The organism is Streptomyces sp. NPDC044033, assembly GCF_056434425.1.
In genome coordinates, this window is sequence record NZ_JBWKFF010000004.1 from 113,962 (window position 1) to 225,175 (window position 111,214).

Here is a 111,214-nt window from a genome sequence, read left to right on the forward strand (position 1 = left end):
GCCGCGCGTCCGGAGGGCGGCATGACGACGACGATGACCGAGACCGCGCCGCACACCGCCCCGGACCCGCACCGTTCGCCGGTGCGCGGGGTCACCTGGCTGGTACTGCGCCAGCACCGGCTCACCCTGTGGATCTCGGCGGTCCTCTTCCTCGCGCTCGTCATCGAGCTGGTGTGGCTGCGCACCGCGATGACGGACTACGTACGTACGACCATGAAGCACTGCGCCGGGGCCGACACGGACTGCGTCACGGACGCCCTGAGGTTCCAGACGCAGTACGGCGATCTGCTGTACGCGACCGGGCGGTTCATCGGGTTCCTGCCGCTGCTGTTCGGCCTGTTCGTGGCCGGGCCGGTGGTCGCCCGCGAGCTGGAGAGCGGCACGTACCAGCTGGCCTGGACGCAGTCCGTCTCCCCGATGCGCTGGTTCGCGGCCAAGCTGGCGCTGCCGGCCGTGGCCGCGGTGACCGGCGTCACGGCGCTGAGCGCGCTGCACACCTGGGCCTGGTGGCCGGTCCAGGACCTGCTCCCCGGCCAGCGCTGGTACCAGGGCTTCGACACGCTCGGCATCGTGCCCGTCGCGTACGCGCTGCTCGGCATCGCCGTCGGCGCGGTGGCGGGGCTGCTGATCCGGCGCACGCTCGTCTCGATGGCCGTGACACTGGTCGTCTTCACGGCGCTGACCTGGGCCGTCGGGGCGCTGCGCCCGCACCTGGCGGGGTCCCTCACGAAGGTCGGCAAGGACCTCCCGACCCTGAACAGCATGGACTGGGGGTGGCGGCACGGCTACGTCACCGCGAGCGGCGGCCACCTGCCGGAGGAGACGTGTCCGGGCCGCTCGGCCGTATGGGACCAGTGCCTCGCCGATCACCACGTGATCGGCGAGTTCCGCGACTACCACCCCTTCTCGCAGTTCTGGTCGCTCCAGTGGACGCAGGCGGCGCTGATCGCCGTACTCGCCGCGCTGACCGCCTGGTTCGCGGTGCGCTGGATGCGGCGCGGCCGCCGCTGACACGGGCTCCGGGGGCGACGCTTCCCGCGGCGGCGTCGACGCCGCGGGGTAGCGTCCCGATTTCCTAAGCGCCATGTGCGCGTTACCGGCGATTCAATTGCGGTTGCGAGCATCGCTGGATGCACCCCGCTGTGCCCGATCCCCCCGACCGCCGGCTCCGCGCCGCCCATGAGCCGCTTTCCGACGCGCCCGCGGTAGCGCTCGCGCGGAACAATGGCCACATGCCGCATTCTCCTGAGGAGCGTTCGTCGGGCCCCCGTAAGGGCGCTCGGACCCAGGCGCCGGCCGACCCGCCCCCGCAGCCGTCGGTCGGCTCCATAGCGGCACACCGCCCGCACGCCGTGGGCGCGCCCGTCGTCCGGGAGCTGGACCCCGACCTGGACGCGGACCCCGACGCGTACGACGGGTACGACGAGGGCACAGCCCGGGAGGCGGACGGCGGGGAACTGCCGCACGGCCGGTTCCTGGACCGGGAGCGCAGTTGGCTCGCGTTCAACGAACGCGTGCTGGAACTCGCCGAGGACCCGGCGACGCCGCTCCTCGAACGGGCGAACTTCCTGGCCATTTTCGCCAGCAACCTCGACGAGTTCTTCATGGTCCGGGTCGCGGGTCTCAAGCGGCGCATAGCGACCGGTGTGGCGACCCGCTCGGCCTCCGGGCTCCAGCCCCGCGAGGTGCTGGAGCTGATCTGGACCCGGTCGCGGGAGCTCATGGCCCGGCACGCGGCCTGCTACCAGCAGGACGTCGCCCCCGAACTGGCCGAGCGGGGCATCCACCTGATCCGCTGGCCCGAGCTGACGGAGAAGGAGCAGAGCCGCCTCTGCACGCTCTTCCGGCAGCAGATCTTCCCCGTGCTCATCCCGCTGGCCGTGGACCCCGCGCACCCCTTCCCGTACATCTCGGGGCTCTCGCTCAACCTCGCCGTCGTCGTACGGAACCCGGTCAGCGGACACGACCACTTCGCACGTGTGAAGGTTCCGCCGCTGCTGCACCGCTTCCTGGAGGCTTCGCCGCAGCGGTACGTACCGCTTGAGGACGTCATCGCGGCCCACCTCGAAGACCTCTTCCCCGGCATGGAGGTGCTCGCGCACCACATGTTCCGGGTCACCCGCAACGAGGACCTGGAGGTCGAGGAGGACGACGCCGAGAACCTCCTCCAGGCGCTGGAGAAGGAGCTGATGCGGCGCCGCTTCGGGCCGCCGGTGCGCCTGGAGGTCGAGGAGTCCATCGACCCGTACGTGCTCGACCTGCTGGTCCGCGAGCTCAAGGTCTCCGACGCCGAGGTCTACCCGCTGCCCGGCCCGCTGGATCTGACCGGGCTGTTCGGGATCGCCTCGCTGGACCGGCCGGAGCTGAAGTACCCGAAGTTCGTGGCGGGCACCCACCGGGACCTCGCCGAGGTGGAGTCCGCGTCCGCGCCCGACATCTTCGCCGCGCTGCGGGAGCGGGACGTGCTGCTGCACCACCCGTACGACTCCTTCTCGACCTCGGTCCAGGCGTTCCTGGAGCAGGCGGCGGCCGACCCGGCCGTGCTGGCCATCAAGCAGACGCTGTACCGGACCTCGGGCGACTCGCCGATCGTGGACGCGCTGATCGACGCCGCCGAGTCGGGCAAGCAGGTCCTGGTCCTGGTGGAGATCAAGGCGCGCTTCGACGAGCAGGCCAACATCAAGTGGGCGCGGAAGCTGGAGGAGTCGGGCTGCCACGTCGTCTACGGGCTGGTGGGGCTCAAGACGCACTGCAAGCTCTCCCTCGTGGTGCGCCAGGAGGGCGACACGCTGCGCCGCTACTCCCATGTGGGGACCGGCAATTACCACCCGAAGACGGCGCGGCGCTACGAGGACCTCGGCCTGCTGACCGCCGACGCGCAGGTGGGCGCGGACCTCTCGGACCTCTTCAACCGGCTGTCCGGGTACTCCCTGCGCGAGGACTACCGGCGGCTGCTGGTCGCCCCCAGGTCGCTGCGCGACGGCCTGCTCTCGCGGATCGCCAAGGAGGTCGCGGGCCACCGCGCCGGGCGGCCCGCGTACATCCGCATCAAGGTCAACTCGATGGTGGACGAGGCCGTCATCGACGCGCTGTACCGGGCCGCCGGGGCCGGGGTGCCGGTCGATGTGTGGGTGCGCGGCATCTGCGCGCTGCGGCCGGGCGTGGCGGGGCTGAGCGAGAACATCCGGGTGCGCAGCGTGCTGGGCCGCTTCCTCGAACACTCCCGGATCTTCGCCTTCGGGAACGGAGGCGAGCCCGAGGTCTGGATCGGCAGCGCCGACATGATGCACCGCAACCTCGACCGGCGCATCGAGGTACTGGTACAGGTCACCGACCCGGCCCACCGCGCCGCGCTGAACCGGCTGCTGGAGTCGGGCCTGTCCGACACCACGGCCTCCTGGCACCTCGGTGCGGACGGTGGCTGGACGCGGCACGCCACGGACGGGGACGGCGGGCCGTTGCGGAACGTGCAGGAGATGCTCATAGACGCCCGGAGGCGCCGGCGTGGCTCATCAGCGACCCCATGACGTGCGGACTTCGGCCAGGCCGGTCGCTTCGGCCGCTTCGAGCGCTTCGAGCGCTTCGGCCGAAGTCCCGGCGCCGGGCCGTGCGGACCGCCACGAAGACAGCCTCAGGGGGGAGGACACCATGATGAACCACGCAGTCGGGACGGCGGGCGCTGCTCCGGCCACTGCTTCGACCACTGCTCCGGCCACCGCTTCGGCCACCACTTCGACCACCGGGGGAGGGCCCGCTGCCGCCGGACCGTCCGAACCGACCGCGGCCGACGTGCTCTCCCGCTACCTCAACGCGCGGGCGGCGGACTTCCTGCGCAGCCTGCGGCTGCACTCGGAGAGCGGTGCCGACGCGGACGACGCCGTCGAGGCCGCGCGGCTGCTGCGCCGCTCCGCGCGGCGGATCAGCGGGGCGCTGTACGTCTACCGTCCGCTGACGGACACCGTCTGGGCGGACCAACTCCGTTCGGAACTCGCCTGGTTGACGGGAACGCTGGCGCGCGAGCACGCGTACGCGGCGCGGCTGGCGCGGCTGCGCGGTGCCCTGCACCGCCTCTCCGGGGCGGCCGGGCGGCCGCAACCGGCGGATGAGCGGGACCGGGCCCGCGCGGCGGAGCGGGACGGCGAACGGCCGACGAGCGCGCTGACGGTGGGCGCGGCGCGCGCGGGGGCCCTGCTGGAGCGGCAGTTGACGCTGGCACGGACCCGCGCCCACTCGGCGGCGCTCCAGTCGCTGGGGTCCTCGCGGTTCCACGCGGTCGCCGACGCGGTCGCCGTGCTCGCCTCCGAGGCGCCGCTGGACCCCGCCGCCGAGGACCTCCTGGCCCACCAGGCGCTGCCGAGGCTGGCCGAGCACGCGCACCAGCGGCTCATCGAGGCCGTGCAGGCGCTGCCGCTGGGCCTGGCCGGGCACCCGTACAACGCCGAGGCGCTCGTCCACGGCCTGGCCGCCACCGCGGCGGCCGACGCGCCGCCCGCCGCGGAGCGCCAGGACGCGCCCTGGCACCACGTGCGGCAGCTCGTACGGCTGCGCCGGTACGCCCAAGAGGTCCTGGACGTACCGGGTTTCGCGGAGGGCGAGGGGGAACCCGGCTTCGCGGTGCGGCTGCTGGGCGCGAGCCAGGCGCTGGACCGGCACCGGGACGCCGCCGAGGCCGCCGCCGCTGCCGCCTCCGCCGCCCGTACGCCCCGTATCGCCCCCGCCACCGCGTACGCTCTCGGCGTGCTCCACGCCGATCAACGGCACGAGGTGGAGGCGGCGAGGTTCTCCTTCGGGCGGATCTGGCAGCGGCTGGCGGTGACACCGGCGAGGACGGCGCCCTGACGCCGATGGGCGCCGTACGTCCGTAGAAGACGAGCGATGGGCGGAGCGACGGGATGACGATGGTGGACGGGACGGTCCGCGCGGCGGGCTGCGTACTGTGGCGGCGCGGTCCGGTCGACGGACAGCTGGAGATCGCGCTCGTACATCGGCCCAAATATGACGACTGGTCGCACCCCAAGGGCAAGCTGAAGCGCGGCGAGGACGCCCTGAGCGGCGCGAAGCGCGAGGTGCTGGAGGAGACCGGTATGGAGTGCGAGCCGGGTGCGGTCCTGCCCACCGCGCATTACATGGCGAGCGGGCGGCCCAAGGAGGTCCGGTACTGGGCGGCGGAGGCGACGCGGGGCTCTTTCGAGCTCAACCGCGAGGTGGACCGGCTGCTGTGGCTGCCACCCGCTGCCGCCCGGGCCCGCCTGACGCAGGACCGCGACCGACCGCTGGTCGACGCGCTGCTTCGCGTCCTTCCTGCCGACGTAGGGGGCGATGATGGAAGCACAGGAAGGAAGCAGATGGAACGGTCGAACACGGGTCGGTTTGGACGACTGGGTAGCCGCTGAACTGGAAAATGCCCCAGTGCCGACCCCAGAACAGAGCGGAACCCTGACGGCCCTCTTGTTGTGCCGCAGCGTGGCACGTACGTGCAGGACCGGACGACTGGCAACGCCAGCCGCACAGAGGCAGTTGAGTAAGATCAGTCAGTTGGGCAGGAGCTACGCGCAGAGCCAATCTTCCCGCCGGCCAGTTGAGTAGGATCAGTAGGGTGGCTTGGGCCGGCGTGGCAGGCCGTACAACGCAATATGGGTGTTCCTCGCGGTTCGGGAGACAGAAATCCCCGTCCGCATGCCTCGGGGGAAACACACGAACGGGGCGGTCTTTACCTGACAGGACGTACAGGGTTGTCAGGTGTGTCCAGCCAAAGCCTTTGGCCAGCCTTTGTGACGGTGAGCCCATACCGAGTGATCACCGGCATGCCAGCTCCGTGCCACCAATTCACTACGTGTGCCAGCTCGTCGACGAGGCGTCTAGCTCCCCACTGCTTGACCACGGAGTCTGGCCACACGGCAGCCCACGCGGAGCCGTCACGGGTATAGGCGTATGTCGCACTCTTGCCGAACTCAATCAAGATGTCCGGCACGAGATGCTGGAGCGCGAATTGTCCATCCGTGCTATGGATGAAGGATAGGTCCAAGCTCCGGTGGCCTTTGGCGCCCTTACTCCATGTGTCTTTCAGCATCTCATCCAGATTGGGCCCGGATGTGCCACGCTGGCTGCGGACGGCCATGTATGAGGCAGTGCCGACGATCATTCCCGATGCGGCCCCGTGGCCATCCACCCTCAGACGCACCAGGGCTGATGACCCATACGGGGTGAGGATCACGGCGTCGGGAACGGATTGCTCCACCCATGCGTACGGCACTTGTCGCACGGATGCAGTGGAGATGATCCGGTCGTATGGCGCTGCTTCCGGATATCCGTTTTCACCGTCTGCGCAGGCGACCATTGGGGAATATCCCGTTTGGCTCAGCGTGATCCGTGCTTGATCAGTGAGATCCGGGGCGATCTCCACTGTCACTACGCCGTCCGGTCCGACGCACTCACAAAGCAGCGCCGCATTGTAGCCAGTGCCGGTACCGATTTCTAGTACGCGGTGGCCTGGCTGCAAATTGAGTAGCGCCAGCTTTTTGACTACGATGCCGGCCGCGGAGAGTGATGATGTGAATCGTCCCTGCGCTGATTCGGTGGGCGCGGTTTGCCCATCGTTCATCTGTGTGATGACTGCGGTGTGCGCGTCGTACACTGCGCGATTCCATGAATCTGGTGAGTTGTTCCGGCTCACCAGCGGGAAACGGCCGGTAGCGTCCCTTTCCGGTAGCCAGAATCGATCGGGCGCGAATGCCTCGCGAGGAACGTTGTCGAATGCGTCGCGCAGTCGGCTATTACCGGCGAAATATCCGAGCCTGGTGATCTCTCGGGCGCAATCGCGTTTCACATACTGATGTGTCGTCACCGCTCACCTCCTCTGTCTCTACTTGGGGCGACTCTGGGGGTCTCCGTCGGACGCATTCGGGTCAGCCGGGTCGGTGGCTTTGTCTCGGTCCTGTTCCGAATCGTATTCGCGGTCGTCGGTTCCTTCGGGCTCTTCTTTGCCTGGGCTCATGCTGTTCCTCCTTGTGACCGTTGTTTGGTGCCTCTCCCGCGGCCTCATCCTGTCCGGGCTGCTTGAACACCAGGAGCACGCCGCGCTCTCCCTTTGCTGCCATCAGCTGAGAGAGATTGGCCCTTGCGATGCTCCGGCTCATCGCCTGGCCTCCTTCGAGCCAACGGCAACGACTTTGGCCAGCGACTCCACCAACGGGGGCGACGCGGCCCCCAGCTCGACGAGCGGGCCCCTGCCACGCAAGCCGGGCAGAGCAAGGCCGGCACCGAAAAGAGACCGGCGAAGTGAGGTTGCAGCGTCGGACGCCTGGCCCACGTAGTCATCGCTGGGAGCGGTACGCAACGGAGGAGGCCCAAAAGGCTTCCAGCAGCCGGACGGCCGTGTCATGACCGATCGGGTCAACGGCGACGTACGCGCGGCCACCTATAGGGGCAGCCCCCTGCATCGGCAGGTAGAACCCGAGAGCCATGAAGGACAGGTGCAGCTCTTCAGCCAGCTCGTGGCCGATGGCTCGGGCATCAGAGCAGGTGTCTAGGTTGATGATGACCATCAGTAACCCCGTCGACTCGACGTTGCGTCTGCAGGTTCGTGACTGGCCGCCTCTGGTGGGGCGGCCCTTCTCCATACAGTCAACGCTCAACAGATCAGGGGAACTTGCACAACGCTTGCACAGCCAAGTCAGGGGGTACACGGTGGCCCTGACTGCCAGCGCGAGAGCATCTTGTGAGGAAGACTGAACCTATGGGCACTGCACCACTTGCACCAGGCGCCAACCTCGCGGCCGTGCGGAAGGCGCATGGATTCAAGCAAGAGCAGCTTGCGCGGAAGGCGTCGGTCTCCGTGTCTCTGCTCAGCAAAATCGAGATCGGAGACCGCACTCTCACGCCGGAAGTGGCTGCACTGATGGCAGATGCCATGGGCGTTTCCATGGCTGAGGTGCTAGGGACTGCCCCTGTCGAGATCGACAAGGAAGCCGAATTGGTGGCCCTTCGGTCGGCGATCCGGGACTACGACCTACCGGAGAGCCGCGAGGCCACCGAAAGGACAGTCGCGCGTGATCTCGCGATGGCTAGTCTCCACAGAGACAATGTCGACATTGACAGGTTGATCCCTGCTCTCCCCGGCTACGTGCGAAACGCTACAGCGCACGCCTTCGAAGCCAATACGGCACAGAGTTGGGCATGCCTCGCTGATGTGTATAGCACCGTCTATTGGCTGGCAGCTCGGCACCGGTGGATGGATATGGCGGAACTCGCTGTGACTCGTCAGCGATGGGCCGTTGAGCAGAAGGAAAACCCGCTGGCAGCGGCAATCGCCGCTCGTGATCGCGCGGGTGTCTACCTGAATGCTGGATCTTTGGAGAAGGGGTTGACGATCGTCGATCGCGCGATTGCCATGGCCCAGACAAGCTTGAGCGGTCAGCAACGGGCCTTCGCTGTCGGTGTGCTGAACCTGCGAGGGATGACCATCGCGGGCAGGATGGATGACAAGATCGAGGCCCAGAAGGAGGCCGGCCGGCACATCAGGTCTGCTCGGCGGGCAGCCGATGAATTCAGGGGCGATGAGAACGCGCATAACATGATTTTCGGACCCGGCAACACCGTAACTCATGTTCTCGCCACGCAAGTTGACCTAGGACAGCCTCAGGAAGCTGTCAGAGTCGCTGAAGATCTTGATATGGCATTGGAGAACTTGCCGCCTACCCGCATCGCACCCAGCCGTATCAACTTGGCGCGTGCACAACTCGACCTGGGCAACCGAGACGGAGCCCTGGACAACCTGACGACCGCATGGAGAGCAGCGCCCCAGATGGCTCGTATTCACCCAATGGGGCAGGAGGTCTTCCGAGTCCTCACCTCGCTCCATAAGAGAAGCAATGCCCGTTTGATTGCTCTTTCCAAGCTCTCTGGTGTCGATCTCTAACGCGTGACTGCGCGGGCTGTCACTCGCCCGTGGCACGGCGACTGGTCGCACCCCAAGGGCAAGCTGAAGCGCGGCGAGGACGCCTTGAGCGGCGCGAAGCGCGAGGTGCTGGAGGAGACCGGTATGGAGTGCGAGCCGGGTGCGGTCCTGCCCACCGCGCATTACATGGCGAGCGGGCGGCCCAAGGAGGTCCGGTACTGGGCGGCGGAGGCGACGCGGGGCTCTTTCGAGCTCAACCGCGAGGTGGACCGGCTGCTGTGGCTGCCACCCGCTGCCGCCCGTGCCCGCCTGACGCAGGACCGCGACCGGCCGCTGGTCGACGCGCTGCTGGCGGCGCTGCACCTGACGTGACGCGGCCTCACCTGACCTGATCCGGTGTTCGGCTGGGGCTGCCGGTGACCCTTCCCGTACCGCCGTGCGGGAGCGGTCCTCCGGTCCGCGTGCCGTCAGCCCTTCGCGGCCGAGCGTGCCCTGATGGCGAGGGCGGCCAGGGCCATCATCAGCGCGCCGAAGACGGCAGCGCAGGCGTACACCGTGAAGCCCGCGTCGGCGTTGCCCGCGGCGAGGAGCTCGCCGCCGACCCACGGGCCGAAGACGGCGCCGAAGCGGCCCATGCCGGAGACCCAGCCGAGGGCGGTGGGGCGGTCCTCGTCGCTGTGGTGGGTGCCCACCGTCGCGTAGACCATGGCCTGGGCGGAGAAGAGCAGCAGGCCCGCGAAGAAGACCACCGCGTACAGGACGCCGACCGGCATCCTGACGCCCATGAGGTAGACGAAGACCGCGGTCAGGACGAACCAGACGATGACGACGTTGCGCGGGCCGATCCTGTCGGCCGTGCGGCCTGCGATGAGCATGCCGCAGATGCCGCCGACGTTCAGGAACGTCGAGAACAGGAGCGAGTCACCGGTGTCGTAGCCGAGATCGACCATGATCTTCGGCAGCCACTGGCCGACCCCGTAGACCAGGAGCAGGCCGGCGAAGGACGTCAGCCAGAAGCACAGGGTGGTGTTCCACTGGCCGCCCCGGAAGAGGTTCTTCAGCGCGTCCTGCTTGTCCGTGCCGTTCTCCTTCGCCTTGGGCAGCTCGGTGCCGAAGTCGGCGGCGAGCGTCTCGGCCTCGGCTCGGCGGCCACGGGTGAGCAGGTTGGCCGGCGACTCGGGCAGCGCCTTGAGGGCGACCGGCAGCAGGACCAGGGCCGGGATCGCGGAGGCGATGAAGGCCGAGCGCCAGCCGAAGTCCTCGACGAGCCACAGCGCGAGGAGCGGGGCCAGGGCGCCACCGGTCTGGTGCGCGGTCATGATGATGCCGGTGGCGAGGGCGCGGCGGCCTCGGGAGGTGAACTCCATGCCGTACGAGATGGCGATCGGCAGCAGCGCGCCGAGTCCAAAGCCGCACACGAGGCGGAAGAAGCCGAACTGGCCGGAGGTCTGGGACCAGCCGGTGCCCAGCGTGGCGAGGGTGAAGAGGGCGACGCTGGCGAAGACGGTGTTGCGGCGGCCGATCCAGTTCGACGCCATACCGGACAGGATCGTGCCGATCAGCATGCCGAAGGTGGAGTAGCTGCCGATGGTGCCCGCGGTGGCGGCGGTGAGCCCGAGGCTTTTGCCGCCGAGCATCTTGGGGAGCACGGAGCCGTAGATGAACGTGTCGATGCCGTCGAGGAGGACGAGTCCCCAGCACAGGGCGATGACGGCGGTACGGCTTCTGCGGGCCGGTATCCCGCTTGCCTGGGCGGGCGAGGAGGTGGCGGAGGAGGACGTCATTGTTCCCTCTCGTGCGGGACATCAGGGCGGGGACCCTCGGTCTGGCGTAGACGCTAGAAAGCCGCCGACCCTTCGTCAACACTTTTGTTAACAATCTCGGAAAACATTTCGGCCCCGGTGTCACGCCGTTCTCGCGGACTCCTCGCGCGGCGCTCTCCGGGGCCGAAAGATGCAGGTCGGACCAGCCAGATCCCTGTCGGACCAGTCAGACCCGAGCGGGAGGCGTGCCGTGGGTATGGAACGACTCGATGGTCCGCAGACCCCAGGCCTGGCCCTTCGCGCGCTCCTCCTCGGTCCAGGTGACCAGCGGCCAGTCGGGGGCGAGCACGAGGCGGCTGAGCGGGTTGCAGAGCTCGATGCGGTTGCCGCCGGGCTCGTAGACGTACAGGAAGAACGTCTGCTGGATGGCGTGCTTGTGCGGGCCCGTCTCGATGAAGACGCCGGTGTCGATGGCGAGGTCGGCGGCGCGCAGGATGTCCTCGCGGGTGTCGGTCGCGAAGGCGATGTGGTGCAGGCGGCCCTCGCTGCCGGTCCAGTCCTCGGTGTAGACGACGTCGTACGACTTGTCGGTGAAGGTGAGCCAACGGGCGCCGATCCTGCCGGAGTCGAGCCGGATCTGCTCGGTGGGGCGGGCGCCCAGGACGTGCTGCTGGAACTCGGCGCTGGCCAGTACGTCGGCGGCCAGGAAGTTGATGTGGTCCAGGCGCCGCACCCCCACCCCCCTGTTGGGCTTGGCCTGCGGCTGGTTCTTCAGGGCGGGCCGGAGTCCGCCGGGGGCCGTGTAGTGCTCGCTCTCCCAGTACAGGGCGTGTTCGTGGCCGTCGGGGTCGGTGGTGACGTACAGCTTGCCGAGGCCGGGTTCGTCCTCGGCCCAGTGGCCGGTGCCGCCCGCGTCCTCGATGGCCCGCACGCGGCGCCGGAGCGCCTCCTCGCTGGAGACGCGCAGGGCGAGCCGGCCCGGGCCGGGCTGGTCACGGGCGGTGAGGACCAGGCTGTGGTGCTCGTAGTCGTCGAAGGTGCGCAGATATACGGTGTCGCCGCGCTGCCCGTTGACCGTCAGGCCGAGGAAATCGGTGCAGAAGGCCACGGAGGCGTCCAGGTCCGGGGTGAACAGCTGGGCGTGGCCGATGTGGGCGATGTCGCCGAGGGGCGGGGTCATCCTTGGCCTCCTGTGGTGGGTGCGGTCAGTGGCGCGGTCTCGGGTGGCCGGGGGAAGACGGCGCCGTCGAAGATCTTGCGGGCCGTGCGGACCACGGCGGTGCGGCGGGCGCGGGGCGGGCCGTCGGCGGAGGGGGCGGTGGCCGTGAGGCCGCTTTCGATGTCGGTGAATCCTGTGGGGTGCTCGATGCGCAGCCGCTCGCCCTGCTCCGGGAGCGCCGCGATGCCGTGCGCGACGCTTCCCTCGATGCGCAGCCCCGCGGCCACGCTCGCCGCGCCGAGTACGCCGATCGAGGTGTGGCAGCGGACCGGGATGAAGGTGCGCGTGGTGACCGCGCCGCCGTGGCGGGGCGGGGCAAGCAGGGTGAGCTTGGGCACGGGCGCCGCCGAGACGTCGCCGAGGCCCATCAGCTCCGCCGCCGCGAGCCGAATCTCCCGCAGCCGTTCGGCGAGCGCGCCGTTCGCCTCCAGGTCCGCCGGCTCCTCGTAGCCGGTGACCCCGAGGTGCTCGGCGGGGATCAGGACCGTCGGCATGCCGTTGTCGACGCAGGTGACCTCGGTGCCGACGACCCTGTCGCGCACGCTGCCCGTGGGCAGCAACTCGCCGCTGCCCGGCGCGAATTCGATGACTGCGGCGGCCGCTCTTCCGGGTACGCCGGAGATCTCCGTCCCGCCCGCGTATTCGACGTGCCCGCCCGGTGTCGGGAACGTCGCCGTGGCGAGTTCGCCGGAGTTCACCATGCGGATGCGTACGGACGTCTCACCGTCGCCGGGGGCGACCAGGCCGCGTTCGACGGAGAACGGGCCGACTCCGGCGAGCAGGTTGCCGCAGTTCTGACGTTCCGACACCTCGGCTGTCTCAACGCCCACTTGGAGGAAGAGGTAGTCGACGTCGGCCTCGGGGCCGGCGGACGCGGACACCACGGCTACCTTGCTCGTCAGCGGGTGCGCCCCGCCGAGTCCGTCGATCTGGCGCGGGTCCGGGCTGCCCATGATGCGCAGCAACAGGCCGTCGCGGGCGCCTGGTTCGGCGGGCAGGTCTTCGGCCAGGAAGTACGCGCCCTTGGACGTGCCGCCGCGCATCAGCATGCAGCGCACCCCCGCGGGCCCGGTCATGAACCGCCCTCCGCGTACGCCGTGTACCCCTCGTACTCCTCGTACGTCCGGTACTCGACGCCGAGCCGCTGGAGCGTGTCCCTCAGCCCGTAGCGGTCCAGGCCGAGCTGGCCCTCCAGGAAGGCGGCGCGGGCTCCGGCCTCCTTCTGTTCGCGGGCCTTGGACGCCTCGGCGGTCCGCCGGGCGTGCCGGCGTTCGACGACCACGACGCCGTCGTCGTCGGCGACGATCACGTCGCCGGGGCGGATCACCTGGCCGCCGATCGCGACGGGTACGTTGACGCTGCCGCCGGTCGCCTTGACCGTCCCCTGCGGGCTGACAGCGGCGGCCCAGGCGGGGAAGCCCATCGCCCGCAGTTCGGCGGTGTCCCGGATGCCGGTGTCCATGACGACGCCGCGCACGCCGCGCCGCGCGAGGGCCGTGGCGAACAGCTCACCGAACAGGCCGTCCGTGCAGGGTGAAGTGGTGGTGACGACGAGGATGTCGCCCTCGCCGCACTGCTCGACCGCCGCGTGGATCATGAGGTTGTCGCCGGGCCAGGACAGCACCGTGACGGCGGTGCCCGCGACGCGTACGCCCTGCTGGACCGGGCGCAGATGCGTGCCGAGGAAGCCGGTACGGCCCATCGCCTCGCTGACGGTGGCCGTGCCGTAGCCGGCGAGCGCCTCGACGTCCTTGGCCTCGGCTTTGGGCGGACCGGTGACGATGACGCCGGGCATCAGGCGGGCTCCTTGGCTTTGGGCGGGCCGGTGACGATGACGCCGGGCATCAGGCGAGCTCCTTCGCGATCTGCGGGTACGGGCGCATGTATGCCTCGGCCATGGTCTTGTGGGCCAGGCCCAGGTTCGGGCCGGCGTTCCGCTTGAGCTGCACCCCTCGGCGTACGGCGAGATCCGTGTAGTAGTCCCACAGGTGCTGCTGCGCGCCCAGGCACTCCATGGCCTTGCGCTTGGTCTCCCACACCTCGGTGATGTCGAGCAGCACCTCGGGCTTGAAGCCGCTCATCTCGGGCTGGTGCGGCTCGAAGTAGAAGACGGGCGGGGCGCCGATGATCTCGCCCTCGCCGGGGTACCCGATGGCCTGCGCGAGGACACGGGCCTCCAAGGCCATGCGGTTGGCGGCGGGGTGGTCGCCGTTGTACGGGTCCGCGACCGGGTGCGTGAGCACGGCATCGGGCTGGGTGGCGCGGTAGACCGCGACGAGCTGATCGGTCAGCTCGGCGGTGGCCACCAGGGGATAGTCGCCGGCGTCGTAGAAGCGGACCTCGGCGCCGAGCGCGGCGGCGGCGCGCTCGGCCTCGTCGCGGCGTATCTCCTTGATCTCGTCGAGCTTCCTGCCCTCGCGCCATGCCTTGGCGGACTCGCCGCGCTCGCCGAAGGTCAGGCACGCGATGGTGACCTTCTCGCCGCGGGCGGCGGCCAGGGCGATGGCGCCGCCCGCCCGCCACACGAAGTCCCCGGCATGCGCGGTGACGACGAGGGTCGATCGTGGCGGGTCGGTGGCGGGTACGCCGTTGCCGTGGGTCATGCTGCGTCTCCTTGGTGACAGGTGTGCCCCTGCCCCAGGAGCGCGTCAGTCGGCGCGCAGGGCGTCGAGCACGCTGCTGAGGTGGGCGCGAACGGCCGCCTCGGCCGTTCGCGGATCTCTGGCGCGGATCGCTTCGATCACCGCCAGATGCTCACTCAGGGACTGCTGCGGACGCCCGGGGCGCAGTGCCAACTGGAAGCGATGGCGCACCAGTTGGGCGTTGAGCCGTTCCAGGAGGCCGACGGCCGTGTGCTGGCCGGAGATGTCCCGGATCAGGGCGTGCAGATCGTGGTTGAGCTCGGAGTAGGTGACCGGGTCGCCGTCGGCGACCGCCTTGGCCATGGCTTCGCCGATGTTCGTCAGTTCGTCGAGCTGGGCGTCGGTGGCGACCTCCGCCGCCTTGGCCGCGCACAGCCCTTCGAGCACCATCCGGCACTCCGTGATCTCCACGGCCTCCGCGACGGTGACCACGCGCACTCGTGATCCGCGGTTGCGAATCCGCTCGACCAGACCTTCGGAGGTGATCTCCAGCAGCGCGGCGCGCATGCTGGCACGCGTGACGCCGTACTGCTCGGCGAGCTCGTTCTCCATCAGTCGCTGCGCCGGTGCCATCTCGCCCTGCGTGATCGCCTTCCGCAACCGCTCCAGCGCGTACTGCTTGGCCTGCTCTCCGGAGCCTGGATGGGCTTCCTTCGGCATCTGCCCTCCCTGAGTGAGTGCCTGTCGACGCTAAATCTAGGCGAACAGAATTGTCAACGATTTTGTTAGCACTTCATGGGCGCAGGGCTCCCGTTCGTGGTGGTGGCGCTTAGGGGGGAGGTGGCCGAGGCCGGCGCGGGCCAGGCGGTGCCCGAACGCAACAAGGCCCTGCTTCCCCCGGAGTCCGGGGGAAGCAGGGCTTGGCGGTGTCAGTGCATGAGTCGGAGAGCGGTGACGACGAGAACGTCGGGGGCGGGGGAGACGTAGTACACGACGAAGACGCCGCCTACGGTGACCTCGCGATAGTCGCGATCCCCCTTGATCGCGGCGGATCCGTGCCCGTACGGATCAGCGCCCAGGGTCTTGGTCATCGCCCGTTCGAACGCTGCGCGGAACTCCGGCCGCATCGCGCGGCGGGCGGCTTCGGCCGGGTCCGCGTACTGGATCCGGTAACGGCTCACGCCGCCCCGGGGCGAGAGTTGTCCTGCGAGGTGCAGCCGGAGAAGTCCCCGAACTTCAGGCGGGCGACGATGGCGTCGTCTTCTTCTTCGGCCTCGGCCGGCAGGGCCCATCGGGCGAGCACGCGGTGCAGGTCCTGGGCCGGGGTCCGGCTGATCTCTGCGTCGTACGCTTCGGCGTCGGCTGTGCCCAGCGTGGCGCGGATGCCCTCGATGGTCGCCGGGATCTCCACCGGTTTCCCTCCGACGTGTGTGGTCCACGTCGCTGCCGCGATGTCGCTCATACTCACCCTCCCTGGTCCTGCTGTCACCGTACGCCGCCGTCTCGGCCTCTGCGGGCAGTTGCGGCCGAGGCCGGGATGCCGGCGGGCTTCTGCGGACGATGTGTGAACGCGAAGGCGGCGGACTCCTGCCCGCCCGCGATGTGGGCAACGGCGCTCGCCCGCCCCGCGACGACGGCGTGCCGTCGAGTGCATGCGAGAAGCGGCCAATCCGGGGCGCGAGGTGCGGTTTTGGCGGTACTGTGACCGGGTCATCACGCTCCGTGCGTACGTACGGAGCGGCCCCCAGCGGTGCTCTAACACCAGTCTGAGGGCCTTCACCGCGAGTGGAAACCAGGTCCACCAGGATGCTCCGGCATGTTATCGCGCCCATCGGGCGCTATGTGAAGGCGTCGCATGACGTCGTCCGTCATTGTCGTCTGAACAGTGACGCCAAGATCCTCCTCATCTACGTGCAGGGACTGCCCGAGTCCGAGACGGCCAAGCCGCTCGGTGAGCATGCGGCGCGGGTCGGGATCACGGGGCGGGCGTTCCAGAAGGCCAAGCGGCTGCTTGTCGAGGGCGGCTACTTCCACGACTGGCGGTGGCAGGGCGAGCGCGGGCGCTGGGTGACGGAACAGGTTTTCTCCAACATCGTCCTGAGCGGTGAGGAGGCGGTCCGGGTGCGGGACGGGGTCCCGCCGAGTGTGCAGTCTCCGACGGTCGGTGGGCCGACCGGTCGGAGGGCCGGTGGTTATCTCCGTAAGAAGAAGAACGAGGAGAAGAACTCCTCCCACCCGCCCACCGTCGTTCCGGCCGAAGAGCCGGGCGTGCAGGACCGTCCGGACGGGCCGCACACCCCCCTCGATCCCGCCGCATCACTGCGACAAGCGGTCCTCGAACCCCACCTCGCCGAGGCCGAGAGAGTCCTGCTGTCACTCCGCCACGCCGACCGCCGCCTACGCCTCGGCGTGTCGGAGGCCCGGGAGCTCGCCGGCGCAGCCGCTGAGTGGTTTCTGCGCGGGGCGCGGTCCGGGGAGCTGCGGGAGGCGCTGACGACCGGGCTGCCGCCCGAAGGGGTGCGGTACGCACCGGGCTTCGTACGCCGCCGCCTCGCCGACAAGCTGCCGGAGGCACGGAGCTTCCCCGAGCAGCAGCGGCGTTCCCGCACCGCCCAACCCCCCTCGCAGCCCGCCCCCTTCACAACCTGCCAAGGGCCCGGCAGCGAACACGTCTTCCGGCCCGTAGCCGACGAGACACACTGCGGCCCGTGCCGACAGGAGCGAGCCGAGGCGGCGTATTCCGCCGCCCGCGCCGAACCGATCTGACGACCGGCTTTCGCGGCGATGCAGATCGCATCGCATCGCATCGCGAGGAACGCACTCGGAACGCACTCGGAGGCCCGAACGAGTTCGTCGAAGGCGGGTTCGGGCGAAACCCCGGAGCCGGTTTGGCAGGGGCAGGTGCCGGCCTGGCAGGGGCAGGTGCCGGCGCTCAACGCGGGCTGCGTCGGCTCCGGTAGGCCGCGACGCTGGCCCGATGTGCGCAGGTTCGGGTGCAGTACTGCTTCGAGCCGTTGCGCGAGAGGTCCACGAAAGTGGCCCGGCAGGTCGGCCCGGCACATGCGCCGAGACGAGCGGGGCCGAGCGTGGCGATCACGGAGGCCAGTGCGCTGAGCGTGGTCGCGGCAAGGTGCGCCGCGCGGCGGTCGGTGTCGGAGGTGACCTCGGTCCACCAGCGGTCGCCCTCGTGGCGCAGTACCGGGGTGGCGCGGCTGCGGCGCAGACCGTCGTTGATCAGAGCCGTAGCTTCGTCCGCGTCCGCGTTCGCCCGTTCGAGCACCTCACGGACCGTCTTGCGCAACGCGCGGACTTCCGCCAGGTCGGCGCGGGCGAGATGCCGATGACCGGTTCCTTGGTTCGCGGCCGAACTCAGAGGCGCGGCCTCGGGATGGTCGTCGAGGAAGTCCCGGAGCTGCTCCACGGTCTCCAGCGCGTCCTCTCCCTTGATCGGCCTCAAGGTGTTGGCCAGGTCGACGGCCATCTGGACCACCCATGGGCTGTAATACGCATCCGGCATTTGACGTGTCTCCTCCCTGTCCCATAACGTTACACTCAAAGGAGCTTTGGCATGTCACAACATACCTGGCAGGGGACGACGTCGCAGACAAGCGCGTCTGGACGGGCCCCGGCACCGGAACGGACCGACACCCCGGACGGGCGTCGGCTGGGGCTGACTTTGGGGATGTTGGTGCTGCCGATGTACGTGGCACTGGGAGCGCCGTCGGTGGCCCTGCCGGCCATCGGCCGCGCACTCGCGGTGCCATTCGGGGCCACCGCGTGGATTCTCGCCGCGTGGTCGCTGACCTCCGCGCTCGCGATGCCGGTCGCGGGTCGGCTGCTGGCCCGCTGGAGCCCCTTCCAGGTCCTCGTCACCGGGGTCGTGACGCTCGCCGCGGGCTCCGCGCTCGCCGGAGCCGGGCCGACACTGTCCGTCGTGATCGTCGGCCGACTGATCGGCGGCGCCGGGGCGGGCGCGACCGTGATCGCCGTCTTCGCCGCGGCCACCGCCCTTCCCGGGCGGCAACGGATCCGCGCCCTGGGGATCGTCGCGGCCGCCAGCGCGACGGCGTCCGGGTGCGGGACGCTGTTGGGCGGGGCGGTGACCGTATGGCTCGGGTGGCGTGCCGTGCTCGCGATCCCGGTCCTCGCGCTGCCCCTCCTGCTGGTCGCATGGCCGAGCAGGCGCGCGCTGACGCGTAGCGGTAGCGGTAGCGGCGGCGGCGAGCGAAACGGCTCGACCGGGCGACTCGATATCGTCGGCGCGGCCGTGCTGTCGGTACTCGCCGGCTCCTTGATCACGTTGCTACAGGCACACTCGGTCGGCCTGCCCGCTCCGGTCACGCTCGTCGTGGCCGCCGCCGGGGTGCTCGCCGCCGTGGGACTGTGGTGGCGCGTGCGCAGCACGCCCGACGGGTTCGTGCCCCGGCGGGTGATCGCGTCCCGCGGCTTCCTGGCGGCCGGGCTCATCGGCGGGACCGTCTTCGCCGGCTACTACGGGGTGCTGTTCCGCGCCCCGTCCCTGATCGAGCAGGCCACGGGCGGTGGCCCGCTGGAAGCCGGCGTGTTCTTGGTCCCGGCCGCCGTCTGCTCGGTGCTGGCCGGGCGGCTGGTCGGCACCTTGACCGACCGGTTCGCCGGCTGGCAGGTGACGGCCGGGCTCGCGGCACTCACCGTCGTCGGCGTGCTCGTGGTCGCGATCTTCACCGGGCCGATCCCGGTCGTCGTCGGCATGGCGTTGACCGTGTGCGGATTCGCCGGCGCCCAAGCCGTACTGGTGAGCCTCGCGCCGGACCTGGTCGCCGCGGACGACCGCGACACCGCACAGGGCCTGCTCAACTTCATGAACGCCCTGGGTGGCGGGATCGGCCCGGCCGCGGTCGCGGGCCTGTCCGGCATCGTGCCGGCGCCGGTGGCCCTCGCCGCGCTCGCGGCACTCCCCCTGGCCGGACTCGTCCTCAGCCTGACCCGGCGCCCTGCCGCCGACCGGCTCCCTGCCGCCGACCGCCGCCCCGAACCCGAAGCCACGCGTGGGAGCCCGCGATGACGGTCCACCCGCATCTGATCCGATAACGCCTTGACCAGTAAGGAGCCTTGCCATGTCAGCCGAGCCATTCGAGGTCAGCATCACCGAAGCCGAGATCGCGGACCTGCGTGAACGATTGCGGCGGACACGGTGGCCCGAGCGCGAGCCGGTGGACGACTGGTCACAGGGTCTGCCGCTGGCGTATGCGCAAGAGCTTTGCCGCAGCTGGGCCGAGGACTACGACTTCGGGTTCGCCGAGCGGCTGAACGCCTTCCCGCAGTACCGCGACACGATCGACGGGCAGGGCATCCACTTCCTGCACGTCCGCTCGCCGGAGCCGGACGCGTTCCCGCTCGTGCTCACGCACGGGTGGCCGGGTTCGGTGCTCGAATTCCTGGAGGTCCTCGGCCCGCTGACCGACCCGCGCGCGCACGGCGGTGACCCGGCGGACGCGTTCCACGTGGTCGCGCCGTCGTTGCCCGGGTACGGCTGGAGTGACAAGCCGTCGACGACCGGCTGGGGCATCACTCGCACCGCGCGCGCCTGGGACACGTTGATGGTCTCGCTGGGTTACGAACGGTACGGCGCGCAGGGCGGCGACTGGGGTTCGGCGGTGTCCGGCGCGCTGGGCGAGGTGGCGCCCGAGCGGGTCGCCGGCGTGCACCTGAATCTGGGATCCGTGGCGGCGGGCACGTTCGGCGACCCGACGCCTGCGGAGTTGGCGAATCGCGAGGCCGAGAAGGAGATGCAGCGCACCGGCCGGGGGTACTCGGCGATCCAGGCGACCCGGCCGCAGACCCTCGGCTACGGCCTCACCGACTCCCCGGCAGGCCAGGCCGCCTGGATCGCCGAGAAGTTCTGGGCGTGGACGGACAACGACGGCCATCCCGAGGACGCGTTGTCGCGGCAGACGATCCTCGACGAGATCTCGGTCTACTGGTTCACCGCGTCGGCCACGTCGTCGGCGCGCCTGTACTGGGAGAGCTTCGCCAACTTCCGGGACAAGGTGACCGCGCCATCCGGACTGTCGGTCTACCCGCGCGACATAACCCGCCCGTCGCGACGGGAGGCCGAGCTGCGGTTCACGGACCTGCGCTGGTTCGAGGAGCTGCCGCAGGGTGGGCACTTCGCCGCGCTGGAGCAGCCGGAGTCGCTGGTCGAGCAGGTACGCGGGTTCTTCCGCCTGTTCCGCTGACGGTCCGTGCCACCTCCTGGGAAGCCCGCGCCCAGGGGGTGGTCCTGTCCGCCCCCCGGTTACCGGCACATCACGTTGCGGGGCGGTGCACTGGGCGAACGTTGTGTCATTTGCTCAGCGGCCGTGTCATGTGGATGGCACTTATGACATCCACATGAGACAGCGCAGGCCAGAGGCCGTAATCCTCGCTCGTCCGGGGGAGACGACGCGGGCGGGAGCGCATGGTGGGCCGCTCCCGCCGGTGACGAAGACCGCTGTCACAGTGAAGACCGCTGTCACAGTTGGGAAGCGCCGCCGTCCACGGCGAGTTCGGCGCCGGTGGTGAAGGTGGCGTCGAAGGCGAGGAAGGCGACTGCCTTGGCGATCTCGTCGGGGGTGCCCACGCGCAGCATGGGGATGACCGCGGCCATCTGTGCCTTCGTCTGTTCCGCCGCTTCCAGGGGCATCGACTTGTTCAGGATCCCGGAGTCGATCGGGCCGGGGCTGACCGCGTTGACGCGGATCTTCCGCGGCAGCAGCTCGCGGGCCAGGCTGCGGGTCATCGAGCGCAGCGCCGCCTTGCTCGCCGCGTATGCGCTGAGCTCGGGAAGGCCCAGCACATTCACGACCGAGGTGGTGAACACCACGCCACTGCCCTCGGCCAGCAGCGGGGCGAGTTTCTGCACCGTGAAGTACGGGCCCTTGGTGTTGATCGTCAGCAACTCGTCGAAGAGCTCCTCGCTTGTCGCCTCGAACGGTGCGAATCCGTTCACACCGGCGTTGGCGAACAGGGCATCGACCGTGCCGAACTCGGCTTTCACGCGGTCGGCCAGCGCGTCGATGTCGGGCAACGACGACGCGTCGCTGCGTACCGCGATCGTGTTGTCGCCGAGCTGGTCGCGGGCGGCATCCAGTGCGGCCTGCTGACGCCCGGTGATGAGCACTCGTGCCCCTTCGCCCACGAGGAGCCGTGCGGTGGCCAGGCCCAACCCGCTGCTGCCTCCTGTGATCACGACGTTCTTGCCCTCGTACTTGCCCACGGTGGACATCCTCTGTTTCAGGAATCGGCTTGCGGATCGTGTCCTTCCGAGGCGGCCTCGGAAGGACAGCATTGAGTCAACAGCCGTCTGCGGCAGGGCGTCCAAGACCTGTTTCGCGCTCCGTCATGCAGGATCGGTATCACGAGTAGGGTGTCCGCATGTCCGATGGAGTTTTGCCCGCTCCGGCGCTCGATCCCGGCCTTGACCTCGACTTGAGGCTGGTGCGGTACTTCACGGTCGTCGCCGAGCATCTGCACTTCGCCCGGGCGGCGGCGGCGCTGCACGTGGCCCAGCCCTCCCTGAGCCGTCAGATCAAGCGGCTGGAGGACGCCCTCGGCGTGCGTCTGCTGGAGCGCACCACCCAGGGCAGCGCTCTCACCGCGGCAGGCGCGGCCTTCCTGCCCCAGGCGCAGGAACTCCTGCACTCCGCCCAGCAGGCGGTGCGGGCCGCACGCGCCGCGGCGCCACCGCGCACGATCACCATCGGGTACGTCGAGGACCTCGTCATCACTCCCGCGGTGCGGGACCTGCGCCGCGGTCATCCTGACGCCCACGTCCGCACCCGTCATCTGGACTGGAACGAAACCCGCGCCCTTCCCGACGGCCGGGTCGACGTGCTTGTCGCCCGCGCGCCGCTCCCCATCCCGGACGATGACCTGAGTGTGACCGCCCTCTATGACGAACCCCGGGTACTCCTCGTGCCCGCATCCCACCGCCTCGCGGCCAAGGAGTCGGTCAGGCAGGACGACTTCGCCGACGAACCCCTGCTGACCTGTGCCGGCATGGCCGCGGTCTGGAGCGGGTTCTGGCGGCTCGACCCCCGGTCGGACGGCAACCCGGCACCACTCGGTCCGCTGCTCGTGGACACCTTCGAGGACAAGCTCGAAGTCGTCGCGGACGGGCGCGCCATCGCCGTCGTGCCTGCGTATGACCGGCGCTACACACTCCGGGACGATGTCGTCGCCATCACCGTCGACGACATCGAACCCTGTCAGGTGGTCGTCGCCAGCCGGGCAGACGACCGCAGCCCGCTCGTAGCCCACTTCCGGGAATCCTCGCGCCGGTTCCTCGAACCCCGGTATGAGGAAATCACCCCCGTGGCGTAAGCGCCTCCCACCGCACCGTGAGCTCCCCCTGCCGCCAGCGGCGCGGCCCGTCCGTCAGGGGCCAGGCGGTCGCGAGGGAGGCGGCCGAGCGGATCCAGCGCTGTCGCGCGCCCAGTGCGGCGTACGGGGCGGCGGACGCCCAGGCGCGGTCGAAATCGCGGAGGAAGGCGTGCACCGGCTCGCCCGGCACGTTGCGGTGGATGAGCGCCTTCGGGAGTCGTTCCGCCAGGTCGGAGGGGCGGTCGAGGGAGGCCAGGCGGGTCGCGAAGGTCACCGTGCGCGGGCCCTCGGGGCCGAGCGCGACCCACACATGGCGGCGGCCGATCTCGTCGCAGGTGCCTTCCACGAGCAGCCCGTCCGGGGCGAGCCGCGCGCACAGCCGCGCCCATACGGCGGCGACCTCAGCCTCGTCGTACTGCCGCAGCACGTTCGCCGCCCGGATCAGGACCGGCCGCCGGCCGCCCGGCAGCGGCACCTCGAAGCCGCCGTGCGCGAAGGTCAGCCCGGCCCTTTCTTGCGGCAGCGCCGCCGCGACGCGCGCCGGATCGATCTCGACGCCGACGACCTCGGCCCCCGCCCGTACGGTCCGCAGCCGGGCCAGCAGCTCGACGGCGGTCCAGGGGGCGGCCCCGTACCCGAGGTCCACCGCGACGGGGTCGGAGCTGCGGAGCAGCGCGGCGGCGTGCGTGGCGGCGATCCAGCGGTCCATGCGGCGCAGCCGGTTCGGGTTGGTCGTGCCACGGGTCGCCGAGCCCACGGGCCGGGTCGGCGCGGGCTGGCGGGCGGGCGGGGCGGGCATGGTGACGAGCCTATGCGGTGCGCCTCCGGGGCCTCCCTGGAGTGTGCCTCCGGGGCCTCGCCGGAGTGTGCCTCCGGGGCCTTGCCGCAACGCGGAGGCGGCCACCCGGGTGGCCAGCGTCACGTTTTGGCAAAACGGAAATTGGAGCTCGTACCTCCGGTGTTGCAAGGCTGACAGCTGTAGCCCGCCTACGCAGGAGGAGCACGTACGGTGAGCCAGTACGTACCGCGGCTCGGCACGCTCCGAGGCCGCACCCACGGCCCGCTCGCCGGGCCGTCGCGGCTGCGCCGCACCCCTCGGCGACCCCGGCGCGTCGCCATGCTGAGCGTTCACACCTCCCCGCTGCACCAGCCCGGCACGGGCGACGCGGGCGGCATGAACGTCTACATCGTCGAACTGGCCAAGCGCCTCGCCGCGATCAACATCGAGGTCGAGATCTTCACCCGCGCCACCACCGCGTCCCTCCCGCCCACGGTCGAACTGGCCCCCGGCGTCCTGGTGCGGCACGTCGACGCGGGCCCGTACGAGGGGCTCGCCAAGGAGGAGCTGCCCGCCCAGCTCTGCGCCTTCACGCACGGCGTGATGCAGGCGTGGGCCGGGCACCGCCCCGGTTACTACGACCTCGTGCACTCCCACTACTGGCTGTCCGGCCACGTCGGCTGGCTGGCCGCCGAGCGCTGGGGCGCGCCGCTGGTGCACGCCATGCACACCATGGCCAAGGTCAAGAACGCCGCGCTGGCCGCCGGTGACACGCCCGAGCCCGCGGCGCGCGTCATCGGCGAGACGCAGATCGTACGGGCCGCCGACCGGCTCATCGCCAACACCGCCGACGAGGCCGAGGAGCTGGTACGGCACTACGAGGCCGACCCCGGCGAGGTCGCCGTCGTGCACCCGGGCGTCAATCTGGAGCGGTTCCGCCCGACGGGCCCCGACGTGAGCGCGAGCCGCGCCGCCGCCCGCGCCCGCCTGGGGCTGCCGCAGGACGCGCTCATACCGCTGTTCGCGGGCCGTATCCAGCCGCTCAAGGCCCCGGACATCCTGCTGCGGGCGGTCGGCGTGCTGCTCGACGAGGACCCCGAGCTGCGCTCGCGCATCGTCGTGCCGGTCGTCGGCGGGCCCAGCGGCAGCGGCCTCGCCAAGCCGGAGGGGCTGCACAAGCTGGCGGCCCGGCTCGGCGTCGCGGACGTCGTGCAGTTCCGGCCGCCGGTCGGCCAGGACCAGCTCGCCGACTGGTACCGGGCGGCGTCGGTCCTGGTCATGCCCTCCTACAGCGAGTCCTTCGGCCTGGTGGCCGCCGAGGCGCAGGCGTGCGGCACGCCGGTCGTCGCGGCGGCGGTGGGCGGGCTCCCCGTGGCCGTACGGGACGGGGCGAGCGGCTTCCTCATCGACGGCCACGACCCCGCCGACTACGCACGGGCCCTGCGCCGCTTCGCCGAGGCCCCGGAACTGGCCGACCGGATGGGGGAGCGGGCCGCCCGGCACGCGCAGTCCTTCGGCTGGGACACCGCGGCCTCGGCGACGGCCGAGGTCTACACCGCCGCGATGCAGGTGCGGCGGCGTCGCCTACGCTCGGCACATGGCTGACATGGCTGACGCGCGGCAGGTCATCGAGGGGACTCTGAAGGACGCCGAACTGGAGTGGGAGTCCCCGTCCAGCGGCACGTACGTGGTGAAGCTCCCCGGCACCCGGAAGCTCTCCACGACCTGCTCCCTGGTGGTGGGCCGGCACTCCCTCTCCGTCAACGCCTTCGTCGTCCGCCACCCGGACGAGAACCAGGAAGCGGTCCACCGCTGGCTCCTGGAGCGCAACACCCGCCTCTACGGCGTGAGTTACGCGATCGACCACCTCGGCGACATCTACCTGGCCGGCCGCCTGCCGCTGGCCGCGGTCACCCCCGAGGAGATCGACCGCATCCTCGGCACCGTCCTGGAGAACGCCGACGGCTCCTTCAACACCCTCCTGGAAATGGGCTTCGCGACGGCGATCCGCAAGGAGTACGCGTGGCGCACGTCGCGCGGCGAGTCGACCAGGAACCTGGACGCGTTCACGAATCTGACCGGGGAGGGTTCCGGGGAGAGGCGCGGGAGCGGAGCTTGATGCCGGTGCCCGCCCCGTCCGTACGCGCCTTCTGCGCCGACGACTGGAGGACGTGCAAGGCGAGCAGCAAGACCCCGATGTCGTCCAGGTAGACGGGATCGGGGAGGAGGTCGACCGGGGAGATCGTGTAGAGCAGGGCGCCCCAGTAGGCGGCCTTGTGTTCAAGTGGAACGCCCGCTTCCTTGAGGATTTTGCGCGCACGGATCAGCCGGGCCGTGAGGAAGACGGCCGCCGCGAATGCCGCTACGGCCGCCAGTCCGGCCAGTACGAGAACAGTCTTCAACTCCATGCTTTAGCTGCCCTCCTGGCGTAGGGGCGGAACCGGTCGGCCTCCGGTCGGGCCGTGGGCCGGGTTCCCTCTTCCGCGTGGGGCAGTCGCCGACACGCCTGGCGCGGTGCTGTTGTACCAAACGCGGCGGCGGTGACCGCCGAAGCCACGCGCGCCGTACCCGTGCACACCCCCTTCCGCCCGCCGCAGCCGCGTGGCATTCTCACATCCGTCGCTCACCTGAACAGCGTTCACATCCATGGAAGGCGGCCTCATGGACCTCACCCGGAGAAACCTCCTCGCCTGCGCCATCGCCACGGCGGCCGGTGCCACAGCCCTCGCAGCGCCCGCCGTTCCGGCGGCGGCTGCCCCGGCCGCCACCCCCGGCCCGCAAGGCCGAAGGCTGTGGCGGGAGTTCACGCGGAACCCCTACGCCCACCCGAACATCCCCTACATCGGCCGCGCCGGCCACTACGGCGGCTCCCGCGACTTCCCCCGCCCTCATGGCCGCGCCGTCAACGTCCTCCACTACGGCGCGAAGCGCGACGGCTCCGCCGACTCCGCGCCCGCCATCAACCGCGCCATCGAGGCCGCCGGACGCCGCGGCGGCGGCACCGTCACCGTGCCCCCGGGCACGTACCGCATCGACGACATCATCCGCATCGGCTACGACAACGTCGTCCTGCGCGGCGCCGGCTCCGCCCGCACCACCCTGCACGCCACCCGCAGCCTCACCGAACTCGTCGGCCCGTACGGCAGCCGCTACGGCGGCGACAAGTCCGGCTGGTCCTGGGCCGGCGGCCTCATCTGGATCTGCCCGCGCGAGCGCTGGCGCTCCCTCACCGACGCGATCGAGGCCGAGGACTGGCCGTTCGAGGGCTGGACCGGCAACAAGCGTGACGAGTTCCGCACCCTCACTGCCATCGGCGCCCCGGCCCGCCAAGGCGACTGGACGGTCACTGTCGCCGACCCGTCGCGGCTGAACCGCGGCGACCGCGTCCTGCTGCGCCTCACCGACGACGACGGCCACACCCTGCTCCAGCACATGGCGGGCGACGTCGAGGGCGCGCGCGGCTACAAGTGGTCCGACAAGACCAAGCTCACCTCGTACGTGCCCTACGAGTGGCCGTGCCGCGTCACCGCCGTGCGCGGCCGGCGCGTCACCCTCGACCGACCGCTGCCGCTGGACGTACGCCCCGCGTGGCAGCCCGAACTCACCACCCTGATCCGGCCGGTGACCGGCTCCGGCGTCGAGGGGCTGACCCTCGACGTCATCGAGACGCCGCAGGCCAAGCACCTGCTGGACAAGGGGTACAACGGCGTCGCCCTCCAGTGCGCGTGGGACTGCCGCGTCGACGACGTGCACGTCAACAACGTCGACAACGGCTTCCTGCTCGTCGCCGCCAAGGCGTGCACCCTGCGCCGCACCCGCGTCTCCGGGCGCGGCAGCCACCACCCGTACTGCTGCCGTGAGGGCTCGCACGACAACCTCGTCGAGGAGTTCGCGATCGACGACCGCACGGTCCCGGCCCCGCCCGGCACGCAGCTGCACGGCATCAACGTCGAGGGGCTCTCCAGCTACAACGTCTGGTCGCGCGGCCGGATGGAGATGGGGACCTTCGACACCCACCGCGGGCTGCCGTTCGCCAATGTGCGCACCGACATCACCGTGGACAACACCGGCTCGCACGGCGGCGACGCGAGCGCCGGGCCGCTGTACGGGGCGCGGTTCACGCACTGGAACGTACGGGTCGTCAACGGGCGGGCGGGGTGCGTGAAGATCGACGGCATCGCGCCGTACAGCGCGACGGCCGGCATCAGCGAGGTCAGGGAGTTCGGCCAGGTGGACGTACCGGACTTCAAGGGGCCGCTGCACGCGCGCGTCGAGTCGTACGGCCACCCGGAGTCCGTACGGCCGCGGAATCTGTACGAGGCCCAGCGGGCGCTCTGAAGCCCCTCACACCACCTGGTCCGCCGGGGCGTTGCGCTCCGGCGGACCGGACACCGCCTCGGGCGCGGCCCCCTGCTCCTCTGGCAGGCTCCGCGTCAGGACCCAGTACCCGAGCGCCGCCACCGTGCCCACGGCCGCGCAACCGCCCCACAGTCAGGCGGCCCCGTACGCGTCGATCACCCGGCCGCCGATGAGCGGCGCGGCCAGCGACCCGACCGACCAGGACAGGGAGTACACGCCCTGGTAGCGCCCGCGCCCGTGCGTGGGGGAGAGCCGTACCACCAGCCCCATCTGGGCGGGCGCGTTGACGACCTCGGCGAGCGTCCATACGGCCACGGTCAGCGCGTACAGCCCGAGCGAACCGGCGAAGGCCCGTCAGCCCGGAGCCGTACCCCGCGAGGAGCGCCGAGGCGACCAGCAGCCTTCTGGGATCGCGGTGTTCGATGAGCCGCGAGACCGGGATCTGGAGCACCACGATGAGCACGCCGTTGACGCCGATCGCGAGGCCGAAGTCCGCGCTGGAGAAGCCGTCCGCGCCCATCGCCACCGGCAGGGCCACGGAGCCCTGCTGGAAGATCAGCCCGATCAGGACCGAGAGCCCGACGAGGCCCATGAAGCGGCCGTCGCGGAACACCGTGCCGAGGTTCACCGACGGCGCGGCGGCCTCCCAGGCCGCCACCGGGGCCTCCCCGGCCGCCACCGGGGCCTGCTCGGGGCGGGACTCCGGCAGCTTGACGAAGACGAGGATCGCGCACGCCATCGTCATCACCGCCTCGATGAGGAGACCGGCGCGGTCCTCAGTGGGGGATGCCCTCGATGATGCCGCGGGCGCCTTGGCGCAGCAGCTCGGCGCAGACGCGTGAGCCGAGTACGGCGGGGTCGTTCAGCGACTCGCCCCAGAAGTGGGCGTGAACGAATTTGCTCCCGTCGCGGGAGAACACCATGCCGCGTAGGGAGAGTTGTCCGTCGGGGTCTGTGGTGCAGTACCCGGCGATCGGGCTGTTGCAGTGTCCGCGCAGTCCGTGCAGCATGACCCGCTCGGCGGTGATCTCTTTCATGGTGCGTTCGTGGTTGAGCTGCTGGAGCAGGTAGGCGACGGCGTCGTCGTCTTTGCGGCATTCGAGGCCGAGTGCTCCGGCTCCGACCGCGGGTAGTACCTGGTCGACGGTGAAGACCTGTCGGCCCCGGTCGGTGATGCCGAGGCGGGCGAGGCCGGCGTGCGCGAGGATCATCGCGTCGGGCTTGGTGTCGATCCTGCGTTTGCCGTCGAGTTTCTCGACCCGGGTGCCGACCGCTCCGCGTACCCGAATGATGCTGAGGTCGGGGCGTACGCGGTTGATCTGTGCCTTGCGGCGCACGGCGGAGGTTGCGACGGCGGCGCCGGCGGGCAGGTCGTCGAGTGTCTGCGCGTCGGACCCTTCGGGGAAGAGCAGTACGTCGCGTACTTCCTCGCGGGGGAGGTAGGCGGCGAAGATCAGGCCGCGGGGCATGGGTACGTCGCCGGGGACGTCCTTGATGCAGTGCACGGCCATGTCGACCTGCCCGCGCTGCAACATAGTGTCGATCTCCTTGACAAACAGGCCCTTCCCGCCGAGCCGCGCGAGGTCGCCTTGCCATTTGTCGGCTTCGGTCGTCACGGACACGACTTCGATGCCGAGGCCGGGTTCGATCTTGCGGAGCAGGCCGGAGACCTGATCGACCTGGGCGAGGGCCATGGGCGAGCTGCGGGTGCCGATGCGCAGCGTTCGGCCTGGGAAGTCGTTCATACCGCCCCTTCGTGTCGGGTCTCACGGTAGACCGGGCTGCCGGGGGTCTGGAGCGGTCCCACGATGCGCGCGGCTATCGCTGGATGCAGCATCGCTTTCGCCTCGGCGCGAGTGGTCCAGCGCCACGCGTCGAGTTCGTCGTGCTGCAACGTGATGCGGTCCGTGTCGGACGCGGTGAGCACCGGGCCGGCGAACAGGATCGCTATGCGGTCGCGGCGGCCGGGGCGGGTGGCTTGCAGCCACTCGACCGCGAACAGGTCGTCTTCCCTCACATCGAGGTCGAGGCCGAGTTCTTCCCGTACCTCTCGCCGAACGGCGTCGAGCGGAGACTCGTTCCGCTCGACGATGCCGCCGGGGAAGTGCCACGGGGCGGCGGCGTCACCCTTATTGGGGTGGACGATGAGCAGGCCGTCATCCGGGTTGGTGATGAGCACGGTGGCGGTGACGGGGTGGCCGGGGGCCGGTGGTGACATGGCTCATCCTTCCGGGGCCCCGCCCCGGCCGTCTCCGCTTCACGGGGCGTGCGACCGGGGCGGGCGTTCTATCCGGTGTGTTTGTCGCTCGGGTGTGTGCCTAGGTGTACTGACTCGTCAGGCGGGGCGGCCGCATGGTGAATGGCAGCGGCGTTGCCGGTGGCGCCGACGAGGTCGTCGACCTCGGGCTCTTCGGCTTCTTCGTCTGGGCTGGGTGCCACGATCTCTCTCGGGTGCCGGGCCCGCCCCGCGACGGGATAACGGTTTCTGGTCGAGGCGGGACGGGCTGTCGCGGTTGCGTGGGTGTCTTCTCCTTTAGGCCCGCCTCCTTGAGTTGCCGGGTGGGGCAACCCCTCTGCGCCGGGCCGTCTGAGTGCACCGACGGAGACGGGAGCCTAGGGGTGGTGGCCCGTGGCGATCACGTACAGCAGCCCGGCGGCAGATGAGACGGCGACCAGGGCCGGCCCCCCGAGCAGGCGCGCCTTCATGCGGCACCACCTCCGGCCGGCAGCGCGGGGCGGGGCGGGATCACAACACCGGGGATCACCAAGCCCGCAGCGGGCGGCGGCTCCAGCGTCACGTAGTCGGCAACAGTCCGGTGGTAGCGGGTGTGCCCGGTCGCCTGGGTGTGGCGTCGCATCCACTCCTCGATCCAGTCCGGGCCGCCGGCGCGGATGGTCTCCCCGCAGTCCCTCTCGTCCCCCGTGACGCAGGTGGCGCCGTACTCCGGATGCGCGGTGGGGTCCTGCTCGAATGTCCACGCCATGTACCGGAAAGTGCGTCTCACTTCCGTCTCCTCATGGTCAGTTCAGCGTCGGGGCCGAGGACCACCCGCAGCAGGGCACTGTTGTCGGGCGCCTCTCCGGCCTCTTCAACGTCCTTGACTCGCAGGGCGAACCGCATCAGCCGCGCTTCGTACCCCCGCGGCTCGGCACGGCGATAGAGGGAGGTCACGGCCGCGTGAGCTTGGCGCCGGTGAGGCGCGATGGCGCGCACAGGCAGAGAGAACTGGCCGTACAGACTCCACCAGTTCTCAACGGCGCGGGAGGCGCGCTGGAGCCGCCTCACTGTCCGCCCCCGGCGTCGGGGCCGCTGACGTCGTTGGCGCGCAGCCGTACGGACGTGTCCGGCCTGCCCTTGCCGGCGCGGTGCACCGCGCAGTCGCAGGGCGGGAACGCGATGGGGCCCGGCGGTAGGTCTACTCCCTCCGCCTGAGTGCTCAGCGGATCGCTTGTCGCGGCCGACGACTTGAGGACAACGAGCGTCCCGTTGATACCCCGTGCGGCCATCAGTCGGGACAGTGCCACCCGCGCCCGGCTCCTCATGAGAACAGCCACTTCAGTCGGCCCAACTCGGTCCGCACGCGCGCGAGAGCGTGGTGATCCCGCCGGCACTCGCTCTCGGCCGGGAAGCCTGGCGGAGCCATGCCCCACGCGCCGCCTGCACGGAGGACTGTTTCGACCACGGCGGCGTGGTCGCTCGGGGGAAGTGCGAATGTCCGATTAGACGGGCGCGAGTTCATGTGCGGCACTCCTCATGTCCCTTGCCGTGTAGGTCACATGGCGGGCTGGGTGTGCTCACAATGCTCCCGTGTGGGAGCGTCGTGCAAGCTTTCACGCGGTAGATTTTCAATAGGTTGACGTGCATTGCAGGCGATACCTGATGGTGCTTTCATTCAGGACGTGGAAGCCTTTCACTGTGGTTGGAAGGGGTACGTGTGGTCGAGTCGGACGGTCCATCTGGATCAACGGTCCCAAGGCGGCAACTGGGCCGAATCCTGGGTGACTTGCGCGAACGCGCAGGACTCAGGGTGAACGCGGCGGCCAAGCTATTGGAACGCTCGCCTACGACGATGTGGCGCGTGGAACAGGGCAAGGTGTCTTCCCGTGCTGTCGAGGTCAAAGCAATGTGCGAGCTGTATGGGGCGTCAGCGACTCTGACGGAGGCCCTGGTTGGACTCGCGCACGAAACGAAGGCGAAAGGATGGTGGCACGCGTATGGGGATGTTCTCCCCGAAGGCTTTGACCTCTACATCGGACTAGAAGAGGCAGCCACACGCCTTGACTGGTACGAACCGGAGTTGATCCCTGGGTTGCTTCAGACCGACGAGTACGCACGCACAATCATCACGGAAGACAACCCCGACGAAGATGCTGGCGAGGTCGAGCAGCGGGTTCAGCTTCGCATCAAGCGGCAGACACTCCTGACCCGAGTGACTCAACCACCAACGCTGAACGTAGTACTCAACGAAGCTGTGGTGAGGCGCCCTATCGGCGGGGACAATGTCATGGCGGGGCAGCTTCGCCACCTGGCGAAGGTGGGATGTCTACCCACCGTGACGATCAAGGTCGTACCCTTCGCGACGGGATTGCACCGAGGGGTCATGGCGGGACAGTTCCAGATTCTCCGCTTCCCGCTCACCGGCAACGGCACCGAAACGGAGCCTCCGACCGTCTACTCGGATGGCTACACGGGGGACCTCTACTTGGACAAGCCCAAAGAAGTAGAGCGTTATGACCACGCGTTCCACGACATCTGGGCCAAGGCAATGCCCGAAGAGGCGTCACAGCGCCTGATTCTCGAAACGGCAGGACACTATGAAAAAGGCTGACCTGAAGTGCGCAACGTGGCAGAAGTCCAGCTACAGCAACGGGCAATCAAGCTGCGTCGAGTGGTCACCTGCTACGGCGGCAAATGCTGGAGCCGTCCCTATCCGTGACAGCAAGAACCCGAACGGCCCCGTCCTCGCTGTCTCCCCCGCCGCGTGGTCCGCGTTCGTCGCGTTCGCGGCCCGTAGCGAAGTCTGATTCGTCGCAAACGCAAGAAACCCCCGCACCGGCACGTAGCCGGTGCGGGGGCGTGGTGGTGTCAGTGGGCGGTAGCCAGCTCACAGGGCGCTGCTGCGCAACCTCCGCAACTTCGACGAGGCCGGGGTCGGCGACCTCGCCGCCGCCCAGGTGGCGGCGAAGCTCGCCGACGAGGACGCGGTGGGACCGTGACAGCAGTGGAAGAGTCCCGCGGATCGGTTGGGGGGCCGTCCCCGCATACGCGGGGAGCACCCTTATTTGCAGCTAGCGGCGGGGCTTTTGCCGGGACCACCCCCGCATGCGCGGGGAGCACGGTACGGGCCATCCCCCCGGTTCCCCCTGATGGGACCACCCCCGCATGCGCGGGGAGCACTCATGTGTGCCCGCTCCAGAGCACGCATGATCGGGACCACCCCCGTATGCGCGGGGAGCACACCGAATACTGCGACGGAACATGCGTGACGGCAGGACCACCCCCGTATGCGCGGGGAGCACCCTCCGTGACCTGCGATGTTATGCGGGTCGGCAGCGGTTTTTACCCACTTCCGCAAGTGCCGGCATACGGGGTAAATGGGTAGATAGCCGCGTCTTGCTTGTGAGGGAACGCAGGGGTTCAGTATGTCTGCTCTCCCCACGACAGGCACCCGGCCCAGGGCTACCGCTGGAACAGGGCGACGATGTCCGCCAACATCGCCTGCACCGCGGGCCGGGACGCGCTGGCGGCCATGCCGACGAGCAGCGCGTCGCCCGCGATGGCGACCGGATGCTGGACGAAGGCGAGCACCGCCTCCAGGACGGCGGTCGAGGACTGGGCGGCGAGCATCGTCGGCCGCCGCCCGTGCCGGTCGGTCAGCACGCCCGCGCCGATCGAGGCGACGGCGCCGCCGAGCCCGTAGAGGGCCGCGACGAGCCCGGCACGAACGACGCCGAGTAGCCGCGCTCGATCGTCAGATAGCGGGCCATGAACGTCGCGACGAACGCCCCGAGGCGGCTCACGAGAGTGGACGTCCACAGCCACCAGAAGGCCCGGGGCATCCCGGACACGCTCTCCCGCACCGCGCGTCTCAAGCCGTTCGCCGTCACGGTGCGTCCCCCCGGGGCATCAGCCGGTTGTAAGTGGCTCATCTGCTTCCCGCGACTTACAAAGCGCGAGGTCGGGGCGCCAATGGATTGACGATGCCCGTCAATCGGGCGGGCGCGGGACCGGGGCGCCGGGTCGATTACGCTCAGGGGCATGGCCGACGCACCGTACAAGCTGATCCTCCTCCGCCACGGCGAGAGCGAGTGGAACGCGAAGAACCTGTTCACCGGCTGGGTGGACGTCAACCTGAACGAGAAGGGCGAGAAGGAGGCGGTCCGCGGCGGTGAGCTGCTCAAGGACGCCGGTCTGCTCCCCGATGTGGTCCACACCTCGCTCCAGAAGCGCGCCATTCGCACCGCGCAGCTGGCGCTGGAGGCCGCCGACCGCCACTGGATCCCCGTCCACCGCTCCTGGCGGCTGAACGAGCGCCACTACGGCGCGCTCCAGGGCAAGGACAAGGCGCAGACCCTCGCCGAGTTCGGCGAGGAGCAGTTCATGCTCTGGCGCCGCTCGTACGACACGCCGCCGCCCGCCCTGGAGGACGGCACCGAGTTCTCGCAGAGCGACGACCCGCGCTACGCCTCGATCCCCAGCGAGCTGCGCCCGCGCACCGAGTGCCTCAAGGACGTCGTCGTCCGCATGCTGCCGTACTGGTACGACGGCATCCTCCCGGACCTGCTCGCCGGCCGCACGGTCCTGGTCGCCGCTCACGGCAACAGCCTCCGCGGCCTGGTCAAGCACCTCGACGGCATCTCCGACGAGGAGATCTCCGGCCTGAACATCCCCACCGGCATCCCGCTCGCCTACGAGCTCGACGCCGACTTCCGCCCCCTCAAGCGCGGCGGCACGTACCTCGACCCGGAGGCCGCGAAGGCCGCCATCGAGGCCGTGAAGAACCAGGGCAAGAAGAAGTAGCCGCAGGACACGGATAAGCGGTAAGGCAGTAGCAATAAGCCCCCTACCCGCGGTTTTCCCGCGAGTGGGGGGCTTGATGCTGCCTTGGGGCCATCTCTCGACCGTCAGGCGCGCCGATGCCGGCGGCGGCGGATGCGGATGTCGAGAGCGATCAGCAGCGCCACGGGTGCAGCGATCTTGGATGGGGCGTGCGTCCAGAGGGCGAGTCCCCGTCGGCCGAGCCGATGAGCGTCATGGGCGGGTCACGGGGGCGGATGTCGACGGTGATGCCTGTCCGTTGGGTCATGAAGCCTTCAACTGGGTTCGTTTTCCTGGTCGGATTTCGGATGTGGGCATGGAATCGGATTCCGTCTCTGGCCGGGCGGTATTCGCATGTCGGTGAGACTTTCTCAGGGCTGCCAAGCGAACAAGCAGGCAGGTGAAATGGGGGTGTGGAGCAATGCGCCCTGTGCTTCTGTGCTTACATGTGCACAACTCTCGGGAATCCTGGAAGGTGTGCTTTCCCGTCCATTTGCGTGGACAATTGGATTCGTGGGGTGTGCAGGTCAGTGACCTGTTGGTCGCTACGGTGTCCCAGAGCGCCGCTTCGGGCAGCGATAGCTAACGCCCGGTGCGGCGGCGTCGCTAGCGAGGTTCTTTCCTTCCTTCCATGGAAGGAAGGCTCCGGCCTTCGTGCAGCGTCTACCCATTTTCAGGAATTCCTCTAGGGATTTTCAATGGCTGAGGTTACTGGTTGCGCGGTGCTGCACTGACGGACATTGCTGCCTCCTGATGCGTCTAGGATCCGCTGTCGTGAAGAATTCAAACGCTGGGCCTGTGGCAGGAGTGATCTTGTCCAAAGGTCGTACCCGGGTGTGGGTGGAGCGGGATGTGCTGCGCTGGAAGCGGGGGCGTACGACTGTCACCGTGTCCGGAGAGCAGATCCGCAAAGTCGAGGTCGTGGGGCAGTCGCTGACCGTGGGCCTCTTTGAGGGTGCGCAGATTGGCACCGGCATGACCATCCGGGACCGCAATGCGGAGGCGGTTGCCGCGCTCGGCGCGGAGATTGAAGCGATCATGCGCGACGTGGGGCCATCGGGAAGCCGGAGCCCGGTGCGTCGGCAGTCGGTGCGTGTATGGCCCCTGCGCGTGATGGCTGGCCTGTATGTTCGGGTCTTGTCGGGCAGCCCTTGGTGGCGACGAGCCCTCTGGTACCTGGTCCTGGGGTTGCCTCTGGCTGTGTGGCTGCCGGTGGAGCCCCGGCCCCTGGGGATCTTCGCCTGGATGTTGCTGCCGCTGAGCGTCGGCTTGCTTCGCCTATGGGTGTGCATGGCCGAGTTGGATACACGGTGGGTGATGTGGCGCCGAGGCATAACCGTGCGCGCGAGGTTCGAGTTCGACCGGGACAGCGACAGCGAAGGCGTCAGCTATATCGTCCGCTTCCACACCCTCGACGGCCGGCAGGTCACGGCGCGCCCGGCGCTGCGAGGGCGCCGGGACGAGATCCGGTATGACCCGCAGGAGCCCTCGCGTGTGATGGCTCCGACCCGCGTGGCTTGGTTGGGAGTCGCTCTGGGCGCGTTCGCGCTGACGGGCCTTTGGGGCGTCGTGTGCGGGATCCCGGCGGTTCTCTGGCTGACCCAACTGCTGGCACTGCCTTTCTAGGGCTCTTCCCAAACTCAAGGCGCAGCGCTGTCCCCACTGACGCGCAGGGCTTCTCGCATGCGGGCCCGGAGCGCAGTGAGGGCGTCATCTCACCTCGGCGCGCTGATGGTCGAGCCCGAAGAAGCCGCAGCCCGGCTGTTCGCCCAGGCTGGCGCCCGAACCAGCCGCGAACGGCCGCAGTTTCCCAAGGTGAGGGTTCCGGCGTCGGTAGCGTGGCTGGGGCTGGTGAGGGGAGGCACGCGGGTCTGGTCGGTCGGCGAACCCGCCGTCGCTGACTCCCGTCAGCAGCTGAGGTTCAGACGGGTTACATCGAAGGCGCCAGGGGCGCCGAGGGTTGCTTCGTGCCACCGTGACTTCCGCCCGCGCTGCAGGACGGAGGCCGGTCTCCCGGCGGCTACCTGCCCGACTTCCAATCCGTGTCGAGGATGGCGGCATGCACCGCGGCGACGATCGTCGCGATGACGAGGACGCCCCCCACCCAGTTCTTCGGATTGCCGAGCACCGCCTCCAGGATCAGAGTGCCGTAGATGACCGCCGCGTAGACCACGGGCACAGCCATGCTGACGACGCGCTTTTTGGCCGCGATGAAGAACAGTGGCGGTGCCAGAAGGCCGAACGACACCACGACCACGACGATCCAGATCACCTTGTGCTGAGTTTTCGCGTACATGCGGGCCTGGATGGGCGCGTTGAGGTGTGAACTGCTCACGATGCCCCCCTCACTTCAATCAGGCACTCCAGTGTGACCTGCGCCACTTCATAGCGGAAGTGGTGGGGACCGCGGAACGCGCATGTGGGGCCCCGGCCGGACGGCCGGGGCCCCACATGGTGGTACGGGCTGTACGTGACTCAGCCGCAGCCGCCGCCGCACTGGCACGGGCTGCCCGACTGGCAGCCGCATGAGCAGCCGGGGCCGCACTGGCAGCCGCTGAGCGTGGGTGGCGACGTCGGATCGCTGGTTACGTTGCCTATCGGACAAGGAGAGTCGACCATGTAGTACCTCCTCGGAGGTGGTCCGCTGCCTGTCTTCAGTCAATGCCCGCATCGGCGGGCGCGTGAACGGCGCGCGGAAGCACATTTCCGCACGGGGCCCGTTCCGGCAGGTCGGCCGTGCCGAGGGAGTCAGGGCGCTTCTATGGTCCCGGTGCCTCCTGCCGTGTTCGCCTGCGCCGCCAGCTCGTCCGCGTGCTCGCCGGTGACCAGGTAGACCACGCGCTTGGCCACCGATACCGCGTGGTCCGCGAACCGCTCGTAATAGCGGCCCAGCAGCGTCACGTCGACGGCCGTCTCGATGCCGTGCTTCCAGCGGTCGTCCATCAGGTGCTGGAAGAGCGCGCGGTGCAGCAGGTCCATCGCGTCGTCGTCCTGCTCCAGCTGGAGCGCCAGATCGACGTCCTTGGTGATGATGACCTCGGCCGCCTTGGCCATCAGCCGCTGCGCGAGCTGGCCCATCTCCAGGATGGTGGCGTGCAGATCGCGCGGCACCGCCCGGTCCGGGAAGCGGAGCCGGGCGAGCTTGGCGACATGCTGCGCCAGGTCGCCCGAGCGCTCCAGATCGGCGCTCATGCGCAGCGAGGTGACGACGATCCGCAGGTCGGTGGCGACCGGCTGCTGGCGGGCCAGGAGCGCGATGGCCCGCGCCTCCAGGTCCCGCTGGAGGTCGTCGACCTTCTCGTCCGCCGCGATGACGGTCTCGGCGAGCTTGAGGTCCGCGTCGAGGATCGCCGTGGTGGCGCGCCCGATCGCGGAGCCGACGAGCCGGGCCATCTCGACGAGGCCCTCGCCGATCGAATCCAGCTCCTCGTGGTACGCGTCCCGCATTCCGTGACCTTCTTCCTCATTCGCCGGATCATCAGAATTCATAAGAACTCATCAGATTCCATCGGCTGTGCATCGGATGTGCATCGGCTTCCAACGGCCGTCCGCGCCGGACGGAGCCCGGCGGAGGCGGTGGCGGTTCCCGGGAGCGCTGTGGCCCCACGCTCCCACGTTCGAGCCGCAACGCGTCCGGATCCGGCCCCCGGAGTGAACCGGCACTGTCGTGAAGGTGAACTCTGGGAGACGAGTGTTCGAGGCGGCACCCGTTTGGCTGTGGACCTGTCGTACGCCCCGCATAACCTGGAGCCATGAACGTGGACGCGGCCGTCGCCGCAGCGGCAGCGATCGCCGGTCTCTGCACCGGTGTGATCGCCATGCTGGCGTTCCGCTGGAGCGAACGCGACCAGGCCCGCCCGACCCGCAGCTCCCTGCATACGGACGCGGTCCTGCCGCCCGGCGTGGACACGGTGCTCTCCGTGCTGCGCTCCTCGGCAGTGGTGCTCGACGAGGGCGACGCCGTGGTCAAGGCCAGCTCCGCGGCGTACGCCCTCGGACTGGTGCGCGGCGGGAAGCTGGCCGTGGAGCCCATGCTCCAGATGGCCCGCGACACCCGCCGCGACGGCGAGATACGCCAGGTCGAACTGGACCTGCCCCGGCGCGGTACGGGCCGGGGCGACGCCCTCGCGGTGTCGGCCAGAGTGGCTCCGCTGGGCTCCCGGCTGGTGCTGCTGCTCGTCGAGGACCTCACCGAGGCCCGCCGCATAGAGGCCGTGCGCCGGGACTTCGTCGCCAACGTCAGCCATGAGCTCAAGACCCCCGTCGGCGCGCTCTCCCTGCTCTCGGAGGCCGTCATGGACGCCTCCGACGACCCGGAGGCCGTCGAGCGATTCGCCGGGCGCATGCAGATCGAGGCGACCCGGCTCACCAACCTGGTCCAGGAGCTCATCGACCTCTCGCGGGTGCAGAACGACGACCCGCTGGAGGACGCCGAGCCGGTCCGGGTCGACGAGCTGGTCGCGGAGGCCATCGACCGCTGCCGCCACCAGGCCGGCACCAAACAGATCACCATGGCCGCGGGCGGCACCGCCGACCTGCACGTCTGGGGCAACCGCGGCCAGCTCGCCGCCGCCCTCGGCAACCTCGTGGAGAACGGGGTCAACTACAGTCCGGCCCGTACGCGCGTGGGCATCGCCGCCCGCCGCATCGCCGCACCCGGCGGCGCGCTGATCGAGATAGCCGTCACCGACCAGGGGATCGGCATCTCCGAGAAGGACCGCGAGCGCGTCTTCGAGCGGTTCTACCGAGTGGACCCGGCGCGCTCGCGCGCCACCGGCGGGACCGGCCTCGGCCTCGCCATCGTCAAGCACGTGGCCGCCTCGCACGGCGGGGAGGTCACGGTGTGGAGCTCCGAAGGCCAGGGCTCCACCTTTACCCTGCGGCTCCCGGAAGCGGGCACCGCCCGCGGCGGGGGCCGCTCATCGAACGCGCGGACCGAGCCGACCGGCCGGTCCGGGGGCGGCCTCGACGACGAGGACCGCCCGTACGAGACCTTCACCCCTGAACATCTGCCTGCCCCGGAGGTCCTTCCGTGACCCGAGTGCTCGTTGTCGAGGACGAGGAATCGTTCAGCGACGCGTTGTCGTACATGCTCCGAAAGGAGGGTTTCGAGGTCGCCATCGCGGCCACCGGACCCGATGGGCTGGACGAGTTCGAACGCAACGGCGCCGACCTGGTGCTGCTCGACCTGATGCTGCCGGGGCTGCCCGGTACGGAGGTGTGCCGACAGCTGCGCGGCCGTTCCAACGTCCCGGTCATCATGGTGACCGCCAAGGACAGCGAGATCGACAAGGTCGTCGGGCTGGAAATAGGAGCCGACGACTATGTGACCAAGCCCTTCTCCTCGCGCGAGCTGGTCGCCCGCATCCGGGCCGTCCTGCGGCGGCGCGGCGAACCGGAAGAGGTCACTCCGGCCGCCCTGGAGGCCGGCCCCGTACGGATGGACGTCGACCGCCACGTCGTCACCGTCTCCGGCGGCAAGGTGGATCTGCCGCTCAAGGAGTTCGACCTGCTGGAGATGCTGCTCCGCAACGCGGGCCGGGTGCTGACCCGTATGCAGCTCATCGACCGGGTGTGGGGGGCCGACTACGTCGGCGACACCAAGACCCTGGACGTGCATGTGAAGCGGCTGCGCGCCAAGATCGAGCCCGACCCGGGCGCGCCGCGCTACCTGGTGACCGTGCGCGGCCTGGGCTACAAGTTCGAGCCGTAGGCCGGGCCCGTGGACCGATGGGCCCGTAAGGGCCTGTGAGCGCTCGTGAGCGCTCACGACGCCGACCGCCCGCCGGCCCCCTCTCGGGGCGGCGGGCGGCGGCGTTGCGGGCCCTTCACGGGGCCGTCGTTCAGTGCCCGGCGTGCTGCTGCCCGGTGTCGTCGCCCTGGGCGTTCTCCTGGCCGTGGCCGCCGGGGGTCGCGCCGTTCGTCGGGGTGTTCCCGGGCTTCCCGCCGGGCTTGCCCGCGGGGCTGCCGGTCGGGGTGCCGCCCGGCTTCGTCAGGCCCGTCTGGGTCGGCGAGGGCGCCTCGCTGGGCCCCCACTTCTGGAAGTAGCTCGTCGCCGGGACGATGAACGCGCCCACGCGGACGTCGCCCGTCGAGCTGAAGTCGAAGACGAGCTGCTGCTGCTCCCCGTCCCGGAGGCCCTCCCGGCCGCTCGGCAGCACCGCGGAGGCGTTGCCCTCGCCGCCGAGGAGTACGGAGCCGTGCGCGGGCACGACGAGCGGGCCGCCGCCCTTGGCGGGGGAGAGCTTCACGGGCTGGCTCTTGCCGGTCAGCGTGATGCCCTGCAGCGTCTGGTCCTCGCGGCTGTTGTTGAAGAGGTGGCCGGTGATGACGGCCGGGCCCTTGGTGTCCTGGTCCGGCTGGGTGATCACGTTCACGTTCTGGACCTTGATGTCGCCGACCGTGACGGCGGCGTTGTCCGGCTTGACCTCAAGGGTCTGGGGGCTCGTACCCGCCGCGCACGCGGAGAGCGGTGCGATCGAGAGCACGAGGGCGGTGGCGGCGAGGGCACCGCGTCGAAGGCTGCTGCTCACGGCGGCGGCATCTCCTAGACGAGCTACGGCGGCCGAACGGTCTGCCCGGTCGCGGATGGACGGCGTGGACGGCGGTACACGGGTGTAAAGCCGCCCTAAGGGTGTGTCAGCGGCCTCAGGTTACCGAGCCGCCGGACGGCCGCCGCACCCGACCCGCCCCCATGGTCGACAGGCCGTCAGTGAAGCGGCGCCTCGGGACCGCTTCCGGGGACTGAGCGGCCCCGCCCGACCACCCTTCCGGTCCTGCGCCCCATGTCTTTCGCCTGTCCCGCGTGTCCCGCCCCGCGGTCTCCCGCGACCCGCTTCTCCCACGACCCGTTCCGCGGTCCCGCGGAATTGGCGCGCGCGGCGGGCGGGGCGGATTATCGGTAAGGAACGGTAAGGAATGCGTGGAGCTTCCGCGACGCATCCGGGAAGGTCCCCGAATTGATCAACGGGGTGATCGCGTTCTTGTGATCAATTAGCGAATCCGGTGGCGCCGAACCCGGAGAGGGCCCGAACGGAGTAGCGGAAGTCCACCACACGGACTCCGGCAAACCGGGACGTAGACCCTCCCTGAAGGCACCCCAAGCGGGTGTAACGTACTCGTTTCTCCCTGCCCGGACAGCCGCTCCCACCTGCGAATACCTGCTTCCGCACCCCTGTCGCAGCACGTTCCGGTCGTTGTTGTCAAGCCCTGAGATATGCCCTGACCTGCGAAAACGCCATTCAGAACCGCCTGTTCCCGTGTTAGACTGGATAGCCACGGAAGGGGTACCTGTCACATGACGTTCAAGGTTGGCGACACCGTGGTCTATCCCCATCACGGGGCCGCGCTGATCGAGGCCATCGAAACTCGCCAGATCAAAGGCGTGGACAAGACCTACTTGGTGCTGAAGGTCGCCCAGGGTGACCTCACGGTTCGCGTACCAGCGGACAATGCGGAGTTCGTCGGTGTGCGCGATGTGGTCGGCCAGGACGGGCTCGACCGGGTCTTCGAGGTGCTCCGCGCACCGTATGCGGAGGAGCCGACGAACTGGTCCCGCCGCTACAAGGCAAACCTGGAGAAGCTCGCCTCAGGCGACGTGATCAAGGTCGCCGAGGTCGTCCGCGACCTGTGGCGTCGTGAGCGCGAGCGCGGACTCTCCGCAGGTGAGAAGCGGATGCTCGCCAAGGCCCGCCAGATCCTGGTGAGCGAGCTCGCCCTCGCGGAGAACACCAACGAAGACAAGGCCGAGGCCCTGCTCGACGAGGTCCTCGCGTCCTGACGCCACGCTTGTCGCACAGCTCGACGTAAGGCAAGTGCTCTTCAGAGGCAGTGGTGCCGCGGTGCCCGCGTGACTGACGGAAGTCAATCGCCGGGCGCTGCGGCATCTCTGCGCTCGGTGCACCACGCCCGCCGTACTTGGCGTGCCGGGCCCGGGCGGCTGACACGACCAGCCGTCACGGAAGGGGCTGATCGGGGCTTCGCGCCCGGCACGCTGTGGCCATACCCAACTCGGCCGAGGAAGCAAACCTGAACGCCAACGCGAAGTCAGACCGCGCTCCGCAGACCACCCCCGAGAGCGCTCCCGGCACCACCACCGCCCGTCCGCCTGTACGTACCGCCGCGGTCATCCCGGCGGCCGGGCGCGGCGTCCGCCTCGGCCCGGGCACCCCCAAGGCGCTCCGCGCCTTGAACGGCACACCCATGCTGATCCACGCCGTACGGGCGATGGCCGCCTCCCGCGCCGTCTCCCTCGTCGTCGTGGTCGCCCCCGCCGACGGGGCCGCCGCGGTGCGCAACCTCCTCGACGAGTACCCGCTCGCGGACCGCACCGACGTGCTCGTCGTCCCCGGCGGCGACACCCGCCAGGAGTCCGTACGGCTCGGCCTCGCGGCGCTTCCCGCGGACATCACCGCCGTCCTCGTCCACGACGCGGCCCGCCCACTCGTCCCCGTCGACACGGTGGACGCCGTCGCCGCGGCCGTACGGGCCGGGGCCCCCGCGGTCGTGCCCGCCCTGCCGGTCACGGACACCGTCAAACAGGTCGACCCGCGCCCGGCGGGCGAGCCCGAGCCGGTCGTCGGCACGCCCGAGCGGGCCCGGCTGCGCGCCGTGCAGACCCCGCAGGGCTTCGACCGCGCCACGCTCGCCGAGGCGCACGAGAACGTCGCCCTGGAGGGCGACGGCGCCACGGACGACGCCGGAATGGTCGAGCGGCTCGGCGTCCCGGTCGTGCTCGTGCCCGGCCACGAGGAGGCGTTCAAGGTGACCCGGCCGCTGGATCTGATCCTGGCCGAGGCCGTACTCGCACGCAGGAGGGCCAACGATGGCTTCTGACGCCGGCCCGTCCGCCCGCCCGCCGCTGCCGCTGGTCGGCATCGGCACCGATGTGCACGCCTTCGAGGAGGGCCGCGAGCTGTGGTGCGCGGGCCTGCTCTGGGAGGACGCGACGCACGGCCTCGCGGGCCACTCCGACGGCGACGTCGCCGCGCACGCCGCGTGCGACGCGCTGTTCTCCGCCGCCGGCGTCGGCGACCTCGGCGCCCACTTCGGCACGGACCGGCCCGAGTGGTCCGGCGCCGCGGGCACCGTCCTGCTGGCCGAGGCCGCGCGGATCGTACGGGCCGCCGGGTTCGAGATCGGCAATGTCGCGATCCAGGTGATCGGCGTACGGCCGAAGATCGGCAAGCGGCGCGACGAGGCCCAGAAGGCGCTGTCGGCGGCGGCCGGCGCGCCCGTCTCGGTGTCCGGGACGACGTCGGACGGGCTGGGCCTCACGGGGCGGGCGGAGGGCCTCGCGGCCGTCGCGACCGCGCTCCTCGTCAGGGTCTGAGCCCCGGCACGGCCCCGGGCGCGCCCGCTCGGGGCCCGGCCGCAAGGCGGCCTCGGGGCGGCCGTACGGGTGGCGGACGGAGCGTGGGGCGCGTGATCGTACGGGTCACTCCGGGAGAGGACCGTAGCCCCCCGAACCGGCGCGCCCGCGCGCTAACCGGCTCGGATCTCCGTGATCGCCCGCTGCATCCCGCGCTTGAGCAGGCGGGCCAGCGGGCGCTCCACCAGGCGGTGCACCAGCCACGCGAGCCCCAGCATCCCCACGACCAGCGCCGGCAGCAGCACATAGTGCGGCACATGGCCCGCGGCGTGCTCGATGACCACCCAGCCGATGCGCTCGTGGATGAGGTAGAGCGGGTAGGTCAGCACGCCCGCCGTGGACAGCCAGCGCCAGTTGACGCGCCGCGTCCAGCCCAGCGCCACGGCCGCCATCAGCAGGAAGAACAGCGCGAGGATCGCCACGGTCGGCCAGCTCGGGACGTGGTGCCCCATGTGCTCCTCGGCCCGCGCGTGCGCTTGGAGCAGGTAGTGCTGACCGATCAGGAAGCAGCCGCCGACGATGACCCACAGCAGCAGGTTCGGGCGGAAGCGGTGCATCAGGTAGAAGGCGATGCCCGCGATGAAGTACCAGCAGTCCTCCGGCAGCAGCATCTGGTTGAGCAGGCTGTTGTCGACGGCCTTGGCGACGATCGCCGCGATCGCCCACAGCACGCAGAACGAGACGGCCCGCTTGTACGTCAGCCCGCGCCAGGCGACGATCGCGAAGAGCAGGTAGAACCGCATCTCAATCCACAGCGTCCAGTACACGCCGTCGACCGGCGTCACCCCGAGGGGGTCCTGGAACATCGTCAGGTTGACGGCCGCGTTCCCCCACGAAGGGGCTTCGTTCACCACCGGCCATACGAAGACGACGAGCGAGACGAGGGCCACCGCGAACCAGTACGCGGGGTAGAGCCGGGTGATCCGTGAGAGGGCGAACTGCCCGAGGCTCTTCCCCCAGCAGCTCATGCAGATGACGAAGCCGCTGATGAGGAAGAAGAGCTCGACCCCCAGCCAGCCGTAGGAGGCCGGCAGATAAGCGGTGGGGAAGAGCGTTTTCGAGGATCTGGGCCAAGCGCCGCTGTCGAACGCGATGTAGTGGTACGCGACCACCATCAGCGCCGCGAACAGTCTCAGTCCGTCGAGGGCGGCCAGTCGTCTGCCGCGCTGCCCACCAGGTGCGACCGGTGCGACCGGTGCGGTGGCCGGTACCTCCTGCTGTACGGGCAGTGTGGAGTGCAACGCTCCTCCTGGTTCCTGCTCCTGGTTTCCCCGGAGCCCCACCGGGAAGGCGAGGCGTGCCGGGGAAGCTACCACGGATGATTCCCATATAGGTGCAAAACGCAAATAGAGGGCAAAGTGGATGGCGGGTGATGCACTGCCGCGCGCCCACTACCCTTATTGCGTGAGCATTCGCCTGTACGACACCAGCGCCCGGCAGATCCGTGATTTCATCCCGCTCGCGCCGGGCTGTGTCTCGATCTACCTCTGTGGCGCGACCGTCCAGGCCGCACCGCACATCGGGCACATTCGATCCGGACTCAACTTCGACATCATGCGCCGCTGGTTCGCCTATCGCGGCTACGACGTGACGTTCGTGCGCAATGTCACCGACATCGACGACAAGATCATCAAGAAGGCGGCCGAGAGCGGCGAACCCTGGTGGGCCATCGGGTACCGCAATGAGTGCGCTTTCAACACCGCGTACGACACGCTCGGCTGCCTCCGGCCCACCTACGAGCCGCGCGCCACGGGGCACATCCCCGAGATGATCGAGATGATGCGCGGCCTCATCGAGCGCGGCCACGCCTACGCCGCCGACGGCAACGTCTACTTCGACGTGCGCTCGTACCCCGACTACCTCGCCCTCTCCAACCAGGACCTCGACGACCTGCGCCAGCCCACGGGCGAGGGCGAGACCGGCAAGCGCGACCCCCGCGACTTCGCCATGTGGAAGGCCGTCAAGCCCGGCGAGCCCAGCTGGGACACCCCCTGGGGGCGCGGCCGGCCCGGCTGGCACCTGGAGTGCTCCGCCATGGCCCACAAGTACCTGGGCGAGGCGTTCGACATCCACGGCGGCGGCATCGACCTGATCTTCCCGCACCATGAGAACGAGATCGCCCAGGCCAAGGGGTACGGCGACACCTTCGCCGGATACTGGGCCCATAACGGCTGGGTCACCATGGGCGGCGAGAAGATGTCCAAATCGCTCGACAATTCGGTGCTCGTCGCCGACATGGTCAAGCGCTGGCGCCCCATCGTGCTCCGCTACTACCTCGGCACCCCGCACTACCGCTCGATGATCGAGTACAGCGAGGAGGCGCTGCGCGAGGCCGAGTCCGCGTTCGCGCGGATCGAGGGCTTCGTGCAGCGGGTCTGCGAGAAGGCCGGCAAGACCGTCGAGCCCGCCGACGAGGTTCCGCTCGCCTTCGCCGAGGCGATGGACGACGACCTCGGCGTGCCGCAGGCGCTCGCGATCGTGCACACCACCGTCCGCCAGGGGAACTCCGCGCTGACCGCCGACGACAAGGAGACGGCGGTCGCCCGCCTCGCCGAGGTACGGGCCATGCTCCGGGTGCTGGGCCTCGACCCGCTCGAAGAGCACTGGTCCGGCGGCCACAGCGGCCGCGGCGAGGACCTGCACGGCGTGGTGGACTCGCTGGTCAGGCTCGTACTGGAGCAGCGGCAGGCGGCCCGCGCCCGCAAGGACTACGGCACGGCCGACGCGATCCGAGACCAGCTCCAGCAGTCCGGTCTCGCGATCGAGGACACGCCGTCCGGCCCGCGCTGGTCGCTCTCCTGAGCGACACTTTTCGTACGTACGTTTTCCGAGCCGTCCCGGGCGGCTCACAGCAGTGAAGAGACAGGTGACCCATGGCCGGGAACAGCCAACGCAGAAACCGCCGCACGTCCAACAAGAAGGGCATGCAGGTCGGCAGTGGCGGCAACCGGCGCAAGGCCCTCCAAGGCAAGGGCCCCACTCCGCCCGCCTCCGACCGCAAGGGCCACAAGAAGAACCGCGTCGCCACCGCCAAGGCGCGGCACGAGGCCAAGCGCCCCGCGCCCCGCCGCGGCGGTCCCAAGGGCACCAACGAACTCGTCGTCGGCCGCAACCCGGTCGCCGAGGCGCTCCGCGAGGGCGTGCCCGCCAACACCCTCTACGTCCAGCAGTACATCGACAGCGACGAGCGCGTGCGCGAGGCCATCCAGCTCGCCACCGAGCGCGGCATGAACCTCATGGAGGCGCCCCGCCCCGAGCTCGACCGCATGACGAACGGCCTCAACCACCAGGGCGTCGTCCTCCAGGTGCCGCCGTACGACTACGCGCACCCGGACGACCTCACCGCCGCGGCCTTCGACGCCGGCGAGGACCCCCTCATCGTCGTCCTCGACGGCATCACCGACCCCCGCAACCTCGGTGCGATCGTCCGCTCCGTCTCCGCCTTCGGCGGTCACGGCGTCGTCGTCCCCGAGCGCCGCGCGGCCGGCATGTCCGCCGGAGCCTGGAAGACCTCGGCGGGCACCGCCGCCCGTACGCCCGTGGCGCGCGCCGCCAATATGACGCGCGTACTGGAGGCGTACCAGAAGGCCGGGCTCACGGTCGTCGGCCTCGCGGGCGAGGGCGACACCGAACTCGGCGACGTCCGGGCGTTCGACGGCCCCGTCGTGATCGTCATCGGCAGCGAGGGCAAGGGCCTGTCCCGGCTCGTCGGCGAGACCTGTGATCTGCGCGTCCGCATCCCCATGCCGGGCGGCGCGGAGTCCCTCAACGCGGGCGTCGCCGCGGGCGTCGTGCTCTACGAGGCGGCCAGGCAGCGCGCCTGACCCGCGGCGAGCCGCCTCGTCCGGTCCCGCCCCGCTTCGGGGCGGGGCGCCGGGCGGGGCCGTGGTCCTGCCCCGGCCTTGACGGGTCTCGGACAGTTCGGCACGGTCAAGCAGTGTCCTAAACACCCGTCACTCGGTTAGATGAGTGTGGACACCAGAACACCCCGCCCCACGGGGGGAAGCTCGCCGGGATACGACGACCAGCCCGCGCTGAGCACGGTGAAGGTCCCGAGCGACCCGGCGCAAGTCATCGTCAACCACGTGAGCTTCCGCGTACGGCTCGCCCGACCCCCGCGCGTCGCCCGGCAGTTCGCCGGCCTCGCCGACACGGCGAAGATCCCCGTCGCCGCCGGCCCGGCCCGCCGCCGTGCCCCCGTCGTGTGGAGCGGACGGACCGCGCCCGGCGACCCCGCCGCCACCGAACTCCTGCAAGCCGTACGCCACTCCGGCCTGGCGACCGCCGTCGAGCCCGCCCTCGGCAAGGTCCCCGCGGACGCCGGCTCGACCCAGGTGCTGCCCCGCGTCCGCGTCGACGACGGGCCGCCCACCCGGAACACGGTCGTCGGCCCGCGCGGCCCCGTCGAGCACCCCGCCGCCGCCGACCCCCCGACCGAACTCCTGCACGGCGTACGGCCCGCCCGGGGCGCGTACGACGAAGATCCATACGGCCCCGACGAGTTCGACGACGAGGCGACCGCGCGCCCGCAGCGCGCGGGCGACAACGTACGGCACGCCTACTACCCCGGGCGCCGCATGAACCTCGGCGTCGTCCTGCTCCCCCTGCGCGTCTTCCTCGGCTTCATCTCCATCTACGCCGGCATGGGCAAGCTCTGCGACCCCGTCTACTTCGACGGGGGCCGCCGCGGCTCCATGGTCACCTGGCTCACCTCCCTGCACCCCTGGGCCGTCGCCTCCCCGCTGCGCGACTTCGCCCTCGCCCACCCCGTCGGCGCCGGCCTCACCGTCGCGTTCCTCCAGGTGACCGTCGGCGTCCTCACCGTCCTCGGCCTCTGGCAGCGGCTCGCGGCCTCCTTCGGCGCCCTGCTCTCCGCGGCCCTGCTGCTGACCGTCAGCTGGCGGACCGTACCCGCCTACGACGCGCCCGACATCATCTACCTCGCCGCCTGGAGCCCGCTGATCATCGCGGGCGCCCCCGTCTACTCCATCGACGGCCGCCTCGCCGGCGAAGCCTGGCGCAGGCTCGGCCCGCGCTCCGAACTCTGGGACCTCCGCAAGCGCGTACTGCGCCGCGGCGGGACCCTGGCCGCCTTCGTCACGGGCGTCACCCTGCTGGTCGGATCGCTGCTCGGGGGCGCCGTGCGCTCCTCCGACACCACCGACGTCCCCGGCCCCAGCGACCCGCCCGCCAACCACCTGCCCGGCTCGCCGCTCCCGCAGCACCCCGGCAAGCACACCCGCCCCGGCACGCACGGTCCCAGCGCGGGCGCCGGAAGCGGCAAGCCGACCGCGCCCGGCGCCAAGCGCCACACCAAGCCGGCCCCGGCCGTCTCCAAGGCGCCGGGCGCGGTCCACGAGCCCGGCCGTACCGGCGGCCCCGGGCAGCAGCCCAGCCAGACCCAGGGCGGCGTCCAGCCCGCCCCCCGCACCCCGAACCGGCCCGCGGCGCCCGCCGCGCCCCCGCACACCTCCTCCGGCTCGCCCGCGGGCGGCGGCGGTAGCAGCAGCGGTGGCGGCTCGGGCGGCACCTCGGGCGGCAACACGGCCCCCAAGTCCCCCGGGTCCACCTCCGGAAGCCACACAGGCTCTCTGGGCGGCCTGCTGGGCTGACGGCGACCCTCGACCACGGACAGCGGCGCCCCACTCCTTGAGTGGGGCGCCGCGGCGTTTCTGGGGGCCCGGGGGCCTGCCTCTACGGGCCCGCTTCAACGAGCCTGCCTCTACGGGCTCGCCTCAACGGGCCCGCGTCAATCGCGCTGCGTCAACGGGACCGCGTCAATGGGACTGCGTGCCCAGCTCCTTGGCGGCCTCCGTCAGGTCCTTCGCCGTGTCGATGGCCCGCCAGTACGCGCCGTTGGGCAGCGGAAACCCCGCCAGCCGCCGCTGCCGCGCCAGCCGGGGGAACGTCGTGCGCTCATGGTCGCCCCGCTCGGGCAGCAGCGAAGCGAAGTCCGCCGCGAAGACATAGACACCCGCGTTGATCAGATACGGGGAGGGCGGCGACTCGATGAAGTCCATCACGTGACCGAACTCGTCGGTCTCCACGGCCCCCCAGGGAATCCGGGGCCGGGCCAGGGCCAGGGTGGCCGTCGCGTCACGCTCGGCGTGGAAGGCGGCCATCTCGCGCAGCGAGAAGCGGGTCCAGATGTCGCCGTTGGTGGCGTACCAGGGGCGGTCGGGGTGCGGCAGGGAAGCGGCCGCGTACTTCAGGCCGCCGCCGCGCCCCAGCGGCTCCGTCTCGACGACGGTCCGCACCCGCAGCGGCAGATCGGCGGAGGCCAGCCACTCCTGAAGGACCTCGGCGAGGTGGCCGCAGGAGACCACGGCGTCCGTGACGCCCTCGGCGGCCAGCCAGGCGAGCTGATGGCCGATGATCGGGGTCCCGGTGCCGGGGATCTCGACCATCGGCTTGGGGCGGTCGTCGGTGTACGGGCGCAGTCGCGAGCCCTGGCCTCCGGCCAGGACGACGGCTTGTACGGGGTACGGGTGCGTGCCTGTCATGGTCCGCACCATATGGGGCGGTGCGGCTGCGCCGTGCGGTGCGGTCGGGTGCGGCTCTCAGTTGGCGTGGATGACGCCGGTGGCGAAGGACGTGTCGCACACGGGCCGGGAGTAGACGTGCGCCTGCCGTACGGAGCCGTACTTCGCGACGGCGGCCCGGCCGAGCGCCCGGGCGATCTCCACGCAGTGGCGGGCCAGCGAGGGGCGCTGCTCGGTCGCCTCCTGGAGGTGGGTGAGCGCGACGCCCGGGTCCTTCTCCTGAAGCTCGGTCAGCAGCCGGTCGCGCAGCACCTCGTGCGCGGCGCGGGTCTTCGGCTGGGAGGAGGACGCGGTCCCGGAGGAGGCGGCGAGGATCTGCGAGTCGGAGGGCGCCGACCACGGCACGCGGGTGACCGCGAGCGTCCCGGAGAGGACGAGGACGACCGGGAGGACGAGGGCGAGAGTTCTGCCGATGCGGCGGGCTGCGTGGTTCATGGGTGACTTCCTCGCGTGGTGAGCTGGACGCTGCATGCGGCAGATCGTAGCGAGGAGTGATGATTTGGCGACATTTAGTCACTCGGTCGAGCGAAGGAGTGGCGCGCAAGTGCGGTTCTCGCGTTGACGCGCAGGGGTGGAAACGGGCGTTATGTGCGGGTATTTACCGAGCGTGCCCCAAACATGCGCCGACGCCGTGCCTCCGGGGTGCGGAGACACGGCGTCGGCCGGATGAGCGCGTCGGGTCTGACAGAGGTTCAGCCGGCGGGCCAGCCAGCGGGCCAGGCAGAGGTTCAGTCGGCGGGCCAGCCAGTGGTTCAGGCGGCCGGTGCTTCAGGCGCCCGATCAGTCGGTGAGGCGCTCGCCGGTGGAGGTCGCGAAGACGTGCAGCTCGCCCGGGCGCGGCACGACGTGCAGCACCGCGCCCTTCTCGGGCACCCGCCGTCCGTTGACGCGGACCACGAGGTCCTTCTTCTCCTCGTTGCCGACCGCGGCGGTGCCGTAGACGTATCCGTCGGCGCCGAGTTCCTCGACGACGTTCACGGTGACGGGGAGCCCGGCCGGGGCGTCCTCGGTCTCCTTCGACAGGGACTTGGCCGCGCCTTCGGCGCCGGCCTCGCCGCTCACCAGGTCGAAGTGCTCGGGCCGCACGCCCACCGTGACCGTGCTGTCGCCCCTGTCGGCGGCGGCGGACAGCGCCTGGCGGGAGACCGGGACCACGCTGTTGCCGAACTTCACGCCGCCGTCGGTGATCGGCACCTCGACGAGGTTCATGGCGGGGGAGCCGATGAAGCCCGCGACGAAGAGGTTGTTCGGACGGTCGTACATATTGCGCGGCGTGTCCACCTGCTGGAGGAGACCGTCCTTGAGCACGGCGACCCGGTCGCCCATGGTCATGGCCTCGACCTGGTCGTGCGTGACGTACACGGTGGTGATGCCCAGGCGGCGCTGGAGGCCGGCGATCTGGGTGCGGGTCTGCACACGGAGCTTCGCGTCGAGGTTCGACAGCGGCTCGTCCATGAGGAAGACCTGCGGCTCGCGCACGATCGCGCGGCCCATCGCGACGCGCTGCCGCTGGCCGCCGGAGAGCGCCTTGGGCTTGCGGCCCAGGTACTCGGTGAGGTCGAGGATCTTCGCGGCGTCCTCGACCTTCTGCCGGATCTCGCTCTTGTTGACGCCCGCGATCTTGAGCGCGAAGCCCATGTTGTCGGCGACCGTCATGTGCGGGTAGAGCGCGTAGTTCTGGAACACCATGGCGATGTCCCGGTCCTTCGGCGGCAGATGCGTGACGTCACGGTCGCCGATCCGGATGGTTCCGCCGTTGACGTCCTCAAGCCCCGCGAGCATCCGCAGCGACGTGGACTTCCCGCAGCCGGACGGACCGACGAGGACGAGGAACTCGCCGTCCTCGATGCCGATGTCGAGCTGGTCGACGGCGGGCTTCTCGGTCCCCGGGTAGACCCGGGTGGCCTTGTCGTACGTGACCGTAGCCATGGTGATGTGGTCCCTTCACCGGCAGGAACGTGCCGGACGATCCGAGTAAAAGGAGTGGTCCAGTCCAATTGGCCGGACTTCACGTGACGCTACCCGCAGGCCATCCGCTTGTCAGTAGATGAACGGTCACGAAATTCTTCCGGCAGGCCGCTGACCTTGGCGTGGCTGGGCGAACGGGCCCTGTGTAGAGTGGAGCCGCTTTCGCGTACGGGCTGCCGTACGCGATGCCGCCTTAGCTCAGTTGGCAGAGCTCCTGTCTTGTAAACAGGTGGTCGTCGGTTCGATTCCGACAGGCGGCCCACCGAACGCGCGTCACAGCGTGGATGACGGCCCTCCGCGGAGATCGCGGGGGGCCGTCGCCGTTCCTCCGCCGCCTCTCGTCCGTCTCGCGTCGGCGAGGGCCGCGGCCCGCCGCGGCCGCCGGTCTACGCTGCCCCCATGACCTCATCCTCCGCGGCGTCGACGCCTCCCGCCCCCATGACCTCCGAGGACTACGCGGCCCGTATGGAGCGGGCTTCCCGGACCGCGGCCGATGCCGGGCTCGCCGGGCTGGTGGTGACGCCGGGCCCCGATCTGAGCTGGCTCTGCGGATACCGGCCGACCGCCGAGACCGAGCGGCTCACGGCGCTGCTGCTGGTACCGGGGCGCGAGCCGCTGATGCTGGTGCCGACGCTGGAGCGGCCCGACGCGGAGCTCGCGGCGGGGGCCGGTGCGGTGCGGATCAGCGGATGGACGGACGGGGAGGACCCGTACCGGGCCGTGGGCGGGCTGCTCGGGGAGGTCCAGGGGCGCTACGGCGTCTCGGACAACGCCTGGGCGCTGCATCTGCTGGGGCTCCAGCGGACGTTCCCGGGTTCGGGGTACTCGGCGTTCACCGAGGTGCTGCCGATGCTCCGGGCGGTCAAGGACGCGCACGAGGTGGAGCGGCTCGCGGCGGCGGGCGCGGCGGCGGACGCCACGTTCGAGGAGATCGCCCAGGTGCGGTTCGCGGGGCGGCGGGAGAGCGAGATCGCCGCGGAGCTCGCCGCGTCGCTGCTGCGCAACGGGCACAGCCAGGTGGACTTCACGGTCGTCGGCTCGGGCCCGAACGGCGCCAACCCGCACCATGAGGCGGGCGATCGGGTCATCGAGGAGGGCGACATGGTCGTACTCGACTTCGGTGGCCTGAAGGACGGATACGGCTCGGACACGACCCGTACGGTCCACGTCGGCGAGCCGACCGCCGAGGAGCGCAAGGTGCACGACACCGTGCGGCGGGCGCAGCAGGCCGGGTTCGAGGCGGTACGGCCGGGGGTGGCCTGCCAGGAGATCGACCGGGTGGCGCGGCAGGTGATCAAGGAAGCGGGGTACGGGGAGTACTTCATCCACCGGACCGGGCACGGCATCGGCGTGACCACGCACGAGCCGCCGTACATGGTCGAGGGCGAGCATCTGCCGCTGGTGCCGGGGATGTGTTTCTCGATCGAGCCGGGGATCTATCTGCCGGGCCGGTTCGGGGTGCGCGTCGAGGACATCGTGGTGTGCACGGAGTCGGGCGGCCGGCGGCTGAACAACACGGCGCGGGAGCTTCGGGTGGTGGCCTGACGGCCGCGCGACACCGAGCCCGCACTGTGTGACACCGGCCCCGGCTCCGCACTGTGTGACACCGGCCCCGGCTCCGCACTGTGTGACACCGGCCCCGGCTCCGCACCGCGCGACACCGGCCCCGGCCCCGCACCGCGCGACACCGGCCCCGGCCTCGCACCGCGGGCGGGCGCCGGGGCCTGCCGGTTACGGAGTGGAGGCTTCCGGCGCCGCGGGGCTGTCCTCGCCCGCGTCGTTCTTGGGCGCTCCGGCCGTCACCATGGTCCCCGCGACCACGGCGGCGAGGAGCATGATCCCCGCGCCCCAGCCGATGGCGATGGTGAAGCCGTGGACCACGCCGTCCTTGATCACGGCCCCCTTGACGGCCGGGGTCGGCGCCCCGCCCGTACGCGCCGCGGCCTCCTTGAGGTGGGTGGCGATGTACGTGGTGGAGGCGGAGGTGGCGATGGTGTTGAGGAGGGCGGTGCCGATGGAACCGCCCACCTGCTGGGCGGTGTTGACGGTCGCCGAGGTGACGCCGGAGTCCTGGGGGGCGACGCCGCTGGTGGCGGTGGCCATGACGGGCATGAAGATCAGGCCCATGCCGAGGCCGACGAGGAGTTCGGCGGGCAGGACGTGGGAGACGTAGGCGGGTTCGGCGGTCAGGAAGGTCAGCAGGAAGAGGCCGACCGCGGCCAGTACGGCGCCGGGGGCCATCAGGACGCGCGGCGGCAGGTGGTGCAGCAGCCGGGCGGAGACCTGGGTGGAGCCGATGATGATGGCGACCGTCATGGGGAGGAACGCCATGCCGGTCTTGACGGGCGAGTAGCCGAGCACGACCTGTAGGTAGTAGGTCATGAACAGGAACATCCCGAACATCGCGATGACGGCGAGCCCCATGGTCAGGAAGGCGCCGGCGCGGTTGCGGTCACGGACGATGTGCAGCGGCAGCAGGGGGCTCGGCGCGCGCGACTGCCACCAGGTGAAGACGGCGAGCAGCGCGGCGCCGCCGGCCAGCAGGCCGAGTACGAGCGCGTCGTTCCAGCCGCGGGGTTCGGCCTCGCTGCATCCGTAGACGATGGCGACGAGGCCGCCGCAGCCGAGGATCGCGCCGGGGACGTCGAGGCGTACGTTGCCGTGGCCGGGGCGGTCGTGGAGCAGGGTGGCCGCGCCGAGGAAGGCGGCGAGGGCGATGGGGATGTTGACGTACAGGCACCAGCGCCAGTCGAGGTACTCGGTGAGCAGTCCGCCCGCGATCAGCCCGATCGCGGAGCCGCCGCCCGCGATGGCGCCGTAGATGCCGAACGCCTTGCTGCGCTCCTTGACGTCCGTGAAGGTCGTGGTGAGCAGGGAGAGGGCGGAGGGGGCCAGTACGGCCCCGAAGGCGCCCTGCAGGGCGCGGGCGAGGAACAGCATGCCCTGGCTGGACGCCGCGCCGCCGAGCGCGGAGGCGGCGGCGAACCCGATGAGCCCGATCATGAAGGTGCGCTTGCGGCCGACGAGGTCCGCGACGCGCCCGCCGAGGAGCAGCAGGCCGCCGAAGGCGAGGGTGTAGGCGGTGATCACCCACTGCCGGTTGCCGTCGGACATGTTCAGGTCGCGCTGCGCGGAGGGGAGCGCGATGTTCACGATGGTGGCGTCGAGCACCACCATGAGCTGCGCCAGTGCGATGATCACCAGCCCCCACCAGCGGCGGGGGTCGGGTTGCGGGCTGCTGTCCGGGGTGGCGGATATGTGGCTCTGGGTCATCGGGAGACCTGCTTTCGCGGCCGCTCGCGTTCATGGGGCCTGCCGCGCGCCGTGGGGTCGGGCGGACCGACCGGTGCCTGTGCGCGTACCCGCGGCCGCGTACCGACGCCGCGTACGTATGGCTTCCGTACCCGCCGTCCGCACGCGTCGCGTACGCACGTACCGACGCGCTCGTTCAGCGTAGGCGCTCCGACGGCGGGGCGCGCTCCGGACGGGCGGGGTCCGGGCGGCGGGCGGTGGCACGGGCCGCGCCGGGGCGTTGTCAGTGCCGTGTGCCACCGTAAGGGCGGGAGGCGATGCCATGACGACGCGAGGCAGGAAGAGTGCGGAGGCCGGGCGGCGGCCGGTGCGGGTTCCGGAGGTGCGGTTGCCTCCGTTGCGGCCGTTCGAGGAGGGGGAGCTGGAGTCCGAGGGCGACTACGACGGGGTTGCTTTCACGGACCTGGATCTCGTGGGGCAGGAGGGCCGCGGGGCGCGGTTCATGGACTGCCGGATGACGCGCTGTGCGCTGGACGAGACGCGGCTGGCCCGGGCGCGGTTCGTGGACTGCGTGCTGGAGGGCGTACGGGGGGTGGGCACGGACCTGGCGCAGGCGTCGCTGCGGGATGTGGAGCTCGTGGACGCGCGGCTGGGCGGCTCGCAGTTGCACGGGGCGGTGCTGGAGCGGGTGCTGGTGCGCGGCGGGAAGATCGACTATCTGAATCTGCGCAAGGCGACGCTCAAGGATGTGACGTTCCAGGGGTGCGTGCTGTCCGAGGCGGACTTCGGGGGCGCGCGGCTGGAGCGGGTGGTGTTCAGGGATTGTGTGGTGCGCCGGGTCGATCTCACGGCGGTGCGGATGACGGACGTCGACCTGCGGGAGGTGACCGAGCTGGATATCGCGCGCGGCGTCGACCAGCTGGCGGGCGCGGTCATCAGCCCGGCCCAGCTCTTCGACCTGGCCCCGGCGTTCGCGGCGCAGATCGGGGTGCGGGTGGAGTAGGGGGCCGTCCCCGTATGGCCGTCCCCGTACGGCAGGGGCTCGGTACGACAGGGGCCGCGATCGCCAGGGGTCCCGTACGGCCGGGGGCTCGGTACGGCAGGGGTCCCGTACGGCCGGGGGTTCAGGTCCGCGGGAAGCGGCTTTGGAGGTCCCATATGACGGGGTTGTCGCCGAGGCCCTCGTGCATGTCGGTGAGGTCGGCGATCAGGTCGTGCAGGAAGTCGCGGGCCTCGCGGCGCAGCGCGCGGTGGTTGAAGCTGAGCGGTGGCTCGTCCGCGGGCACCCAGTCGGCGGTGACCTCCACCCAGCCGAAGCGCCGTTCGAAGAGCATCCGGTCCGCGGACTCCGTGAAGTCCAGCTCGGCGTAGTACGGCGTCGCGGAGCGGTTGCCGCGTGGGTCGCGGTCGAGCTGTTCCAGGATGTCGCACAGGGCCCAGGCGAAGTCGAGCACGGGGACCCAGCCCCAGGCGGTCGAGAGCTCCCGGTCGGTCTTGGCGTCGGCGAGGTACACGTCTCCGCAGAACAGGTCGTGGCGCAGCGCCCGTACGTCCGCCGTCCGGTAGTCCAGATGGGACGGGTCGGGGAAGCGCGAGGAGAGCGAGTAGCCGAGGTCGATCACGCCCCGATGGTGTCACGGCCGGGGACCGGCCGCGGGCCGCGCCCCCGCCCGTCGGGGCGGGCGGGGACGCGGCTGCGTACGGGTGGTGCGGGAGGCGCGGGGGGAGTGCTGGATGTGCGGGATGTGCTGGGTGGTGCCGGACCGCTAGTTGACGGTGATGCCGGACCAGGCCGCTCCGACGGCCTTGTATTCGGCGCTCGACGCCCCGTACAGGTCACTCGCCGCCTTCAAGGTGCCCGCACGGGCCGCCTTGTAGTTGGTGGTGGAGGTGAAGTACGTGGTCAGGGCCTTGTACCAGATCTTCTCGGCCTTGGCCCGGCCGATGCCGGTGAGCTTGGAGCCGTTCGAGGTGGGGCTGTCGTAGTGGACGCCGTTGATGTCCTTCGGGCCGGAGCCCTCCGAGATCAGGTAGAACCAGTGGTTGGCCGGGCCCGACGAGTAGTGGACGTCGATGCCGCCGAGGCCGGAGTACCAGGCGTCCTTGGACCGCCCGTCCTTGCTGGGCTTGTCCATGTAGCGCAGCGGGGTGCCGTTCCCGTTGATGTTGATCTTCTCGCCGATGAGGTAGTCGCCGGGGTCGGAGGCGTTGTTGGCGTAGAACTCCGCGGCGGTGCCGAAGATGTCGGAGGTGGCCTCGTTGAGGCCGCCGGACTCGCCGCTGTAGTTGAGGCGGGCCGTGGCGGCGGTGACGCCGTGGCTCATCTCGTGGGCGGCCACGTCGAGCGCGGTGAGCGGGTGGGTGTTGCCGGATCCGTCGCCGTACGTCATGCAGAAGCAGCTGTCCTGCCAGAAGGCGTTGACGTAGTTGCTGCCGTAGTGGGCGCGGGAGTAGGCGCCCTTGCCGTCGTTGCGGATGCCGTTGCGGCCGTGCACGTTCTTGTAGTAGTCCCAGGTCACGGCCGCGCCGTAGTGGGCGTCTACGCCGGCGGTCTGGCGGCCGCCGCCCCAGACGTCGTCGGCGTCGGTGAAGAGGGTGCCGGTGCCGGAGGTGCCCTGGTTGAGGTCGTACGTCTTGTGGCCGCCGCGCGCGCCGTCGGTGAGCTGGTAGGTCGACCCGCTCTTCGTCGTCGTGAGGTTGACCTTGCCGCTGTACGTGCTGGTGCCGGTGCCGGTCTCGACGGCCTCGTTCTGGAAGAGCTTCGCGCCGGTCGCCGCGTCGGTGATGACGTGCAGCTCGCTGGGGGTGCCGTCCGGCTGGACGCCGGTGACGACGGTCTCGTACGCGAGGACGGGCTTGCCGCTCGCGGCCCAGATGACCTTGCGCGGCGCGGCGTTGGCGGCCGTCTTGGCGTTCTTCTTGGCGGTCGACGCCGCGAGCGCGCTCTTCTTGGCGGCGGCCGGGGCGAGCCGGGCGTCCGTGCCGGCCACGGCGATCGCGGCTTCGGTCGCCTTGGTGACGGTGCGCGTGCCGCTCTTCGTCACGTGTACGACCAGGTCCCCGCCGAGCACGGGGAGTCCGGCGTACGTACGCTCGTACCGGGTGTGCACCGTGCCGTCCGCGTCCTTGACGACGTCCCGGGCGATGAGCTTCTCCTTGGCCCCGAGGCCGATCTTCCCGGCCGTGGCGGCGGCCCCGTCCGCGGCGTCGCGCAGCGCGGACGACCGCTGGGAAGCGGAGAGTTGAACCGCTGTCGCGCCCGACTCACGGTCGGGCTGCGCGGAGGCCGAACCGGCCTGGACGCCGACGGCGACCATCGCGGCGGAGGCGATCAGCGCGGCGGCGCGCAGCGTGTTCTTGCGGGGGGTGGACGTGATCCGTCTCAACTCGGTCTCCTTGCGCGGACCGCTGGTTCGCGGCCCATCGATGGGCCGGGCAGCCGAGGGTGGGGTGCCCGGTAGTGCAGGAGTGAACCGATGAGAGAGTGCCAGGAGCCGAAGCTCTTTGACAGGGGCGCAACAAGGATTTGATCCCGCGTTCTTCGACAGGCGGGGGAATTCGCTCCGGTTTGCGGCGAGACATGCCGGGATCGCGGGGCGGGGGAGCGCGGGGGGCGTGCATACGGGCGGGAGGAGGAGCGGGTGGGGCGGGTGAGATCTGTGCGGTTCGGCGTACGGGCGCGCTCCGCGGGAGCCGGCCCCGCGAAGCTCCGGCCTCCCCCGGGCGAACGCCGGGGCCTCATCGCCGCCCGGCCCTGCCCGGCGGCCCGACGGCGGGCCGGGCGGCGCGCTTCAGCGGTGCGGTTCACCGGCACGGCTCAGGGGAGTGGCCGCAGCCGCTGACGCCGGACACCTGCGCCTGCCCATGGGCCCGACGACATCACGCGCCCGCGCTCGTGGTCTCCGACCGCTCGCCACTGCGGCTTCCCTGATGCACATCAGGGCAGTGTGCCGATCACCGGCCTGGGTAACCGAGTGCGCCTGCTGCCCGGCCACGAAAGCCCTCATCCGTGGCCCGGCTTCCGGGGATGCCGCTGCGGCGGCGTCCGCCGGCCGCCTGGCCTGTGCCGAGTGCTGGAGGTCCACGGCTTGGAGGCTCATGCCTCGGAGAGTCGTGCAGTAGGCCAGATGGTTCTTGGCGGCGCCGGCCAACTCCAGGGCTTTGAGGCAGTAGCGCTGCGCGAGCCCCGAGATATCCCTCGTCGACGGCGCGTCTTGTGCCGGATCCTCGCACTCACGGCAGCGATCTGGCACAACGACAAGACCGGGCAGCCGGTCAAACGATCACTGACGGCCTACGATCACTGACCGCAACGACACCCCTTGGACTCATTTGGACTCATTCAAATAGGGCTTGTTGCGAGAGTGAATCCTGGTCGCCGAGTCCACCTCGTGCCGGTTCACAGGGCGATCACGATTTTGCCGTGAACGTGCCTCTCGGCCTGCGTCGTCACGGCTTCTCGGATCTGCTCGACCGGGAAGGTCGCCGCGATCGGAACCGTGATCTCGCCGGCATGGATCGCGTCGGCGATCCGTTCCAGGGTGCCCGGACCCGCGTCGAGGGCGCCCGCCTTGCGGACACCGGGCGGCGGGGCGGGGCCGTCGGCTACGACGGAGATCCGCTCGGGTGCCACGCCGAGCTTGAGGGCGGTCTCGGCCGCCTCCCTTCCGAACAGGTCGGTTGCGGCGGTGATCCCCTCGGGTGCCAGGGCCCGCACCCGGTCCGCCAGGCCAGGGCCGTACGCCACGGGTTCGGCGCCGAGCCCGCGCAGGAATCCGAAAGTGCGCTCGGAGGCGGTGCCGAGCACCCGGGCACCCGTAAGCTTCGCCAACTGCACGGCGAAGATGCCCACGCCACCCGCCGCTCCACCGATCAGGACGGTGTCCCCGGCGCGGAGTCCGATCGCGGCGAGCGCGGCGGAGGCCGTCAGGCCGGACACCGGAAGCGTGGCCGCCACCTCGTCGCCGATGCCATCCGGGGTGGGCCACAGGTCCGCGGCGGGTGTCTTGACCAGCACGAAATCGGCGACGGACCGGCCAATCGCCGCCCCGAACACCCGGTTGCCGGCCGCGAAGCCGGTGGCTTCGGCGCCCACTTCGTCCACCACTCCGGCGAAGTCGCTGCCGAACCCGGCCGGCAATTGGATGCCGAACCGCGCCGCCATGTCGGGCTGGGTGGTGATCTGCCAATCCATCGGATTCAGCCCGGCGGCCGTGACCCGGACGCGAACCTCGTCCGGTGCGGCGTGCGGCTCGGCTATCTCCTGCAGTTCGAGTACTTCGGGGCCGCCGAATCGCCGGTAGCGGACAGCTTTACTCATCGGTGATCTCTCCTGGCCAGTGATGGGACTTGGTCTCATCGACCGTACACCACTGATGAGACCATGTCCCGTACACTGTTTCCATGGCTCGCTGGCAACCCGACGCACCAGGACGACTCGCCGCCGCTGCCCTCGACCTCTTCGAGGAACAGGGCTACGAGAGCACGACCGTGATCGAGATCGCGGAGCACGCCGGGCTCACCAAGAGCACGTTCTTCCGGTACTTCCCGGACAAGCGCGAGGTGCTTTTCGGCGGGGGCACGGTGGCCGGTCTGCTCGTCGAAGGGATCGCCTCGGCGCCGCCGGAGTCCGGGCCGCTCGGCTCGGTGGCGGAGGCCCTCGATGCGCTCGGCCGGACGTTCTTCACCGCCGACCGCCGCGAGTTCAGCGGTCGGCGCCAGGCCGTTCTGAACGCCAATACGGAACTGCGCGAACGTGAAGCCCTGAAGAGGATCGACCTCACCGCCTCGATGGTCGAGGCCCTCAATCGCCGCGGAGTCCCGAGTCTGAGCGCGCGTGTGGCCGCGCAACTGGGCACGCTCGCCTGGGAGATCGCCTACGACCAGTGGATCGGCACCGACAACAGAGAGGGCTTCGGCCCGCTGGCACGGCAGGCGCTCGCCGACGTACGCGCGGCCGGAGTCGTGCACTAGGGTCTGTCGCGAAAGTGCTGGTCACAGCCACTCGTTGAGGGCTGCGACCAGCACTGTTGCCTCGTAACGCACGGCCGGCTTGTCGTATCTCGTGGCTACCGCGCGGTGGTGTTTCAGTCGGTTGATCCCGCACTCCACCGCGTGGCGTTCCTTGTGGTCCTCCTTGTCGAAGGTCGGTGGTCGGCCGCCTCGGAAGCCGAGCTTCTTGCGGTTGCGGACCTGATCGGCCTTCTCCGGGATGGTGCGTTCGATCCTGCGTCTGCGCCCGAGTCCATGGTCGTCCGGCTCGGTGTCGATCCCTCCGGGAGGTCCGCGCTGGAGATCCCTTTTTTACGCGCGCCGGCGGCATGCTGATGGGCCCGGCAGACGGTCGGGTCGACGCTCACATCCCAGGTGACAGGGACCTGCGCATCGGCCTGGACCTGCGGTTGCTCCAGGATCCGCTCCCAGGTCCCATCGCGCTGCCATCTGCGGAACAGGTCGTAGATCCGGTCCTACGGTGACGCCTCGTCCGCCTCTCCTACGGTGACGCCTCGTCCGCCTCGCGGGGCACGCCGTCGCCGCTGTCCTGTTCCGGCCGGGCGCCAGCACTGGCGATCGGACGTCGGGGGAAGGCATGGCGGCGGGCGCCGGCGATGATGAACCACGCCGCGGCCGCGGGCACCGCGGCGAGTAGCGGCAAGGACGCCACTCCCAGACGGTCCAGTACCTGCCCGCCCGCGATGGAACCGCCGCCGATACTGAAGTTGACGCCGATGACGTACAGCGCGGACACCGCGGCCTGGGCCTGCGGTGCGGCCGTGAGCGCGGCGGACTGCAAGAGGGTGGGCAGACCCGCGAAGAGCAGGCCCCATACGGTGATCAGGACGAGACTCACGGACGTGGCCCTGCCTGTGGCGGCCAACGCCGCGAAGACCAGTGCCATCGCGCCGGCGAAGAGCAGGGTCGCGCCGCGGGGACGGCGATCGACCAGTACGCCGGTGGTCCACACTCCGACAACTCCCGCGAGTCCGAAGGCGAGCAGCGCCGGGCCTGCCGCTGCCGAGCTGACGCCGATGTGCCGCAAGTAGGGCGAGATGTAGGAGTAGAGGATGAAGTGGCCGAGCATGACCAAGGTCGTGGCGACGGTGACGGTGAGCACGCCCGGGAGTTTGAAGGCGGCCAGGGCCGTGACCCGCGTCGCCGGGGGGCCGGACGCCTCAGGCAGCAGGAGTGGCGCGGCGACGAGGGCGAGTGCGGCCACCGCGGCGAGCAGGACGAAGGCGCTGCGCCAGCCCAGTGCGGTGCCGACCGTGGTTCCCAGCGGCACGCCGAAGGCCAGCGCGGCGGAGTTGCTCGCGAAGACGACGGCGACGGCGCGGCCCGCCCGCTCCGGGGGGACGAGGCGGGTGGCGTAGACGGGTAGGACCGACCAGAGGACCCCGTGCGTCGAAGCGGCGATCAGACGGGCGACGACAGCCACAGCGTAGGAAGGGGCCGCGGCGAGCAGCAGATTGCTCAGCACGAACACGGCCATGATGACGAGGAGCAGACGCCGCTGCGGCCAGTGCGCGGTTCGGGCCGTGATCGGCAGCGTCACCACCATGATGACGAAGGCGTACAGGGCCACCAGCAGGCCGGCCCGCGACTCCGAGACGCCGAGGCCACCGCTCACCTGGGGCAGCAACCCCATGGGCAGCGTCTCCGTCGTGATCGACATGAAGCCGGCCAGGAACAGCACGGCCAGGGCGGCACGCCCGGACCGGAGAGATGACGTGGTTTTGGCAAGGTTGTTCACGGCTGGGACGGTAAACTTTCACACCGATGTCAAGGTCAAGACGACGGAGAACAGGATGCGGTTTGAAGATCAGTGAGCTGTCTCAGCACACCGGGATCAGCAGCCGCTCGCTGCGCTATTACGAGCAGCTGGGCCTGCTTCATCCCCGTCGCCTCCCCAACGGCTACCGGGATTACTCCGAGGAGTCCCTCGTATGCGCCGAGCGGGTTCGCGACCTGCTCAGGTCCGGCCTCGGCACCGAGGCCATCAAGGACATCGGCTGCTGTTTCACCGGGGCGGGGGAGTCGCTGCGGGCGAAGGCGGACACGGAACTCGCCGCCAGTCTGACCCGCGAGCTGGAGAACATTCAGAGCAGGATCGACATCCTCACCAGGCACCGCGACGCCATTCAGGCCCACTTGGCTGAAGCACGTCTCGCGGCGGATTGAGCCCGCACTCGCCCGACCGGCATGCCCGACGGCACCAGTCGAGAGGGGACTAGAGTTCACTATGCGTTCCCATGCCTCGAATGACCCATCCCGTGAAGGCGCTGCGGCGTCTCCAAGGGCCGTCTCGCCGCGCGGGGGCAGGCCGGCGCACAGCCTCGAATCGACCTCCGAGTCGGGCCCCGAGCGGAACCCCGATTCGAACCCCGTGTCGCTGTCGATCAGTGAACTCGCTCACCGGTGCCAAGTGAGCACGCGGTCACTGCGGTACTACGAGGAGCAAGGTCTCCTGCTCCCGTCGCGCAACGCCGTGGGGCACCGCAGGTACCAGGCCAAAGACGCCGACTGTGTCGGGTTCATCCAGCGTCTGTACGGCGTGGGCCTGCCGAGCGACCTGATCCGTACGGTGGTCCAGGAGTGGAGACTCCCCGACTCCGCGCCCCGGGTCGAGGCTCTGCTGCGTACGCGGCACGCCGAACTCTCACGTGAAGCGGAAGAACTGCACGCCAAGTTGACCGGCCTGGAAGCCGTACTGAACGCGGTGACCGACAACCGCTGACTTGCCCTTCACACCAGTGTGAACGTCTACCTTCCTGGCGAAAGCCCCGACGGGACCCGCAGGAAAGGCAGACAGATGAGCAGCTACATGCTGGCGCAGCTCCAGCTCAAGTACGGCTTCGCGAATCTGGCGCGTTACGAAGCCGCCATGGTGACCATCCGCGAACTCTTCGAATCGCAGGGCATCTCGCTGGTCGCGGGCACGGTGACGCAGGTCGGGCCGCTGTACGAGGCATTCAACCTGTGGGAGATCGAGGACCAGGGCCACCTGGAGCGCGCACTCGGCGCCATGACGCTCGGCGATCCCCGCGCCCTGGAGGCCATGGGCGAGTTGGACGCCACGGTGGAACACGAGCAGACGCGCTTTCTCGGATCACTCGCGTTCGCAAGGGGCCCGAACTCCGCGTGAGGCTTCCGTGCGGCGGAAGCGACCGAGCAGCCGCCCCGACCGCTCAGGAACACGCACGCGGTCAGCGGGTGGTCACCGTGACGATGCCGCCGTCGGTCTTGCCCGGCCGGCCCAGCCGTCGAACATGGTTCAGTCAACACGCCTGGGACAGTACGAGGGCACAGCGGAAAGGGGGGCGGACCCCAATGGGCCCGCCCCCCTTTGACCTGCACGTTCACCGTGCCGGCAACGTCAGACGTTGACGCCGAAGTCCTTCGCGATGCCCGTCAGGCCCGAGGCGTAACCCTGGCCCACGGCGCGGAACTTCCACTCCGCGCCGTTGCGGTACAGCTCGCCGAAGACCATGGCGGTCTCGGTGGCCGCGTCCTCGCTGAGGTCGTAGCGGGCGATCTCCGCCTCGCCCGCCTGGTTGACGATGCGGATGTAGGCGTTGCGGACCTGGCCGAAGTTCTGGCTGCGGCTCTCGGCGTCGTAGATCGAGACCGGGAAGACGATCTTGTCGATGTCGGCGGGCAGCGCGGCCAGGTTGACCTTGATCTGCTCGTCGTCGCCCTCGCCCTGGCCGGTGGTGTTGTCACCGGTGTGCTCGATGGACTGGTCCGGGGTGACCTTGTTGTTGAAGAAGACGAAGTGCTGGTCCGAGTAGACCTGGCCGCTGGTGTTCACGGCGATGGCGCTCGCGTCCAGGTCGAAGTCCGTGCCGGTGGTGGTGCGGACGTCCCAGCCGAGACCGACCGTGACGGCCGTCAGGCCCGGGGCCTCCTTGGTGAGGGAGACGTTGCCGCCCTTGGACAGGCTTACAGCCATGGGAGATGTCCCTTTCTGGTCGAGACGCGGGGCTTCGTACTGCGGACGAAGCTACCGTCACCCTCGATAACGCGAAGGAGGGACCGCAGGGTTCCAGCTCCCTTTACTTTCTTTACTCATCCCTGACGGCCGGTCGCCGATCGGGTCGTGCAAAACGAGGTGACGGCGGCGCCCGGGCGCGGGATCATGGGTGACATGTCCGGGCCTCACATCATTCGCGGTTCCGTCTCCCTGCCGGAGGCGGAGCTCATGTGGCGTTTCTCCCGGTCCTCCGGGCCCGGCGGGCAGCACGTCAACACCAGCGACAGCCAGGTCGACCTCCGCTTCGACCTCGCCAGGACGGAGGCGCTGCCCGAGGTGTGGAAGGAGCGCGCCCTGGAGCGGCTCGCCGGCCGCCTTGTGGGCGGCGTCGTGTCCGTACGGGCCTCCGAGCACCGTTCGCAGTGGCGCAACCGGGAGACGGCGTTGGTGCGGATGGCCGCGCTGCTCGCGGAGGCGACCGCTCCGCCGCCCCGGCCCCGTAAGACGCGGAAGACACCGCGCGGCGTCAACGAACGCCGCCTGCGCAACAAGAAGGCGCGCAGCGACACCAAGCGGGGGCGCTCCGGCCGCGATTGGGGCTGAGGGCGGCCGGGCTGTTCGGGCCCCCGCCGGGCCGTCCGGAACCGAGCCCGGCCGAGCCCAGCGCGGCCAGGCCAAGTCAGTCCGGTTCAGTCAAGCCAAGCCAAGTCCAGCCACGTCAGGCCGGGTCACGTCAGTCCAACTTCCCGTACTTGCCCCGGAAGTACAGCAGCGGGCCGCCCTCCGCGCTCGGGTTGGCGGCCGTCAGTACGCGGCCGATCACCAGCGTGTGGTCCCCGGCGGTGACGCGCTGCTCGGTGCGGCACTCCAGTACGGACAGCGCCCCGCCCACCAGCGGCGCCCCGCTCTCCTTGCCGCGCTCGTAGGGGATGTCCTCGAAGAGCAGCCGGTCGCTGACGCGCCCCTTCATCGCGAACCGCCCCGCTATGTGCCGCTGGCTCTGCGAGAGCAGGGACACGGCCCACAGGGGGTGGCGCTCCAGGAGATCGTCCATCCGGGACTCGTTGCGAACGCTCACCATCACCAGCGGCGGGTCCAGGGACACGGACATGAACGCGGTCGCCGTCATGCCGACGTCCTCGCCGCGCGGACCGTCCTCGGGATCATGGGCGGTCACCAGGACCACGCCGGCGGCCAATCGCGCCAGCGCGGCCCGGAACTCGTCATTGCTCACCCCGTCAGCATGGGGGATGTCGGCGTCGGCGCGTAGGAAGGGAGTCGTCTGCAACACGTTCCGCACGCTAGCCGCCCCTCGCTCTGCGTCACATCGGGCTACGGGACCAGGCGGGTCCTAGGGCCGACGGCCGACCGGCCGCCCGGGTGGGGTGGCCTCGGATTTGCGTTTAGGAAGCATAGTGAGGCGGCCGGTCGCCACCCCCGCAAGCCGAACACTCGCTGTGACATGAGTCACAGCAGCCAGTAATTGTTGACCCTGTGTACCGAGTGGTCAGCTCGCTGTGATTCAGTGGCCGTGGTAATCGGACGACAAGAATTCTGGAGTTGCTGTCGAGGTCTCGGGGGAGTGCACGGTATGGAGACCGAGTCGGAGCCGTACGTCCGCCTTGCGACCCTGAGGCAACTGCATCGAGTCGTCGCGGATCTGAACACCGCGCGCAGCCTCGCGGACACGCTGCAGACCGTCGCGGAAGGCATCATCAAGGGCCTCGGGTACGAGCTGGCGGCCGTCAATGTGGTGCGGCCCGACGGTGACCTCGTGGTGGCCGCCGTGGCGGGCAGCGCCAGCGCCGAGGCCCTCATGGCGGGCCGGGTGGGCTCCCGGGCCTCCTGGGAGCGCCGGCTGGGCATGGGCGAGGGCTGGGGAGACCTGCGCTTCGTGCCCTACGCCGAGGGCTGGGTGCTCGATGACGACGACGTCCCGCAGTGGCACACCGGCGGACCCGACCCCCGCTTCCCCGACGAGTGGCACCCCATGGACCGGCTCTTCGCCCCGATGTACGCGGCGGACACGGCCGGCGGGGAACTGCTGGGGGTCATCTCGGTGGACAAGCCCCGTAACGGGCGCCGCCCCGGCGCCTGGGGGCGCGAAGCGCTACAGATGTACACCTTTCAGGCCGGGATTGCGATCAGTAACGCTCGGCTGCGTGCAAACATGCAACGTGCACTCGTCCGGCTGGAGCGCGAGGGCCAGGCGCTGCGGGCCAGCGAGGAGAGTTTCCGGCAGGCGTTCGAGTTCGCGCCCAGCGGCATGGCCATCGCGGAGCTCGGCGGCGACCAGCACGGCCGCCTCGTGCGCGCCAACGACGCCCTCTGCCGCCTCCTCGGCCGGCCCGCCTCCGCGATGCGCCGCTGCTCCTTCTCCGACCTCGTCCACCGCGAGGACATCGGCACCCTGCTGCGCACCGCCGCCGAGGGCGGCCGCGCCGAGCTGCGGCTGGCCCGCCGCGACGGCACGTACCTGTGGGTCTCGCTGCGCAACTCCGTGGTCGCCGACGCCGCCGACGGCCCCCGGTTCCTCCTCACCCACGTCGAGGACATCGAGGAGCGCAAACGCCACGAGCTGCAGCTCGCCCACCGCGCCAGCCACGACTCGCTCACCGGCCTGCCCAACAGCGCCGAGCTGCGCGCCCGCCTCGCCAGCCGGCTCTGCGCCCGGCCCCCCGGCAGCGACGGGCACGCGGCCGCAGCCCTGGCCGACGGGGTCCTCGCGGGCTTCGCCGAGGTGGAGGGCGCCGCGTACGGGCACGACTTCGGCGCCGACGCCTACGCCGCGGGCAGCGGCCTGGAGACGGTGCTCGCCGCCGGGTTCGACCACCATGTGCACACGGTGGCCCCCGACGAGGGCGGGGACGACGACGGCTGCAAGGGCCTGGCCGTCCTCTTCTGCGACCTCGACGGCTTCAAGTCCATCAACGACCGGTTCGGCCACCACACCGGCGACGCGGTCCTCATCGAGGTCGCCCACCGGCTGACCAACGGGGTGCGCGACGGCGACACGGTGGCCCGGCTCGGCGGCGATGAGTTCGTCGTCCTCGCGGACGGGCTCGGCCGCGCGGACGCCCAGGACCTGGCCGTACGGCTGCGCAACGCCATCGTTCCGCCCATCAGGGTGGACGGCCGGGCGGTCCGCGTCGGCGCCAGCTTCGGCATCGGATGGGCGGGCTGCGGGATGTCCGCGGAGGAGGTTCTGCACTCCGCCGACCAGCGGATGTACGTGGAGAAGCGTTCTCGCGCCAAGGCCGGCCGGCGGGCCGGGTGAGGCGCGCGGCACCGCGCCGGCTACTCCGTACGGGGTAGGCTGCGCCGGGGCGGCGCCTGCCGCCGACCGCGAATCGATCAAGAATTCCGGCCATCCGGATCGCGTAAGCCCGCTTCAGGCCGCCCCGGCCCGGACAGAGCGGCCCGGGCGCGTACGTGATGGGCCGGTGGGTACAGCACGTAGGGAGTGACAGGGGATGACGGCCGGTAACAACGGCGCGGACGACAAGCCGGAGAACGACGACCCGTTCGCCTATCTGTACCGCTCGGAGGGCGGCGAGGCCGCCGATGGCGGGACCGCGCAGCAGCCCGGCGTCCCCCGTACGTCGTACAACCAGGTCCGCCCCGTCGGCTCCCGGCAGTACGGGCAGCAGCAGGGCGGCACGTACGGCCAGGGCGTGCCGAACCAGCAGGGTTACGGACAGCAGCAGGGCCACGGCCAGCAGGGTTACGGACAGCAGGGTTACGGGCAACAGCAACAGGGCTACGGCCAGCAGCAGCCCAACGCCGCGTACGCCGCCCCCGAGACATTCCCCGGTGGCGCGCCCCGGCACCCCGGCGGCCCCGGCCAGGACGGCGGTCAGGGCGGCGGCCGCCCCAACCGGCGCGGCCTGCTCATCGGCGCCATCGCGGTGGTCGTGGTGGTCATCGCCGGCATCAGCATCGCCATGATCAACAACAGTCAGGGCGAGAAGAAGGACGACTCCGCGTCCGACTCGACGCCCTCCGACGCCCCCAGCGACAAGCCCAGCAATTCGCCCACCCCCTCCAAGGAGCCCGGCAAGCTGCCCAAGGAGGACGCGGGGAGCCTGCGCGTCGACGGCGGCGCCACCACGTCCAAGGACGTGAAGGGGGCGCGCTCCGCCGACGGCACGTACGTGGGGGGCCTGGACAAGCCCGGCGCGGGCGTCACCTGGGACTTCGACATCGAGAAGGCCGGCGACTACACCCTTTTCGTGAACTACGGGGTGCCGGGCAAGGACGCCGACTCCACGCTCACGATCAACGGCGAGGTCCGCGGCCAGCCGCTGAACATGGGGAACTTCACCCCCGCCAAGGAAGGCGAGTGGGACAAGGGCTGGACGCGCACGTTCGCCTGGACCGACCTGAAAAAGGGCAAGAACTCCATAAAGATCTCGTGCGAGCAGGGCAACAAGTGCGGGTTCAACATCGACCAGGTCTGGTTGAAGGCCGGTCACGTCAAGGGGTAGGCCGCCGGAGCCGGGCGGCGTGGAACCGGGTGGCTTGGAGCCGGGCGGCTTGGTGGAGCCGGGCGGAGCCCAGCCCCGGCGCGTCACCCGGCGGCCGTGACGACCTGCAGGAAGCGCGCCGCCGTCTCCGCCATCGCCGCCCGCGCGGCGGCCAGGTACGTACGCGGGTCGACGGTCTCGGGACGGGCCCGCAGGAAGTCCCGTACGGCGCCGGTGAACGCGGCGTTGAGGGCCGTATCGACGTCGATCTTCACCATGCCGGACGCGACGGCCCGCCGGAGCTCCTCGTCCGGCACCCCGGACGACCCGTGCAGGACGAGCGGCACGGGCACCGCCGCCCGGCCGATGGCGGCTGTGCGGCGGATCATTCCCCGCCGGGCCCCGTGGGGAACCGCCCTTGAGCGCCGGTCAGGGCCTGTGTCGTGTCCTCCCGGGCCGGATCAGCGCGCGTGCCGGGCGCCGCGTGCTCGGCCAGGGGTATGGCGCGGGCTCTCAGACGGGTACGCCGGTGGCGCGGGCCACCTCGACCCGGGGGAGGAGGTCCTCGTACGTCGGGCGGTCGAACTCGCCCGCCACGGGGGCCCGTACGGTCGCGGCCGACAGCGCCACCGCGCGCGCCAGCCGGTCCGGCCAGGGGAGGTTCTCGCTCCAGGCGGAGAGGAGGCCCGCGACGGCCGAGTCGCCCGCGCCCGTCGGATTGCCCGCGACCTGCTGCGGAGGGGCGGCGCGCCAGGTGCCGTCGGGAGTGACGGCGAGCAGGCCCTCCGGGCCGAGGGAGGCGACGACGGCTTGGGCGCCGCGGCGGCGGGCGTCCCCGGCGGCGCGCAGCGGCTCGGCGGAGCCGGTGAGTTCGGCGAGTTCGGCGGCGTTGGGTTTGATCAGGTCGGGGCGGGCGGCGATGCCGCGGCGCAGGGCTTCGCCGCTGGTGTCGAGGAGCACGGGGACGCCCGCCGCGCGCGCCTCCCGCACGAGGTCCGCGTACGAGCCGACGGGCACCCCCGGGGGGAGGCTCCCGCACAGGGCGACGGCGGAGGCGTCGCGCAGGAGCGTCGCGTACGTGTCGGTGAAGGCGGCCCACTCGGCGGATGTGACGGTGGGGCCGGCCTCGTTCAGCTGGGTGGTGTCGCCGGTCGAGGCGTCCACGACGCCGACGGTGCGGCGGGTGGTCCCGGCTATGGGGACGAGGGCGTCCGTGAGGGTGCCTGGGACGGCCGCCGGCCCGGCTGCCGGGCTGTCCGGCCGGGTTGCGGGGCCGGGGCCCGTACGGCCGCCGGCGCCGGCCGCCTCCGTGTGGTCGCGGAGACCGGCGCGCAGCGCCTCGCCCGTGATGCCGCCCACGAACCCCGTGACGACCGTGTCGTGGCCCAGGGCGGCCAGTACGCGCGCGACGTTGAGGCCCTTGCCACCGGGGCGCTCGATGACGTCGGTGACGCGATGGGAGGCGTGCGGGCGTAGCCGGGGCACCCCGTAGGTGATGTCGAGGGCGGCGTTGAGCGTGACGGTGAGGATCACATGGACCACCCTTGGGGAACGTGTGTGGTGTGCCATCGTGATCATGCCAAACAGACGGCGGTCGGCCCAGACGCAGGGGCCGACCGCCGTCGTTCGCAGCGATGTCGCGGGCGCTTCCGCGGTGGCTCCGCGGCGGTGCCGCAGCCGCGAGGAGGCCACCCGCTCGGGTGGTTTGGGGGATCAACCCCCGCTAACAGTGGCGGGCTTGACGATCCATTCGCCGTGCCGCATGACGCCCACCATGTCGTACGCGGCGTCGAGCACGACCAGGTCCGCGTCCTTGCCGGGTTCCAGCGAACCGACGCGGTCGGCCACGCCCAGCAACCGCGCGGGGTTGGCCGACAGGGCCCGAACGACGTCCTCGACCGGCAGCTTGTCGACGGTCAGCGCCCGCTTGAAGGCCGTGTCGAGGGTGAGGGTCGATCCCGCGATGGCACCGGCCGTGGGGCCGTCGGCGATGCGCGCGACGCTGTCCTTGACGTCGACCCGCATGGGGCCGAGATGGTACTGGCCGTCCGACATGCCGGCCGCGCCCATCGCGTCCGTGATGAACGCTACGCGCGCCGCGCCCGCGCGCGCGAACGCCAATTCCAGGATCGAGGGGTGCAGATGGGTGCCGTCGTTGATCAGCTCGACGGTGATCCGCTCGTCCTCCAGGAGGGCCGGGATGGGGCCGGGCGCGCGGTGCAGGAGCGAGGGCATCGCGTTGAAGAGGTGGGTGGCCACGGTCGCGCCCGCCTCGATGGCCTCCTGCGTGGCGTCGTAGTCGGAGTCGGTGTGGCCGACGGCCGCGATGACACCCGCCTCGGCGAGCAGCCGCACGGAGTCGAGACCGCCGGGCAGTTCGGGGGCCAGCGTCATCATCTTCGCCGCGCCGCGCGCCGCTTCGACGAGCTTGCGGACGTCCGCGGGGTCCGGGTCGCGCAGCAGCTCCGGCTGGTGCGCGCCGCAGCGGTGCGAGGAGATGAACGGGCCCTCGAAGTGGATGCCCGCCAGGTCGCCCTGCTCCGTCAGCTCGGACAGGACGGCCGCCTGCCGGGCGAGGTCGTCGAGGTCGCCGGTGACGGTGGAGGCGACGGTCGTGGTGGTGCCGTGCGCGCGGTGCGTACGGATCGTCGTGAGCGCCTCTTCGGCGGTGCCGCCGGAGAACGAGGCCCCGCCGCCGCCGTGCACGTGCATGTCGACGAAGCCGGGAACGATCCAGTGCCCGGCGAGGTCCAGCGCCGCCTCCGCGCCCCGCCGGCTCCCCTCGCCTTCCTGAGCCGTGCCGGCGTCGATGACGCGCCGGCCCTCGACCGTGACGCGGCCGTTCTCGACGACGCCGGTCGGCAGCACCACTCGGGCGCCCGAGAGAACCGTTCGTTCGACCATCAGGCCGTAACCTCCGTGGATTTCGTGGCGAGCAGATCCCAGGCGAGCAGCCCCGCGCCGAGGCAGCCGGCGGTGTCCCCGAGGGCCGCCGGGACGATGCGGGGGACCTTGTGGAACGTGGCACGGCCGGCGACGGCCGCGCGCAGCGGTGTGAACAAGGTTTCCCCCGCTTCGGCGAGCCCGCCACCGATGATGAGCGTGCGGGGGTCGAGCAGGGTGAGGCCGATGAGGAGGCCGTCGGCGAGGGCGCCGATCGCCTCGTGCCAGACGCCCTGGGCGCGCGGGTCGTCGGAGTCGACGGCCTTCGCACAGTCCGCGGCGTCGGCCTCCGGGTCGCCGCTGGCGGCGGCCCAGGCGCGGCTGACGGCGGAGGCGGAGGCCATGGTCTCCAAGCAGCCGCGCTGTCCGCAGCTGCACTCCGGGCCGCCGGGGCGCACCACGATGTGCCCGATCTCGCCGGCGTACCCGTGGGCGCCCGCCTCGATCCGGCCGTCGATGCCGATGGCGCCCGCGATGCCGGTGCCGAGCGGGATGAACAGGAACCGGTCCGCGCCGTTGCCCGCGCCGATCCGGCCCTCGGCGAGACCGCCGGTCCGTACGTCGTGGCCGAGGGCGACCGGCAGCCCGTCCAGCCGCTCGCTGAGCAGCTGCCGCATGGGGATGTCGCGCCAGCCGAGGTTGGCGGCGTACACGGCGACGCCGTTCACGTCGTCCACGATGCCGGGGACGGCCACTCCGGCGGCTTCCGCCGGTTCGCCGAACAGCGTGCGGCCCTTGTCGCGGAGTTCGGCGGCGAAGTCGAGTATCTCGCCGACGATGGCCTGTGGCCCGCGCTCGCGGCCGGTGGGTCGTCTGGCCTCGTACAGAAGCGCGTTGTCCGCCCCGATGAGGGCGGCTTTCATCCCGGTGCCGCCCACATCGAGCGCGATGACGTGTCTCACGGGGACAGTCTCGCGCGTTATACCGCGAAAGGTCTAGTCCACTTCGGGGCGTGGCGTCGCGTACGGGAGCTGAACGGACCGTTTCGGACGGCGGAACGTGCGCCGGGCGCGCCCCGCCGGTGCCCGGCGCACGGCGCGCGGTTCGTCGGCGTGGCGGATCTCACGGCCGGGTGGGGGTGGGGTGGGGCGCCCCGCAGGTCGGGCCCCGGCGCGAGGCCCCGGCTCGTACGGGCGTCAGGCCGGCAAGGCTCGTACGGGCGCCACCCGGCCCCTGCCCGTACGTACGCCCGGCCCCTGCCCGTACGCGCGTCACCCCGGCAAGATGACGCTCCGCGTCAAGTTGCGCGGCCGGTCCGGGTCGTAGCCCTTCGACTCCGCGACGGCCACGGCCAGCCGCTGGACGCGGATCAGATCCGCCATCGGGTCCAGCGAGCCCACCGCGCAGGAGTCCGCGAGCAGCGTCCCCCCGACGCGGTCGACGTCACCGGCCAGCCCCGGCGGCAACTCGCCGAAGGCCCACGCGACCCGCCCCGGCCCGGTGATGGCGATCGGGCCGTGCCGGTACTCCATCGCCGGGTACGACTCCGTCCACGCGCCCGCCGCCTCGCGCATCTTCAGACCGGCCTCCTGGGCCAGCCCGTATGTCCAGCCCCGCCCCAGGAACGTCCACTGCTCCGCGCCGAGCGCGGCCTCCGGCAGCGGCTGGGTGACCGCCAGCTCGGCGTCCACGGCCGCCTCCGCCACCGTCTTCACCCCGGCGGGCAGCTCGCCGTGCGCCTCCAGACCGGCCCGCAGAAAGGCCAGGGCCGTCGTCGCGAAGCGCGTCTGCACGACGGACTCCTCGTCGGCGAAGCCGAGCACCGCCACTGCGTCGGCCGCGTCCATCACGGGCGTCGTCGGGTCGGCGGTCAGCGCCAGCGTGGCCGTGGCGCGGCCGTTCACGTCCCGGAGCAGGTCCAGCACCTCCGTCGTCGTCCCGGACCGGGTGATCGCCACGATCCGGTCGTACGCGCGGCCGACGGGGAACTCCGACGCGGCGAAGGCGTCCGTCTCGCCCTGCCCGGCGGCCTCGCGCAGGGCCGCGTACGACTGGGCCATGAACCACGACGTACCGCAGCCGGTCACCGCCACCCGCTCGCCGGGCAGCGGCAGTCCGGTCGCCGCGCCCGCGGCCTCGGCGGCGCGCCGCCAGCAGCTGGGCTGGGTGGCTGTCTCGGCTGCGGTACGGGAGGACGACTCCATGCGCTGCTGCTCCTCGCGAGGCGACGGGGTGGCGGGCGTTACGGGGGTGGCGGGGGTGATGGCAGTGACGGGCTGACGGGGTGACAGGGTGAGGCGGAAGACGAGATCGGCGGTGTGTGCGCGTACCGCGCCGGTTCCGTGGATAGCAGCCCTGAGCTGCGTGAGGGAAGGGCGATACCGAAGCGAGATCAGGTGTGGAGTAGACCTTAGACTGGCGCGCGGGGCAGACTCGCAGCCGTGGCCGGCCTGAGAAGCCAGGTGGTTTTCGCGGCGAGGAGCCCGGGTTGCGCAGGTTTTCCCGGGGACATATGCGATCAGTACCGGTCCATCAATACCGATCAATCCGCAAGGTGGGGAAGCAGCTGTGCAGCGGCGGCGGTTTTTGAGTCTGACGGCGGCCGGGGCCGCGACGACGGCAATGGCGTCCACGCTGGCAGCGTGCGGCAGTGAAAGTTCTGGTTCGGGCAACGTGACGCTGAAGCTGGTCGCGGCCGACTACGGCGACAAACCCGCCAACAGCTCGAAGAAGTACTGGGACAAGGTGGCCCGCGCCTTCGAGGCGAAGAACTCGGACATCAAGATCGATGTGACCGTGCTGGCCTGGACCGAGGTCGACAAGCAGCTCGCCCACATGGTGAAGGACGGTCAGGCCCCGGATATCGCGCAGATCGGCGCGTACGCCGAGTACGCCTCGGCCGGCAAGCTCTACAGCGCGGACCAGCTGCTGTCGATCCCCACGCAGTCCGACTTCATATCGACGATATCCGCGGCGGGCGACCTGAACCGGGTCCAGTACGGGCTGCCGTTCGTCTCCAGCACCCGGCTGCTCTTCTACAACGAGGACCTCTTCTCGAAGGCCGGCATCACCAAGGCCCCCGAGAGCTGGGACGACATCCAGTCCGCCGGGCACAAGCTCAAGGCCGCGGGCGTGAAGATCCCCTTCGGGCTGCCGTTCGGCCCCGAGGAGCCGCAGGCCGAGACCATGATGTGGATGCTCAGCGGGGGCGGCGGCTACACCGACCGCACCGGCGCGTACACGATCGACTCGCCCGAGAACGTCAAGGCGTTCGAGTGGCTGCGCGACGAACTCGTCGGCAAGGGGCTGGCCGGGCCCGGCGACCCCAGCCGCACCAACCGGCAGCAGGTCTTCGACGCGTTCACCCGCGGCGACGTCGGCATGCTCAACGGCCACCCCACGCTCATGCAGCAGGCCGCCGCGCAGGACATCAAGTACCGGATGGCGCCGCTGCCCGGCGCCGAGGGCAAGGCCGAGGCGACGATGGGCGTCGCGGACTGGATGATGGGCTTCAAGACGCACGGCCGCCGCGAACAGATCGGCCGCTTCCTCGACTTCGTCTACCACAAGGACAACGTCCTGTCGTTCACCGGCCAGTACGACCTGCTGCCGGTGACCACGTCCGCGTCCGAGGCGATGCACGGCGACGAGGCGAAGAAGAAGCTGTGGCCGTTCCTCGACCAGCTCCAGTCCGCCGAGTTCTACCCGGCGGACAAGACCTCGTGGGCGCGGGTCACCAAGGTGCTGAAGGAGAAGATCGGCTCGACGGTGAAGAAGGGCGGCGACCCGGCGTCGCTGCTCGGGGAGCTCCAGCGCGAGGCCGAGGCCACGGACAACGCGGACGGCTAGGGTGGGTGAGGTGAGCCCGCACGAGGAGCCCGAGGCGTTTTCCGAGGAGCCGGGGGAGGCGGGGGAGCCGGAGGAGGCCCTTCCGGTGCCTCCGGAGCTATCAGCGCCTCCGGAGCTTCCGGATCGCGACCTGGCCGTTCTCGCCGTGGAACGACGCTCCTGGGCCGGCCCCGGTGCCAAGGAGCGCGCGATCCGGGAACAGCTCGGCATCACGCCGACCCGCTATTACCAGCTCCTGAACGCCCTGCTCGACGACGAGCGCGCGCTCGCCCACGACCCGGTCACCGTCAACCGCCTGCGCCGCGTCAGAGAGGCCCGCCGCGTCCGCCGCTAGGCCGGCCGCGGCGCGTGTCCGGTACGTACCGTACGGGCGACCCGCACGCCGAATCCGGCCGCCGGCGCCTGGCGGCCACGGCCGGGCCCGCCGGATCCATCTTCAGCGGCCGCTATCCGATGGTGGCTGCCCACCCGCCGCGTGACAGGTGGCAGACGCCATCAGGATCGATGCGGACGCGGCAGCCGTACAGGCCCACGCCGCCTTCCATGTTGAGCATGTGCCGGATGCGCTCCAACTCGCTCCATAGGCGGCGGGGGCCGCTCTGGTGCACGGTGGGCGGGTCGGTCCAATGCCCCTCGGCGCGGGCCCATGAGCCGTCTTCGTGGAACAGCCACGCTGTCCGGTCCTGGGCACGCGTCTCGAAGTGGCATTCGATGCCCGGTACGGCCAGGGTGAGGCGCGTCTTGACCTCCCATGCCTGTTCGACGTCGAGCACCGGATACCTCCCGGTGGTGACCTCTTCCCCTTCCTGGTCTCTTGCGTGCGGGAACCGGTCCATGAGGCGGGGCGGGTAGTCGTGCCCGTGCCTGACTCCCATGAATCCCGCCCAGTCACGTTCGACCCTGCCGACGGCGCCCCCGTCCGAGGTCTTGCCCGCGCCGATGATCAGGGAGGTTCCGGCGATGGTGGTGACCAGCCGGCCGCCGGGGCGGAGGGCGGTCAGCCACGATGCCGGGATGCGGGGGACAGACACCATGGACACGATGCGGTCATAGGCGCCCGGCAAAGTGCCGGTAGCGTCCACGGTGACCACTCGGGGCCGGTGGCCGGTCTGGTCGAGCCGTGCGCGGGCCGCCTCGGTCAGGTAGGGGTCCACGTCCACGCTCGTCACGCGCTCGTCGCCGAACCGGTGCGCGAGAAGCGCCGCCGAGTATCCGGACCCGGTTCCGACGTCCAGCACGTCCATCCCCTCTTGGGGGCGGGTGTGCCGGAACATCTGAACGACCAGGCCAGGCAGGGTCGATGACGATGACGGCCACCAGTCGGGACGGTCATGGGGCCCGGCGTGGTCGGCGTGGAGCGCCCCGAGGCGGGTCACCAGCGTGCGGTCGCTGTAGGCCGCGCGCATCCATGCCTCCGGAGTGGACGGGCCGTGGTGCGGTGTCGGGCCGTGGGAGGGGTTCTCCCACCAGTTCGGCACGAACAGGTGGCGCGGGATGCCGCATACGGCGTCGTGCCAGCGGGACTCCGGATGCGTCACTTCGTCGGCCAGCTCGGCGGCTCGGTCGGCCCAGGTCACCGTGTGGCCTTCGGTGGGTGGTTGGGGTATTTGGGCAGGCACGCGGGGGTGCTCGCGGGGTCGCAGTCGGACCCGTCCGGCTGACATGCGGTCGCGCCTCGCTGAGGAATGCCGGCCGACAGCTCTGCCCATGCTTCGCCGGCGAGCAGATTGGCGAGCGGTGTTTCCCGCACGTTTCCCGCAGGGAAGTCCCGCGAGAGCACACAGCCTACGAGGTTCCCGTTCGGGAGGACCGCAGCGCGCCCCCGCGTACACCGGCCACACATTTCGGTCAGGGCCGGTGGCGTGTCGGGCAACGCGGCACGGCCCACGGCGCGTACACGGTCGGTGCTGATGCGGGTTACGCCCATGGATTCCAGTTCGGCGCGAGCTTCGGCAATACGCTGCCCGTCGAGCACGTCAACGATGCCTGCCCGGATGGTCACCCCCCTGCTGACTGCCTCCCGGATATTGCGGCGGGTGGCTGAGTAGCTCCCTTCGCGGCCGGTGACGGCGTCGTGTTCGGCGGGGTCGTTGCTGTAGTAGCTCGTCCCGAGCGACACTCCGTCGCGCTGGAACACGGCCCACCACGTGGGCTTGACGTGAAAGAGATTGCTGTAGATCTCCACCTTGCGCCCCAACGACAAGGACAGGTCTACGAGTTCGACCCAATGCGGGTAGAGCGTCGGTTCGCCGCCGATGAGCTGGATCAGGGGGATTTCCAGCGCGGCGGCGTCGATGATCAGTGTGCGCCAGTCCGCGGGCAGCATGCTGCCGTGCGTCCCCTGGGGACTGGACTCGGCCAGACAGTGCGTGCACTGGAGCTGACACCCGCCCGTGATTTCCAGCTCGATGGACGTGAGCAGGCCGAGGGGGGCCGGGCGCTCCGCGGTTAGCGTCATGGTGCATCACTCCTGAGATCGAGGGGCGTTGATCAGGCGTGCTGTTCGTGCAGGTGCTCTTGGGGGTGACCCGCCCCGGCCGGCTCCGCTTCACGGGAATGGGCCCCTTCCCTGAGTGCGTACTCTCGCCTGGCCTTCAAGAATGGGCGTCTGTGCGTACGCTCAACAGTGAGTGGGCTATGCCGAATGGCCTGGCATAAGGAAGTGATCTTGTATGACCGCAGAGACGGAAGATCTCGATCCCACCGCATCGCTGCTGGCTTTCTTCGGCTCGGAGGTGACACGACTCCGGCGCTCGACGTCGCAGACGGAGTTGGCCTCAGACGCGAACACAACGCAGCCTGTTATCAGCAGGGTCGAGCGCGGTCGCCGCCGGGTCCCGTCCCTGGCCTTGGCGAAAGACTTGGATCTCGCGCTCCCGTGACGTGGCGGGCATCCACTTACAGCAGCACCAACGGCGGCGATTGCGTCGAGGTGGGGGAAGGGATACCGGGCATCGTCCCCATCCGTGACAGCAAGGACCCCCACGGGCCGATGCTCATGGTCTCGCCGGCCGCATGGGCCGCGTTCATCGGTTTCGCCGCCGAACACGACGCTTGAGCACCCCGCCCCACAGGCGACAACACAGAAGAGCCCCGCACCCGCCGCCCCAGAAGGCGTGGCGAGTGCGGGGCTCTTCGGTGATATCAGTGTTGAGCATGGCGATGGGGCGTACGGCCGCCTTGTCGCCGAACAGTGCGATCCGCAGTAGAAAACGATCAGGGTCCGATGTGCGGAATTCTCGCCGAATTCCCCCGAGGTCCGGCACCTCAATTCCGCCATTGGTAAGGGAAATTACGCAGATGGCGGCCTCGGCCCCCCCGAACCGGACCGCGTAAATGTCTCCGGTTTCCTGGACGCTGCCGTTCGGCGTGCGTGAGGGTGGCGGTTGCCATGTCGGGCCCTTTGTGAGCTGTGGGAACGGCCCGTGCCGGGCCCGCTCCGGTATCGTCGCCGTATGGGCAGCAACCCTCTTCCCGTTCCCGTGACCCCCGCCGGGCGCGACGGTCTCGCCGCGCTTCTCGACGCGCCCGAACGGGCCGTCGCCGCCCTCGACTTCGACGGCACCCTCGCCGACATCGTGCCGGACCCGGAGCGGGCCCGCGCCCACCCCGGCACCGTGCCCGCCCTCGCCCGGCTGGCCCCCCGGCTGCGCTCCGCGGCCGTGATCACCGGTCGCCCGGCCGGCGTGGCCGTCCGTTTCGGCGGCTTCGCGGGCGTACCGGGGCTGGAGCGGCTGACCGTGCTCGGCCACTACGGCGCTGAGCGCTGGGACGCCGCCACCGGGACCGTACGGGCCCCCGCGCCGCACCCCGGCGTCGCCGCTGTGGAGGCCGAACTCCCCGGCGTCCTCGACGCCTCCGGCGCCTGGCAGGGCACCTGGATCGAGCGCAAGGGCCGCGCCGTCGCCGTCCACACCCGCCGCGCCGCCGACCCGCAGGCCGCCTTCGACCTGCTGCGCGAACCGCTGCGCGAGCTCGCCGAACGGCACGGTCTGATCGTGGAGCCGGGCCGCCTCGTCCTGGAGCTGCGCCCGCCGGGCATGGACAAGGGCGTCGCGCTCGCCGAATACGTACGGGAGTCCGGCGCGAGCACGGTCCTGTACGCGGGCGACGACCTCGGCGACCTCGCCGCCTTCGCGGCTGTCGAGAAGCTCCGGGCCGAGGGGCTGCGCGGCGTCCTGGTGTGCAGCGGCAGCGCCGAGGTCACCGAGCTGACGGAGCGCGCCGACCTGGTGGCCGACGGGCCCAGCGGCGTCGTGGAACTGCTGGAGGCCATCGCGGACCGCCTCCCGGCCGCGTGAAAGCGCCCGTGCGCCTGCTGGTCGTGTGAAGCGCCCGCGCCTCCCAGCCGTGTGAAGCGCCCGGGCCTCCCGGCCGTGTGAAGCGCCCGCGTGCCTCCCAGCCGTGTGAACCCGCCCGCGGCTACGCGCCGCCCCCGCCGCGGTAGCGCTCGCCCACGATGCCCTGGTCCGTCTCCCACCACGGGCGGGTGAGCTGGGGTTCGGGCACAGCGGTGGGAGCGGCCGAGGCGGGGGCCGGTGCGGGGCGGTGTTCCAGTTCCCGGTCCAGGCGCGCGTCCAGTTCCGCCGTCTTCAGCCGCTCGGCCCGTACCCACTCCACGAACACCGCGATGATGAACGGCAGCCCGACCAGCTCCGCGATCGTCATCATCGCCCCGCCGCCGATGAACTGGTCCCGCTCCAGGCTCGGGCCCCACGGCCGGTCCTGGGCCGCGTACCAGCCGCCCGCGACCAGCGTGCCGCTGGTCATCACGACCAGGCCGGGCAGCGCGTCCACGATCCCGTCCACGAAGATGAACGCCGCCCGGATCGGGTGGCCGCACCAGGACGGCAGCAGGTCCTGGCGGGTGAGCATCGGCAGGACGAACAGCGTCCCGACCACCAGCAGTTGCAGATACATCAGCTCGTGCAGGGCGTCGTGGCGCAGCGCCGTCTCGAAGTACGGCGTGAAATAGATCAGCATCTCGGAGGCGAACACCAGCGCCGTGCTGACCATCGGGAACGTCAGCACCCGCAGCACCCGTCCGCTGATCGCCCCCTGGAGCCGGCGCGCCGCGCGGCCCTCCTGCGGCAGCGCCCGCGCCGCCAGTGACAGCGGGTCGCCCAGCGCGATGCCGAGCGGGCCGATCAGGTCGAGGACGATGTTCTGCACGGCGGCGGGCCAGAACAGCACGTGGTCGTAGACGGCCAGCCCCGACATGGTCGCCACCACGATCGCGCCGAGCCCGATGACGAAGAACGACACGCCGCGCCCCACCGACCACCGCTCGCCGCGGCGCACCACCCGCACCACGCCCCACGCGTAGAGCCCGCCGAGGACGAGGACCAGCGCGAGCGCGTACGGGTCGAGTTGCCAGCTGGCGAACATGCGCCCGATCGTCGGCTCGGGCAGCCCTCCGGCGGAGGAGGCGGCGGTGGTAAACCCAGAAACCCCAGAAGCCGCAGCAGCCCCAGAAGACCCAAAGAACGCAGAAGCCCCGAAAATCGCAGTCGCTGTCACGCCGAACCACGGTAGACCCGGCTGTATACGATCCTGCGCCCGGCCCCCTTCCCGCCCGATTCCGGCGGGTGACTAGCCGTCCAGCGCCCGCAGCTGAGCCATGAACCACTGCGCGGGCGGCAGCGCCGTCGCCGCCGCGGCCAGCCGCTTCGTGCGCTCGGCCCGTTCGTCGCGGGCCATCACCAGCCCCTCGTGCAGCGCGCGGGCCGTGGCCTCGACGTCGTACGGATTGACGGTGATCGCGTCCTGGCCCAGCTCCTCGTACGCCCCGGCCTCCCGCGACAGCACCAGCGCGCACCCCTCGTCGGAGACGACCGGGACCTCCTTCGCCACGAGGTTCATGCCGTCCCGGATGGGGTTGACGAGGGCGACGTCCGCGAGCCGGTACGCGGCGAGGGAGCGCGCGAAGTCGTCCTTGACGTGCAGCGCGACCGGCTGCCAGCCCTCGCGTCCGAAGGCCGCGTTGATCTCCTCGGCGACGGTCTCGACCCGCGCCGTGTAGTCGCGGTACACGGCCAGGTCCTGCCGGGAGGGATAGGCGAAGGCGATGTGCACGACCTCGCCGTGCCACTCGGGGCGCCGCTCCAGCAGCAGCCGGTAGGCGAGCAGGCCGCGCACGATGTTCTTGGACAGCTCGGTGCGGTCGACGCGGACGATGGTCTTGCGGCCCGGGCCGACCTGCTCGCGCAGGGCCGCCATCCGCTCCTCGACATCGGCCTCGTGCGAGCGCCTGCGCAGGAAGTCGGCGTCGGCCCCGAGCCCGTGCACGCCGATGCGCGTCGTACGGCCCTCGAAGGTGACGGCGCTCCCGTCGTCGGCGGCGCTCGCGCCGAGCACGTCCCGGCAGCAGGCGATGAACGCGTCCGCCCACCGCCGGGTGAGGAACGCCGCGCGGTCCGCGCCCAGCACTCCGCGCAGCACCTGGGCCGCCACGTCGTCCGGCAGCAGCCGGTAGTAGTCCGGCGCGGCCCACGGCGTGTGCGAGAAGTGGCCGATCCGCAGGTCGGGGCGGCGCTCGCGGAGCATGCCGGGGACCAGCGTGAGGTGGTAGTCCTGCACCAGCACGGCGGCGCCCGGCGCGGCCTCGGCGGCCAGCGCGTCCGCGAAGGCCGCGTTGTACGTCTCGTACGCGCCCCACTGCTCCCGGAAGCCCGCGTCGAATACGGGCTCCAGCGGGGTCTCGTACAGCAGGTGGTGGACGAACCACAGCACGGAATTGGCGATGCCGTTGTACGCGGCGGCGAACACGTCGGGCGCGATGTCCAGCATCCGGACGCGCTGTCCGCCGGTGTCGTCGGCCGGCAGATGGCCGCCCTCGGAGCGCCGTACGGCCTCCCGGTCGCCGTCCCCGAGCGCCGCGCACACCCAGACGGCGTCGGTGTCCGGCCCGATCGCCGACAGCCCGGAGACCAGCCCGCCCCCGCCCCGCTTGGCGGCGAGCGACCCGTCGTCGTCCCGCGAGAAGGAGACCGGGCCGCGATTGGACGCGACGAGGACCTGGGCGCCGTGCTGGGAGGCCATAGGGCGAGCCTAGCCACTGGCTTGAGCGCTCAAACGCGGGCGTGGCATCCGGGCCGGCGACAGGGGCAGCGGCGGGGGCAGCGCTCGCGGTCGCCGCGGGGTGCCGCCAAGGTGCCGCTGGGGCTCCGCCCCGGACCCCGGTCCTCAATCGCCGGACGGGCTGAAGTGCCCTCGGGCTGTTGCCGGAATGGCTGCGGGCCGCCCCCGGCCCGCCCGTCCCTACGCCGCCCGCCGCGCCACATACTCCGGTATCTCGCCCATCGGCGGCCGCTCCTCCGTGTCCACCGCGTGCGTACGCGCCACGAACCCGTCCTCACCCCGGTCGAACTGCGTCAGCGCCGGACGCACCAAATGCCCGCGCGCCAGGCGCAGTTGAGCGGTCCGGTAAATGGCCGCGGCCATCCGCCCCAGCGCCTGCCCGTCCTGGTGGCGGTGTTTGCGCACCCCCACGTCGACCTGGGCGAGCGCGTCCAGGCCCACGGTGTGCAGGGCGTCGACGAGGAGGCCCAGCTCCACGCCGTAGCCGACGGGGAACGGCAGCCGTTCCAGCAGCGAGCGGCGCGCCGCGTACTCGCCGCCGAGCGGCTGCACGAAGCCCGCCAGCCGCGGCCAGTGCAGGTTGAGCAGCGGGCGGGCCACCAGCTCCGTGACCCGGCCGCCCTGGCCCGCAGCGTCGCCGAGCGGACGGTCGTACATCGCCTTGACGAAGTGCACGTCCGGGTCGGTCAGCAGCGGGCCGACGATGCCCGAGACGAAGTCCGCGGAGAACTCCCGGAGGTCGGCGTCGACGAAGCAGACGATCTCGCCGCTGGTCGCCAGCAGCGACCGCCACAGCACCTCGCCCTTGCCCGGCAGGGCGGGCAGCCGCGGCAGCACCGCGTCCCGGTGCACGACCCGGGCGCCGGCCGCCGCCGCGACGGCGGCCGTACGGTCCGTGGAACCGGAGTCCAGCACCACCAGCTCGTCCACCAGCGGCACGGGTCCGTCCATCAGCTCCCGGCGGATGGCGGCGACGATCGCGCCGACCGTCGCCTCCTCGTCGAGGGCGGGCAGCACCACGCTCACCGTGCCGCGCGAACCGGCGGCACGCTTCGCGGCGAGGAGCTGGTCGAGCGGGCGGTCGGCGGCGGACCAAGAGCGCTGCTTCAGCCAGTGCTCGACCTCTTCCAGCACGTCGAAAGTCTCCTTTGTGATCCATCTCGCGGTTCGGACGACTATCTCAACCGTCCATGGCTTCGGTTACAGTCTTGAACAACGCGGACGCCCGTCGCATGTCGGGGTCGCGCGTCGACAAACGCCTGGGCCCCGCCCAGTGCCATACCGCTCATCCAGAGGGGCAGAGGGAACGGCCCGTTGAAGCCCCGGCAACCCTCCCGCCGGTCTCGCCGAAATATTCGCGAGGCTCCCGGTGGGGAAGGTGCCAATTCCGTCTCGCGGCGAGATTCGTCGCGGGGAAGATGAGGAGAAAGGGCCTCGCCTCCATGGCTGTGCAAGCCGCAGAGAACACCGCTTCCACCACCCCCGTAGACCTCGGTCCCGCCGTGGCACTCTCCTGCCGCGAGTGCGGCGAACGGTTCGCCCTCGGCCCGATCTTCGCGTGCGAGGTCTGTTTCGGCCCGCTCGAAGTCGCGTACGAGCTGCCGGCCGGCGACCCGGAGGAACTGCGCCGGCGGATCGAGGCCGGCCCCGACAACATCTGGCGGTACGCCCCGCTGCTGCCGGTCCCGGCCGACGTGGCCGGGAAGCCGAACCTGAACCCCGGCTTCACCAAGCTCGTCAAGGCCGACCACCTCGCCCGCGAGCTGGGCGTCACCGGCGGCCTGTACGTCAAGGACGACTCCGGCAACCCGACGCACTCCTTCAAGGACCGCGTCGTCGCCATCGCCGTCGAGGCCGCCCGCGCCTTCGGCTTCACCACGCTCTCCTGCTCCTCGACCGGCAACCTCGCGGGCGCGGTCGGCGCCGCGGCGGCCCGCTCCGGCTTCAAGTCCTGCGTGTTCATCCCGCACGACCTGGAACAGGGCAAGGTCGTCATGGCCGCGGTCTACGGCGGCGACCTCGTCGGCATCGAGGGCAACTACGACGACGTCAACCGGTTCTGCTCCGAGCTCATCGGCGACCCGGCGGGCGAGGGCTGGGGCTTCGTCAACGTCAATCTGCGCCCGTACTACGGCGAGGGCTCCAAGACGCTCGCGTACGAGATCTGCGAGCAGCTCGGCTGGCGCATCCCGGACCAGCTCGTCATCCCGGTCGCGTCCGGCTCCCAGCTCACGAAGATCGACAAGGGGCTCAAGGAGCTGATCCGGCTCGGGCTGGTCGAGGACCGCCCGTACAAGATCTTCGGCGCCCAGGCCGAGGGGTGCTCGCCGGTCTCCACGGCCTTCAAGGCGGGCCACGACGTCGTACGGCCGCAGAAGCCGGACACCATCGCCAAGTCGCTCGCCATCGGCAACCCGGCGGACGGCCCGTACGTGCTCGACATCGCCCGGCGCACGGGCGGCGCGGTCGAGGACGTCAACGACGCGCAGGTGGTGGACGCGATCAAGTTGCTGGCCCGTACGGAGGGCGTCTTCGCGGAGACCGCGGGCGGCGTGACGGTCGGCGTCACCAAGAAGCTGATCGAGGGCGGGCTGCTCGACCCGGCCCTGACCACGGTCGTCCTGAACACCGGCGACGGCCTCAAGACGCTGGACGCGGTGGCGCCGACCACCGGGCCCACGGCGACGATCCGCCCCAGCCTGGACGCGTTCCGCGCCGCCGGCCTGGCCGGCTGACCCGGCTGCCCCGACACATCCCAGCCCACCCCGTCCACCCCCGAAGGGAACCGTCATGAGCATCAATGTCCGAATTCCTACCATTCTCCGTACGTACACGGGCGGCCAGGCCGAGGTGCCGGCCGAGGGCGCGACCGTCGCCGAGGTCATCGCCTCCCTGGAGACGAACCACCCGGGCATCGCCGCGCGCGTGCTGGACGACTCCGGCAAGCTGCGCCGCTTCGTGAACGTGTACGTCAACGACGACGACGTGCGCTTCGAGGGGGGCCTCCAGGCGGCGACGCCCGACGGCGCGGGCATCTCGATCATCCCGGCGGTCGCGGGCGGCTGCTGAGGTTCCTCGGCGCTCCCCGCCGTTCCTCCCCGCCGCACCTCCCCACCCCGCCACGTCGCCCCGCCGCGTCGCCCCTCCCGAAACGTCCCCGAAGCGTCCCTGAATCGCCCTCGGAGCAATCCCGAATCGATCTCGGATCGCCCGCGAATCGCCCCGGCCAGAAATGGACGGGGCGATTCCGTCTGTTGAATGGCGATACAGTTGAAGACGATCCCCCTCCGGCGTCGGTGCCGAACGCACATGAGAACCCGTCAAGTTGCGTGCAAAGACTGTGTGCGAATTGCCGGGTAAGTTGCGCTATGCCCGGCCCGACTTGCCCCGGATTGCTGGGAATTCTCCGCATAGCGCCGGTCGGCCACCGTCGGAATTCTCGTCCGATTGACCTGTTGCAGACGGCATCCGTGCAGATACATTCAGCCGCGGTCGACGCGTTCCGGCGCACACCCCCACCTGTCAGGGGGTGAGGTCTGACCCGGGTCCGCGAAGTGCGGTCCTGCGCAAGGGCCAGTAATAGGGGAGTTAGGCATGGCTCAGGGCACCGTCAAATGGTTCAACGCGGAGAAGGGGTACGGCTTCATCGCGGTCGACGGTGGTGCGGATGTATTCGTCCACTACAGCGCGATTCAGATGGACGGCTACCGCACCCTCGAGGAGGGTCAGCGAGTGGAGTTTGAGATCTCGCAGGGCCAGAAGGGGCCGCAGGCGGACATGGTCAAGCTCGCCGTCTGATCTCGGCGCGATCGACCACCGGCTCACTCACATGTGGGGCCCGTACCTTCCGGGGTGCGGGCCCCTCGTGCGTCCCGGGGTTCCGGTCGTGTCCCGACCGCCTCCGGGTCTGCGAAGCCGCTTGCACTCTCGGGGGTCGAGTGCTAATCATTGGGCTTAGCACTCTCCCAGTGAGAGTGACAGAAATGGACCGGGTCGGTGAGGCCCGTACGCCGGGTGGGGCAAGGAACCACAAGGCGACAGGTCGTCCGTCGCGGGCGCCACGCGGTCCGGAGCAATCCGCCCCCGAGCTCCTTACAGGGAGCAGGGGGACCCCCTTCTGTCCGGGAGGACCACTTCACATGGCCAAGATCATCGCGTTCGACGAGGAGGCACGGCGCGGCCTCGAGCGCGGCATGAACCAGCTCGCCGACGCCGTCAAGGTGACCCTGGGCCCCAAGGGTCGCAACGTCGTCCTAGAGAAGAAGTGGGGCGCCCCCACGATCACCAACGATGGTGTTTCCATCGCCAAGGAGATCGAGCTTGAGGACCCGTACGAGAAGATCGGCGCCGAGCTGGTCAAGGAGGTCGCGAAGAAGACGGACGACGTCGCCGGTGACGGCACGACGACCGCGACCGTCCTGGCGCAGGCGCTGGTCCGCGAGGGCCTGCGCAACGTAGCCGCCGGCGCCAACCCGATGGCCCTCAAGCGTGGCATCGAGAAGGCCGTCGAGGCCGTCTCCGCCGCCCTGCTGGAGCAGGCCAAGGACGTGGAGACCAAGGAGCAGATCGCTTCGACCGCCTCCATCTCCGCCGCCGACACCCAGATCGGCGAGCTCATCGCCGAGGCGATGGACAAGGTCGGCAAGGAAGGCGTCATCACGGTCGAGGAGTCGCAGACCTTCGGCCTGGAGCTTGAGCTCACCGAAGGCATGCGCTTCGACAAGGGCTACATCTCCGCGTACTTCGCCACCGACATGGAGCGTATGGAGGCGTCGCTCGACGACCCGTACATCCTGATCGTCAACTCCAAGATCGGCAACGTGAAGGACCTCCTTCCGCTGCTGGAGAAGGTCATGCAGTCGGGCAAGCCGCTGCTGATCATCGCGGAGGACGTCGAGGGCGAGGCGCTGTCCACGCTCGTCGTCAACAAGATCCGTGGCACCTTCAAGTCCGTCGCCGTCAAGGCCCCGGGCTTCGGTGACCGCCGCAAGGCCATGCTCGGCGACATCGCCATCCTCACCGGTGGCACCGTCATCTCCGAGGAGGTCGGCCTCAAGCTGGAGAGCGCCGGTCTCGACCTGCTCGGCCGCGCCCGCAAGGTCGTCATCACCAAGGACGAGACGACCATCGTCGACGGCTCCGGTGAGAGCGACCAGGTCCAGGGTCGCGTCAACCAGATCCGCGCCGAGATCGAGAACTCGGACAGCGACTACGACCGCGAGAAGCTGCAGGAGCGCCTGGCGAAGCTCGCCGGCGGTGTTGCGGTCATCAAGGCCGGTGCCGCGACCGAGGTCGAGCTCAAGGAGCGCAAGCACCGCATCGAGGACGCCGTTCGCAACGCGAAGGCGGCCGTCGAAGAGGGCATCGTCGCCGGTGGTGGCGTGGCTCTGCTCCAGACCGTGTCGGTCTTCGAGAAGCTCGACCTCGAAGGCGACGAGGCCACTGGTGCCGCCGCTGTGAAGCTGGCCCTTGAGGCCCCGCTGAAGCAGATCTCGATCAACGCCGGCCTTGAGGGCGGCGTCGTCGTGGAGAAGGTGCGCAACCTGACTCCGGGTCACGGCCTCAACGCCGCGACCGGCGAGTACATCGACCTCATCGCCGCGGGCATCATCGACCCGGCCAAGGTCACGCGCTCCGCGCTGCAGAACGCCGCCTCCATCGCGGCGCTCTTCCTCACCACCGAGGCCGTCATCGCCGACAAGCCGGAGAAGGCCTCTGCGGCCGGCGCTCCGGGCGGCATGCCGGGCGGTGACATGGACTTCTGATCCTCCTGAGGATCAGTCGGCCATAGCTGTACGGACCGAGGGCGGCACTCCCGTGTGGGGGTGCCGCCCTCGGGCGTTGGTGCCTTGGTGCCTTGCGACCTTGTGGCCTTGTGGCCTTGTGGCCTTGCGAGGGGACGCGGGGCGGGCCTCTCCCGTCAGGAGGCCGGGCGCGCGGATCGGCGGGAGAGCAGGCGCCGGCGCACCAGCACCAGGGGGACCGCCCCGACGAAGGCCACCGCGGTGGGGGCCGCGGCCGCGGCCTTGTCGATGCCCTTCTGGTCGAAGGTGCCGGGGACGGAGAGGGTGTCCCAGCGGTCGACCGGCCAGGCGATGACGATGGCGCGGCCCACCACGTCCTTCACGGGGACGAACCCCTCGCCGGCCTCGTTCTGGTGGTAGCGGGAGTCCCGCGAGTTCTGCCGGTGGTCGCCCATCACCCACAGCCGGTCCTTGGGCACCGTGACCCTGAACTGGCTCTCCGGGTCCGTGCTGCACGGGGTGTCGCCGGAGAAGACGTAGGGCTCCTTCAACGGCTTGCCGTTGACCTTCAGCGGGCCGGTGCCCTGGCACTCGACGGTGTCGCCGGCGACGCCCACGACCCGCTTGATCAGGTCCTTCTCGTCGGCGGACGGCATCAGCCCGATGAAGCCCAGCGCCTTCTGCACCAGGTTGGGCTCGGGCGTCGGCTCGTCCTTCATCCAGCGCCCCGGGTCGCGGAAGACGACGACCTCGCCGCGCTCGGGTTTCGAGCCGAACCACGGGGTCAGCTTGTCGACCAGGACCCGGTCACCCGGTTGCAGGGTGTTCTGCATGGACCCCGAGGGGATCGAGAACGCCTGCACCAGGAAAGTCTTGATCAGCAGCGCCAGCACCAGCGCGACCACGACGAGCAGGGGGAGTTCCTTCCAGAACGACCGTTGCGCCTTCGCGGGCTTTCCGGCCCTCCGCCACCTCCCGCCCTTCTCCGCCGCTTTCCCGGACCCCTGTTCCGGGCCGTCCTGTTCCGACCGCGTGCCCGCCGCCATAGCTCCCATGTCCACTCCTCGCATTGACCACCGCCCGCTGCTGCTCATGTCACGCGAGACCCTGATCCGCGCGGTGATCACATTCGGGGTCCCAGTGAACAGCACGCGTGGCTAAGGTGATCCGATGGCATCGATCAAGCAGGTCCAAGTCACCTTCGACTGCGCGTCACCACAGCGCGTCGCTCGTTTCTGGTGTGAGGTGCTGGGGTATGTCGTACCGCCGCCGCCGGAGGGGTTCGCCACGTGGGACGACTTCGACCGCTCGCTGCCGCCTGAGCGTCGGGATTCCGGGTTCGCCTGCATGGATCCCTCGGGTGTGGGCCCGCGCCTGTACTTCCAGCGCGTTCCCGAAAGCAAGGTCGTCAAGAATCGGGTCCACCTTGACGTGCGGGCCGGCACCGGGCTCGTGGGGGACGAGCGCGTCGCCGCGCTTGAGGCGGAGTGCGCACGGCTGATCCCGTTCGGCGCGACCCGCGTGCGGCTGCTGCTCGCCGACGAGGAGAACGAGTCGTGCCTGGTGATGCAGGACGTCGAGGGCAACGAGTTCTGCCTCGACTGAGGGACCGCGAACGGGGTCCTCGTCCCGCCCCATGGGTCGACCCGGGGCGTCCCATGGGCCGACCCGGGGCGCGGGACGCGAGCCACCTCCGGCGGGGGCTCGCGGTCCTGCCCCGGGTCGGCTTCACGGGCCGTCTTCACGGGCGGGGGCCCGGGAGTCGGTCCGGGCCGGTGAACAGCCGGTCGATCTGGCGGTCGAGGAGGGCGAGGGCCCGCTCGGGCGTGCGCTGATAGGCAGGCGGCTGTTGCGGACGTACGCGGATCAGTGGGCGTAGTCCTTGAGCTCCTCGGTGTCCAGGGTGATGCCGACGGGGGCGGGCAGTTCGACGGTCGTGCCGTAGGCGTACGAGGGGTGCTGCTGGTACGTACCGTTCTCCGGCTCGCTGTGCACGGTGAGGGTGCAGGCGTCGCGGTCGATGAGCAGGTAGACGGGGATGCCCGCGGCCGCGTAGGCGTCCCGCTTCTCGCTGCGGTCCCGGCGGTCGGTGTCGGCGTCGTGGGAGGTCACCTCGACGGTCATCAGGACGCCGTCCGGCTTGGCCCACTCGCCCTGCCCCGCGAAGTGCCGCCGCGGCGCGAGCGCGCCGTCCGGGCGGGCGCGGCCCTTGCGGTACGTCTCGACTTGCAGCCCTTGCTCGGGGTACAGATCCAGCTCCGGCCGCTGCTGCATGCACTGCCGCAGCAGCCACATGAAGATGGTTCCGTGATCCCCGTCGGGCACCGGCTTGACCTCAAGCTTTCCGTTGATGAATTCAAGCGTCACTGCTTCGGGGGCCGAATGGGCGAGCTGTTCGAAGTCCTCGACCGTCATCTGGGGGTGGTCGGCGGTGCTGGGGGTCATGGTGTCGCCTCCTCCCCTACATCGTGCCCTGCTTCTGGCACGGATGGGCTGACTGGTCATGCGTGGTTCCTTTCGGGGGAGCGGGCGGCGGCACGGGCCTTGGTGGCGTGGGCGTGTACGTGCGCGGGCGGGAGGGCTGGTGCGTGGCGGTCCGGTGGGGCCTCGCCGCGGCAGCGTCCGCAGATGCCGCCGGGGAGCGCCTCGGGGCGGCCGGGAGCGCGGCAGAGGGTGCATTCGAGGATGCGCAGCGGAGCGGGGCGCGTGCCGTCCGGGTCCGTACGCGGCGGGGGCGGCAGCTTCGCGATGAGGCGGCCGCGGGTGAAGCCGCCCGTGTGATGGATCTCGGACGGCAGCCCGTCGGTGAGGGCGTGCAGGAACTGCGCGGGCGTCGCGCCGCGCGTGAACCACTCGGCCGCCAGCGCCTCCAGGGACGCGCAGTCGTTGGCGGAGAGCGTCAGGCGGGGTTCGGCGCGGCCGAGGGCGGCCAGCTGGTCGTACGCCTCGGTGCGGTTCGCTCGTTCGGGTGCGGTTCGGGGCGGGTGCTCCGCGTCGGGTACGTTCCCGGCGCGGAACGCCGTCCACCACGCGTCGTCCCGTGGAGTACGGGAGAAGTACGTGCGCGTCACCCAGCGCGGGCTGCCGTCCTCGCCCCAGAGGTGTTCGGTGACGCGGCGCAGGTGACCGGCCTCCGACAGGCGGCGCAGCGCCGTGCGCAGGGCGCATTGGCCGTAGTCCGGCAGCACTTTGGCGAGGGTCTTCACGGAGATGTCCGCGCCGTCCGGCAGCCGGTCGAGATACGCGGCCACGGACGCCTCGCGGCGTGGGAGGTGCGCGAAGTCATGGGCTCTGCGGGGGAGTTGGGACGGTGCGCTGCGCTTGCCGTAGCCGGTGCCCGCCATGGGGTGTGCGGCCGGGGAGGCGGCGGCGTTAGAGTCTTCGTTAGCCATGGGATCGGCCTACTTCGATCTTGGTGGTCAGACCCCGGCCGTGTGTTGGTAGCACCGGTCGGGGTTGTTTGTTGCCGCGAACGCTAAACCGCCATAACCCCCCGTGGCAAGTCGGCCACGGGAAGTTATCTTCCCGGCCGTGTGCGGGAGTTGGTGGGGTGGTGGGTATTGCCCGCCGGCCATTCCTTGGAAAGAGCGCCCGGACTCCGGGACTTGAGCCCCGGGGGCCGGTGCGCCGATTTCTGCCGCGTTCGGGGCGGGAATCCGGAGTGGATACGCGAGGGCCGGATCAGGGGCGCGGTGCACGACGCAAAGGCCGACGGCCGGTGCCAGGAGTTCACTGAGCAATAGAGTGGGGAAACCGCCCGATTCCGTTCCCGGATACGTGCTTTACGGGCGGTTTCCCCACTCCAATCGCCGCAAGGGGCCCCGACGGTCCCTTGCTCAGACCGTCGCCGGTTCGCCCTCCGCCGTGGTGGTGGCCTGCGCGGCGGCGGAGGTCGCCGGGGCACCAGTGGCACCGGCTGCGGCGCCCGCACCCTCCCCCTGGGGCTCGTTCAACTCCGTGAGCATCTGCTTGCTGAAGCCGAAGAAGTACGTGGCCACGAACCCCGCGACATAGCCGGCCGCCAGCCCCGCCGCGTAGATCGCGACCGTGGTGCCCAGGCCGTGGTCGCCCTTGAGGAGGGGGAAGAGGGCCCAGCCGGAGGGGCCGATGGCGGTGGAGCCGACCGCGTCGCCGAGCTGGTTGAAGAGGCCGACGAAACCGCCGCCGAACGCGCCGCCGATACAGGCCGTGATGAAGGGGCGGCCCAGCGGGAGCGATACGCCGTAGATGAGGGGTTCGCCGACGCCCAGGAACCCCGCCGGAAGCGCGGACTTGATGGTCTTGCGGATCGACTCGTTGCGCGGCAGCCGCAGATAGACCGCGACGGCCGCGCCGACCTGGCCCGCGCCCGCCATGGCGAGGATGGGGAGCAGGACCGTGAAGCCCTGCTGCTCGATGAGCGTGGTGTGGATGGGGATGAGGGCCTGGTGCAGGCCGAGCATCACCAGCGGCAGGAAGAGGCCGCCGAGCACGAAGCCCGCGCCCGCCCCGCCGTTGGCCAGCAGCCAGTTGGCGAAGTCGCCGATGGCGGTCGAGACCTCACCCGCGATGAACATCAGGCCGAAGATGGTGACCAGCCCCGAGACCAGCACGGTGAGGGTGGGGGTGACCAGTACGTCCAGGGACTCCGGCACCCACTTTCGGCACCGCTTCTCCACGTACACGGCGAGCAGCGCCGCGCCCAGCGCGCCCAGCACGCCGCCCTGGCCCGGTGCGAGCTTCTGGCCGAAGGCGCTGATGTTCTGGACGCCCGCGAAGACGATGATCGCCGCGACCGCGCCGCCGAGAATGGGCGTGCCGCCGAACTCCTTCGCCGTGTTGTAGCCGACGAACACGGCGATCAGCGACATGAAGCCGGACGCGATGGCCGTGAGCGCCGGGACGATGGCGGGCAGCCAGCCCAGGTTGGCCAGCAGGCCGTTGATGCCCGCGACGATGCCGCAGCCGATGAGCGCCGGGATCAGCGGCACGAAGATGTTCGCGATCCTGCGGAGGAAGAGCTTGACCGGGGTGGCGTTACGGGCCTTCTGCCGGTCCTTGAGCGCCGCGCCCTGGGCCGCCAGCTCGTCGGCCGTCACCGGGTGCGGGTCCGGCTCGGGGGTGACGGGCCCCGCGGCCGGCCCGGAGGCCGGCGCGGCGGTACGTTCCTCCGCCACCAGCGCCTCGAACTCCGGCGTGACCCTGGCGACCGTGCCCGGCCCGAGCACGATCTGGTACGTGTCGTCGTCCACCACCCCCATGACGGCCGGCAGCGCTTTCAGCTCCTCCTCCCGTACCAGGGAGCGGTCCCGGAGCGAGAGGCGGAGGCGGGTCATGCAGTGGGCGATGGTGTCGATGTTCTCGGCGCCGCCGACGAGCGGGAGGATCGCGGCGGCGGTGGCGCGGTTCTTGTCGTCTGTTGCCATGGTGCGGGTGCCTTGTTCTGGTGTGGGGCTCGCGCGATGGACTCGCGGGGCCGGGGTGTCGGGGCCCGGGAAGCCGGGTCCGGGAGCCGTCAGGCCATCGACGCGTGCAGCGCCGCACGCAGATGGCCGCCGGATTCGGCGAGGAGGCGGGCTGCGGTGGGGCCGTCCACGTCGCCGAGGATGCTGAGGATCGCGTTCTTCACCTCCCCGCCGGTCGCGGCCAGCGCCGTCTCGATCTCGGCGTCGGCGGCTCCGGTCGCCAGCGCGACGATGCGGCGCGAACGGGCGCGCAGCTTCTCGTTGGAGGCCCGTACGTCGACCATCAGGTTTCCGTACGTCTTGCCGAGCCGGATCATGGTGATCGTCGAGACCATGTTCAGCACGAGCTTCTGGGCCGTGCCCGCCTTCAGCCGGGTCGAGCCGGTGAGGAGCTCGGGGCCGACGACGACCTCGATGCCGTGCTCGGCGGCGGCGGCGAGCGCCGAGTCGGGGTTGCAGGACAGCCCGATGGTGAGCGCCCCGGCGGCACGGGCGTGCTCGACGGCCCCGATCGCGTACGGCGTGCGGCCCGAGGCGGAGACGCCGACGACGGTGTCCTCGGCGCTCAGCCCGAGCGCGTCGAGGTCGGCCGCCGCCAGCTCCTTGCTGTCCTCGGCCCCCTCGACGGCCGTGACCATCGCCGACGGGCCGCCCGCGATGAGGCCGACGACCTCGGTCGGCTCGGTGTTGAAGGTGGGCGGGCACTCGCTCGCGTCGAGGATGCCGAGCCGGCCCGCGGTGCCCGCGCCCGCGTAGACCAGCCGGCCGCCGCGGCTCATCCGGGCGGCGGTGGCGTCGATGGCGGCGGCGATGCGCGGCAGCTGGGCGGCGACGGCGGTGGGGACGGTGGCGTCCTCGCCGTTCATGATCTTCGCGATGTCGAGGGTGGGGAGCCGGTCGATCTCGGCCAGTTCGGGGCGGAACGCCTCGGTGGCGAGGGTTTCGAGCTCGGCGCGCAGTTGCGAGTAGTCAGTGGTGGAGGTGGAGGGGGTCATGGCAGTGCGGCTCTTTCTCTGCTGGCGACATCTTTTGTGCGGGTGAGGGCGGTGTCCCCGGCACGGGTGCGGGCGGCGTCCCGGCACGGGTCCGAGCGACGCCTCCGGTACGGGTGCGGGCGACGTCTCCGGTACAGGCCGGGGCCGCGCGGAAACCAGGGCGGGCCTTCGCCGTCCGGACCGTCCCGGCGCGGAGGCGCTGCCCGCGCCGCATGTGCCGGCTCCGCCGACGCCCTACGGATACGGGCCGGCTCAGCGGCCCGCGCGTGGATCGCGGCGGTGGGCCAGCGCCTCGTACGAGGCCGACAGGGCGGGCGCGGCCGTCTCGTACGTACGCTGCGCCACGCCTATGAACAGGCAGTCCACGACCAGGAGCTGGCTGGTGCGGCTCGACATGGCGGCCGGGCGCAGCTCGCTCTCCCGGGCGGTGGAGGTGGTGAGGATGTGGTCCGCGTACTGCGCGATCCCGCCGTCCGGGCGGCCGGTGATCGCGACGGTGGTGGCGCCGTGGTCGAAGGCGGCGTGCAGCGGCTCTATGACGTCGGCGGTCCGCCCGGAGTGGGTGATGGCGATGGCGACGTCCCCGGGGCGCAGCTGCACGGCGTTGGTGACCGCCAGGTGCGGGTCGGAGTGGGAGTGCGCGATGAGCCCGATGCGCAGCAGCTTCTGCACGAGGTCCTGGCCGACGAGGCTGGACGCGCCGATGCCGTACACATCGATGCGGCGGGCGCCGACGAGCGCGCCGACCGCGGCCTCCAACTGCGTCGTGTCGAGCCCGGCGGCGGTGTCGGCGAGGCACTGCTGTTCCTCGTGCGCGAGCTTGGCGACGACGTCGGTGATGGAGTCGTCGACGGCGATGTCGGCGGTGACGGCGGGGGCGCGGCCGGCCGCCTGCTGCGCGGCCAGGGCGGCGAGGGCGAGCCGCAGATCGCGGTAGCCGGGGTAGCCGAGGCTGCGGGCGGTACGGACGACGGTGGCCTCGCTGGTGCCCGTACGCTCCGCTAGTCCGGTGACGGTGAGCGCGGCGCAGCCGGCCGGGTCGAGGGCCACGGCCTCGGCGACGCGCTGCATGGAGCGGGTCATGGAGGGCCCGAGCGTGCGAACCCTGGCCGCCAGGGTCGCCGGGGGCGGCGGTGTGGAACCGGCTGCGAAAGTTTCTTTCAGATGGCTGCTCACTCTTGAAAGATATTTTCAGGACGGGGCGGCGTCAACCCCCTGTGGATACCGGGGCGGACGGGATTTTGGTCCCGAGTGAGGCGTTCGGGCGACAATGGGGAGCATGGAGCTCGAACAGTCATTGCATACGGCGCGGGCGCTCATCCTCGCCGACCTGGTAGCGGGCGAGGTCGCCGAGGCCGACGTCGTGTCGCTCGTGGAGGACGCCGTCGCACACCGCCGGTGGTGGGTCGAGCAGTGGCCGCAGGGCGTCGAGTTCGTGGCCGGGCTCGTCGCCCAGGACGTACAGGACGCACTGCTGGAGCGGTACGGGCGGTGGCCGCTGTGCCCGGTCTGCGTGGGGGAGGGCGATCCGCACGCGCTGGACGTGGAGCCCGAACTGGGGCCGGACCCGCACTGGGTGTGCGGCAAGGCGGGCGTGGTCGTCGCGCCGGTCGGAAAGCTGGGGCGGGGGCCCGGCGGCGGGCCCGCCGACCGGTCCGGCGACGGTCCGGACGGCGGGCGGTCATGACCGTCTATGTCGACCCGCCGACCTGGCCGGGGCACGGACGGATGTGGTCGCACCTGGTCAGCGACGTGTCGTACGACGAACTGCACGCCTTCGCGGCGGGCATCGGATGCCCGCCGCGCGCGTTCGACCGGGACCACTACGACATGCCGTCGACGCGGTATGCGGACGCGGTACGGGCGGGCGCGGTGGAGGTCGGCAGCAAGGAGCTGCTGCGACGGCTGACGGAGGCGGGGCTCCGGCGGGCGAAGGGGCGGGCTTAGCCCCCAGGGGAAGCCACCTGGGGGCCTTGCCTCGAAGAAACCGCGGCCGGGGCCGCCGAAGTCCGTCTCAGTCGGTCGGGGCAGCGGTGGCGCAGGCCGGCTTCTCCAGCGAATGCGCTGAGTGGGCCGAGTGCGCCGCGTGGCCCGATTCCGACGACCGCTCCGATTCCGACGAGTGCGCCGCGTCCCCCGAGGAGGCCACCAGGCGGGATGTGCTCGTAGCGTGGTGCAGGCGCGAGGCGACCGCCGTCGTGCCCACGGCGACCGCCGCCAGCGCCGCACCCGTCCAGGCCACCGCCGGGTAGCCCCAGCCCGCGCCGATGACGAGGCCGCCGAGCCAGGGGCCGACCGTGTTGCCGATGTTGAACGCGGCCGTGGTGGTCGCACCCGCCAGGGTCGGCGCGGCGGAGGCGACGTTGAACATCCGGGCGTTGAGCGCGGGCGCGGTGGTGAAGGCGGAGACGCCGAGCATCAGCGCCAGCACCACGGCGGCCGGTGCGCTGTGCGCCGTCAGCGCCAGTATCGCGAGGACCACGGTGGAGGCCGTGATGCCCGCGTACATCGTTCCGAAGAGGTGCGCGTCGGCGATGCGGCCGCCGACCGCCGTGCCGATCAGCGCGCCGACCCCGAAGAGGCCCAGCACCATCGGCACCAGGCTCTCCTTCATCCCGGCGGTCTCGGTCAGCAGCGGCGCGAGGTAGGAGAAGAGGCAGAAGACGGCCGCGCCGTTGAGCGCGGTGGCCGCCAGCGCGAGCCACACCTGGCGGTCGCGGTAGATGGACAGCTCGGTACGGAGCCGGGGTGCGTCCGCGCCCGTGGCGGGCTTGGTGCGCGGTACGAGCATGACCACGCCGATGAGGCCGATCAGCGACAGTCCGGCCACCGCCCAGAACGCCGAACGCCAGCCCGCGTGCTGCCCGAGGAACGCTCCCGCCGGGACCCCGGCGATGTTCGCGACCGACAACCCGCCGACCATCACGGCCATGGCGCGCGCCCGCGCGTTGACCGGCACCAGCGACACGGCGACGGCCGCGCCCACCGCCCAGAACCCGGCGCAGGCCAGCGCGCTCACCACGCGGGAGACGAAGAGCACCGAGTACGAGGGGGACAGCGCGCCGGCGATCTGCCCCAGGCCGAATATGGCCAGCAGGGCTATCAGGGTCGTGCGGCGCGGCAGTTTCAGCGTCGCCGCCGCCAGTACGGGCGCGCCGACGACCATGCCGACCGCGAAGGCGGAGACCAGGAGACCGGCCTGCGGAATCGATACGCCCATGTCACGTGCCAGGGGCTGGAGCAGCCCGGACAGCATGAATTCTGAGGTTCCTAGTGCAAAGACGGAGAGCCCGAGCACGTATACGGCCACGGGCATGCGGGGGTTACTGGCGTTGGGCATATTGGAAGCCAGCGTGGTGATGGGGCGGTGTATTCCCCCGAGGGGCGCACGGAGACGCCGGCTGTCCGGTGTGGCGGGAATTGCACCGCGTGTCGCGGTTCACCGCACGCGCCCGTGTCGCTTCTCTCACCTCACGCGCGCGTTGCTCACCTCACGCGCGTGGTGCTTCCCTCACGCGCATGGTGCTTCCCTCACGTCACACACCTCAGTGCGTCGACAGCAGCTCCAGCTCCGTGGCCATGTTGCGGCGCGCCGTGTGCTCCCAGCGGTCGTACCCCTGCGGGGTCCGGAACAGGCGCTCCAGCGCGAGCAGCTGCCGCAGCACATCCGCCCGCCCCTCGCGGAACGCGTCGTCCGGGACGAAGCCGTACTCCGCGCGCACCGCCGCCGCGTACGCCGCGTACTCCTGCGGCGCCCCGGCCAGCACCGCGAGGTCCGCGTCGCACAGGACCGCGCCGTTGAGGTCGTCGGCGTCCGGGGCATGGGTGGCGGTGAGCCGTACGAGGCGGGCGACCTCGGCCGTACGGGCCGCGTCGAAGCCCAGTTCCGGGAGGGCGCGCTCGGCCAGGTGGGCGCTGCGCTCCTCGTTCTCGGAGCGGTCGGGGCGGTAGACGGCGTCGTGGAACCAGGCGGCGAGCGCTACGGAGGCGGGGTTCTCGGCGTGGCCGGCCAGCTCGTCGACGCGGTCGAGGACGACGGCCAGGTGGGCGGTGGTGTGGTACCGGCGCTGGGGTTCGGCCCAGCGGGCGAGGAGGTTCTCGCCATACGGCCGGGGGTCGGGCCCGCCGGCGCCGCCACGGGCTGACGCGACCAGGTCGGACCAGCGCGCGAGCAGCGCGGGGGAGGGGCCGGACGGGTATTCGGTCGAGGCTGCCATAAGCCAATTGTGGGGTACAGCTTTCGCTGCTGGTCGCGGTTGTGGCACGCTATGCGACATGTCTAGACCAATGCTTGAGGTGATCGCCCTCAGCACGGAGGACGCGATCGCGGCCGAGGCCGGAGGGGCGGACCGCCTCGAACTGGTCGCTGACATGGCTGCCGACGGCCTGACCCCCGCCCGCGAGACCTTCGCCGCCGTGCGCGCCGCCGTCTCCATCCCGGTGCGCGTGATGCTCCGCGCCACGGACGGCTTCGCGGTCGGCGACGCGGCGGCGCTGGACGCGCTCCGCGCCGCCGCGCGCGGACTGCGCGAGGAGGGCGCCGACGAGTTCGTACTCGGCTTCCTCACCCCGGACGGCCGGGCCGATCTCACGGCCGTGGACGCGCTGGTGGAGGCCATGGGGCCCGCGGCCCGCTGGACGTTCCACCGGGCGGTGGACCGGGCGGCCGACCGCGACGCTCTGCGCAAGCAGCTCGCGGACCAGCCGGGCTTGGACACGTATCTCACCGCGGGCTCCCCGTCAGGGGTCGGCGACGGCCTGGAGACACTGCTCGCCGAACTGGCTCGGCACGTGGCCGGCGACTCCGGTTATGGGCCGCGGATCCTCGTGGGCGGGGGGCTGCGGCTCGCGCACGTACCGGTGCTGCGGGAGGCCGGGGCCGACGCCTTCCACATCGGCGGCGCCTCGCGGCCCGCGGGGTGGGAGGCGCCGGTGGACGCGGGCGCGGTGCGGGTGTGGCGCGAGGCGCTGGACGCGTAAGCCGCGCTCGACGCCTGCCGCCAAGCGCGTAAGCCGCGCTCGACGCCTGCCGCCAAGCGCGTAAGCCGGGCTCAGCCCCTGCCGCCAAGCGCGTAGGCCGGGCTCAGCCCCTGCCGCCAAACGCCCGTCCGCCCCCCGACGCCCGTCCGCCCCGCGACGCCTGGCATGTACCCGGTCGCGGGGAAGGGGCGGGGGTGGCGTGGCGCGTCGGGGTGACGCGCCGCCCGCTGTCGGCTGTCAGAAGTTGTAGGGCTTCTTGGTGTTCCAGTTCAGGACGTCGGCCTCGTTCCAGCTGAACTGCGGCTTGTCGCCCTTGGTGTCGACGGAGTAGGAGGGGCCGTCCTGGCCGTCCGTGCCGCGCAGCGCCATGGCGAACGTGTTGGCGGTGTGGTGCTTCGAGCCGTAGTCGAAGAGGTTCACCGCGCTGTAGACCTTGCCGCCGGGCTGGAGCGTGATGTGCTTGCCGCCGCCGCCCCGCTCGTCCTTCTTCGAGTGCGGCAGGGCGGCGCTGTCGACGTCGCCGCCGAGCCTCACGGACGGGTACGAGGTCACCCAGCAGGGCGTGTCGCCCGTGTTCGACGCGGTGATCAGCAGGTGGTCGCCCTGCTGTCCGGCGAACCGGTGCACCGCGCCGACCTGCAACTCGTCGCCGCGGCACTGCTGGGAGCCGGCCGTCGTGCCCTCGCCCGCGGCCTCGTTCGCGGCGCTCTTGCCCGTGGTCTTGTCCGTGCCGCCCTTGCCGTTCGCGTGGGAAGCGGACTGGCTCAGCGCCGCGCCGGCGTTGTCGCCGCCCGCCGCCTTCGAGTCGCCGTCGGAGCCGCCGCAGGCGGTCAGTCCGAGCGCCAGCGCGGCGGTGACGGCGGCCAGAGTGACGGTACGAATCCGGGAAGTACGCATAATCGGGTTCCCCCTGCGTTGTGCGGGACTCTTCTTCGGTCGTTCCCGCCCTGTGGACACCACTCTTCCTGGGGCCGCTTACGTTCCGGAAACGCTTCACTCACGTCCCGCTGCCGTACCGCGTGCGCGGGCCGCGGGCCGTTCCCGCGGCGGCCAACAGCGCCCGTACCGCCGCCAGTTCACCGCGCTGACGGAGTGCCGGCTGAACCCTTCTCCGAGCTGCTGAACTCTTCACCGCGGTCATCGGCTCGCCGTCGGACCGCTGTCAGCTCGCCGTCAGCTGCTCCGGCAGCGGCGCCGAGTGGATCACCGTCAGCCCCGAGACCGCTCGCGTCAAGGACACATACAGGCGGCGCAGGCCCGTGCGCTCGTCCGGCTCGCCGTCGACCACGGCGGCGGGCTCGTCCAGCACCACGTAGTCGTACTCAAGGCCCTTGGCGAGCGTCGCCGGTACGAGCGTCAGACGGGCCTCGGCGGAGGTCTCCTCGCCGGGGGCCAGCGCGGTCAGGCCCGCCGCCGCCAGCGCCTCGGACAGCGCCGGCAACCTGGCCTCGGCGGCGATCAGACCGATGGAGCCCTCCTTGGCGAGCGCCTCCCGGCAGGCGGCGATCACCGAGGCGTCCAGCTCCCCGGCCGCCACCGCCCGTACCGCGAAGTCGCCCGCCGCCTCGCGGATCGACGTCGCCTCCGCCAGCCCCGGCGCGATGGCGGGCAGCAGCCGCGAGGCGTACGCGATGACTTGGCGCGGCACGCGGAACCCCTGCGTCAGCTCCTCGACCACCGCGTCCGCCTTGCCGAGGTGGCCCAGCGCCTCCTGCCAACTGTCCGTGGCCCAGGGCGTGGTGCCCTGCGCGAGGTCGCCGAGGATCGTCGCCGAACCCGTCGAGCAGCGCCGCCCCACCGCGCGGTACTGCATGGGGGACAGGTCCTGCGCCTCGTCGAGCACGACATGCCCGAGCGAGTGCGTACGGGCGATGAGGTCCTGCGTCTCATCGATCAACACCGCGTCCGCGGCGGACCACTTGGCGGACTTCGCGCTGCGCGCCGGCTTCACCCACAGGATCTCCTTCTGCTCCTCCGGCGACAGCAGCCCGTCCGCGTGCTCCGCCAGGAACTCCGCGTCGCCCAGCAGCCGCAGCACCAGCTTCGCGGGATCGACCGGCGGCCAGACCGCCTTGACCGCGGCCTTCACCGCGGCGTTGCGCGCCACGGAGTCCTGCACCCGGTCGTCGGGGGCCTCCCCGGCCTCCTCCATCCGTACGAGCACGGCGTGCGCGATGCGCTGCGGAAGGGCCTCGCGGGCCGCCCCGTACCGGATGTCGCGCGCCAGCAACTCCTGGGTCATCTCCTCGACTTCGTACGCCGGCACCCGCCAGCGCCGCGAGCCGCGGACCACGACCACGGCCTCCGTCGGCATCGTCACCCCGGAGCGCACCGCGCGCCGCAGAACCCGCGCCATGCGCGCGTCGCCCTTGATACGGGCCGCGGCGGCCGGGTCCGTACCGCGCACCTCGACATGGGCGACGAGGTCGTCGACGGTCGCCTGTGCGACGTTGAGCTCGCCGAGCGCCGGGAGGACCTGCTCGATGTAGTGCAGGAAGGAGCGGTTCGGGCCGATGACGAGGGTGCCGGAGCGGGCCAGCCGGTCGCGGTGCGCGTACAGGAGGTAGGCGACGCGGTGCAGGCCGACGGCGGTCTTCCCGGTGCCGGGCGCGCCCTGTACGCACACGGTGCCGCCGATCCCGGCTCGTACGATCTCGTCCTGCTCCGGCTGGATCGTCGCGACGATGTCGCGCATCGGGCCGACGCGCGGCCGTTCGATCTCGCTCTGGAGCAGCTTGCTGGACCGCTCGGTCTCCGTACGGTCGGTGAGGTGCTCGTCCTCGTACGCCGTCAGCTCGCCGCCCGTGTAACCGAAGCGGCGGCGCAGCTGGACGTCCAGCGGATTCTTCTTCGACGCCTGGTAGAAGGGCTGGGAGACCGGGGCGCGCCAGTCGATGACCATCGGGTCGCCGTCCGCGTCGTGGACGTGCCGGCGGCCGATGTAGAACTGCTCGCCCTCCGCGCCCTCGGCCAGCTCCGTGCCCGGCGCGTGCCGGTAGTCGAGGCGGCCGAAGAAGAGCGGGGTGTGGGCCAGGTCGGCCAGCGCCTTGATCCGGTCGTCGATCTGGCTCCGCAGGACCTCGGCGTTGACCCAGTTCGCCGTGACGTCCTTGATGTCGAGGGACTCGACGTCCGCGCGCATGGCGCGCAGCGCGGAACGGGAGGCGGTGAGATGGGCGCGCTCCCGGTCGAGCGGATTGGACTCCGGGTCCCGGGCGCGGTCTTGGTCCTGGTCCTGGTCCTGGGCCTCGGTCGGGTCCTGCCCCTGGGCGTGCGAGAGCACGGTGCTGCCTCCGTCTATGAGTGGGTAGCGAGCGAGATACCGGCCGGTTTCCGTCCGGACGGGGGCGCTCCCGGTGATGCGGCGGCGTGGGAGGCGGGGAGACGGAGATTGTAGTCAGCACGGATGGGGGGCGCGAATGGTTTTACGGGCCTTGATCCGGCACGCGGCCGGAGCGGGGCGCGCCTTTCCGTTTCCGGCGTACGTACCCGCCCGTCTGGCAGGTGCGGGACCTGGGGAGAGCGCAAGGCCGTGCAAGACCGAGGCCCTGCGGGCCGGCGGGCCCGGCTTTTCCGTCATCAGGCGGCCGAAACCGCTGCTGACGCCAGTGATGAACCAGGTCTTCATGGGTCGTTTACCCCTGGAGGGAAACGACGGGAAACGACGGGAAACGACGGGAGGGCGTCCCGCCACGCGCGCGCCTAGCGCTTGTCGACGACGACCCCGCCGTTCAGGATCACTTTGCCGAGATCGCGGAGGTTGTCGATGTCCGCAGTGGGATCAGCGTTCAGCACGAGCAGGTCGGCGCGCTTGCCGGGGGCCACCGCGCCGAGGTCGGGGCGGACACACTGCCGCGCCGCGCCGCTGGTACCTGCGGCCAGCACCTGGGTGGGCGTCATCCCGGCCGCCACCATGAGTTCGGCCTCGTCCAGGGTGTTGGCTCCGAACAGGCCCCGGCCGCTGAAGGTGTCGCTGCCCAGCGCGATGTGCACGCCGGCCTCGGCGACCTTCTTGAGATTGCCACGGGCGTCCGGGTGGGCATCGTCGATCCAGAGCGTGGGCGTGTAGGTGATGCCGTGTTCGAGCATCAGGTCGATGAGCGAGTGGTCGGTGAGGGGCTCGACGGTGACACCGTGCTCCAGGCCGTCCGCCCCAGCCTCGATCGCCTCGCGTGCCGCGGCTTGCTGGGTGGTGTGGACGGTGACCCGAAGGCCCCGCTCGTGCCCGGTCTCGATACCCGCCCGCAGGAGATCGAGGGGAAGCCGTTCCAACTCGACACCACCCGGAAAGGCAGGATTCCGCCAGAGGTACTTCGGCCCGCCGGCGTGCGCACACGCGCCTTCCGACAGGAGTTTGACCGCGTCCACCTTGCGGTCGGCGAGGTGGTGCACCAGGTCGCGGATCTGCCGCACACTGTCGACCTCTCCCGTGAAGCGCTCGCGCGCCCAGGGGTTGCCGCTGAAGACAGTGGCGGCGGGATGCCCGTCGCGTCCGGTGATACCGCAACCGGTCGCCAGCAGTCGCGGGCCCCGCAGCGCGCCCGCGGCGATTTTCGCCCGCGTGTCCAGAATTCCGCCCGTCGGATCACCCACCGACTTGATGGTGGTGATGCCGTGGTCGAGGAACAGCCCGAGCCTTCCGGGAAGCTCGTTCTCCTCGAAGGCCCGCATCGACTCCGGATCGGAGACCGCGCGCACGTCGTAGAAGTGGATATGAGTGTCGATCAGGCCCGGCATGACCCATCCTTCGGCCGCATCCACCTCCTGGCTGCCCCTGAGCGGCTCGGCCGAGACGGAAGCGATCTCTCCGCCATTGATGGCGACGTCGTACAGACCGGCGAGCGCCTGGCGGCCGTCGAAGACATGTGCGCGGCTGATCACGAGGTCGTAGGTCGCGGGGCCACGGGCCCCCGTGCCCGCGATTGCTTCGGATTCCTGGGGCATCGCTCTCACTCCCGGTGCGTTCTGAGCAGGTGTTCGGGCCTCGGTACACGCGGACGGGTCATGCGGCCGACCGCTGACATCGAGGGTCAGGAGGGCCCGGAGTGCCCGGGCCGGAAAAACTGCAACCAAGCCAGTTACAGTTGAGTCATGCGGTATGACGCAGGGTGGGTATGCGTCAGCGCCTGATCAGTGATTCCTCGGTTTACTGTCGGAGGCGAGTATCTGATGCAGCAGGCCGGCGATCGTCGTCCTGCCGAGTCGCTCCTCCAGAGCTCGTTCCGCGCTCTGGAACTCGGCGTCGAGCAGGTCGCCGATGTTGCGTCCGACCTCGCACGCCCCGCTGGGCGGATGGGTGTGCCGCGAGAAGATCTGCCCTTCCTCGACGGCGGCGTACGCGTCATGGAGCGTGATGTCCCGCGGGGCGCGAGCAAGGGACCAGCCGCCTCCCCGACCCTCGGCGGACCACACCAGGTCGGCGTCTCGCAAGCGGCCGAGGATGCGCCGCACGAGGACGGGATTGCTCTCAAGGCTGTCCGCGATCTCCGCGGAAGTCAACGAGCCCCCACGCCGGTGCGCCAGCATCGCCAGCGCGTGAATCGCGACCGCGCTCCTACTGCTGAGCCCCGCCATCTCCTGCTCCTCGCCATCGCCGGTTAACTGCAACCAGAGTAGTTGCGGTTTGATCGACGATCAACCGAGTCGCCTCAACGGGCGTAACTCAGGTGAGAGACCAAGCGGGGCCACGGGATGAACGTGAAAGGCTGAACGCGGCCCCGCGGCCCCGCGACGCGACCCCGCGGCCCGCCGCCGCAGGTGAGTCCAAGCGCATCAGGACTTCAGGATCATCCCGCGGCCAACCGGAAGAAGCGGCCAACCGGAAGAAGAAGGGCGTACGAGGCGGCCGGCCCATCGGCCACGACGCTGATCTCTACAGACAACGGAACACCGTCGAGCGCCCGTTCAACAAGCTCAAGGCCGGGCGCGGCATAGCCACCCGCTACGACAAGGCATCCGAAAGCTGCCTCGCCGGACTCCATCTCCGTGCCTCAGTGAATGATCTGGATCGACAGCCTCCGGGAAGCCGCCCACTGATCGCCACCTCACACAGACCCTGATAGGGCCTGGTCAGGTGGTGGGCATGGTGGTGGTCATCCAGTGGGTGAAGGCGGCGTAGCGTTCGGCGGATTCGGCGGCCCCGTTGGCGTGCTCGATCGCGGCGGAGTGCTCGCGCACCTGCTCGAACCGGGAGCGGCGGGCGCTCTCGTAGCGGGCGAGGGCGGCGGCTATGTCGGACCCGCTCGCCAGTTCGGCGCGCAGTACTCCGGTGTCCTCGATGCCCAGGGTGCCGCCCGCCGCGATGTGCGGGGACAGGCCGTGCGCGGCGTCCCCGATCAGCGCGACCCGGTCGGTGGTCCAGCGTGGCAGCTCGGGGACGAGCATGATCTGATTCTCCAGGATGGACTCCTCCGGCGTCGCGGCGATCATCTCCAGAAGCTCGTCGTGCCAACCGGACTCGGCCACGTTGCGGGCCCGTCGCAGGGCCCGGTCCCTCTTGTCGCCGACTAGTTCACCGGCGTCGAACTGGCCGACCCACCACATGGTCTGGCCCTGCGCGACCCGCGTGTAGCCGCCTCGGGTCCGCGCGTGGCCGATCGTGACGAACGTGCCCTCCGGCCGTTCGTCCCCGGAGGGCACCACGGCCCGCCAGGCGTAGTTGCCGGCATGCGCGACCGCCGCGCTGCCGGGTACCAGGGTGGCGCGCACGTCGGAGTACACACCGTCCGCTCCGATCAGCAGATCCGCCCGCAGTGGCGCACCGTCGGCGATGTGCACTTCCACGTGTGTGTCGTGTTCGGTGAAGCCGGTGACGTGTGTTCCCAGGCGGACCCGGTCCCTGCCGAGGGTGTCGACGAGGAGGTTGTTCAAGCCCGGCCTCGGCACCATCAGGAGCTGGTGGACGGCCGGTTCGTAGCCGGCCGCGCGCATCGGGTGTCCGGCGGCGTCGAAGAACCAGGCGTCGACGGTCTTGCCCATGCGCCGGACGTCGTCACCGACGCCGAGGGTGTCCAACTCCCGCAGCGCGTTGGGCCACAGGGCGATGCCGGCCCCGGCGGCCCGCACCTGCGGCGCGTGTTCCAGCACGATGACCTCATGCCCGATCTGCCGCAGCGCAGCCGCGGCGGTGAGCCCCACCAGACCCGCTCCCACGATCACCGTGCGCATCGTTCCTCCTCTTGCCGTCCGGTGTGGTGGTGGGACCAGCCGACGACGGGCGACGGCGAACCCGGCGCCGGACCGTCGGACTCGGCGAGCCCCGCCCTCTTCATGCGGCAACCGTAACACTAACGGTTAGCTTTTAATCACTGGTCTTTTTTCCTATCAGTTAGGGCTCCGCTCGGCGCAGTTCGAGCGTGATGAGCGGCCCAGGAGTCCGGCGAGGTAGCTTTCGGGTGTCTTGCCGTAGCGGGTGGCTATGCCGCGCCCGGCCTTGAGCTTGCCGATCAGGCGCTCGACGTGCGTACGCCGCCGTGTGCGATGCGGGCACCATGGCCGGACAACTCGGTCAACTCATCGCCGCGGCCTCCCCCCCCGCTCTCAGGGACGCCGTCCCTCTCCCGTAGGGGTAGGCATGGGCCTGTAGTCGTACGGACGCGCGGCCGTTGTTACATCGGCAGGCCGATGCGTCGCGGCCCCGCGAAAACCATGATGGAACCCATGAGCACCGCAACCTTCACCCACACCGGCCAGGGCGCCCGCCGAGGTGCCACCCTCAACTCCGCCGCAGGTCAGCAGCGTCATGGGCTGGGCGGCACGCTCCGCGCGATCAAGGTTTTCGCCGGGGCGGCGATCAGCGTCGTCCTCCTTGGGGACTACGCGGACGAGAAGTAGGAGGAGGGCGAGCCTCACTCGCCCTCCCGACGACAGGGCCAGGACCGGACCGTCAGGCCCCGTCCCCCGACCCCGACAGCAACTCGTCCGCGTCCACGATCCGGTACGCGTAGCCCTGTTCGGCCAGGAACCGCTGGCGATGGGCCGCGAAGTCCTGGTCGACGGTGTCGCGGGCGACGACGGAGTAGAAACGGGCCTCGTGCCCGTCCGCCTTCGGGCGCAGCACGCGGCCGAGCCGCTGCGCCTCCTCCTGCCGGGACCCGAACGTTCCGGAGACCTGGATGGCGACCGTCGCCTCGGGCAGGTCGATGGAGAAGTTCGCGACCTTCGAGACGACCAGCACGCTGATCTCGCCCTCCCGGAAGGCGCCGAAGAGCTTTTCCCGCTGCGCGTTCGTCGTCTCGCCCTTGATGACGGGCGCGCCCAGGTGCTCGCCCAACTCGTCGAGCTGGTCGATGTACTGGCCGATGACGAGCGTCTGCTCGCCCTGGTGCCGCCGCACCAGGGCCTCGGTGACGCGGCGCTTGGTGGCGGTGGTCGCGCAGTACCGGTACTTCTCCTCGGTCTCGGCCGTGGCGTACGCGAGCCGCTCGGCGTCCGTCAGATTGACGCGCACCTCCACGCAGTCGGCGGGCGCGATGTAGCCCTGCGCCTCGATCTCCTTCCACGGGGCGTCGAACCGCTTCGGCCCGATGAGCGAGAAGACGTCCGACTCGCGGCCGTCCTCCCGTACGAGCGTGGCGGTCAGCCCGAGGCGGCGGCGGGCCTGGAGGTCGGCGGTGAACTTGAAGACCGGCGCGGGCAGCAGGTGCACCTCGTCGTAGAGGATGAGGCCCCAGTCGCGGGAGTCGAAGAGCTCCAGATGCTGGTAGACGCCCTTCCGCTTGGTCGTCAGCACCTGGTACGTGGCGATGGTGACCGGGCGGATCTCCTTGCGCGTACCGCTGTACTCGCCGATCTCCTCCTCGGTCAGCGAGGTCCGCTTGACCAGTTCGTGCTTCCACTGGCGGGCGGAGACGGTGTTGGTGACGAGGATGAGCGTGGTCGCCTTGGCCTCGGCCATGGCCCCGGCGCCGACGAGGGTCTTACCCGCCCCGCACGGCAGCACCACGACGCCCGAGCCGCCGTGCCAGAAGCCCTCGACGGCCTGCTTCTGGTACGGGCGCAGCGCCCAATCGGTCTCGTCCAGTTCGATGGCGTGCGCCTCGCCGTCCACATAACCGGCGAGGTCCTCGGCCGGCCAGCCGAGTTTCAGCAGCGTCTGCTTGATCTGCCCGCGCTCGGAGGGGTGCACGACGACGGTGTCCGGGTCGACCCGCGCGCCCACCAGCGGCTGGACCTTCTTCGACCGGAGGATCTCCTCCAGCACCGGCCGGTCGGTGGACTCCAGCACCAGCCCGTGCACCGGGTGCTTGAGCAGCTTCAGCCGCCCGTACCGCGCCATGGTCTCGGCGACGTCGACGAGGAGGGCGTGCGGCACGGGGTAACGGGAGAACTCCACGAGCGCGTCGACGACCTGCTCGGCATCGTGCCCGGCCGCTCGCGCGTTCCACAGCCCGAGGGGGGTGATGCGGTAGGTGTGGATGTGCTCGGGGGCGCGCTCCAGCTCCGCGAACGGCGCGATGGCCCGCCGGCAGGCTTCCGCCTGCTCGTGATCCACTTCCAGGAGCAGCGTTTTGTCGCTCTGGACGATGAGGCAGGACACACATTCCTCCATGGATAGGGTCGTCTCGCGACAGAAACAACGTCTGCCACGGCACGGGCTATGCCCGCGCCCGACGCCGGAAGGGTGTCCCGGCCGACGCGCCGGGGGTGCGCGCCACCTTCTATGGTCGCTCATCGGGGGGAGGGGAGGGGGC

General features: G+C 70.7%; 105 protein-coding genes, 1 tRNA gene, 6 pseudogenes and 1 riboswitch (1 of these 113 cut by a window edge). Of the genes and pseudogenes, 52 read left to right on the forward strand and 60 right to left on the reverse strand.

Features of this window, described 5'->3' with window-relative positions; translation table 11 throughout:
• The 5 genes and pseudogenes from AC07AB_RS09920 to AC07AB_RS09940 all read left to right on the forward strand — a co-directional run.
• Window positions 1-25: the 3' end of an ABC transporter ATP-binding protein gene (locus tag AC07AB_RS09920; protein WP_478562950.1), read on the forward strand. 908 nt of this gene lie to the left of the window's left edge; the window shows 25 of its 933 coding nt (coding positions 909-933); its start codon lies off the left edge, out of view; it ends in the stop codon at window positions 23-25.
• A complete protein-coding gene (locus AC07AB_RS09925) occupies window positions 22-1,011 on the forward strand; it encodes an ABC transporter permease (RefSeq protein WP_478562953.1) in 990 nt (329 codons plus the stop codon). The genes AC07AB_RS09920 and AC07AB_RS09925 overlap by 4 nt, the downstream gene beginning before the upstream one ends.
• Before the next feature lie 119 nt (window positions 1,012-1,130).
• The gene (locus tag AC07AB_RS09930; protein ID WP_478562956.1) at window positions 1,131-3,527 is read left to right on the forward strand and encodes an RNA degradosome polyphosphate kinase; all 2,397 of its coding nucleotides are present in this window, start codon (window positions 1,131-1,133) and stop codon (window positions 3,525-3,527) included.
• 121 nt (window positions 3,528-3,648) lie between these two features.
• Window positions 3,649-4,839, forward strand: a complete 1,191-nt coding sequence (locus tag AC07AB_RS09935; RefSeq protein ID WP_478562959.1) for a CHAD domain-containing protein — start codon at window positions 3,649-3,651, stop codon at window positions 4,837-4,839.
• 53 nt (window positions 4,840-4,892) lie between these two features.
• Window positions 4,893-5,300, forward strand: a pseudogene (locus tag AC07AB_RS09940) (NUDIX hydrolase); the annotation flags it as partial.
• A gap of 410 nt (window positions 5,301-5,710) precedes the next feature.
• On the opposite strand, the gene AC07AB_RS09945 reads toward AC07AB_RS09940, so the two are convergent.
• Both AC07AB_RS09945 and AC07AB_RS09950 read right to left on the reverse strand, forming a co-directional pair.
• Window positions 5,711-6,844 carry a methyltransferase domain-containing protein gene (locus AC07AB_RS09945; protein WP_478562962.1) on the reverse strand — a complete coding sequence of 378 codons (1,134 nt, stop codon included), beginning with the start codon at window positions 6,842-6,844 and terminating at the stop codon, window positions 5,711-5,713.
• A 469-nt stretch (window positions 6,845-7,313) separates the two neighbouring features.
• Entirely contained in the window at window positions 7,314-7,544 is a 231-nt protein-coding gene (locus AC07AB_RS09950) for a hypothetical protein (RefSeq protein ID WP_478562964.1), read from the reverse strand.
• A 191-nt stretch (window positions 7,545-7,735) separates the two neighbouring features.
• Between AC07AB_RS09950 and AC07AB_RS09955 the strand changes: the two genes are divergently transcribed.
• Together AC07AB_RS09955 and AC07AB_RS09960 are read left to right on the forward strand one after the other, a co-directional pair.
• A complete protein-coding gene (locus AC07AB_RS09955) occupies window positions 7,736-8,917 on the forward strand; it encodes a helix-turn-helix domain-containing protein (protein WP_478562966.1) in 1,182 nt (393 codons plus the stop codon).
• 3 nt (window positions 8,918-8,920) lie between these two features.
• The gene (locus tag AC07AB_RS09960) at window positions 8,921-9,268 is read left to right on the forward strand and encodes an NUDIX hydrolase (protein ID WP_478562969.1); all 348 of its coding nucleotides are present in this window, start codon (window positions 8,921-8,923) and stop codon (window positions 9,266-9,268) included.
• Window positions 9,269-9,363: 95 nt separating this feature from the next.
• Here AC07AB_RS09960 and AC07AB_RS09965 read toward each other — a convergent pair whose 3' ends face one another.
• The 8 genes from AC07AB_RS09965 to AC07AB_RS10000 all read right to left on the reverse strand — a co-directional run bounded on the left by AC07AB_RS09965 (window position 9,364) and on the right by AC07AB_RS10000 (window position 15,922).
• Window positions 9,364-10,680, reverse strand: a complete 1,317-nt coding sequence (locus AC07AB_RS09965) for an MFS transporter (protein WP_478562971.1) — start codon at window positions 10,678-10,680, stop codon at window positions 9,364-9,366.
• A gap of 205 nt (window positions 10,681-10,885) precedes the next feature.
• Window positions 10,886-11,839: a VOC family protein gene (locus AC07AB_RS09970; protein ID WP_478562974.1), complete on the reverse strand. Its 954-nt coding sequence runs from the start codon at window positions 11,837-11,839 to the stop codon at window positions 10,886-10,888.
• On the reverse strand, window positions 11,836-12,954 hold the full coding sequence (locus AC07AB_RS09975; protein WP_478562977.1) for a 4-oxalomesaconate tautomerase: 1,119 nt from the start codon (window positions 12,952-12,954) through the stop codon (window positions 11,836-11,838). Before AC07AB_RS09975 ends, AC07AB_RS09970 begins: the two co-directional genes overlap by 4 nt.
• Window positions 12,951-13,673 (reverse strand): 4-carboxy-4-hydroxy-2-oxoadipate aldolase/oxaloacetate decarboxylase, encoded by a 723-nt coding sequence (locus tag AC07AB_RS09980; RefSeq protein WP_478562979.1) that lies wholly within the window; start codon window positions 13,671-13,673, stop codon window positions 12,951-12,953. Before AC07AB_RS09980 ends, AC07AB_RS09975 begins: the two co-directional genes overlap by 4 nt.
• A 49-nt stretch (window positions 13,674-13,722) precedes the next feature.
• Complete coding sequence (locus AC07AB_RS09985; protein ID WP_478562982.1) at window positions 13,723-14,481, reverse strand: PIG-L deacetylase family protein; 759 nt, start codon at window positions 14,479-14,481, stop codon at window positions 13,723-13,725.
• 45 nt (window positions 14,482-14,526) lie between these two features.
• Window positions 14,527-15,180, reverse strand: coding sequence for a GntR family transcriptional regulator (locus tag AC07AB_RS09990; RefSeq protein ID WP_478562984.1), 654 nt, complete (start codon window positions 15,178-15,180; stop codon window positions 14,527-14,529).
• 209 nt (window positions 15,181-15,389) lie between these two features.
• A complete protein-coding gene (locus AC07AB_RS09995) occupies window positions 15,390-15,641 on the reverse strand; it encodes a hypothetical protein (protein ID WP_478562987.1) in 252 nt (83 codons plus the stop codon).
• Complete coding sequence (locus tag AC07AB_RS10000; RefSeq protein WP_478562990.1) at window positions 15,638-15,922, reverse strand: hypothetical protein; 285 nt, start codon at window positions 15,920-15,922, stop codon at window positions 15,638-15,640. Before AC07AB_RS10000 ends, AC07AB_RS09995 begins: the two co-directional genes overlap by 4 nt.
• 344 nt (window positions 15,923-16,266) lie before the next feature.
• Between AC07AB_RS10000 and AC07AB_RS10005 the strand changes: the two genes are divergently transcribed.
• On the forward strand, window positions 16,267-17,226 hold the full coding sequence (locus AC07AB_RS10005) for a hypothetical protein (protein WP_478562993.1): 960 nt from the start codon (window positions 16,267-16,269) through the stop codon (window positions 17,224-17,226).
• A 166-nt stretch (window positions 17,227-17,392) separates the two neighbouring features.
• Here AC07AB_RS10005 and AC07AB_RS10010 read toward each other — a convergent pair whose 3' ends face one another.
• The gene (locus tag AC07AB_RS10010) at window positions 17,393-17,977 is read right to left on the reverse strand and encodes a CGNR zinc finger domain-containing protein (RefSeq protein WP_478562996.1); all 585 of its coding nucleotides are present in this window, start codon (window positions 17,975-17,977) and stop codon (window positions 17,393-17,395) included.
• 51 nt (window positions 17,978-18,028) lie between these two features.
• Here AC07AB_RS10010 and AC07AB_RS10015 point away from each other — a divergent pair, with 51 nt between their 5' ends.
• Complete coding sequence (locus AC07AB_RS10015; RefSeq protein ID WP_478562999.1) at window positions 18,029-19,504, forward strand: MFS transporter; 1,476 nt, start codon at window positions 18,029-18,031, stop codon at window positions 19,502-19,504.
• Between the two features lie 52 nt (window positions 19,505-19,556).
• Window positions 19,557-20,678, forward strand: a complete 1,122-nt coding sequence (locus AC07AB_RS10020; protein ID WP_478563001.1) for an epoxide hydrolase family protein — start codon at window positions 19,557-19,559, stop codon at window positions 20,676-20,678.
• A gap of 275 nt (window positions 20,679-20,953) precedes the next feature.
• On the opposite strand, the gene AC07AB_RS10025 is transcribed toward AC07AB_RS10020, so the two are convergent.
• Window positions 20,954-21,697: an SDR family oxidoreductase gene (locus tag AC07AB_RS10025; protein WP_478563003.1), complete on the reverse strand. Its 744-nt coding sequence runs from the start codon at window positions 21,695-21,697 to the stop codon at window positions 20,954-20,956.
• A gap of 158 nt (window positions 21,698-21,855) precedes the next feature.
• Here AC07AB_RS10025 and AC07AB_RS10030 point away from each other — a divergent pair, with 158 nt between their 5' ends.
• Window positions 21,856-22,803: a LysR family transcriptional regulator gene (locus AC07AB_RS10030; RefSeq protein WP_478563005.1), complete on the forward strand. Its 948-nt coding sequence runs from the start codon at window positions 21,856-21,858 to the stop codon at window positions 22,801-22,803.
• Here the strand turns inward: AC07AB_RS10030 and AC07AB_RS10035 are convergent.
• Entirely contained in the window at window positions 22,787-23,602 is an 816-nt protein-coding gene (locus AC07AB_RS10035) for a class I SAM-dependent methyltransferase (protein ID WP_478563008.1), read from the reverse strand. The genes AC07AB_RS10030 and AC07AB_RS10035 overlap by 17 nt on opposite strands.
• A 210-nt stretch (window positions 23,603-23,812) precedes the next feature.
• Here AC07AB_RS10035 and mshA point away from each other — a divergent pair, with 210 nt between their 5' ends.
• The gene (gene mshA, locus AC07AB_RS10040) at window positions 23,813-25,186 is read left to right on the forward strand and encodes a D-inositol-3-phosphate glycosyltransferase (RefSeq protein WP_478563011.1); all 1,374 of its coding nucleotides are present in this window, start codon (window positions 23,813-23,815) and stop codon (window positions 25,184-25,186) included.
• Between the two features lies 1 nt (window position 25,187).
• A complete protein-coding gene (locus AC07AB_RS10045) occupies window positions 25,188-25,700 on the forward strand; it encodes a type III secretion system chaperone family protein (RefSeq protein WP_478563573.1) in 513 nt (170 codons plus the stop codon).
• Here AC07AB_RS10045 and AC07AB_RS10050 read toward each other — a convergent pair.
• Entirely contained in the window at window positions 25,648-25,989 is a 342-nt protein-coding gene (locus AC07AB_RS10050; protein ID WP_478563013.1) for a YkvA family protein, read from the reverse strand. The genes AC07AB_RS10045 and AC07AB_RS10050 overlap by 53 nt on opposite strands.
• 253 nt (window positions 25,990-26,242) lie before the next feature.
• Between AC07AB_RS10050 and AC07AB_RS10055 the strand changes: the two genes are divergently transcribed.
• The gene (locus AC07AB_RS10055; RefSeq protein ID WP_478563016.1) at window positions 26,243-27,919 is read left to right on the forward strand and encodes a glycoside hydrolase family 55 protein; all 1,677 of its coding nucleotides are present in this window, start codon (window positions 26,243-26,245) and stop codon (window positions 27,917-27,919) included.
• Window positions 27,920-27,925: 6 nt separating this feature from the next.
• Here AC07AB_RS10055 and AC07AB_RS10060 read toward each other — a convergent pair.
• The 6 genes and pseudogenes from AC07AB_RS10060 to AC07AB_RS10085 form a co-directional block, all read right to left on the reverse strand.
• A pseudogene (locus tag AC07AB_RS10060) lies at window positions 27,926-28,709 on the reverse strand (MFS transporter); the annotation flags it as partial.
• A gap of 7 nt (window positions 28,710-28,716) precedes the next feature.
• Complete coding sequence (hemC, locus tag AC07AB_RS10065; RefSeq protein WP_478563019.1) at window positions 28,717-29,685, reverse strand: hydroxymethylbilane synthase; 969 nt, start codon at window positions 29,683-29,685, stop codon at window positions 28,717-28,719.
• Window positions 29,682-30,158 (reverse strand): NUDIX domain-containing protein, encoded by a 477-nt coding sequence (locus AC07AB_RS10070; RefSeq protein WP_478563022.1) that lies wholly within the window; start codon window positions 30,156-30,158, stop codon window positions 29,682-29,684. Before AC07AB_RS10070 ends, hemC begins: the two co-directional genes overlap by 4 nt.
• A gap of 484 nt (window positions 30,159-30,642) precedes the next feature.
• The gene (locus AC07AB_RS10075) at window positions 30,643-30,945 is read right to left on the reverse strand and encodes a DUF7848 domain-containing protein (protein ID WP_478563025.1); all 303 of its coding nucleotides are present in this window, start codon (window positions 30,943-30,945) and stop codon (window positions 30,643-30,645) included.
• Complete coding sequence (locus tag AC07AB_RS10080; RefSeq protein WP_478563028.1) at window positions 30,942-31,112, reverse strand: hypothetical protein; 171 nt, start codon at window positions 31,110-31,112, stop codon at window positions 30,942-30,944. The genes AC07AB_RS10075 and AC07AB_RS10080 overlap by 4 nt, the downstream gene beginning before the upstream one ends.
• A 110-nt stretch (window positions 31,113-31,222) precedes the next feature.
• On the reverse strand, window positions 31,223-31,465 hold the full coding sequence (locus AC07AB_RS10085; RefSeq protein ID WP_478563031.1) for a hypothetical protein: 243 nt from the start codon (window positions 31,463-31,465) through the stop codon (window positions 31,223-31,225).
• A 458-nt stretch (window positions 31,466-31,923) separates the two neighbouring features.
• Here AC07AB_RS10085 and AC07AB_RS10090 point away from each other — a divergent pair, with 458 nt between their 5' ends.
• Window positions 31,924-32,769 carry a helix-turn-helix domain-containing protein gene (locus AC07AB_RS10090; protein WP_478563576.1) on the forward strand — a complete coding sequence of 282 codons (846 nt, stop codon included), beginning with the start codon at window positions 31,924-31,926 and terminating at the stop codon, window positions 32,767-32,769.
• A complete protein-coding gene (locus tag AC07AB_RS10095; protein WP_478563034.1) occupies window positions 32,756-32,965 on the forward strand; it encodes a DUF397 domain-containing protein in 210 nt (69 codons plus the stop codon). Before AC07AB_RS10090 ends, AC07AB_RS10095 begins: the two co-directional genes overlap by 14 nt.
• A 673-nt stretch (window positions 32,966-33,638) precedes the next feature.
• On the opposite strand, the pseudogene AC07AB_RS10100 reads toward AC07AB_RS10095, so the two are convergent.
• Window positions 33,639-34,090, reverse strand: a pseudogene (locus AC07AB_RS10100) (MFS transporter); the annotation flags it as partial.
• Between the two features lie 109 nt (window positions 34,091-34,199).
• Here AC07AB_RS10100 and AC07AB_RS10105 point away from each other — a divergent pair.
• Both AC07AB_RS10105 and AC07AB_RS10110 read left to right on the forward strand, forming a co-directional pair.
• Window positions 34,200-34,961, forward strand: a complete 762-nt coding sequence (locus AC07AB_RS10105) for a phosphoglyceromutase (RefSeq protein WP_363134364.1) — start codon at window positions 34,200-34,202, stop codon at window positions 34,959-34,961.
• An 816-nt stretch (window positions 34,962-35,777) separates the two neighbouring features.
• Window positions 35,778-36,605, forward strand: coding sequence for a DUF3592 domain-containing protein (locus tag AC07AB_RS10110; RefSeq protein WP_478563037.1), 828 nt, complete (start codon window positions 35,778-35,780; stop codon window positions 36,603-36,605).
• Window positions 36,606-36,999: 394 nt separating this feature from the next.
• Here the strand turns inward: AC07AB_RS10110 and AC07AB_RS10115 are convergent, their stop codons facing one another.
• A complete protein-coding gene (locus AC07AB_RS10115; protein ID WP_478563040.1) occupies window positions 37,000-37,314 on the reverse strand; it encodes a hypothetical protein in 315 nt (104 codons plus the stop codon).
• 413 nt (window positions 37,315-37,727) lie between these two features.
• Window positions 37,728-38,426, reverse strand: coding sequence for a phosphate signaling complex protein PhoU (gene phoU, locus AC07AB_RS10120; protein ID WP_478563043.1), 699 nt, complete (start codon window positions 38,424-38,426; stop codon window positions 37,728-37,730).
• A gap of 305 nt (window positions 38,427-38,731) precedes the next feature.
• Here phoU and phoR point away from each other — a divergent pair, with 305 nt between their 5' ends.
• Together phoR and phoP are read left to right on the forward strand one after the other, a co-directional pair.
• Entirely contained in the window at window positions 38,732-40,015 is a 1,284-nt protein-coding gene (gene phoR / locus AC07AB_RS10125) for a two-component system sensor histidine kinase PhoR (RefSeq protein WP_478563046.1), read from the forward strand.
• Between the two features lie 5 nt (window positions 40,016-40,020).
• Entirely contained in the window at window positions 40,021-40,692 is a 672-nt protein-coding gene (gene phoP, locus AC07AB_RS10130) for a two-component system response regulator PhoP (RefSeq protein WP_465270536.1), read from the forward strand.
• Between the two features lie 130 nt (window positions 40,693-40,822).
• Here the strand turns inward: phoP and AC07AB_RS10135 are convergent, their stop codons facing one another.
• Window positions 40,823-41,512: a DUF461 domain-containing protein gene (locus AC07AB_RS10135; RefSeq protein WP_478563049.1), complete on the reverse strand. Its 690-nt coding sequence runs from the start codon at window positions 41,510-41,512 to the stop codon at window positions 40,823-40,825.
• A gap of 764 nt (window positions 41,513-42,276) precedes the next feature.
• On the opposite strand from AC07AB_RS10135, the gene AC07AB_RS10140 reads away from it, so the two are divergent.
• The 3 genes from AC07AB_RS10140 (at window position 42,277) to ispF (ending at window position 44,310) form a co-directional block, all read left to right on the forward strand.
• Window positions 42,277-42,759, forward strand: coding sequence for a CarD family transcriptional regulator (locus tag AC07AB_RS10140; RefSeq protein WP_003953493.1), 483 nt, complete (start codon window positions 42,277-42,279; stop codon window positions 42,757-42,759).
• Between the two features lie 347 nt (window positions 42,760-43,106).
• On the forward strand, window positions 43,107-43,814 hold the full coding sequence (ispD, locus tag AC07AB_RS10145; protein WP_478563579.1) for a 2-C-methyl-D-erythritol 4-phosphate cytidylyltransferase: 708 nt from the start codon (window positions 43,107-43,109) through the stop codon (window positions 43,812-43,814).
• Window positions 43,804-44,310 (forward strand): 2-C-methyl-D-erythritol 2,4-cyclodiphosphate synthase, encoded by a 507-nt coding sequence (ispF, locus tag AC07AB_RS10150; protein WP_478563052.1) that lies wholly within the window; start codon window positions 43,804-43,806, stop codon window positions 44,308-44,310. Before ispD ends, ispF begins: the two co-directional genes overlap by 11 nt.
• Before the next feature lie 152 nt (window positions 44,311-44,462).
• Here ispF and AC07AB_RS10155 read toward each other — a convergent pair whose 3' ends face one another.
• Window positions 44,463-45,590, reverse strand: a complete 1,128-nt coding sequence (locus AC07AB_RS10155; RefSeq protein ID WP_478563055.1) for an acyltransferase family protein — start codon at window positions 45,588-45,590, stop codon at window positions 44,463-44,465.
• Window positions 45,591-45,753: 163 nt separating this feature from the next.
• On the opposite strand from AC07AB_RS10155, the gene cysS reads away from it, so the two are divergent.
• The 3 genes from cysS (at window position 45,754) to AC07AB_RS10170 (ending at window position 49,961) form a co-directional block, all read left to right on the forward strand.
• Window positions 45,754-47,151 carry a cysteine--tRNA ligase gene (gene cysS / locus AC07AB_RS10160; protein ID WP_478563058.1) on the forward strand — a complete coding sequence of 466 codons (1,398 nt, stop codon included), beginning with the start codon at window positions 45,754-45,756 and terminating at the stop codon, window positions 47,149-47,151.
• 71 nt (window positions 47,152-47,222) lie between these two features.
• On the forward strand, window positions 47,223-48,173 hold the full coding sequence (rlmB, locus tag AC07AB_RS10165; protein WP_478563061.1) for a 23S rRNA (guanosine(2251)-2'-O)-methyltransferase RlmB: 951 nt from the start codon (window positions 47,223-47,225) through the stop codon (window positions 48,171-48,173).
• Window positions 48,174-48,314: 141 nt separating this feature from the next.
• Window positions 48,315-49,961, forward strand: coding sequence for a DoxX family protein (locus tag AC07AB_RS10170; protein ID WP_478563064.1), 1,647 nt, complete (start codon window positions 48,315-48,317; stop codon window positions 49,959-49,961).
• Between the two features lie 165 nt (window positions 49,962-50,126).
• Here AC07AB_RS10170 and AC07AB_RS10175 read toward each other — a convergent pair whose 3' ends face one another.
• The 3 genes from AC07AB_RS10175 to AC07AB_RS10185 form a co-directional block, all read right to left on the reverse strand.
• Window positions 50,127-50,852 carry a nucleotidyltransferase family protein gene (locus AC07AB_RS10175; protein ID WP_478563066.1) on the reverse strand — a complete coding sequence of 242 codons (726 nt, stop codon included), beginning with the start codon at window positions 50,850-50,852 and terminating at the stop codon, window positions 50,127-50,129.
• 57 nt (window positions 50,853-50,909) lie between these two features.
• Window positions 50,910-51,326: a hypothetical protein gene (locus AC07AB_RS10180; protein WP_478563069.1), complete on the reverse strand. Its 417-nt coding sequence runs from the start codon at window positions 51,324-51,326 to the stop codon at window positions 50,910-50,912.
• A 345-nt stretch (window positions 51,327-51,671) separates the two neighbouring features.
• Entirely contained in the window at window positions 51,672-52,820 is a 1,149-nt protein-coding gene (locus AC07AB_RS10185; RefSeq protein ID WP_478563072.1) for an ABC transporter ATP-binding protein, read from the reverse strand.
• Between the two features lie 226 nt (window positions 52,821-53,046).
• On the opposite strand from AC07AB_RS10185, the gene AC07AB_RS10190 reads away from it, so the two are divergent.
• Window positions 53,047-53,119, forward strand: a tRNA-Thr gene (locus AC07AB_RS10190).
• A gap of 139 nt (window positions 53,120-53,258) precedes the next feature.
• The gene (locus AC07AB_RS10195) at window positions 53,259-54,404 is read left to right on the forward strand and encodes an aminopeptidase P family protein (protein WP_478563074.1); all 1,146 of its coding nucleotides are present in this window, start codon (window positions 53,259-53,261) and stop codon (window positions 54,402-54,404) included.
• 186 nt (window positions 54,405-54,590) lie between these two features.
• Here the strand turns inward: AC07AB_RS10195 and AC07AB_RS10200 are convergent, their stop codons facing one another.
• Complete coding sequence (locus tag AC07AB_RS10200) at window positions 54,591-56,132, reverse strand: MFS transporter (RefSeq protein WP_478563077.1); 1,542 nt, start codon at window positions 56,130-56,132, stop codon at window positions 54,591-54,593.
• Between the two features lie 301 nt (window positions 56,133-56,433).
• On the opposite strand from AC07AB_RS10200, the gene AC07AB_RS10205 reads away from it, so the two are divergent.
• Window positions 56,434-57,114 (forward strand): pentapeptide repeat-containing protein, encoded by a 681-nt coding sequence (locus AC07AB_RS10205; RefSeq protein WP_478563080.1) that lies wholly within the window; start codon window positions 56,434-56,436, stop codon window positions 57,112-57,114.
• Between the two features lie 121 nt (window positions 57,115-57,235).
• Here the strand turns inward: AC07AB_RS10205 and AC07AB_RS10210 are convergent, their stop codons facing one another.
• From AC07AB_RS10210 to AC07AB_RS10220, 3 genes and pseudogenes are all read right to left on the reverse strand, one after another.
• On the reverse strand, window positions 57,236-57,733 hold the full coding sequence (locus AC07AB_RS10210; RefSeq protein WP_478563083.1) for a hypothetical protein: 498 nt from the start codon (window positions 57,731-57,733) through the stop codon (window positions 57,236-57,238).
• A 144-nt stretch (window positions 57,734-57,877) separates the two neighbouring features.
• Window positions 57,878-59,428 carry a M4 family metallopeptidase gene (locus AC07AB_RS10215; RefSeq protein ID WP_478563582.1) on the reverse strand — a complete coding sequence of 517 codons (1,551 nt, stop codon included), beginning with the start codon at window positions 59,426-59,428 and terminating at the stop codon, window positions 57,878-57,880.
• Between the two features lie 585 nt (window positions 59,429-60,013).
• Window positions 60,014-60,320: pseudogene (locus AC07AB_RS10220) on the reverse strand (transcriptional regulator); the annotation flags it as partial.
• Here AC07AB_RS10220 and AC07AB_RS10225 point away from each other — a divergent pair.
• Window positions 60,320-60,418: pseudogene (locus AC07AB_RS10225) on the forward strand (IS982 family transposase); the annotation flags it as partial. The pseudogenes AC07AB_RS10220 and AC07AB_RS10225 sit on opposite strands and share 1 nt — an antisense overlap.
• Window positions 60,419-60,510: 92 nt before the next feature.
• On the opposite strand, the gene AC07AB_RS10230 reads toward AC07AB_RS10225, so the two are convergent.
• Window positions 60,511-61,431, reverse strand: a complete 921-nt coding sequence (locus AC07AB_RS10230) for an NADP-dependent oxidoreductase (protein ID WP_478563085.1) — start codon at window positions 61,429-61,431, stop codon at window positions 60,511-60,513.
• 83 nt (window positions 61,432-61,514) lie between these two features.
• Between AC07AB_RS10230 and AC07AB_RS10235 the strand changes: the two genes are divergently transcribed.
• Window positions 61,515-62,084 (forward strand): TetR/AcrR family transcriptional regulator, encoded by a 570-nt coding sequence (locus tag AC07AB_RS10235; protein ID WP_478563088.1) that lies wholly within the window; start codon window positions 61,515-61,517, stop codon window positions 62,082-62,084.
• Between the two features lie 520 nt (window positions 62,085-62,604).
• On the opposite strand, the gene AC07AB_RS10240 is transcribed toward AC07AB_RS10235, so the two are convergent.
• The gene (locus tag AC07AB_RS10240; protein ID WP_478563091.1) at window positions 62,605-63,861 is read right to left on the reverse strand and encodes an MFS transporter; all 1,257 of its coding nucleotides are present in this window, start codon (window positions 63,859-63,861) and stop codon (window positions 62,605-62,607) included.
• Window positions 63,862-63,923: 62 nt separating this feature from the next.
• Between AC07AB_RS10240 and AC07AB_RS10245 the strand changes: the two genes are divergently transcribed.
• From AC07AB_RS10245 to AC07AB_RS10255, 3 genes are all read left to right on the forward strand, one after another.
• Complete coding sequence (locus AC07AB_RS10245) at window positions 63,924-64,289, forward strand: MerR family transcriptional regulator (RefSeq protein WP_478563094.1); 366 nt, start codon at window positions 63,924-63,926, stop codon at window positions 64,287-64,289.
• 61 nt (window positions 64,290-64,350) lie between these two features.
• The gene (locus tag AC07AB_RS10250; protein ID WP_478563097.1) at window positions 64,351-64,845 is read left to right on the forward strand and encodes a MerR family transcriptional regulator; all 495 of its coding nucleotides are present in this window, start codon (window positions 64,351-64,353) and stop codon (window positions 64,843-64,845) included.
• A 75-nt stretch (window positions 64,846-64,920) separates the two neighbouring features.
• Entirely contained in the window at window positions 64,921-65,253 is a 333-nt protein-coding gene (locus AC07AB_RS10255; RefSeq protein ID WP_478563100.1) for a hypothetical protein, read from the forward strand.
• 231 nt (window positions 65,254-65,484) lie between these two features.
• Here AC07AB_RS10255 and AC07AB_RS10260 read toward each other — a convergent pair whose 3' ends face one another.
• Complete coding sequence (locus AC07AB_RS10260) at window positions 65,485-66,060, reverse strand: TerD family protein (protein WP_478563103.1); 576 nt, start codon at window positions 66,058-66,060, stop codon at window positions 65,485-65,487.
• 186 nt (window positions 66,061-66,246) lie between these two features.
• Here AC07AB_RS10260 and arfB point away from each other — a divergent pair, with 186 nt between their 5' ends.
• Entirely contained in the window at window positions 66,247-66,684 is a 438-nt protein-coding gene (arfB, locus tag AC07AB_RS10265; protein ID WP_478563106.1) for an alternative ribosome rescue aminoacyl-tRNA hydrolase ArfB, read from the forward strand.
• A 130-nt stretch (window positions 66,685-66,814) separates the two neighbouring features.
• Here arfB and AC07AB_RS10270 read toward each other — a convergent pair whose 3' ends face one another.
• Complete coding sequence (locus AC07AB_RS10270) at window positions 66,815-67,372, reverse strand: flavin reductase family protein (RefSeq protein WP_478563109.1); 558 nt, start codon at window positions 67,370-67,372, stop codon at window positions 66,815-66,817.
• Window positions 67,373-67,672: 300 nt separating this feature from the next.
• Here AC07AB_RS10270 and cdgB point away from each other — a divergent pair, with 300 nt between their 5' ends.
• Both cdgB and AC07AB_RS10280 read left to right on the forward strand, forming a co-directional pair.
• Window positions 67,673-69,358: a diguanylate cyclase CdgB gene (gene cdgB / locus AC07AB_RS10275; RefSeq protein ID WP_478563112.1), complete on the forward strand. Its 1,686-nt coding sequence runs from the start codon at window positions 67,673-67,675 to the stop codon at window positions 69,356-69,358.
• A gap of 196 nt (window positions 69,359-69,554) precedes the next feature.
• A complete protein-coding gene (locus AC07AB_RS10280; RefSeq protein ID WP_478563115.1) occupies window positions 69,555-70,568 on the forward strand; it encodes a carbohydrate-binding protein in 1,014 nt (337 codons plus the stop codon).
• An 83-nt stretch (window positions 70,569-70,651) separates the two neighbouring features.
• Here AC07AB_RS10280 and AC07AB_RS10285 read toward each other — a convergent pair whose 3' ends face one another.
• From AC07AB_RS10285 to AC07AB_RS10305, 5 genes are all read right to left on the reverse strand, one after another.
• Complete coding sequence (locus AC07AB_RS10285) at window positions 70,652-70,936, reverse strand: class II fructose-bisphosphate aldolase (RefSeq protein ID WP_478563118.1); 285 nt, start codon at window positions 70,934-70,936, stop codon at window positions 70,652-70,654.
• A gap of 124 nt (window positions 70,937-71,060) precedes the next feature.
• Window positions 71,061-72,080 carry a 1-phosphofructokinase family hexose kinase gene (locus tag AC07AB_RS10290; protein ID WP_478563585.1) on the reverse strand — a complete coding sequence of 340 codons (1,020 nt, stop codon included), beginning with the start codon at window positions 72,078-72,080 and terminating at the stop codon, window positions 71,061-71,063.
• Between the two features lie 180 nt (window positions 72,081-72,260).
• A complete protein-coding gene (nagA, locus tag AC07AB_RS10295) occupies window positions 72,261-73,451 on the reverse strand; it encodes an N-acetylglucosamine-6-phosphate deacetylase (protein ID WP_478563121.1) in 1,191 nt (396 codons plus the stop codon).
• Window positions 73,451-74,392 (reverse strand): ROK family protein, encoded by a 942-nt coding sequence (locus AC07AB_RS10300; RefSeq protein ID WP_478563124.1) that lies wholly within the window; start codon window positions 74,390-74,392, stop codon window positions 73,451-73,453. Before AC07AB_RS10300 ends, nagA begins: the two co-directional genes overlap by 1 nt.
• A 309-nt stretch (window positions 74,393-74,701) precedes the next feature.
• Entirely contained in the window at window positions 74,702-75,634 is a 933-nt protein-coding gene (locus AC07AB_RS10305; protein ID WP_478563126.1) for an SIS domain-containing protein, read from the reverse strand.
• A 364-nt stretch (window positions 75,635-75,998) separates the two neighbouring features.
• Between AC07AB_RS10305 and AC07AB_RS10310 the strand changes: the two genes are divergently transcribed.
• Both AC07AB_RS10310 and AC07AB_RS10315 read left to right on the forward strand, forming a co-directional pair.
• Window positions 75,999-77,279: an extracellular solute-binding protein gene (locus AC07AB_RS10310; protein WP_478563129.1), complete on the forward strand. Its 1,281-nt coding sequence runs from the start codon at window positions 75,999-76,001 to the stop codon at window positions 77,277-77,279.
• Window positions 77,280-77,364: 85 nt separating this feature from the next.
• Entirely contained in the window at window positions 77,365-77,613 is a 249-nt protein-coding gene (locus AC07AB_RS10315) for a DUF3263 domain-containing protein (RefSeq protein ID WP_478563588.1), read from the forward strand.
• Between the two features lie 112 nt (window positions 77,614-77,725).
• Here AC07AB_RS10315 and AC07AB_RS10320 read toward each other — a convergent pair whose 3' ends face one another.
• Both AC07AB_RS10320 and AC07AB_RS10325 read right to left on the reverse strand, forming a co-directional pair.
• Window positions 77,726-78,856: a methyltransferase domain-containing protein gene (locus tag AC07AB_RS10320; protein ID WP_478563132.1), complete on the reverse strand. Its 1,131-nt coding sequence runs from the start codon at window positions 78,854-78,856 to the stop codon at window positions 77,726-77,728.
• Window positions 78,853-79,737, reverse strand: coding sequence for a radical SAM/SPASM domain-containing protein (locus AC07AB_RS10325; RefSeq protein WP_478563135.1), 885 nt, complete (start codon window positions 79,735-79,737; stop codon window positions 78,853-78,855). Before AC07AB_RS10325 ends, AC07AB_RS10320 begins: the two co-directional genes overlap by 4 nt.
• A gap of 214 nt (window positions 79,738-79,951) precedes the next feature.
• On the opposite strand from AC07AB_RS10325, the gene AC07AB_RS10330 reads away from it, so the two are divergent.
• The 3 genes from AC07AB_RS10330 (at window position 79,952) to otsB (ending at window position 81,580) form a co-directional block, all read left to right on the forward strand.
• Window positions 79,952-80,161, forward strand: coding sequence for a helix-turn-helix domain-containing protein (locus AC07AB_RS10330; RefSeq protein WP_478563138.1), 210 nt, complete (start codon window positions 79,952-79,954; stop codon window positions 80,159-80,161).
• Window positions 80,158-80,337, forward strand: coding sequence for a DUF397 domain-containing protein (locus tag AC07AB_RS10335; RefSeq protein WP_478563141.1), 180 nt, complete (start codon window positions 80,158-80,160; stop codon window positions 80,335-80,337). Before AC07AB_RS10330 ends, AC07AB_RS10335 begins: the two co-directional genes overlap by 4 nt.
• A 397-nt stretch (window positions 80,338-80,734) precedes the next feature.
• Entirely contained in the window at window positions 80,735-81,580 is an 846-nt protein-coding gene (gene otsB / locus AC07AB_RS10340; RefSeq protein WP_478563144.1) for a trehalose-phosphatase, read from the forward strand.
• Window positions 81,581-81,701: 121 nt separating this feature from the next.
• Here the strand turns inward: otsB and AC07AB_RS10345 are convergent, their stop codons facing one another.
• The 3 genes from AC07AB_RS10345 to AC07AB_RS10355 all read right to left on the reverse strand — a co-directional run bounded on the left by AC07AB_RS10345 (window position 81,702) and on the right by AC07AB_RS10355 (window position 85,493).
• On the reverse strand, window positions 81,702-82,667 hold the full coding sequence (locus tag AC07AB_RS10345) for a cytochrome c oxidase assembly protein (RefSeq protein ID WP_478563147.1): 966 nt from the start codon (window positions 82,665-82,667) through the stop codon (window positions 81,702-81,704).
• Between the two features lie 204 nt (window positions 82,668-82,871).
• A complete protein-coding gene (locus AC07AB_RS10350; protein WP_478563150.1) occupies window positions 82,872-84,320 on the reverse strand; it encodes an alpha,alpha-trehalose-phosphate synthase (UDP-forming) in 1,449 nt (482 codons plus the stop codon).
• A 219-nt stretch (window positions 84,321-84,539) separates the two neighbouring features.
• The gene (locus AC07AB_RS10355) at window positions 84,540-85,493 is read right to left on the reverse strand and encodes a glucosyl-3-phosphoglycerate synthase (RefSeq protein ID WP_478563153.1); all 954 of its coding nucleotides are present in this window, start codon (window positions 85,491-85,493) and stop codon (window positions 84,540-84,542) included.
• 148 nt (window positions 85,494-85,641) lie between these two features.
• Window positions 85,642-85,784, forward strand: a riboswitch (SAM riboswitch).
• Window positions 85,785-85,801: 17 nt separating this feature from the next.
• On the opposite strand from AC07AB_RS10355, the gene thrC reads away from it, so the two are divergent.
• The 4 genes from thrC (at window position 85,802) to groL (ending at window position 90,124) form a co-directional block, all read left to right on the forward strand.
• Entirely contained in the window at window positions 85,802-87,094 is a 1,293-nt protein-coding gene (gene thrC, locus AC07AB_RS10360) for a threonine synthase (RefSeq protein WP_478563156.1), read from the forward strand.
• A gap of 55 nt (window positions 87,095-87,149) precedes the next feature.
• Window positions 87,150-87,428 carry a MoaD/ThiS family protein gene (locus AC07AB_RS10365; protein WP_478563159.1) on the forward strand — a complete coding sequence of 93 codons (279 nt, stop codon included), beginning with the start codon at window positions 87,150-87,152 and terminating at the stop codon, window positions 87,426-87,428.
• Between the two features lie 525 nt (window positions 87,429-87,953).
• Window positions 87,954-88,157, forward strand: a complete 204-nt coding sequence (locus AC07AB_RS10370) for a cold-shock protein (RefSeq protein WP_005315736.1) — start codon at window positions 87,954-87,956, stop codon at window positions 88,155-88,157.
• Between the two features lie 341 nt (window positions 88,158-88,498).
• On the forward strand, window positions 88,499-90,124 hold the full coding sequence (gene groL / locus AC07AB_RS10375; RefSeq protein WP_478563162.1) for a chaperonin GroEL: 1,626 nt from the start codon (window positions 88,499-88,501) through the stop codon (window positions 90,122-90,124).
• A gap of 155 nt (window positions 90,125-90,279) precedes the next feature.
• Here the strand turns inward: groL and lepB are convergent, their stop codons facing one another.
• Window positions 90,280-91,158, reverse strand: coding sequence for a signal peptidase I (lepB, locus tag AC07AB_RS10380; RefSeq protein ID WP_478563165.1), 879 nt, complete (start codon window positions 91,156-91,158; stop codon window positions 90,280-90,282).
• Window positions 91,159-91,273: 115 nt separating this feature from the next.
• Here lepB and AC07AB_RS10385 point away from each other — a divergent pair, with 115 nt between their 5' ends.
• On the forward strand, window positions 91,274-91,708 hold the full coding sequence (locus AC07AB_RS10385) for a VOC family protein (protein ID WP_478563168.1): 435 nt from the start codon (window positions 91,274-91,276) through the stop codon (window positions 91,706-91,708).
• A gap of 261 nt (window positions 91,709-91,969) precedes the next feature.
• On the opposite strand, the gene AC07AB_RS10390 is transcribed toward AC07AB_RS10385, so the two are convergent.
• From AC07AB_RS10390 to AC07AB_RS10410, 5 genes are all read right to left on the reverse strand, one after another.
• Window positions 91,970-92,548: a Uma2 family endonuclease gene (locus tag AC07AB_RS10390; RefSeq protein ID WP_478563170.1), complete on the reverse strand. Its 579-nt coding sequence runs from the start codon at window positions 92,546-92,548 to the stop codon at window positions 91,970-91,972.
• A 56-nt stretch (window positions 92,549-92,604) separates the two neighbouring features.
• Window positions 92,605-93,447 carry a hypothetical protein gene (locus tag AC07AB_RS10395; RefSeq protein WP_478563173.1) on the reverse strand — a complete coding sequence of 281 codons (843 nt, stop codon included), beginning with the start codon at window positions 93,445-93,447 and terminating at the stop codon, window positions 92,605-92,607.
• A gap of 492 nt (window positions 93,448-93,939) precedes the next feature.
• The gene (locus tag AC07AB_RS10400; RefSeq protein WP_478563176.1) at window positions 93,940-95,508 is read right to left on the reverse strand and encodes a PTS transporter subunit EIIC; all 1,569 of its coding nucleotides are present in this window, start codon (window positions 95,506-95,508) and stop codon (window positions 93,940-93,942) included.
• Window positions 95,509-95,597: 89 nt separating this feature from the next.
• A complete protein-coding gene (gene murQ, locus AC07AB_RS10405) occupies window positions 95,598-96,542 on the reverse strand; it encodes an N-acetylmuramic acid 6-phosphate etherase (RefSeq protein ID WP_478563179.1) in 945 nt (314 codons plus the stop codon).
• 252 nt (window positions 96,543-96,794) lie between these two features.
• Window positions 96,795-97,718: a MurR/RpiR family transcriptional regulator gene (locus tag AC07AB_RS10410; RefSeq protein WP_478563182.1), complete on the reverse strand. Its 924-nt coding sequence runs from the start codon at window positions 97,716-97,718 to the stop codon at window positions 96,795-96,797.
• 103 nt (window positions 97,719-97,821) lie between these two features.
• Here AC07AB_RS10410 and AC07AB_RS10415 point away from each other — a divergent pair, with 103 nt between their 5' ends.
• Both AC07AB_RS10415 and AC07AB_RS10420 read left to right on the forward strand, forming a co-directional pair.
• Window positions 97,822-98,229, forward strand: coding sequence for a hypothetical protein (locus AC07AB_RS10415; RefSeq protein WP_478563185.1), 408 nt, complete (start codon window positions 97,822-97,824; stop codon window positions 98,227-98,229).
• Window positions 98,226-98,489 carry a DUF4031 domain-containing protein gene (locus AC07AB_RS10420; RefSeq protein ID WP_478563188.1) on the forward strand — a complete coding sequence of 88 codons (264 nt, stop codon included), beginning with the start codon at window positions 98,226-98,228 and terminating at the stop codon, window positions 98,487-98,489. Before AC07AB_RS10415 ends, AC07AB_RS10420 begins: the two co-directional genes overlap by 4 nt.
• Before the next feature lie 67 nt (window positions 98,490-98,556).
• On the opposite strand, the gene AC07AB_RS10425 is transcribed toward AC07AB_RS10420, so the two are convergent.
• Together AC07AB_RS10425 and AC07AB_RS10430 are read right to left on the reverse strand one after the other, a co-directional pair.
• Window positions 98,557-99,858, reverse strand: coding sequence for a Cmx/CmrA family chloramphenicol efflux MFS transporter (locus AC07AB_RS10425; protein WP_478563191.1), 1,302 nt, complete (start codon window positions 99,856-99,858; stop codon window positions 98,557-98,559).
• A gap of 229 nt (window positions 99,859-100,087) precedes the next feature.
• Window positions 100,088-100,759 carry an HD domain-containing protein gene (locus AC07AB_RS10430; protein ID WP_478563194.1) on the reverse strand — a complete coding sequence of 224 codons (672 nt, stop codon included), beginning with the start codon at window positions 100,757-100,759 and terminating at the stop codon, window positions 100,088-100,090.
• A gap of 58 nt (window positions 100,760-100,817) precedes the next feature.
• Here AC07AB_RS10430 and AC07AB_RS10435 point away from each other — a divergent pair, with 58 nt between their 5' ends.
• A complete protein-coding gene (locus AC07AB_RS10435) occupies window positions 100,818-101,522 on the forward strand; it encodes a copper homeostasis protein CutC (protein ID WP_478563197.1) in 705 nt (234 codons plus the stop codon).
• A gap of 237 nt (window positions 101,523-101,759) precedes the next feature.
• Here AC07AB_RS10435 and AC07AB_RS10440 read toward each other — a convergent pair whose 3' ends face one another.
• The 4 genes from AC07AB_RS10440 to AC07AB_RS10455 all read right to left on the reverse strand — a co-directional run bounded on the left by AC07AB_RS10440 (window position 101,760) and on the right by AC07AB_RS10455 (window position 107,096).
• Window positions 101,760-102,419, reverse strand: coding sequence for a DUF4232 domain-containing protein (locus tag AC07AB_RS10440; RefSeq protein WP_478563200.1), 660 nt, complete (start codon window positions 102,417-102,419; stop codon window positions 101,760-101,762).
• Window positions 102,420-102,684: 265 nt separating this feature from the next.
• Complete coding sequence (locus tag AC07AB_RS10445; protein WP_478563203.1) at window positions 102,685-104,805, reverse strand: HelD family protein; 2,121 nt, start codon at window positions 104,803-104,805, stop codon at window positions 102,685-102,687.
• Between the two features lie 419 nt (window positions 104,806-105,224).
• Window positions 105,225-106,466 carry an amidohydrolase family protein gene (locus AC07AB_RS10450; RefSeq protein ID WP_478563206.1) on the reverse strand — a complete coding sequence of 414 codons (1,242 nt, stop codon included), beginning with the start codon at window positions 106,464-106,466 and terminating at the stop codon, window positions 105,225-105,227.
• A 186-nt stretch (window positions 106,467-106,652) separates the two neighbouring features.
• On the reverse strand, window positions 106,653-107,096 hold the full coding sequence (locus AC07AB_RS10455; RefSeq protein WP_478563208.1) for an Rrf2 family transcriptional regulator: 444 nt from the start codon (window positions 107,094-107,096) through the stop codon (window positions 106,653-106,655).
• 233 nt (window positions 107,097-107,329) lie between these two features.
• On the opposite strand from AC07AB_RS10455, the pseudogene AC07AB_RS10460 reads away from it, so the two are divergent.
• Window positions 107,330-107,558, forward strand: a pseudogene (locus AC07AB_RS10460) (IS5/IS1182 family transposase); the annotation flags it as partial.
• A gap of 33 nt (window positions 107,559-107,591) precedes the next feature.
• Here AC07AB_RS10460 and AC07AB_RS10465 read toward each other — a convergent pair.
• Complete coding sequence (locus tag AC07AB_RS10465; protein ID WP_478563211.1) at window positions 107,592-108,689, reverse strand: FAD-dependent monooxygenase; 1,098 nt, start codon at window positions 108,687-108,689, stop codon at window positions 107,592-107,594.
• Between the two features lie 492 nt (window positions 108,690-109,181).
• Between AC07AB_RS10465 and AC07AB_RS10470 the strand changes: the two genes are divergently transcribed.
• Complete coding sequence (locus AC07AB_RS10470; RefSeq protein ID WP_478563214.1) at window positions 109,182-109,355, forward strand: hypothetical protein; 174 nt, start codon at window positions 109,182-109,184, stop codon at window positions 109,353-109,355.
• 52 nt (window positions 109,356-109,407) lie between these two features.
• On the opposite strand, the gene AC07AB_RS10475 is transcribed toward AC07AB_RS10470, so the two are convergent.
• Window positions 109,408-111,060 (reverse strand): DNA repair helicase XPB, encoded by a 1,653-nt coding sequence (locus AC07AB_RS10475; protein WP_478563217.1) that lies wholly within the window; start codon window positions 111,058-111,060, stop codon window positions 109,408-109,410.
• Between the last annotated feature and the right edge of the window lie 154 nt (window positions 111,061-111,214).

Bases quoted from the DNA above. Each gene is read 5' to 3' on its own strand.
- AC07AB_RS09985 (WP_478562982.1), bottom strand. From the start codon at position 14,481: ATGACCCACGGCAACGGCGTACCCGCCACCGACCCGCCACGATCGACC.
- ispF (WP_478563052.1), top strand. From the start codon at position 43,804: ATGGCTTCTGACGCCGGCCCGTCCGCCCGCCCGCCGCTGCCGCTGGTC.
- AC07AB_RS10015 (WP_478562999.1), top strand. From the start codon at position 18,029: ATGTCACAACATACCTGGCAGGGGACGACGTCGCAGACAAGCGCGTCT.
- AC07AB_RS10055 (WP_478563016.1), top strand. From the start codon at position 26,243: ATGGACCTCACCCGGAGAAACCTCCTCGCCTGCGCCATCGCCACGGCG.
- phoU (WP_478563043.1), bottom strand. From the start codon at position 38,426: ATGCGGGACGCGTACCACGAGGAGCTGGATTCGATCGGCGAGGGCCTC.
- AC07AB_RS09955 (WP_478562966.1), top strand. From the start codon at position 7,736: ATGGGCACTGCACCACTTGCACCAGGCGCCAACCTCGCGGCCGTGCGG.
- AC07AB_RS10170 (WP_478563064.1), top strand. From the start codon at position 48,315: ATGAGTGTGGACACCAGAACACCCCGCCCCACGGGGGGAAGCTCGCCG.
- AC07AB_RS10255 (WP_478563100.1), top strand. From the start codon at position 64,921: ATGAGCAGCTACATGCTGGCGCAGCTCCAGCTCAAGTACGGCTTCGCG.
- hemC (WP_478563019.1), bottom strand. From the start codon at position 29,685: ATGAACGACTTCCCAGGCCGAACGCTGCGCATCGGCACCCGCAGCTCG.
- groL (WP_478563162.1), top strand. From the start codon at position 88,499: ATGGCCAAGATCATCGCGTTCGACGAGGAGGCACGGCGCGGCCTCGAG.
- AC07AB_RS10465 (WP_478563211.1), bottom strand. From the start codon at position 108,689: ATGCGCACGGTGATCGTGGGAGCGGGTCTGGTGGGGCTCACCGCCGCG.
- AC07AB_RS10215 (WP_478563582.1), bottom strand. From the start codon at position 59,428: ATGGTCGCCGTCGGCGTCCAGGCCGGTTCGGCCTCCGCGCAGCCCGAC.
- phoR (WP_478563046.1), top strand. From the start codon at position 38,732: ATGAACGTGGACGCGGCCGTCGCCGCAGCGGCAGCGATCGCCGGTCTC.
- arfB (WP_478563106.1), top strand. From the start codon at position 66,247: ATGGGTGACATGTCCGGGCCTCACATCATTCGCGGTTCCGTCTCCCTG.
- AC07AB_RS09975 (WP_478562977.1), bottom strand. From the start codon at position 12,954: ATGACCGGGCCCGCGGGGGTGCGCTGCATGCTGATGCGCGGCGGCACG.
- AC07AB_RS10180 (WP_478563069.1), bottom strand. From the start codon at position 51,326: ATGAACCACGCAGCCCGCCGCATCGGCAGAACTCTCGCCCTCGTCCTC.
- AC07AB_RS10005 (WP_478562993.1), top strand. From the start codon at position 16,267: ATGCTCCGGCATGTTATCGCGCCCATCGGGCGCTATGTGAAGGCGTCG.
- lepB (WP_478563165.1), bottom strand. From the start codon at position 91,158: ATGGGAGCTATGGCGGCGGGCACGCGGTCGGAACAGGACGGCCCGGAA.
- AC07AB_RS10200 (WP_478563077.1), bottom strand. From the start codon at position 56,132: ATGACCCAGAGCCACATATCCGCCACCCCGGACAGCAGCCCGCAACCC.
- AC07AB_RS09970 (WP_478562974.1), bottom strand. From the start codon at position 11,839: ATGACCCCGCCCCTCGGCGACATCGCCCACATCGGCCACGCCCAGCTG.
- AC07AB_RS10140 (WP_003953493.1), top strand. From the start codon at position 42,277: ATGACGTTCAAGGTTGGCGACACCGTGGTCTATCCCCATCACGGGGCC.
- AC07AB_RS09990 (WP_478562984.1), bottom strand. From the start codon at position 15,180: ATGCCGAAGGAAGCCCATCCAGGCTCCGGAGAGCAGGCCAAGCAGTAC.
- AC07AB_RS10185 (WP_478563072.1), bottom strand. From the start codon at position 52,820: ATGGCTACGGTCACGTACGACAAGGCCACCCGGGTCTACCCGGGGACC.
- AC07AB_RS10045 (WP_478563573.1), top strand. From the start codon at position 25,188: ATGGCTGACGCGCGGCAGGTCATCGAGGGGACTCTGAAGGACGCCGAA.
- AC07AB_RS10430 (WP_478563194.1), bottom strand. From the start codon at position 100,759: ATGGCAGCCTCGACCGAATACCCGTCCGGCCCCTCCCCCGCGCTGCTC.
- AC07AB_RS10370 (WP_005315736.1), top strand. From the start codon at position 87,954: ATGGCTCAGGGCACCGTCAAATGGTTCAACGCGGAGAAGGGGTACGGC.
- AC07AB_RS10390 (WP_478563170.1), bottom strand. From the start codon at position 92,548: ATGACCCCCAGCACCGCCGACCACCCCCAGATGACGGTCGAGGACTTC.
- AC07AB_RS10395 (WP_478563173.1), bottom strand. From the start codon at position 93,447: ATGGCGGGCACCGGCTACGGCAAGCGCAGCGCACCGTCCCAACTCCCC.
- AC07AB_RS10440 (WP_478563200.1), bottom strand. From the start codon at position 102,419: ATGCGTACTTCCCGGATTCGTACCGTCACTCTGGCCGCCGTCACCGCC.
- AC07AB_RS10230 (WP_478563085.1), bottom strand. From the start codon at position 61,431: ATGAGTAAAGCTGTCCGCTACCGGCGATTCGGCGGCCCCGAAGTACTC.
- AC07AB_RS09950 (WP_478562964.1), bottom strand. From the start codon at position 7,544: ATGGTCATCATCAACCTAGACACCTGCTCTGATGCCCGAGCCATCGGC.
- AC07AB_RS10195 (WP_478563074.1), top strand. From the start codon at position 53,259: ATGACCTCATCCTCCGCGGCGTCGACGCCTCCCGCCCCCATGACCTCC.
- AC07AB_RS10470 (WP_478563214.1), top strand. From the start codon at position 109,182: ATGAGCACCGCAACCTTCACCCACACCGGCCAGGGCGCCCGCCGAGGT.
- AC07AB_RS10385 (WP_478563168.1), top strand. From the start codon at position 91,274: ATGGCATCGATCAAGCAGGTCCAAGTCACCTTCGACTGCGCGTCACCA.
- thrC (WP_478563156.1), top strand. From the start codon at position 85,802: ATGGCTGTGCAAGCCGCAGAGAACACCGCTTCCACCACCCCCGTAGAC.
- AC07AB_RS10285 (WP_478563118.1), bottom strand. From the start codon at position 70,936: ATGATCCGCCGCACAGCCGCCATCGGCCGGGCGGCGGTGCCCGTGCCG.
- AC07AB_RS10050 (WP_478563013.1), bottom strand. From the start codon at position 25,989: ATGGAGTTGAAGACTGTTCTCGTACTGGCCGGACTGGCGGCCGTAGCG.
- murQ (WP_478563179.1), bottom strand. From the start codon at position 96,542: ATGACCCCCTCCACCTCCACCACTGACTACTCGCAACTGCGCGCCGAG.
- AC07AB_RS10010 (WP_478562996.1), bottom strand. From the start codon at position 17,977: ATGCCGGATGCGTATTACAGCCCATGGGTGGTCCAGATGGCCGTCGAC.
- AC07AB_RS10415 (WP_478563185.1), top strand. From the start codon at position 97,822: ATGGAGCTCGAACAGTCATTGCATACGGCGCGGGCGCTCATCCTCGCC.
- AC07AB_RS10330 (WP_478563138.1), top strand. From the start codon at position 79,952: ATGACCGCAGAGACGGAAGATCTCGATCCCACCGCATCGCTGCTGGCT.
- AC07AB_RS10000 (WP_478562990.1), bottom strand. From the start codon at position 15,922: ATGAGCGACATCGCGGCAGCGACGTGGACCACACACGTCGGAGGGAAA.
- AC07AB_RS10305 (WP_478563126.1), bottom strand. From the start codon at position 75,634: ATGGAGTCGTCCTCCCGTACCGCAGCCGAGACAGCCACCCAGCCCAGC.
- AC07AB_RS09930 (WP_478562956.1), top strand. From the start codon at position 1,131: ATGCACCCCGCTGTGCCCGATCCCCCCGACCGCCGGCTCCGCGCCGCC.
- cdgB (WP_478563112.1), top strand. From the start codon at position 67,673: ATGGAGACCGAGTCGGAGCCGTACGTCCGCCTTGCGACCCTGAGGCAA.
- AC07AB_RS10020 (WP_478563001.1), top strand. From the start codon at position 19,557: ATGTCAGCCGAGCCATTCGAGGTCAGCATCACCGAAGCCGAGATCGCG.
- AC07AB_RS09965 (WP_478562971.1), bottom strand. From the start codon at position 10,680: ATGACGTCCTCCTCCGCCACCTCCTCGCCCGCCCAGGCAAGCGGGATA.
- AC07AB_RS10450 (WP_478563206.1), bottom strand. From the start codon at position 106,466: ATGCCCCAGGAATCCGAAGCAATCGCGGGCACGGGGGCCCGTGGCCCC.
- AC07AB_RS10260 (WP_478563103.1), bottom strand. From the start codon at position 66,060: ATGGCTGTAAGCCTGTCCAAGGGCGGCAACGTCTCCCTCACCAAGGAG.
- AC07AB_RS10365 (WP_478563159.1), top strand. From the start codon at position 87,150: ATGAGCATCAATGTCCGAATTCCTACCATTCTCCGTACGTACACGGGC.
- AC07AB_RS10175 (WP_478563066.1), bottom strand. From the start codon at position 50,852: ATGACAGGCACGCACCCGTACCCCGTACAAGCCGTCGTCCTGGCCGGA.
- AC07AB_RS10105 (WP_363134364.1), top strand. From the start codon at position 34,200: ATGGCCGACGCACCGTACAAGCTGATCCTCCTCCGCCACGGCGAGAGC.
- AC07AB_RS10455 (WP_478563208.1), bottom strand. From the start codon at position 107,096: ATGGCGGGGCTCAGCAGTAGGAGCGCGGTCGCGATTCACGCGCTGGCG.
- otsB (WP_478563144.1), top strand. From the start codon at position 80,735: ATGGGCAGCAACCCTCTTCCCGTTCCCGTGACCCCCGCCGGGCGCGAC.
- AC07AB_RS10070 (WP_478563022.1), bottom strand. From the start codon at position 30,158: ATGTCACCACCGGCCCCCGGCCACCCCGTCACCGCCACCGTGCTCATC.
- AC07AB_RS10425 (WP_478563191.1), bottom strand. From the start codon at position 99,858: ATGCCCGTGGCCGTATACGTGCTCGGGCTCTCCGTCTTTGCACTAGGA.
- nagA (WP_478563121.1), bottom strand. From the start codon at position 73,451: ATGGTCGAACGAACGGTTCTCTCGGGCGCCCGAGTGGTGCTGCCGACC.
- AC07AB_RS10400 (WP_478563176.1), bottom strand. From the start codon at position 95,508: ATGGCAACAGACGACAAGAACCGCGCCACCGCCGCCGCGATCCTCCCG.
- AC07AB_RS10235 (WP_478563088.1), top strand. From the start codon at position 61,515: ATGGCTCGCTGGCAACCCGACGCACCAGGACGACTCGCCGCCGCTGCC.
- AC07AB_RS09980 (WP_478562979.1), bottom strand. From the start codon at position 13,673: ATGCCCGGCGTCATCGTCACCGGTCCGCCCAAAGCCGAGGCCAAGGAC.
- AC07AB_RS09935 (WP_478562959.1), top strand. From the start codon at position 3,649: ATGATGAACCACGCAGTCGGGACGGCGGGCGCTGCTCCGGCCACTGCT.
- AC07AB_RS10030 (WP_478563005.1), top strand. From the start codon at position 21,856: ATGTCCGATGGAGTTTTGCCCGCTCCGGCGCTCGATCCCGGCCTTGAC.
- AC07AB_RS10435 (WP_478563197.1), top strand. From the start codon at position 100,818: ATGTCTAGACCAATGCTTGAGGTGATCGCCCTCAGCACGGAGGACGCG.
- AC07AB_RS10205 (WP_478563080.1), top strand. From the start codon at position 56,434: ATGACGACGCGAGGCAGGAAGAGTGCGGAGGCCGGGCGGCGGCCGGTG.
- rlmB (WP_478563061.1), top strand. From the start codon at position 47,223: ATGGCCGGGAACAGCCAACGCAGAAACCGCCGCACGTCCAACAAGAAG.
- AC07AB_RS10095 (WP_478563034.1), top strand. From the start codon at position 32,756: ATGAAAAAGGCTGACCTGAAGTGCGCAACGTGGCAGAAGTCCAGCTAC.
- AC07AB_RS10345 (WP_478563147.1), bottom strand. From the start codon at position 82,667: ATGTTCGCCAGCTGGCAACTCGACCCGTACGCGCTCGCGCTGGTCCTC.
- AC07AB_RS10350 (WP_478563150.1), bottom strand. From the start codon at position 84,320: ATGGCCTCCCAGCACGGCGCCCAGGTCCTCGTCGCGTCCAATCGCGGC.
- AC07AB_RS09925 (WP_478562953.1), top strand. From the start codon at position 22: ATGACGACGACGATGACCGAGACCGCGCCGCACACCGCCCCGGACCCG.
- AC07AB_RS10420 (WP_478563188.1), top strand. From the start codon at position 98,226: ATGACCGTCTATGTCGACCCGCCGACCTGGCCGGGGCACGGACGGATG.
- AC07AB_RS10035 (WP_478563008.1), bottom strand. From the start codon at position 23,602: ATGCCCGCCCCGCCCGCCCGCCAGCCCGCGCCGACCCGGCCCGTGGGC.
- AC07AB_RS10325 (WP_478563135.1), bottom strand. From the start codon at position 79,737: ATGACGCTAACCGCGGAGCGCCCGGCCCCCCTCGGCCTGCTCACGTCC.
- AC07AB_RS10250 (WP_478563097.1), top strand. From the start codon at position 64,351: ATGCGTTCCCATGCCTCGAATGACCCATCCCGTGAAGGCGCTGCGGCG.
- AC07AB_RS10280 (WP_478563115.1), top strand. From the start codon at position 69,555: ATGACGGCCGGTAACAACGGCGCGGACGACAAGCCGGAGAACGACGAC.